We start from the raw sequence: 115343 nt of genomic DNA on the forward strand, positions 1-115343 counted from the left end.
GCCGTCTGGCACAGACCCTTGTTTTATATGTAAGAACATCGATCATTTCGTTCGTCGCTGTACCGTTTGTGATCGCATTATTGAATAGCATTACGTACAGCTTGGTTATTAACCAGTTCCGTGGAGTCAGTCTGCTGCACTTCGCTCCAATTGGTCTGGTTGCGATCTATATTGTATTCTATCGCGGTTCCGGTTCAATCTCTGTGAAACAAGTGAAAGATATGCTTCGTATGCCAATTAACATTTTGATGGTTATATTGGCGCTTGTTGCTGCTGCTGTTGGATATTATTATTTGAGCCGTACAGGCAACGCGGGTTCCGTTACACCATTTGAGATGTTCCTGCGTACCACGCTGGAGGATACGTTTGGCGTACGGCCGAGATTCAAAGAATTTGTGCTGGGACACCCGCTGTTTATCGTTGGCGTGTTCGCCGCTTTAAAATACCGTAAAGTGATTTTTGCGCTAATCATCGCTACGATGGGTCAATTGTCTATGGTGGATACGTTTGCGCATATTCATACACCAGCTGTACTGTCACTGATTCGTGGGGTGATGGGACTCGGACTTGGCTTGATCTTTGGTATCATTGCTGTGGGTGTGTGGCAAGTCGCGGAAGGATGTTGGAAAAAATGGTCACCACTTCTAAAAAGTTAGTCATCTCAGGATACTATGGTTTCCGCAACAGTGGAGATGAAGCTGTACTGAAATCCATTCTGACTGCTCTCCAGGAAGAGAGCCAGCGGTCCAATGTTATCATTGAACCGATTGTACTCTCCATTGATCCGGAATGGACAACCTCGATGTACGGCGTTCGTGCTGTACATCGCATGAAGCTGAAGGAAGTTCGTGAGGCACTTAAGGAAAGTGATGGACTCATCAGTGGCGGCGGAAGTCTGCTGCAGGATGCAACGGGGCTGAAGTCCATTCCTTATTATCTGGGTGTGATCAAGCTCGCTCAGTGGTTGAAAAAACCGACTTTTATTTATGCGCAGGGTATTGGCCCTGTTCACCGTAAAATCTTTAACCCGATGATCAAATCGGTATTCAAATCCTGTACCTATGTATCGGTTCGGGACGAGCAATCCGCAGATTATCTGCGTCGTCTCGGACTAAAGTGGAATCAGATTCATGTCGTGCCTGATCCAGTGATGGGGTTACCTTTGCCGGATGTAGCATCACCAGTACGGGATGAAGCAGACAATTCCACTGCTGGGGAGCAACAAGCTCATGCCAGACTGCCAGTGATTGGCGTGTCTGTTCGTTTCTGGGAAGCGGATCGCAAGGAATTGACAGCTATCGCGGCTGGATTGAAGAAGCTGGCTGCGAAAAAGGCGGTTCATCTGCGCTTTATGCCGTTTCATCTGCCCGATGACGTGCAGGCATCCCGTTTTATTATGGAAATGATCGGCGATGTGACAAGCAAAGGCAGTCAGATTAGCATGACGGAGGATCTTACGGATCCTCAACAAATGCTAGAGGAAGTCAGCCGCTGTGATCTGATGATCGGTATGCGTCTGCATAGCTTGATTTATGCCGCTTCGCAGTATGTTCCGCCAGTAGGGATTTCGTATGATCCCAAAATCGATCAGTTCCTGCTTCGACTGGAAAGCGAGCCTGCGGGCAATACCAGTTCACTGGATGGGGATAAGCTTGCAGAGATGGTTGCTGGACTGCTGGAACAGCGCTCACAGTGGCTGAAGCAACATGAAGATCGTATTACTGTATTGAAGCAGGAGGCCAGAGAGCCTGCCAAGCAAATTATTACCTATTTAGGCCGCAAAGGATGAGATAACAATGAGTCAGACCGGATCAATCCCTACCGTTTCCATCTATGGTATCCCCTTTTCCAAACTAACGATGAAAGAAACGGTGCAGGTGCTTGAAGAAGCCGTGTTGTCCAAACAGCCGCATCAGGTTATCACTGCCAATCCGATTATGGTGATGGCTGCGCTAGAGAATCCCGCGATCATGAAGGTGATGAAGGATGCGGAGATGATTGTTCCGGACGGAACCGGCGTGGTATGGGCTGCTAATTACTGTGGTGATCCTGTAGCAGAACGAGTGCCGGGCTTTGAACTTTTACATGAATTGCTGCGGGTTGGAGAAAACTATCGATGGGGCGTGTATTTGCTCGGTTCGACCCCTGAGGTGATTCAAGAAACGGCGGTTCGGTTACAACAGCAGTATCCGGCTATTCGTATTGTGGGTTACCGCGACGGTTTCTTCGGTTCGGCTGAGGATGAGCAGGTGGTGACCTCTATTCGGCAGGCTGCGCCTGATCTGTTATTCGTTGCTCGCGGAGCGGACACCCAAGAACCTTGGATTCACAAATATAAGCATAGCCTGCAAGTTCCTGTCATGATGGGGGTTGGAGGCAGCTTTGATATCATCTCAGGCAAAATGAAACGGGCGCCTAAACTGTTCCAAAAGTTAAGAATGGAATGGTTCTATCGTTTGCTTCGTGAACCTAGCCGGGCTGGACGGATGCTTGCGCTCCCGAAATTCGCAGTGAAAGTGATGCGGGACAAAGAAAACGTGACAAAAGTCCGTTAAAAACAGGTAATTACGAGATAAATGCTTGTTTTTGCTAGAAATTGAGGATAGCTTTTCAGAAATGATCAGCGTATAATTCATTCCGGCACATACGTGTGTCACTCAAATGAAAACATTTTTTGGTTGCACTAGGCACTCCCGCTAAAGGAGCTGTTACACTTCAATACTACGATTGCAAGAGAACCCTCCGATCGCCCTTATCCCCAAATTTCTATTTATCCTTATTAAGGATGAAATTCGGTGATAATTGCGAACGCTGCGCTTCTACAGGTTTTCCCTTGCACTCTTCGTACCGTGTAACTGTTGCCTCAGAATCAACAATAAATTTTCATCAAAAGTGAAAAACAATGTTTCTTCATATATAGAAAAAGAGAACAGGGGATTTATAATTTTGTGAAGGTATTATAATTGGGGGTCGAATGTTCAAATGGTAGCGATCTTTATCATTGGATTTCTGGTGTCAATGGGACTTGCTTTAGCTCTTACACCACTTGTTAAAAAGTTCGCAGTCCGCATCGGTGCAATGGATACACCGAATGCGCGCAAAGTGCATACCCGGATTATGCCGCGTCTTGGCGGATTGGGTATTTTTCTGGCATTTATTATTACGGTTGCTGCACTGCTTCCGTTTGTCTCTGCTTGGTTTACAACTCGCGATATGAGTTTTGTCAGTGCATTTCTGGTCGGGGGCTCCATCATTGTGTTGATTGGTGCGCTGGATGACCGTTTTGAATTGTCTGCCAAAGTGAAACTGCTTGGACAGATCTTGGCTGCGTCCGTCGTTGTATTTGGATTTAACATCCGCGTAGACTTCGTGAACATTCCGTTTCAGGATGCGTATTCTTCACTCGAAACGTGGGTGTCTATTCCGCTGACGATTCTATGGATCGTGGGTGTAACCAACGCGATTAATCTGATTGACGGACTGGATGGTCTGGCTGCCGGTGTATCAGGGATTGCCATTGGAACCATCGCGGTGATGTCTTTCCTGATGGGTAATACGATGATTGCTCTAATGTGTCTGGTGTTGCTCGGCAGCATTATCGGATTCCTGTTCTTTAACTTCCACCCAGCGAAAATATTCATGGGAGATACCGGTTCACTGTTCCTTGGTTTCTCTCTTGCGATGCTTTCGATGCTCGGATTTAAACAGATTGCAGTCGTGTCCTTCATTACACCGCTGATTATTATCGGTGTACCGCTCTCGGATACATTGTTCGCGATTATTCGCCGTGCGGTGCAACGGAAACCGATCTTCTCACCGGATAAAGGCCACCTGCATCACTGCTTGCGTGAACTTGGTTTCAGCCATCGTCAGACAGTACTGATTATCTATGGTATTGCAGCGTTCTTTGGTGTACTGGCCATTATTCAGTCTTCGGCAGCGATGTTTGAAGCCAACTGGGTAACCTTCGTCGTGATTTGTATCATGATGTTCTTCCTGCAAGTAGGGGCGGAGGTCATTGGACTTGTAAGTAAAACGAGAAAACCGGTGATCAACTTCCTGATGCGTATGCGCGTGAAGCTTAATCCACAGACCCGTTCGAAATCCTAAAAATAAATCAGTTCTTTCCCTGCTATCCTTCAATATTATAATTAGACCCTTGCCTTATCCCGATTGCGGATAAGGCTTTTTTGTTTTTTTTGAGATTTTTACTAAATAATTGGAACCTTTTTGCCGATAAATACTGGTAACTGACTTAAAAAGAGGAGAGATGATACGTAATGCAACAAAGGAAACGGCCGTTGATTTGGATCATGTTGGTCACCATGGTGCTCTCGTTGTTCCCACAAGGTCTATTCGGTGGGTCCGTTGCTTCGGCTGCCAACGCACTGACTACCTACTTTACACCAGATAATACCGCGATTAGTCAAACAGCGGATTTGAACATTGAAGACTCAGCGAATGCAAGATTTTTGACTCGGGATCGAGCTTATCAGACGACCCAAGGGACAATTACAATAACAGGTGCATACGCTTTTGTATCCAAAGATACGATGCGTGTCAAAGTCGAACAGCTTAACTCGGTTAGTTTACCAAGCAATAAAACGAAATGGGAGCCAGATGCTACCCGTTCCAATACCACAGCAGTAACAGCAAGTACAAGTGGTAATAATAATTTTACGGCAAACAACATTACCTTGTTTCCAGGTTTTAACCGGATTACCTTCACTGGTACTCAAGGGTCTGTAGAGCGTTCAGATACGTTTTATGTGTTATATGATCAGGTTCCTTTTATTCAGGACTTCAAAATCTTTACGGACCCAAGCACAGGTTCCAATACATCCTATGGCCTGAATGAAGGTGCACAGACGGTTGTAAATACACAGTTTGTGTCTGTTCAAGGTAAAGTACAAAATGCAATTAAAGTAACCGTTTCTTTGAATGGCGGGGAAGAACTCGATTCGTCTTTGCTTCAAAACGGAACATTTTTCACGCCACAGTTAAAACTAACTGCTGGTTTGAATAATCTAAAATTTAGAATTGCCAACGGCTCGGATTCTATCCTTACCGAACGTGCAGTTTATTACTACGACAAGGATCAACCATTCTCTACGCTCAATGTTTCTTTAACGAGCGGTGGGACTACAGATACGAAATCGCTATTGAACAATATCCCGACATTCTCGAATGCAGCTATAGAAGCCAAGCTTGAGGTTCAGATGGTGCTTCCTTATATCGCAAGCAATAGCTCTTTTAAGGATTCAGGATCGTTCACAGTCAACGGAACAACGATGACGTTCAGCAACGCAACGGAAACCATTATCCCGGGTCCAGACGGATCAACTCCTGAATACCGAATTGTTACATTCACAACAGATAATGCGTATCCGTTACAAACATCAACAACGACACCAACTGAAATTCTGAAGAATCAATCGGTTAACGCCGTTGTAGGACATGGTACATTTAGCTCTGGATATCAAGGGAAATTCACTTATGCTCCAGGTGTTAAAGCTATTACCAATATGTACTATCTTCCAGATTATAGTGGTGGTGCAGTAACCAATAAAGTGCCACTAGACAATGCACAGATTGCTACAGCAGATTTTTATATTTTGGTGGAGTCTAGCCAAGCTATTGCAGGCGAAATGGTAAAAGGTGAGTACCTGCCAACCGGAACAACCAAGCTGACGATTGAAGGGGCACCAACGGGAACGAATGTACCTACCGGTCTATCGAACAATCAAGCGGTCTACTTGGTAAAAAATGTGGCCAATGGCACGCAGAAAATTCGTTTCTATTACGGAAACCCAGATCCACATTACGATGTTACCGTATCGTATGCTGCCAAAAGCTATATTTACGTAGCCAACTTGTATGATGGACAGAACTACACATTCAATTCAAAAACGACCCAGTCCTTAACGGTCAATGGTGAGTTTGTTGGATTCAGCACACTTGTATCTCCTCCATTCACAAGTCAATTATTTGTGAATGGTGTAGCCAGAACTCCTGCTGGTTTTCCAGGTACCAACGGTAAGTTCTCCTTCCCGTTGACTATTGGGGGGACGGGAGAACTTGTATATGGAGAAAATACCATCACCATTACAGGCACGGATAAAGACGGTGCAGGTAAGACTAAGGTGATTGAGAAAAAACTAAGAATCTATATTTCAGACAGCAATGTGTCCAATATTGATAAATTCATGCCAGTACCTGTTCCAACCGATGGTCGTGTGGAATTCAGTAAGCCAGATGTGAGTCTGTACACGCCTGAAGAGATGGTCAACATCTTCAAAGTTACACCAGATTTCATCATTCGTGATGGAAAATATGTTACGAGCAAGGACAGGTACGACTTGGTCTACAAAGGTGGTGGAGCAACGATTGCCAATTTGTATTCCGGTTCCAAGAAAATCTACAGCTATCAAATTCCAGTCTCAGATACACAAGATCCCAATAAGACAACCGATGATGGGCATATTGCTGACTTTGCCGGGAATCAGGATGAATTCATGATCCGTGTTCGGAACTATATCTTTGATGCACCAGGCAGTCATGTGTACACATTAGAGCTGATCAACAGCACGGGAGCAAGAACGACACAACGGTTGGAGATCGTAAGAGAACCCTCTTCTTATCGTATTCTGTCTCCTGTAGCGACAGTAGGACAACAGATTGTCGTTAACAAGAACTATGTTCATTTTGATATTGAAGCAGAAGGTGCAACACAGGTATTGATTGGTAAGGAAGCGGCTGTTAAACGTCCGGATATGGATAACCGTTTTATTCTCGACTATGTAGGATTGTCTCCGGATAAGAACAATGCGATCAAAATCCAGATTACGCGAGATGGCGGCAAGATTAACGATACGGTTAACGTGTTCTATACAAGCACCGTTGGAGTAGATGCACAGTATATGGCTCCGAAAGTGGCTAACAAATATTCTGCATTTAATAAGAAGCTGGAATTGTCGTTCCCGAAAGGAACCATTCTGCAATCCGCTTCCAAATCAAGCAGTGGTGTGATCAAATTCTACCCGGACAACAAAATTTTGTTTGGTATTGCTGATCCGAAGGACGGCGTACTGGAACGGAAAAATGACTACGGCTTTAATATTGGACAGGCAGATCCACGCAGTACGGGAGGACTTTCACCAATCACAGTTCCGACTATTTTGACAGAGATGTTTAACTCTAACCTGACGACAAGCAACTTTGTTCCAGTATCCGATACGTACTGGATTAACGGTGGAATTGGTGAACTTGGAGATAAAGGGACAAGCGGATATAAGCCAGGAACAAATGGGGTAACACCATACTCTCTAGAAGGAAGTTTTACACAATTCCCGACAGAACGGATATTGGTACCTTCTAACCGAGGTACGTTGACTCTTGCTTACGATCCATCGATTGTAGATGAAGTCGGTTCGACCATTAGCGTATTCCGTTACTCCGATAAGAGCAATATCGGACAGTGGGAACCGATTGGTGGAGCTGTGGATACCAAGAAACATACTGTTACCGTTTCTTTCGACGAGTTTGGTTATTACAAAGTAATGAAGCAAAGTAAGAGCTACCCGGATATTACGAATCACCCGTGGGCAAGAAATATTCTAAATGCCCTATATTCCAAAGGCATCATGAACAATTTGCGCTTTAACGCGTTTGGTGCAGATGATCAGACGACACGTGGGGAGTTTGCTACCTTGCTGGTCAAAGGTTTGGATATTCCATTGAAGTATTCGAATACACAGACCTTCTCAGACGTTTCGCCAACAACCAGAAGCGATACGTGGGATTATGCTTCCATTGAGACAGCAGCCAAAGCAGGGATCATAACAGGACTCAGTGATGGATTCTTTGGTGTGGAAGATCCAATTACACGTGAGCAAGCGGCAGTAATGATCGCACGAGCGATGAGCATGAAGCTTGCTGCGAATGATAGTAAACTCGCGGGGACATTGTCTAAATCCTTCCAGGATTCTAATCAGATTGAGTACTATGCCCGTCCTTCGGTGCAGGCTGTATCCAAGGCGAAAATCATGGAAGGCAGCCCTGTGCAGGGGAATGCCAAGTTATTCCTCTTTAATCCGAAAGGTAACCTGACTCGTGCTGAAGCGGGCAAAATTGCTGTAGAATTGTTCAAGAAAGGTACCAAACTTTTCCCTAAAACGCTAAGCTAATTTATCCGATATGGAAATGTTTTAGGAAGAACCTGTCCCTTTAACAAGAAGGGACAGGTTCTTTTTATGGGTAAATATGAGATTGTATAGAATGCATTTATAATAGAAGGAAACGGTTTTTTACCAATAACTATTTTTGTAATTTGCTAGAGATTAAGATACAATAGCGGTAAATACACAATGATCTAGAGGGTGAAGTTAGCTTATGAAACCGATTTATTCTAAGGCCCAACTGGGCTACATGAAGGCAAAGACACAGTTTGAGAAGCAAGCAGTCTTTCTGGAGAAAAAACTGGAAGATACACGTAAGACACAGGAGATATCTCAGGAAGTGATGGAAGGGCTTGTTCAGACGACCGGCTTCCATGATGCGTATAATAATCTGGTTCTAGCGGAAAACGAACTGATCGAATGGTCTCATACAACAATGAAACATGAGAAGACGTATCGTGAGAACCGTATCGCGATTGATGACATGTATTTGAAACTAAATAGTGATCCAAAAATGCGTGCACACATTATTGATTTGGCAATGAAAATTCGATAATCTACAAAACGACACAGGAAAGAGGGCCAACTGGCTCTCTTTTTTTATTTTGGCGTGCCCAGCTAAGCACGCATCTTCTAGCCGGTGAAAGTCCGGTCGCAGGAGGGGCCAAGCCTCTGCGTAGCTAGGATACTTGCGTATGGCGAAATCTGTGCGCAAAAGCGTATCGACGAAAGTACCTGTCAGAGACAGGGCGAGCAACAGGTCCAGGCTGTAACATGAAGTGAATCTTGCCGCGTCGTCAAAAAGGCCTCGCAAGAGGGACAAGAGGAAGCCGAGTCTCGTAAAATTGGACGAAGGCCATGGAAGCTGCGAAGAACTTGGAACAGCAGCGAAGAATCCTCCGGCGTATAGGGAGCAGCATGGAATGAAAGAGGATGCAGTGAACTGGGAAGATCCTCCCCCACACGGATTTTTTTTAGGAATTCGTAAAGAGACATTCTAAAAGTCAAAAAGACGAAGTGAACCGTCAGTGGGAAGGGAGTCCGAGGGGCTCATAGTACCGAAGAACCCAAGGACAACATAACCTTGGGGAGGGAAGGAGCCTGCTTTGTTTATGCTTTTGGAGGAAATACGAGTGAGTGAGTGCCAAACGGCTAACAACACCAAAGGAAAAAGTTCAACAACTCCAAGAAAAGCTAGGTCATGTGGCCAAGAAGAACAGCAAGCATAAATTCCATGCGTTGTATGACAAAGTTTACCGGTGGGATATCTTGCACGAAGCCTGGAGACGAGTGAAAACGAACAAAGGAGCGGCAGGTGTAGATGCGGTGACGCTGGCAGACATAGAGGAACAAGGAGAACAGACCTTTCTCAAGGACTGTGAAGGAGCGTTGAAAGAAGGCAAATACCATCCGCAGCCTGTACGGCGGCACTATATCCCAGAGAAAGATGGGAAGCAAAGACCGCTGGGCATACCCACTGTGCGTGACCGAGTGATCCAGATGGCAACAAAACTTGTGATTGAGCCCATCTTTGAAGCGGATTTTGAGGATGTATCCTTTGGATTTCGTCCGAAACGGAGTGCGAAAGGAGCGCTGGAACGAATACGGAAAGCCTGTAACCGCAAAGGGAATTGGGTAGTCGATGTCGATATCCAAGGGTACTTCGATAACATAAATCAAGAGAAGCTGATGAAATTGGTGCAGATGCGCATCAGTCATCGGAGGATCTTGAAGTTAATCCGGAAGTGGCTTGGAACGGGAATCATGGAAGAAGGAAACGTACGGCGCGCTGATGTAGGGACACCGCAAGGGGGGCATCTCTCCACTGCTTGCGAATATCTATTTGAACTACCTTGACCGATTGTGGGAGAAACACGGAAGTGGAGTGGGAGAATTGACAAGGTATGCAGATGATTTTGTGGTGGTGTGCAAAACGAAAAAGGACGCGGAACATGCGTATGAACTTATACGCAGAATCATGGAGCGTCTGGAACTCACCCTGCACCCGACTAAAACCCGCATGGTAGGCCTATGGACAGGAGAGGAAGGATTCGATTTCTTAGGGATGCACCACCGAAAAACAAAAGCAGAAACGTTGCAAGGGAAGGGATATTACACCACGCAACAATGGTTAAGCAAAAAGGCAGAAGAACGTATTCGTGGAGTGGTTAAAGAGCGATTATGCCCGCCAAGTATGCGATCCAAATCGTTTGAGGAACAGGTGAAATGGCTCAATCCGAAGATCCAAGGATGGAGAAATTACTACTACACGAATTACAGCCAGAAAAGATTAGCGAAGCTGGACTGGTATATATTGCAACGGTTAACCCGATGGTACGCGAAGAACAGGCAACGCAGAAAATGGATGGGTTCAATAGCAGAGGTCAAATATATCGCTGCTTAATATGGATTAAAAACGATGTTGTAATTTGCATGCCCATGGATGAAAAACATCGGAAAGCCGTATGAGGGAAAACCTCACGTACGGTTTGATGAGGAGGGGCTGGGTCATACCAGCCCTTTACTCTAGAATTTTGTGGAATTTGTCGCTTCATTGTCAAAAATAGAGGGTATAAATAAACGTCCATTGCATTTCTGACTCCTTCATGTTGCAAGGAATGAATCAGCAAAGTGGCGTTACGACTGGTTTTGAACGCGCTAGAAACCCGCATTGCATCAATACATAAATAAGTTCAAAACTTTTTTTGAAGAATGCGCAACTTTTTGAAATCTACTGCGTTTAAGATGTAGAGTCAAAAACATTGGGGAACTTACCAAGAATGACCTCGTGAAGAATCTTGTCTATTTATTAGAAAAAATTGCTTTACGGCACGAGAGACCCATTGTATAATACGTAAGGTAGGATTAGGAAACTACTCTATTTACGTGTGATTCTATTATTATTCTAGGTAACAAGTTTCTGTGATATGCTCACAGACATCATTTATATTAACTTGCTCAGAACTCTGGAAAGGGGGTGCAACAATATATGAGGAACACGAGCGACCCTATTAAAGAAAATTTAAATGTTATGAACACCCAAGGAGGAGAAAAAAAGGTTATGAAGAAAATTTTATCCGTAGCATTGTCTACAGCAATGGCATTCTCAATGTTTGCTTCTGTAGCATTCGGTGATACAGCAGTTTCCCCGCAACAACAATTTGATGCATTGAAAGCAAAAGGTATCTTCGAAGGCTTCCCTAACGGTACAGCTGGATTGGATCAAGAGATGACTCGCGGTCAATTCGCAAAAGTTATCACTAAATTGCTTGGTTTGAAAGAAGTAACTGGTCAATTGTCTTACAAAGACAAAAACTACACAGCTAAAAACTGGGCTGTACCTTACATCGAAGCGGTAACTGCTGCGGGTATCATGCAAGGTAAAGACACAACTAAAAAAATCTTTGACTTCAACGGTAAAGTGACAATCGCTGAAATGGCGACTATCCTTACTCGTGCGCTTGACCTGGAAGTTCCAGCTGAAACAAACAACAACGCTCCAGAATGGGCTAAAAAAGACGTTCAAGCAGCAATCAACGCTGGTCTGGTAGATGCTAACGCTAACTTCACAGCTAACGCTTCCCGCCAATTGTTGGTAGGTGCAGCTTATGCAGTGGATCAAGCTCAAAGCATTAAAGTTACTTCTTACGAAGTAAGCGAAGCTGGTAAAGTTGTTACTTTCAAAATCAGCGATGGTGAATCCGTTAAAGTAACTTTGGATAAAGCTCTCGAAGCTAACAAAGAAACTGAAGTGAAATTCACTTACAAAGAAAAGCAATTCACTGAGAAAGTTACTTATGTAGTAACTGAAGCAACTAAATTGCAATCCGTAACTGCTGACAACTTGAAAGAAGTAACACTTACATTCGACGGTAAAGTTGATAAGTCTACTTCTGAGTTGAAAGACAACTACAGATTGAATGGTAACCTGACAGTTAAATCTGCAGTGTTAAGTGCTTCTGGAAACCAAGTGGTATTGACTTTGGATCAAGACCAAGCTTTCAGAAACCAACAAAAATACACTGTAACAGTTACTGGCGTTAAAGCTGGTACTAAAACAATTGAAGCAAGCAATGTTGAGTTTACTCCAGTAGACAACAAGCTTCCTGAAGTTGTAAGTGTAACTGGTTTGGGAACTAAAGCAATCAAAATCATCTTCAGCGAGCCTGTAAAACAATCCTACACTAACAACTTCCAAGTTGATGGTCAAGGTTTCTACAGCTCTCCAAATGTTGAAGGTCGCGAAGTTATTCTGAAATCCAGCTCTGCTTTGACTGTTGGTGAGCACACTCTGACAGTAACTGGCGTTGAAGATTTCGCAGGTTTCAAATCTTTGAAATCCGACCACAAGTTCTCCGTTGTTGAAGATAACACTGCTCCAACAATCGCAGAAGCTACTGCAACTTTGGAAAAACTGACTGTTACATTCAGTGAAGATATCGATGATTCTACACTGGACAAAGCTAACGTTTATCACAAACGTGGTGATTCCAAAATCAACCCTAGCAGAATCGTAAGATTGTCTGCTAACAAATATGAGTTCTACTTCGATACTGATAAAGCATTGCCTTCTTACGAAACTACAATTTTCGTAGAGAAAGTAAAAGACTTCTCTGGTAACGAAATTACTCAAACATCCAAGCTGGTTAAAGCTGAAATCGATACAGAGCGTCCACAAGTTCTGGATGCACGTGTAACGACTGGAAACAAAAAACAATTGGCTTTGACTTTCAGCAAGCCACTTGCAAATCAAGATTTCTTGAAATTGATCACTGTTAAAGATAAAGACGGTAAAGTTCGTCAAATCTCTAACGTATCTTTCAAAGATTCTTCAACTAAAAATATTCTCTTGGTTGACTTCTTCTCGGATCTTCCAGAAGGAACTAACACTTTGAATATTGCTGGAGTTAAAGACGCTACTGTTCTTGGTAACGTAATGCTGGATTACAACACTACATTTAATGTAGGTGACACTACAGCTCCTAAGGTTGCTTCGGTATCCTTCAACGTTTCTGACAACACACGTCGTGCAGTAATCGTATTCGACGAGAAAATGGATCCAGAATCCTTGTTGAATCGTGCTAATTACTCTCTGACATTCGATGGCACTGAAATTGGTCTGCCTAGCGATGCTTATCTGTCTGTAACACAAGACGGCAAAGCAGTTGTAATCGAATTGCCAGTAACAATCAGCAACAAAGACGTTACTAAAGATCGTTTGACTAAAATCAGAGTACAAGGCGTTAAAGATGTAGCAGGTAACTACATTGCTAACTTCAACAAAGAGTTGGTATTGAGTGATTATGCTAACATTGCAACTGTTAATTACAACACTGACGGTGACACTGCTTCCCTGACAGGAAAACGTGATATCAAAGTTAAATTGAATCAATCCGTATCTCGTGTTGTTAACAAAGATGCTGTAAAAGTATCTGGTTACAATGTAACTGATGTTGTTGCTAACGATACAGATACAATCACAATCAAAGTTGATCGTGATATCTACTCACCAGCAGGCTTGACTGTTGCATTCGATGCTAATACTAAATTCATCGGTGCTGCTCAAAACGAAATCACGTTCGTTGGTGCTGTAACAATCAACTCCGGTATTAAAGATGAAGTTGCACCTGAAGTAGCAGATAACCAAAATGTTTATGCTACATCTGTTACTGGTTCAACTTACCGTGCAACAGTTAACGTTACAGAGAACTTGGAAGCTAATGGTGCACTTGTTAACCTTTATGCACAAGATCTGATTGTAACTCGTCTATCTGATAACAAAGTTGTACCTGCTTTGTCTAATCAAACTGACTTCTTCTATGAAGTTGAAGCAGTTAATAATGCAGTAACAGGTGCTACTCCATCGGCTGCTAACTTCATCGTTAGAATCGTTGATGCTAAAGGTAGCGCAGCTGGTTACTCCATTGAGATCAGAGATAACGCCAAATATATCCAGGATACTCAAGGTAATGTAATCAAAGCTAAAGGTGCAGTTAGAACTCAATAATCTATCGCACAATATGAAGAGTGGTCTAGAGATTTTTCTCTAGGCCACTTTTTTATTATTTTAGGTAGTTATTGATATTTCACAACAACATCGTAACTTTCTCTCCTCTTCAAACGTTTATACTATATAGCAACAAGCAACTTATGGGAGGTTTGGAAGTGGATCAAAAGAAAATGGTTGTGAGCTTGCTCGCAAGTGCGATGTTGATCAGTTCAACGGCTGGTGTAGCGATGGCTGCAAATACAACAACGAAATCATCTGCCGCAAGTAGTAGTAGTGCAACGAAGAAAACAACAACACCGAAAAAACAGGTTGTACATACTCTGGGGAACCTGGCCCCTGTTAAAGTGACTGCACGCAGTACTGTAAGATTAACGGATGTGAACATTCTGGCTCAGGATGATGGTAACGTCGTGACATATACGCTGTCGTATCAGAATAATGACAGTAAACCTCTGATGATGATTGATTATTGGAGTAAGGTAAAGACAAGTGGAGGCACAGTGTTTTCCCCTAAACTGATTGCCAAGGATCAGGAAAAGAAATCGATATCCCCTGGTTCCACGGTAGAACTGACTTATCTCATGAAGGCGGGACGTGAAGTGAAGATCAGTGATCTGAACTTCCTCATCGTGAAATGGGATTTTAGTCAAGCTAACTATGAGCGAACACTGGGAAAGTTTAATGTGCCTGCCTCCTATAGCATTACTACACCTGTGGGTAAGCCAAAGACGGTTCGGCTGAGTGACTCTGCGGTGAAGGTTAAAGTCTCTGGCATCAAAGTCTATCCAGGTGAAGATAAGAATCAGTATGTGAAAATTGGTGTGAATTTAAACAACATTAGTTATAAATTGTTAGAGAACCCGAATATCAAGTGGATTTTGCGTACACCGGGTGGTGTGAACTATCCATTAATCCCGGACAAAGATAGTACATCGGTGAGTATTCAGGCGCAGGCTAACAAGTCTCTTGGTCTGATGGCTTCGCTCCCTACGTCAGTGAATTTTCAGAAATCTGAGCTATTACTCGTAGAGGAACAGGGCGAAGAGAAAAGCGTACTACCTGTCGCAGCAATGCAGCTACCTGAGGCAAGCAAAAGCAATGTCAATGTAGTAGCAAACCAGCCTAATATTATTTCGATTGATGGACAGCCTCTGTCTACTTTGCTAAGCTCATCCAGAATACGAATGGAAGATGAGGAATATACGTTAAATATGCAGATGGTGCTGAAAAACGAAGGAAAAAAGGTCATAAAAGTGCCGACGTATTCATTCGAGATCCGTACTGAAGATGGAACGGTTAATCCAATTGAAACGAAAGCGTTGGACAACTTGAAATTGAACCCAGGCGATATCAAAACGATTAAGCTGAGTGGAACATTCCAAGGGGATGGAGACACGAGCAAGATGAAGTTGTATGTGATGAGCCCTAAGGATAAGACCGAGGGCACGGATACGACAACGGCAACTCCGGCGAACGGATTGGTCTTCTCTTATCCTGTTGGGGTCTATACTTTGCCTGAATCACCATCCAGCGGAGATGCTCTGACTACAGAAACGGTCATCAAAAATAACAAAGGAACATTTGGCGTATCAATCGGTTCGTTACAACGTCTGCCATGGTTGGATAGTGATATTGTTGCAGCTAAGGTAACGATCCGTAACGCATCAACCAAAACGGTACAACTTCCTGAACTGGAGGCAATGTTTACAATCGATTCAGCTCAAATCGATGGAGATAAAAAGTTAATTTACACGCAATCCGGCAAACTGTTGGGCGCAGGTATGACAACTGAAGCTTATCTGTTAACTAAAATCCCATCGGATCTACGGATGTCTCGTCTGGAACTCAGTCTGAACGAAAAAGTGAGCGAAGAAGAAACCAATGAATGGATCACATTGAATACCTCTGGACTCATTCAACCTGTATCCTTTGTTGCCCAAGGCAAAACGTACACATCTGGTACAGGCGATAAAGAAACGGAGATGGGTGCACGCAGAACGATCCGTTATCCAGGGGCTTCGTCGGATATTGTGTATACCGAATTTGAGATGACCAATAAATCATTGCGTCAGAGTGGCCTTGGTAAGCTGGTTGCTTACTATAAAACAGCAGATGGTCAGTACTATAAAGCTACAGCAAAACAATCCGAACGTCTGCCTGGACCTGGGCAGAAGTCGATTGTAACCTTCTGGGCCAAACTACCGAAATCTATTACATTCTCTGACTTGAAGCTGGTCGTAGGTGAAGGAGTCGCTGATGGTAAATTTGTAACGGGTGAAGGAGAAGCATCAGCTTATGTTAATGCTATGTCATTTGAAGTTCCGCCAGTCTCTGTTAATGTACTAGGTTCCCTCAGCAACATTGATCTCTACCCGTATAATCTGACAGCGAATAGTGTGCGTGCTTATCTGGCAGGCAGTACGTCTGTACAGATTGAAATGAACTATACACTTACTCGTAACGAAGAGACAGAGATGGCTGAGAATGAACATAAACTAATTCTCACACTTACGGATCAAGCTGGTAAATCGTATGAGAAAGAATTGACATTGGGAACGGACATTAAAGTTGGCAAAAACCAAACCCTGACATGGAGTATTGAAGATAGCTTCTTCGAGAAGCTGCGCGGAGGTTCATATCGTCTGAGTCTGGATGATCAGTTCCAAGGACAGCGTTTACGTCTCGCGGAGCAAACCTACGGATATGACCTGACAAAGCTGCCAAAGGAAGAACCTACAAATGCGTCAGAATGATCTATAAATAGATCGATTTGAAATGATAAAAACTGGTATTCTAGTTACAAAAGAAGTGATTTGATAACGAGCAATTTTGATATTCAAGAACAGAAACCTCGCTTACCCATGCAGGGAAGCGAGGTTTTACTTGTCCCATCGTACCTTTTTCTCTATAGTTAAAGTTAATAGATTACCAGAGGAGGAACAAATTAAAGATGAAACCCTATATGAAAGTATCTCTAGCTGCACTGGCGATTGGTGTTGGCGTGTGGGTCGGGGCGGTATATAATGATACAGCCATTGGCGCAGGCACAAGTCAGCCGGGAACGGCAGATGATCCAGTGGTAACGAAGAGTTATGTGGATCAGCAGATTCAGAAGGCGCTGGGTGGAGGTGCTAGTACAAGTCCAGGCACATCCACTGGCAACAATGGCTCGACAGGAACAGGCAACACAGGCGGATCGAGCACCAATCAGGGATTACCGCCGCTGGTATCGGGTGCAACTGATGCTGTAGAGATTGTAACCGTGAAGCCGGGTCAACAGCTGCTCGGCAAATCTGGCGCGGAGTTCATTGTACGTAGCGGTAAAGCTGTGATCGTCAGTGAGGGTACAAATGGTGTAGCCGATCTGACGGATGGGGTAGACCTGACGAATGGTCAGGCAGCACCGACCAATCACCTGCTTTCTTTTCCAAGGGACGGACGTGGCATTACGGTTCTGGATGGTAACAAATACAGCTTGACCGTCATGGTACGTGGTGGATATACGTTGAAATAGGTTGTGCAGTTTGATGTGGAATTATTCTTTTTCATTACTTATTATTGCTCAGATTAACCAGTTCTAACAATCATTAATACGGCTAGCCGGGCTTGTCTCTGCTCACTCTATACTTGTAGACAACCAACAAACGGAGGTGCAGGAACATGGCTAGAAATAATAAGAAGGTCGTACCGGAAAGTCGTCAAATGCTCGATCAGATGAAGTACGAAATTGCTGCCGAGTTTGGTTTGAATGTAGGTTATGGTGGGCGTGGGAGTCTGACTGGTGTAGATACGGAGTTCGGGGGAGAACTCGGCGCGATGAGTGATCATTCATATGGGCAGTATAAAGGCTGGGGACATCTCACATCCAGGGAGAATGGATCGGTCGGTGGAGAGATTACAAAACGCTTGATTCGTCAGGCACAGCAACACCTCTAGAACTCATACGTAACGTACCCTGAATTGACACCACTTGACAAATACGATAAGATGGCAGTTGAGGTATGCAACCTTTTCCACTAGGGAAAGGTTGATTTTTTGTTAAGGCAATTACCTGAAAAATCCTTGTCTTCGTTATTGCGGATCAGTGTCCTTATTATACTGTAAGCTTCTTCGAGGGTATAGTGAACGAATCGCCGTTATGTTTTGTTCGGGCAATCGCCATACTATCGTTATGGGAGGTTGAAACTTCATGTCTATTAAAGGCCGACATCTATTTACATCAGAGTCTGTAACCGAAGGACATCCGGATAAAATCTGCGATCAGATCTCCGACGCCGTATTGGACGCGTTTCTTGCGAACGATCCAAACGCTCGTGTAGCGTGCGAAGTTTCGGTAGCAACAGGTCTTGTACTTGTTATTGGCGAGATTAGCTCTGCGTCTGAATATGTGGACATTCCGGCAATCGTACGGAATACAGTAAAAGAAATTGGGTACACACGTGCCAAGTACGGTTTTGATTATAATACATGTGCGGTACTGACGTCACTCAACGAGCAGTCCGCTGATATTGCACAAGGTGTCAATGCTGCGCTGGAGCATCGTGATCCAGAGCAAATGGCGCGTGAAACAGAGAACATTGGTGCAGGTGACCAAGGTCTGATGTTTGGTTTTGCAACAAACGAAACACCAGAACTTATGCCACTGCCAATCGCATTGTCTCACCGTATTGCACGCCGCTTGGCGGAAGTGCGCAAGAACGGTACGCTGGAATACCTTCGTCCAGATGGTAAAACACAAGTGACGATCGAATATGATGGTGACAAGCCGGTACGTGTGGATACAATCGTTGTTTCCACGCAGCACGCTGAAGAAACAACACTGGAACAAATCCAGAAAGACATCAAAGAGCAGGTAATCCTGCCTGTTGTTCCAGCAGAGTTGCTGGATGAGCAGACGAAATACTTTATCAACCCGACAGGGCGTTTCGTTATTGGCGGACCACAAGGGGATGCAGGACTGACTGGACGTAAAATCATTGTTGATACATATGGTGGTTATGCACGTCATGGCGGTGGTGCGTTCTCAGGTAAAGATCCAACAAAAGTAGACCGTTCTGCAGCTTACGCGGCTCGTTATGTAGCAAAGAACCTGGTTGCTGCGGGTCTGGCTGACAAAGTGGAAATCCAGCTCGCTTATGCGATTGGTGTAGCTAATCCGGTATCTATTAACGTAGATACATACGGAACAGGCAAAGTCAGCGAAGAGAAGCTGGTGGAACTGGTGCGCAACAACTTCGACCTTCGTCCGGCTGGCATCATCCGTATGCTGGATCTGCGTCGTCCGATCTACAGACAAACAGCTGCTTACGGTCACTTCGGCCGTACAGATCTCGATGTTCCTTGGGAACAAGTGGACAAAGCAGAACTGTTGAAAGCACAAGCGGGTCTGTAATACGTTCGGGTAAACATAAAGCTCTTGGTTCCGTTCAGGAACCGTGGGCTTTTTTTTCATGAATTTCTGAAAATCTTTTTTAATCGTGTACTTTTGTAGCCCAGTAATACTGAAAGATAATTGCACCCAACAAGTTATAAATTAAATGTAAAATACATCCAAATAACTAACAGTTATTCCTTCTATAGCCGACATACATATAGAGGTCTGTATACAGACATAAGGACTAAGGATTGAGGGGAAAGGATGGGTGTTTGTGAAGAATTGGGCCCGTAAGGGATGGATTGCACTATTAATCGTTATGTTAATGACACAGGGTTTGCTAGGCGGCTGGACAGGTGGAAATACCGCTTATGCCGCAGGAGATCTGCCTGCGAAAGGGATCGGGGCGACGATACCGCTGTTAAACGCGACACAGGTGGATGGAACGCAGCCGCTGAAGATTGAATTCAGCAATCCGGTGAGAAAGGTAATTGGGACACAAGAGAAAATCATCATTCACCGACTTTCAGATAACTCCATGGTGCGTGAAATCAATATCACTGATCCAACAGTAAGTATTACACCTGATAATGTAGCTGTCGATCCAGATCTGGGAAAGGTCGTTACAATTACGCCTAGTTCTGCGTTGCCAGGTGGCAGTTTCTATGTTTCCATTGGCAATCGGTCTTTTGTATATGCGGATGGTCAGACTTTTTTTGAAGGAATGGATAAGGAGTGGACCTTCCATGTAGCTGCTGTAAATCCGGCCAAACTGCTGAATCGATCACCGCAAATGGCATCTACGGGCGTATCGCCTTCAGCAAATCTCACATTGACCTTTGATCAAGCGATGTCTAGAGGTACGGGGAAGCTGCAAATTTATCAAGGAAATGAAGTGTTCGAAGAGGTGGACGCGAATTCTTCGCAAATTAGTTTTAACAGTTCACAAACCATTGTGACGATTGACCCTGTTCGAAACTGGGCAAATAATAGCACCATATACATAGCTATACCCGAAGGTTTTTTCCGTGATGCGCTTGGCAATGACATTGCCGCGATCCAGCGAATCGACTGGGGCTTCAATGTGATCTCTGATCCATCAGCTATCACGGTAGCTACGCTGTCTCCAGCGAATGGAGCAACAGGTGTCGCTCTTAACACTGAGCTGAATGTAACCTTCACCAAAGAGCTGGATACGAGTTATTCTGCACAAGCCATCCTGAGAAGCTCGAACGGGGGTACGGTGAACGCAACAACGATTATTAACAGCTCGAACAACCGTCAACTGCGTATCATTCCACAATCCAGTCTGACGAGTAACACGACGTATACGGTGGATATTCCGGGTAACGTCTTCCGGGATCGTTCCGGCAATGTATTTACAGGTTTAAACGGGACAACCTCGTGGACGTTCAGAACCTTGTCTGCTGACACGACACCACCAGAACTTAAAACGGCAAAAATGTACAGCAACACGATTATTCGCTTGACGTATGATGAATGGTTATCTACGTTTGACCCGCTGCCTTCCAGCTTTGCAGTGACGGTCAATGGAGAAAACCGTAGTGCAAGTACGGCATATGTTTCAGGGGATAGCGTATATGTTGTGCTGGATACAGGTGTCGCTGTGGGGCAAGTTGTGAAAGTATCTTATACAGCCCCGGCGACAACTACACGCAGAATTCAGGACTTGTCCCTGAATGCAGCGGCCTCCTTCTCGGCAAGAGATGTGGAGAATGGGCTGGATTCCATCATGTCCAAACCTCGTGAAGGTATGGCATATACAAATAGCATCGTTCTCTATTATCCGGAGACAGTATATATCAACTCGAGTGATGCGTATAAACAGTTCAGTGTTACTGCCGATGGCAAGAACATTGGCGTAAGCAGCATTTCAACCAACACTAGCTCACAAGTTACGTTGAGCCTTGGTTCTTCAATCAGCAATGGTGAGGTGGTAAGAGTATCGTATCAGCCAGGTGACCAGCCTGTAAAAGATAGTCGCGGGCAGCCGCTTGCAGGGTTCAGCGGTTTCTATGTACGTAATAGCAATGATTCGAAGCCTCCTGTCTTCCAGAAGGCTGAAGTTAACGCGAACAAGCTGTGGATTTATTACAATGAGCCGCTAAACCGGTTAAACAAACCGATGAACAATCAATATTCGGTACTGGCAGATGGCAAAGCGATCTTTGTGAACAATGTGGACATCGATGATGATCTGGTGACACTCACGCTGGCAACACCAGTGACAAGTACACAAGTGGTGACATTATCTTATGTACCGGGAGCCTCTCGTTTGACGGATCTGGGGAACAATCAGGCCGCGTTGCTGGATCTTGTACCTGTGACACAGACTTTCGGAAACGGTACAATTCTGTCCGGCATTCTGCAGGGGGATACTATTCAGATTAACTTTCGAAACGCATTAAAATCAGAAGCGGTGTTAACTCCCTCACAATTCAGAGTACAGATTGGCAATGAAGTCGTTCCGGTTAGCTCCGCCTCGGTTAACGGGTCTGTTGTGACAATTAAACTCTCTAAAGCTACTCAGGCCGGACAGGTTGCTACAGTGACGTACACCCCAGGCGGTGTTCAGCTTAGAGATGCTTTGAATACAGAAGTGGCCGCGTTCGGACCATTGACGTTGCAAGAGAAGACAGCGAGTACAACGCCAACGGATAATACATCGGTAGGACTCCCAGCCTGGCTTACGGAGCGTAACGCAAATAACTCCGGTTTTGCTCAGAGTATGTTAATTCTGAGTACAGATGCAGCAACAGCTAAAACGGCAGCATCTCGTTATAACCGAACAACACAGCAGTACACTCTGGATGAAAATAAACTTGAACAGGCGTTCAATTATGCGTCGAACAGCTTTAAGCTGAATCAACCGATCATATTTGAGGTCCCAACAACGAGTGAAGCAGCCTATGTGGGTATTCCATTTCATAAGCTCTCCCAACTGGCAGGGAAATATCGTACGGGTACGATCGGGGTCAAATATAAAGACAATGTATGGATGGTTCCTCTAGCAGATCTGAAGTTTGTATCTATGGGACAAAGTGCGGGAATCACAACGGCTCCAGGGACAGCTACCCTGTACGTACAGATGGAGCCTGTACCAAGACTTTCAGCAGGTGCCATGGACTTCATGTTATCGAGATCCAACGCTCAGAGTCTGGGAGAAGCAACAGAAACCTATGTTACGCTCTTTAATGGAAACACGGAGAAGAGTGTAGAGCAAAATATTAAAAGTCAATATATAACCAAGGTGCCTGGAAACACATCCACACTGTTAACGACCTTGACAGCGATTGATCCTAACTCACAATCGTTATCATATATACCGACGGCTTACCGGACCTCTCCGACAGGGATCGTAGCACGTGGTTTGTTGGATGGAAATCGCGTGATCGCACCGATTACCCATCTGGTCAGCTTCCCGAAAGCATCGGATTGGTCCAGGGAAGCATTAACGGAACTCGCTTCCAAATGGATTATCACTTCAGATAATCTGGACAAGTATAATACCAAAACCAATATCACCCGTGCCGAGTTTGCTGAATTCGTAGCAAAAGGATTAGGGCTCAAACCGGATGCTTCTGCAACACAATTTACTGACCTTGGTAGAAGAACTGAGACCAATGGATATATCGGTGCTGCCGTGAAGGCACGTATAATTCAGGGTGTAGGAAACGGGAAGTTTCAGCCAAACAGCCCGATTACGCGTGAACAGATGGCGATTATGCTAGTCAACGCCATGGATTACGTAGGGCAGCCTCCGGCACTTCAGGAAAAGGCAGAGGATACACTGAAGGTGTTTAAGGATAAAGACAAGATTAAAGGATCCAAGGATTCTGTAGCCAAAGCTGTGCAAACAGGCATCATCCAAGGAAACCAAGATAAGACGTTCAAGCCTTTGGGTAAAGCGACCAGAGAACAAGCAGCAGTGATGTTAAAACGAATGTTGAATCGGATTGGTTATCTGTAGACATATAGAGCTGGATTCAAAACCTATTCAATATCTGGGTTTAAATATCAATACACAGGATGATTCCCAGGTATGGAGGACTTACTCGATACCTGGGTATTTTTTTACCAGAAAAGCCCTTAATATTCATGATTAACGTAACTTTTTCTATAAAAAACAGTCTATTAATAGAAGAGTATACTAGGGATCACGCTATGAGACTGTCACTCGGCAGGATCTGTGTGATATCTAAGATTGATATACAAGATGGGAGAGACGTTTCAAACATGCTGGGGAAACATGGGAAACAGCTGGAAGACGTTAAGTACAACAAGGCAAAGAAATGGGCAATTGTAACGCTGGCAGGTGTAATCTGGATTGCACCTGTGATGAGTGCAGGTGGACAGCTGTGGTCAGGAACTTCATGGCAATCCGTAGCCGAGGCGGCATCGACGAATACGAGCAAGCTGAGCGAAGAGATTTTGACTTCGGGTGCGAAGCTCATGAAATACAGATATACGACAACACGTTCAGGTTCGAAGGTGAATGTGCTTGCCGATGTGATCCAGGTGGATCTACAAAATCCGTACGTGAAGTTAGATGTAATGACAGGCAAAGGGAATAAATTAAACAGTAAACAAAGCACTGGTGGTATGGCAAAGGAAAACGGCGCAGTCGCTGCGGTGAACGGGGATTATTTTAACGTGTCTGGAGAAATGTCACCGATCGGCGGTCAAGTCTCTGACGGAGTACTGGTGTCTACGCCTTCGGAATTGAAGGGCATGTACGCCCTCACGGTAACTAAAGATGGAAAGCCGATGATCGATGAATATTCATTTGACGGCACAGTGAAGGCACAGGATGGTTCAACCTTCGCTCTGCGTGGGATAAATAAGGAGGACTATACGGTTGAAACGGGATCGGGTACATACAGCCATGCGAACTCCATGTATATTTATACACCTGCATGGACGTCGACCAAACGTCCGAATGATCCTTCTACCACGCCGACGGAGGTGCTCGTACAGAATAATGTCATCACGCAAATTTCGGATAAAAAGGCGTTAAATATGACTGTACCGTCAGACGGGTATATTTTGCGTGCACACGGTACAGCGGCCACATGGATTATGAGCCACTTGTCTGTTGGGCAGACACTGGGAGCAGATTACAAGCTGGTCGCCAAAACGACAGGACAGTCGGTTGATCCAAGTAATCTGGAGATGATGATTGGTGGTCACACGATTCTGGTCAACGGAGGCAAAGCGGCGTCCTTTTCAAGGGATATTGCTTCTTCGGGGATCGGAGGTGTCCGTGCCAGAACGGCTGTCGGATACTCTCAGGATGGGCGATATGTGTATATTATTGCAGCCGAGAAAAACAGTAACAGCAGCGGCTTGTCTTTGACCGAACTGCAGTCATTTATGACCAGTATCGGGGTATGGAAAGGCATGAACCTGGACGGCGGCGGATCAACAACCATGGTTACACGTCCGCTAGGTGAACAGTCCGCAAGCCTCACATTTAATACCGAGTACGGTACCGAGCAGCGTCAAGTAGTTAATACTCTTGGTGTGTTCTCAACGGCACCTGAAGGCAAACTGAAAGGTTTTGCAGTAAGCGGTAACCAGACGTTGCTCGCAGGTCAGGAGGGGAAGTATGCTGCGAAAGGGTATGACACGTACTATAACCCGATTGCCACAGGTAATATTCCATTGACCTGGAAATCCAGCAATAACGGCATTGTCAGCGTCAGCAACGGAACGATCAAAGGTGTGAAGCCAGGTACAGCTACATTGACGGCAACAAGCAACGGGGCTTCTTCTTCCATCAAAGTAACAGTGCTGGGTGGCAACGAACTGGCTTCATTAACTGCTGGATCTGGTCTTGGCTCACTCCAAGCGGGAACAACCGTCTCCATTCCGGTGACAGCTACAACAAAGAGCGGACAAAGCGTGACTGTACCAGCCGATTCCCTGACATGGGAATTCATCGGATTTAAAGGTAAAGTCGCTGGAGATCAGTTAACCGTATCCTCTGTTAATGACGGAGCACAGGTTGGTTATGCGATTGGCCGTTACGATGGTTACAGCACGGTTGTTGTACTCTCTACAGCAGCAAGCGAAACCATCTGGGAAAACTTCGAAAACGTGAACTATCCGATTAACTTCACAACAAATGCAGCAGGGGTGACAGGGTCGGCCGCAGTCGTGGCAGGAACCGATGAGAAGGCTGGCTCGAAGGTACTGCAACTCAGTTACGATATGACGGGTGGAACGGGTAAAATGTATGCTTATGCTCAGCTGAACGGTTCAACAGGCAAAGATGTATCAGCAACGGCAACCTCCATGTCGATGGATGTGATGGGCGACAAGAGCCTGAACTGGCTGCGTGCGGAATTCACAGATGCCAAAGGCAAAACGGTATATGCCGATCTTTCCAAAGCGATTGACTGGAACGGATGGAAGAAGGTTAGCGTAGACCTGAATGGCCTAAATATGGCTTATCCGGCAAAATTGAAGCGTGTATATGTCGTGAACGTGGAAGAGGGACAGGATGAGCGTGCGATGACAGGAACGGTTGCGTTTGACAACATTGCATTCACCATGCCTTCCAAATCCAGCGAAGTTGGATTGCCTACGGGTACAGCTTCATTGGTACTTGGACAGAAGTCGATGACAGTAAACGGGACAACAAAGACCATTGATGCAACACCGGTCCTTAAAAATGGAACAACGTATGTACCGATCAAACACGTACTGGATGCCTTTGGCGGACAGGCGAACTGGGACAGCAAAAATCAGCGGATTACTGTAATCCGCGGCAGCAAGCTGATCGATCTGGTGGTAGGTCAGAAAGAATTTGTTCTCAATGGCAAAAGACAGAGCGCAACGGTTGCACCTTACGTAAGCGGGGGTAGGACTTTAGTCCCTCTCAGACTCGTATCCGAGCAACTTGGGCTGACTGTAAAATGGGAACAGAACACGAAGACCGTTACCATCTCATCGTGATATGGTATGATATATACCGGAAACGATAGAAATGGAGTCGAACAAACGTGGATTTACAAGCCGATGCCATAGACCGCGTCATAAAAAACGCCATACAAGTCATGGAAAACAGCAAATATCAAATGTTTGAAATCATGGACTCCACTCGCGATGAGCTGAAGACGCTCAATGAGGAGCTCAAGTCAGTGCTAAAGGAAACGGCGGAAACGATCGAGAAAGTAGATCAATTGGAACTGAATTACCGCCGTTCCCGGATCCGGCTTACAGAGGTGAGCCGCGACTTTGTCCGTTATTCGGAGCATGATATCAAGCAGGCGTATGAAAAAGCGACGCAGCTGCAGCTGGATCTGATGATTTATCGTGAGAAGGAAATGTATCTGAAAGCCCGTCGGGATGATCTGCAGAAGCGTGCCAAAAATGTGGAAGCTTCTGTAGAACGTGCCGAGACCATTGGTTCACAGATGGGTGTTGTGCTAGAATACTTGTCAGGAGAGTTGGGTCAGGTGACCCGGATTATCGAGTCTGCCAAGAATCGACAAATGATTGGTTTGAAAATAATTTTGGCCCAAGAGGAAGAGAGGAAACGTATTGCCCGCGAGATTCATGACGGGCCTGCGCAGATGCTTGCCAATCTAGTGCTTAGGACGGAAATTGTTGAAAGAATGCTCATGAAGCAGGATTTTAAGATGGTTCAGGCCGAAATAGTAGATTTGAAAGGCCAGGTTCGTTCAAGTCTTGAAGAAATGAGAAAAGTAATATTCAATCTGCGTCCTATGGCACTGGATGATTTGGGATTGATTCCTACGCTTCGGAAGTATGTGCAAGATTTTGAAGTAAAAACAAAAATTCGGTCGCTTTTTGAAACAAGAGGCAAGGAACATCGTCTCTCTTCTGCAATGGAGGCTGCGATCTATCGTCTCGTGCAGGAAGGTCTGTCCAATGCTGCCAAGCATGCTTATCCCACATATGTTGTCGTAGAAATTACATACCAGGCTCAGCTCGTCAAAATTGTCGTACAGGACAATGGGCTTGGGTTCAAACCGGAGCTTCTTGCCAAGAAAAGCAAGGATCACAACCACTTCGGTCTGATCGGGATGAGAGAACGGGTTGAACTGTTAGAAGGAAGAATAGAGATTGAATCCGCAGAGAACCAGGGAACCAAAATAGTCATTCATATCCCGACAAACGTGGATAAGGGAAAGGAGTAGCAGGATGGAAAACCGTGATACTGGAAAAACATCAATTAAAGTTCTTTTGGCTGATGATCATCAGCTGTTCCGAGAGGGCTTGAAACGCATTTTAAATATGGAGGACGACATTGAGGTCATCGGGGAATGTGGTGATGGCATTCAAGTGCTCGAATTCTGTAATCAGGATAAACCGGATATCGTTCTGATGGACATTAACATGCCTGTTGAGAACGGCGTTGAAGCTACTGAGAAACTGCGCGAGCTGTTCCCGGATGTAAAAGTTATTATTTTGTCCATTCATGATGATGAAAGTTATGTATTCGAAACACTCCGTAAGGGAGCAAACGGATATTTGTTGAAAGATATGGAAGCAGAGTCACTGATCAACGCGATTCGTTCCGTTCATGAAGGTCATGCATTTATCCATCCTAAAGTAACGGGTAAACTGATTATGCAACTTCGTCGTATGACGTATCTTAACGAAACGGGTGCGATGAGCGAAGGTGCTTCGAAGGAAGCAGGCGTTAAATTTGTTGCTGGAGACAATAACCCGCTGACACGTCGTGAAGCTGAGGTATTGCGTTTGATGGCCGAGGGTAAGAGCAACAAGATGATTGGTGAATTTTTGTTCATCAGTGAAAAAACAGTTAAAAACCATGTCAGCAGCATTCTGCAGAAGATGGAAGTCGACGACCGTACACAGGCCGTTATTAACTCTATCAAATATGGCTGGGTTACGCTCTAATCTTGTAATGTTTAATGATCTATTCACTCGCGTCCTTTCCAATAGCTGGAATGGTTTGCGGGCTGATGGACTTTATCACTGTACATGGACAAAGTGTAAAGATGTACTGAACATTGGTTCAGGCGAGCGTCGACGGGTTGTTTGGCTGTAACCCTTCGGAATACGCAGCATATACTGCGGTATACAGGGATGTTCGCCATGGGTGAACATGACCTTCCGAGGAGGTGCAGTTGCCATGGTTGCTCATCTGACTATGATTCTGCTCATATACTTCCTGGCGGCAATGGCCGTTCATCTTATGCATCAGCGCCATACTTCCCGCCCGGAGTCCGAAGGCTTCGAGCAGATTTTGCTCATTCCTTCCAATCAGGTAGGACGGATTGAGGGCATCATTCGATCACTTTGCCTGGAATTATTATATCGTGGCAAGAGCTTTACATTAACGGTGGTCGCCGAGCAACAAGAGCAAGAGACGATCACGATTATTGAAAAGATCTTACAAAGACAAGGCATGGAGTTGTCTTATCTGCCAGCTGTGCCAGCAGAGCTTGAACATGCCGGGCAGAGGAATGGCGGCTATCGCCTCATTGATCTGCGTAGATCCAGTGATGAAGATGGGTGCAGATAATCCTCACATTTTACAATTTACAGATGTTGATATGCCGATTCGAGATGAGAAAGATTACAGCTTGATGCTGTAATCTTTTTTTGTAATTGTAGCCAAGTCTGCCTTTAAATTGAATATGGGTTTTATTGCAATCTATGGTTAAAGACTGGATTTATTACTTCGGATGACGCTGAAGAAGCATTTTGAAGTCAGAAGTCTTAACTTAAAAGTATAGACTAATAAAACTGGAAAAAGTTGCGCATATACAAAGGAAAAATTCCGAATTTTTAAGGGAGAGCCTACGTGACGTTAAGGTTGTATTGACGGGCAGAAAGTAAAACCATATACTTGCTTTATATAAATATTCAGGATGATAGAGTCGAACTCTTGAAGAAGTATTCATTTCGAAGATGATTCAGGAAATGGCAACAGATCATGAATCAAGTACATATTTGAAAGTTATTGCTGTTGTGTTTTGGCGTGTGCAGTGATCAGAAGTGTGGATAAAGCAGCAACTGAAGGAACGTGATACGTTGAGATTGCTGGTGTATATGGCAATTCGCCGGAAACAACGTTTACTGCTGAAGTGAATGGACAGGCACTACAATCAGGAGAATTGATTTATATTCAATCTAGCACAAAAGGGTTACCAAAGTGGGATTGGGAACTAGGGAATTGTTCTTAGGCGAAATCCTTGTATAATTAGGGAAGTAGAAATACTGTGATATGAAGAATGGACATGAAGCACATGCTCCGGCGAAGTCGTCGGTCAGCGTGTGCTTTTTTTTCGGATACGAACAGGGGAGGGAAGAACCGATGCAGGTTGGGCTCTACGTGTACCGGGTGGGGGAAAAGTGGGGTATGGTCATGTCTCTCGACATCCAGGTGGATGTCATGTGGTGGCTGGAGGGCATGAGTGGATGGCGTGTGCAACAGTGGCTGGTGTTAAGCATGCAACTTCCGTTAAGTCAGGCTTCGTGGCTGGTAGATCAATTCGTACCCGAGCGCAGCATGAATATGTGGCGTATGGAGGCGTGGCAAAGCTACTTGAATACAAAGCTGGACTTGTATGAGCATCTCTCGGGTGAAATAGAGGCAAGGCGAGCGTTAGCCGAACAGGTGGAAGTGCGAAGATGGAAGAATGGAAGTGGATTGGACAGAGGGGCAGACGATAAAAGGGGAAAAGGGATTGGCAGGGATGGTGGAAGAGGGACAGGAATAGGTACGGGAGCGGGTGCAGGGCCAGGGATAGGAATGGCGGCGGGAGCGTATTCGGGACTAGAAGAAGGGAGGGGGAAAGGGACAAGTACGGGAACAGGAATTGGATTAGGAGCGCGCAGAGGGACTGCTGCTACGCTTGAAGCCAGGGTTGGCGGGATGCCGAAGCCATATCCCGCCGAGTATTGGGCTCAGCTGGAGCAGTGCGCAGCTCTGCTGGCTGAGCGGATGAGCGGCCGCCAATTACTGGCGGCCGAGGCCGAGGCGCTGCTGGCGGCGGAGTCCGCCATGCCGCCTGGGGGCTGGCGCGCGGCTGCGCAGCTCGCACGCTTGCATGGGCGGCTGCAGATGACAGCCGCCCTCGAAGGGCCTACCACGCGCCGCCGGCTCGCGTGGCCCGGCCGCGCGCGAAGCGCGCCCCGCTGCCACCGCTGTGGCAGCGAAGCCAGGCAGCGCGTGCCCTGCGCTGCCTGCGGCCTGACGGCGTGCGCCTACTGCGAGGCATGCCTCGCGCTAGGGCGCAGCCGTGCTTGTGCGCTGCTGCTACGCAGTGCAGCGCAAGGGGCCGTGCCCGCACGCGGCGAAGCATCGCGTGGCACGGCCCTGGCCCCCACCGGCGGCGGACTCGCCCGGTGGGGGCTAAGCGCAGCGCAGAGCGCGGCTGCTGCCGCGGCGCTCGCGTTTTTGGCCCGGCCGCCCGCACAGGATGGGCCGGGGCGGTTCTTGCTCTGGGCCGTGACCGGGGCCGGCAAGACCGAGATGATTTTCCCCTTAATCCAGCACACCCTGGATCAAGGGGGACGAGCGCTGGTCGCTACACCGCGCAGGGATGTCGTGCTGGAGCTGGCTCCGCGCCTTGCCAAAGCATTCCCAGACACCTCGCTCGCAACGCTCTATGGCGGAAGCTCGGAGCGCTGGAAAGATACCCAGCTCACCCTGGCGACTACACACCAGCTCATGCGTTTTTACCAAGGTTTTGATCTGGTGATTATCGACGAACTTGATGCGTTTCCTTATCATAACGATCCCATGCTGGCCCACGCCGCTACATCTTGCTGCAAACCGGAGGGGCATTTCATTTATTTGTCCGCTACGCCGCCAACCCGTTTGCAACGTGAGGTCGCTTTGGGCAAGCTTGCTCATGCCAAAGTGCCTGTCCGCTTCCATCGACATCCGCTGCCTGTACCGAAGCTGATCAACATGCCTGCTGTGGCGCAATGCATCAGGCGCAAACAACTTCCACCCACCATTGTGAGGAGTATTCGAACTTCCTTACAACGTGATGCTCAGGTGTTTGTTTTTGTAACGCGTATCGCCCAGATTGAGGCCTTTGTGCAACTGATGCGCCGGACTTTTCCTACGATCTCGATTGAAGGAACTTCATCACAGGATGCGGAGCGGGCGGCCAAAGTCATTGCGTTTCGGGAACGCTCCATCCGACTGCTCGTGACAACCACCATCTTGGAGCGGGGCGTGACGATCCCGCGTAGCGATGTGTTTATTCTGGATGCAGACAACGGACTTTTCGACGAGGCTTCGTTAGTACAGATGGCAGGCCGGGCAGGGCGTTCCTTGGATGATCCGGCAGGCCGTGTCGTATTTGCTGCATCCCGCCGTACCCGTTCCCAAGTGAAAGCTGTATCCCAGATCCGCAAAATGAACGCCATCGCCCGCCGCAAAGGTTACCTGCGTCCGCCGGTTCCAAGATCATAGTCATCATTACATCAACATAATCATCTTAGCTTGAAAAGGATCACTGTAGACTAATCGTTTATGCGAACAATGATTTACTTCAGTGTCCAGCTTCCAATCAAAACCATTACACTGCTTCACAAGAGCACTAGTGCTCTTCGCACATGCTAACCGAACGTATATTACATACTTTATGCTCGATACGGTCTCGTTATTTCGTTAAGAAAGGAGAAGCACCTCATGTTCAGTTATATTTCTCATCTCTTTGAGCGTGTTCAGCGTTTAAGCGGACAACTCCATAAGTTACTTGGCCCGCCGGGTTCACCATGTTTGACCTGTGGAACCCGTGCGGTGTTGTCTTCACGTTATCCGGGGATATGCCCGCGTTGTGTACAGCAGATTCCATGGATTCGTTCGATCCGTTGCCAGCGCTGTGGGCGTGGTGTAGGATGCCCTGACTGTGTGCGCCCGCATATGCAGAATCGCTCTTTCTTCTGCAATCGTAGCGCCGTTCAGTATAACGATCTCATGAAAGATTGGATAAGCATGTACAAATTTCGAGGCTATGAGCGCTACGCCCCGCTGCTAACTGCTATGTTAACTCAAGCTTTTCAAGCGATGAGTGAAGAACTGACTCTTATATGTGAAAAAGAAACCAGGAAGCCGCTATGGCGACCGGATGCGGTCACGTATGTGCCCGTGAGCGACGAGCGCTTGGCCGAACGCGGCTTTAATCAGGCGGAGCGGCTGGCAGCAGGGCTTGCCATCACCGCTGGTTTGCCCTGTGTTGATCTGTTGCAACGCCAGATCAACACAGGGAAACAGAGCTTCAAGTCTCGCGCGGAGCGGTTCGAGACGATGAAACATGCCTTTTCTATCAAGCTTGATGAATTTGATTTCAGCCTGCTCAGGAATTACAGCAAGCCGTTTAAATTACTTTTAATTGATGACATCTACACGACTGGAAGTACGTTAGATGCTTGTGGGCATGTCATTTTACATGCCGCAAGTAAAGCGAGCGTAACGTTGGAAATTTATACACTCACTTTAGCCAGATCGTAGCCTCTCCTTATAAGGAGAAGTACGTACTATAAGAACGTTTATTCTAATATTAATAACTTTATACTTGTAAAACTGTCCTTTTGTATATTTGAGCTTTATTAGTCCAGTTGTTTGATGATATTTCGATTGAAAGCGTTACAAGAAAAAATTTACATGTTAAAAAGAGGAATTGATGTTACTTCGTAGAATAGATAGTTCTGCCGTTCACCACAGGTGATTGTAGGAGTGGGGCAAACATATCTTTTGAAGGGGAGAACAACATTGGTTGCAGGGACAAGAAAAAACGGTGTTTATTTATGGACTGTCCGTTTACTAGTATTGATGCTGGTATTCGGACATTTTGGTGTGTACGGGGGGAACCAGGCACATGCCGCAACGAGTAACAGGGTAGTTTCCAGCAGTTACGACTACCATTATGTCCTTACAGAGCAAGATGGAAATCTTCGTGTCAATCAAAAAGCAATTGATCTCCGATGGGCAAGAGAATATAAATTGAATGCGTCCGGATATTCATTTTCTCGAAGACAGGCCGTTACGGCAACAGTTCCAAAAATGACGAACGTAGCATTCGGTACATACACATCTACTTATGCTGGAAAAGTAGAAAAGGCGATCATGATCGATTTTTCAGAAATCTGGCACTATTACACGGTGATGGAATATAGACAATCCGGTACAAGCGTGGGGCAGTGGGATATATCTCATGTGGATGTCTTTGGATATGAAACGCCACGATATGTGCAAAACTTCGAAGCGACTCAGCTTAGTCTGGTTGTTAATGCGGATACAGGTGTTGTTGTCGATTTTGTCTCCAACCTTAACCCGTATTACACCCGCAAAGCAGAATCCTATAGTTTTGTGAAGGAATCGGCTACCAATCCTCCAATTACATCTATCCCGGAAATTCCGGTGAACTTAAGTGCCGCCGCTAGTGATGTTGCGGCCAATCTTGGATGGGGTGCTGCTAAACAGGCTGTCCAATATGAGATTGAAGAGAATGGGACCGTTAAAGGGCCATTTTATGGTATTGGTTATGCCGGCACTCAACTATCCCCAAACACTTCATATACCTACAGAGTACGCGGGGTGAATAAACTTGGAACAGGTGAATGGAGTGAACCTTATACGCTGACCACACTGCTGAAGAAACCTGTTCTGACAGTAACAGCAGAGGAAGGCAAGAATATAATTCAATGGGATGCGGTCGAGTACGCTGACCGTTACCAATTACAGATCGACGGCGGAACACCGCTTGAGCTTGGTAATGTTACTTCCTATGAGCATGGAGGGCTTGAAGCCAACTCTACGCATACGTATACGCTCAAAGCTTATTCGGCTACGAATGAGAGCGATTGGAGCGCAACTGTAAAACAGTTGACCGTACCTGATCGTGCAGATGGATTGAAGATAACGGATGCTACGTTAAACAAACTGTCATTATCTTGGAGTGCAGTAAAAGGGGCTACAGGCTATGACGTGGAGATTGACGGTACAATCGTTGCTGTCACTGGCACCACATACAATAAAACAGGTTTGACACCGAATACCGAATATACATTTAGAATCAGACCTAAAAATGCAGGTGGACCTGGAAGCTGGAGTGAGGCCATCACAGGAACGACACAGATGAGCACACCGGTTATTCAAACGAATGCAACACAAGAAGAAGTTATCCTTGTATGGCCAGCAATTGAAGGAGCTACTTCCTATGAAGTTGAGGCAGATGGAGTGATTATCGGAGGGGTAACGGAACCGATCTACACGCATACAGCGCTTAAACCGGGAACAGTGCACAAATACCGTGTGCGTGCCATTAATAGCAACAATATCAGTGCTTGGACTGCAGTAAAATCACAAACTACACTGCCTGACTCCGTCAGTGGTCTGGCCATTAACTCGGTAACCAATGCAGCGATAGCGTTAAAATGGACAGCTGTGACAGGAGCAACGGGCTATGATCTGGAGATCGATGGCACCGTTGTGGCGGTAACCGGGACAGCATATACGAAGAGTGGCCTCGCGGCGAACACCGATCACACCTTCCGCATCCGTTCGAAGAACACCGCGGGTGTAGGCGTATGGAGCGACCTGATCCGTGCAACAACACAGTTGAACACGCCTGTTTTGAAGGCTGCGTCGGAAGAAACAGCGATCAACCTGACATGGGCAGCGATTGCCGATGCAACGAAATATGAGATTGAAGCGGATGGCGCAGTCGTAGCGACGGTGGAAGAACCAAGCTATAGCCACACCTCTCTGTTGCCAGGTACAGCGCATAAATATCGTGTTCGTGCGTTAACGGAAACGAATACAAGCGCGTGGACAGTCGTTCTAACACAGAGCACGATTCCTGCATCTGTCAGTGGTCTGGCCATTAACTCGGTAACCAATGCAGCGATAGCGTTAAAATGGACAGCTGTCACTGGAGCTACCGGCTATGATTTGGAGATCGATGGCACCGTTGTGGCGGTAACCGGGACAGCATATACGAAGAGCGGCCTCGCGGCGAACACCGATCACACTTTCCGCATCCGTTCGAAGAACACCGCAGGTGTAGGCGTATGGAGTGACCTGATCCGTGCAACAACACAGTTGAATACCCCTGTTCTGAAAGCTGCGTCGGAAGAAACAGCGATCAACCTGACGTGGGCAGCGATTGCCGATGCAACGAAATACGAGATTGAAGCGGATGGCGCAGTCGTAGCGACGGTGGAAGAACTAAGCTACAGCCATACCTCCCTGTTGCCAGGTACAGCGCATAAATATCGTATTCGTGCGTTAACGGAAACGAATACAAGCGCATGGACAGCGGTGCTGACGCAAAGCACGATACCTGCATCCGTCAGTGGTCTGGCCATTAACTCGGTGACCAATGCAGCTATTGCATTGAAATGGACAGCTGTGACAGGAGCTACCGGCTATGATCTGGAGATCGATGGCACTGTTGTAGCAGTCACGGGCACAGCATATACGAAGAGTGGCCTCGCGGCGAACACCGATCACACTTTCCGCATCCGTTCGAAGAACACCGCAGGTGTAGGCGTATGGAGTGACCTGATCCGTGCAACAACACAGTTGAATACCCCTGTTCTGAAAGCTGCGTCGGAAGAAACAGCGATCAACCTGACGTGGGCAGCGATTGCCGATGCAACGAAATACGAGATTGAAGCGGATGGCGCAGTCGTAGCGACGGTGGAAGAACCAAGCTATAGCCATACCTCCCTGTTGCCAGGTACAGCGCATAAATATCGTATTCGTGCGTTAACGGAAACAAATACAAGCGCGTGGACAACGGTACTGACGCAAAGCACGATACCTGCATCCGTCAGTGGTCTGGCCATTAACTCGGTAACCAATGCAGCTATAGCGTTAAAATGGACAGCTGTGACAGGAGCTACCGGCTATGATCTGGAGATCGATGGCACTGTTGTAGCGGTTACCGGCACAGCCTATACGAAGAGTGGCCTTGCGGCGAACACCGATCACACCTTCCGCATTCGTTCGAAGAATGCCGCAGGTGCAGGTGCGTGGAGCGACCTGATCCGTGCAACAACACAGTTGAATACGCCTGTTCTGAAAGCTGTGTCGGAAGAAACAGCGATCAACCTGACATGGGCAGCGATTGCCGATGCAACGAAATACGAGATCGAAGCGGATGGCGCAGTCGTAGCGACGGTGGAAGAACCAAGCTATAGCCATACCTCCCTGTTGCCAGGTACAGCGCATAAATATCGTATTCGTGCGTTAACGGAAACAAATACAAGTGCATGGACAACGGTTCTGACGCAAAGTACTATTCCAGCATCCGTCAGTGGCTTGGCCGTTAACTCGGTGACCAATGCAGCTATAGCGTTAAAATGGGCAGCGGTAACAGGAGCAACCGGTTATGATCTGGAGATCGACGGTACGGTTGTGGCAGCTACGGGCACAGCGTATACGAAGAGTGGCCTTGCGGCCAATACCGACCACACTTTCCGCATTCGTTCGAAAAACGCCGCGGGTGCAGGTGCGTGGAGCGACCTGATCCGTGCAACAACACAGTTGAATACGCCTGTTTTGAAAGCTGCGTCGGAAGAAACAGCAATCAACCTGACGTGGGCAGCAATTGCTGATGCAACGAAATACGAGATTGAAGCGGATGGCACAGTCGTAGCGACGGTGGAAGAACCAAGCTATAGCCACACCTCCCTGTTGCCAGGTACAGCGCATAAATATCGTATTCGTGCGTTAACGGAAACAAATACAAGTGCATGGACAGCGGTGCTGACGCAAAGCACGATACCTGCATCCGTCAGTGGTCTGGCGATTAACACCGTGACCAATGCAGCTATTGCATTGAAATGGACAGCTGTCACTGGAGCTACCGGCTATGATTTGGAGATCGATGGCACCGTTGTGGCGGTAACCGGGACAGCATATACGAAGAGCGGCCTCGCGGCGAACACCGATCACACTTTCCGCATCCGCGCCAAAAATGCAGCCGGAATCGGTAGCTGGAGTGAAATGCTGAATGCCTCTACGCAATTAAATCTGCCAACCGCTTTGAAAGGGGTGCCAGAAGAAACTTCGATTCTTTTGACATGGACTGGAGTTGCTGGGGCAACCAAATATGAAATTGAGGCAGACGGAAACAGCGTAGCAACCGTGAGTGACCCTTTTTACACTCACAGCGAGCTGCTCGGAGGAACTGCACACAAGTATCGCGTACGAGCGCTGACCGATACCAATGTGAGTGCATGGACAGCCGTGGTCTCCCAAACAACACTGCCAGGAAGTGTACCCGGTCTAACTGTGAATTCTGCAACAACCGCAGCAATTGCGCTAAAATGGAATGCAGTAATCGGAGCAACCGGCTATGATCTGGAGATTGACGGTACAATCGTGGCGATCAATGCTGTTGCCTACACGAAGAGTGGGTTTGCACCCAATTCAGAGCATTCTTTCCGTATTCGAGCGAAGAATGCTTCCGGTGTCGGAGCATGGAGCGAAATGATTACGGGAGTAACTCAATTGAGTGCAGCGGTACCTAAGGGAACAGTAGATCGGACAAGCATTACAATTACATGGGACAATGTAGCGGGTGCCACATCCTATGAGATTGAAGCAGACGGACAGATTGCTGCGATTGTTAGTGATCCAGCATTTATACATCTGGATTTATTACCTGCAAGTGTGCATAGATACCGTGTTCGGGCATTTAATGATCAGAATACGAGTGTATGGTCTTCTATTGTGAGTATTAGAACCTTGAATTAATGATATATAATAATTACAATTCCGGAGACGGGTTTGCGTAAACGTGCATCCTGTCTTCGTTTTTATTTCGTAAATAAGCTATGGACTTCATATGAGAAAATAAGGTAATGTATAGATATTATCTAGTCGGAAAAGGAAGTTTGAGAGGGGAGTTTTAGCGATGAATTTAGGGAATTGTCCTCGTTGCGGCAAATTGTATGCATTGAATTTTCGTGATGTGTGCTCGAACTGTATCAAGGAAATGGAGCAGGAATACCAGATCTGTGTAGACTATTTGCGCGAAAATAAAGGCGCCAACATACAGGAACTGTCGGATGCGACAGAAGTTTCAATCAAAACCATCACGAAGTTTATTCGAGAGGGACGGATTTCCATCGAAAACGCCCCGAATATGATGTATCCTTGTGAAGTGTGCGGAATGCTGATTCGTGAAGGCCATATGTGCGATTCCTGCCGTACTCGACTAACGAAAGACTTGGCTGGGGCAGCTCGTGAAGTAGGCCAGAAGGATAACAACCAAGTAGGCGGACGAACCTACAATGCCGTCGACAAACTGCGCAATTCATAGGAACGTGGTCTTAAATACGAATAATGCTATAACAAATGTTTTGGAACGTACCGATAAACTTATTAAAGATTATCGGTTTTTTTTATTATCCTACTCATTTCGAACACATAAAGATAAAGAAAGAAATACGTATATCAACGAAAAAAATTCAGGTGAAAGGAAGTGCACTTCGAATGAAAATCAATGAACCAAGTCGAATTGGAGCCATCAATTCATATCAGAGGAATGTTGAATCCAATCAGCAGGCTGAGACCAAGAAAAGCCGCCGTAAGGATGAAGTATCCATTTCTCCGGAGGCGATGAAGATGCTCGAAGAACAAGGACGTACGCAAGATGCAGGACGGCTGCAACGAATTCAGGAGTTGAAAGAGCAGGTAAGCTCGGGAACATACCAGGTGGACAGTAGCAAGCTTGCTGACAAGCTGCTACCGTATTTCAAGTCTTTTGATAAGGAATAGGTGATTATGTAATGGCAGCACTGGACAGATTAATTGCAGTTTTAGAGCAGATGGAGCAAAGTCACCGTGATATGCTGGCACTCAGTCAGGTTAAACGAGAAGTTATCGTCAAAAATGATGTAGACCAGCTTATTGCTATCATGAATAAGGAATCCAAGTTTATGAAACAGCAGGAGCCGCTTGAAACAGAACGACTACACGCTGTCCACGAACTGCTTCAGGAGCGTGGCATTAAGTCCATGCTGAACCTGAATATTACCGAGATTTCCAAGCTGATCTTTGATCCGGCTGACAAACAGCGATTGTTTGAAGTTCAGAAGAAGCTGGCGGGAACATTACAAGAATTGAAAGATATCAATCAACTCAATCAAAAGTTAATTGAACAATCGTTAATGTTTATTGATCTATCGATGGACATCTTTGCTTCGAGGCCTGAACAGGATGCAACTTATCAGCATCCTGCTGATAAGCACGGCAATCCAGGACGAATCGGTCTGTTCGACACGCGTGCCTGATTAAATAGGGGGAAACCAGGTGACATCTACATTTCATTCAATCGAAACGGCTAAACGCAGTTTGTTTGCACAGACGACCGCTCTTAGCACAACAGGTCATAACGTAGCCAACGCCAACACGGAGGGGTACTCACGTCAGAAAGTAAATATGCAAGCATCCATTCCTATGGAGCCGTTTGCATTTTTGCATAGTACATCACCAGGGCAACTCGGAACGGGGGTAGAGTTCGACTCGATCACCCGTGTTCGCGAGAAATTTCTGGATGACCAATATCGCAACGAAAATACCAACTTCGGGAGTTGGTCCATTCAACGGGATACACTGGAGAAACTTGAGGCAATTGTCAACGAACCTTCCAAAACTGGTTTTCGTACGGTTATGGATAATTTCTATAAATCCTGGTCAGATCTAAGTAAAAACCCGGAAGACGTTACGGCTCGCCGAATTGTTAAAGAGACCACTCTGGCTCTTACCGACGCGATGAACCAGATTAGTCGCCAATTAGACTCTCTAAGTCAGGATTTGGATAGTAATATTGCGGTGAAAAGTAATGAAATTCAGGGTTATCTGGGTAACATTGCAAACCTGAATAGTGCAATCGTAAAGGTTGAATCCCTTGGCGATAACGCAAACGATTTGCGTGACCAACGTGACTTAATGGCAGACAAGCTGTCCAAAATTATGAATATTACCGTTACCGATACACCACAGGGCTACCAGATTCAGATGAATGGACAGGAGCTTGTAACGGGTGGGGCTGTTCAAGCTACTGTAGATTCAGCGTTTTTGAATAATGCCTATACAGCGGGTACGCTCACCAACGGTGAAGTTCACGGTATGATCAGATCCAGAGATACGCTGGTGAGTGATTATCGTAAACAGATGGATGACTTAGCGAATACGCTGGCCAATGGAGATATTGATATCACCATACCTGCGGGCTCCGTGTTGCCGGAAAACAATTCGTTGGGCCTTACGGGCGCAGCGCGGACACTGACCAGTGACATGAAGGTTACAGTAAAAGGGCTGAACGGATTGCATCAACTGGGTTACAGCATGGATGGAACGAATAATGGAGGATTACCGTTCTTTACTGCGGCTGGAGGCGGAACTGCAATTACTGCCGGAAATATCTCCTTGAATGCTGCAATATTGGCTGATCCAAGTAAAATTGCAACATCCCTGCGGACGACAACGGCTTCCGGCACGGAAACGGTGATTAAGGGGAACAACACTCTTGCGAACTTGATCGCAAACCTTAAGGATACGCCGATGAAATCGGCAGATGGTCTAAGTAGTGCAACGATTGGTGCTCAATTTAGTGCCATTGTGGGACAGTTAGGTGTTCAATCGCAGGAAGCCGCACGTCAGACTTCCAACTCCGAGTTTTTGGTACAGCAAGTGGATACACGGCGTCAATCCGTCAGTGGTGTATCACTGGATGAAGAGATGGGGAACATGATCAAGTTCCAGCATGCGTACAGTGCATCAGCACGTTTTATGACCACATACGATCAACTGTTAGATAAATTGATTAACTCTACGGGTATGGTAGGCAGATAATCGAAGGGAGTGACATGACAGACCATGAGAATTACAAATAATATGTTGGGTGCGCAACTGCTAATGAACCTCAACAGGAATGCACAACAGATGAACAACACTCAGACTCAACTGGCTACGGGGCGTAAAATCAACAAGCCTTCGGATGATCCGGTAGGGATCACGTACTCCCTTCGTTACCGTGCTGAATTATCATCTAATGAGCAATATCAGAAAAACGTGGATAGTGCCGTTTCCTGGTTGGAATTTAATGATACCGTGCTGAACCAGGCTGGTAACGTTGTTCAGCGTTTGCGTGAATTGACGGTTCAAGCGACAACAGGAACTAATCCTCAGACCGCACTCGATAGCATTAATGAAGAGGTAAAACAGCTGAAGGAACAGCTTATTGATATTTCGAATAGTAAGCTTAATGGGAAATACATTTTTAATGGGGAGACCTATGATGTCAAACCTTATGATTTTCCTTCTAATGCGGATGGTACGCTAGATACGACCAATGCTGCTTCGGTAGTGACGGACCAAGGGAAGATCAATTTCATTGTAGGTGAAAGTGTGCAACTGCCTATCAATGTAAGCGGGAATGAAGTTTTCGGTACAGCTACAGAACAAGACAATCTATTTGTGATCATGAATACCGTTATGCAAGCATTACAAGATGGCGACCAAAAGGAATTGTCTAATCAACTGGACATCATGGATTCTCGTATGGGGAAAATATTGTCGATCCGATCCGAAATTGGAGCAAAAACAAACCGTGTTGATCTGATGATGGGGCGTTTGGATGATCTGGGTATTAACCTGACGGATCTGCAAGCCAAAGTCGAGGATGCCGATATTGCAGAACTGTCTTTGAAATCTAAAATCCAGGAAAATATCTATAACGCCTCGTTGTCTGTTGGCGCAAAAATCATATCACCTTCTCTGGTGGATTTCCTGAGATAAGAGGAGTGGGTGCAGTATGAAGATCCTTCCTGTGGTACAGATTCAGACAACCCCTTCTATATTAAATATTGATGCCGACCCTGGAAAATATTCTATCCGTCAGCCCAAAGCCGATGTACAGCTTCAGACTAAGCCGGCTAAACTTACGGTTCAGAGTCATCCGATTGAGCTTAATGTAGATCAAAGCCAAGCATTCGCCGCCTATACAGGCGGTAATATGATTGATATGAATGCCCGAATCTACTCGGGAATTCAGCAAAATTTCCTTCAAAATCTCGCTGCGCGAGTAGAACAAGGGAACCAGCTCGCTGCTATTCACAAACCAGGCAATACGATTGCGAACATTGTGGGCAGCGATTGGATGCCTCAGCCGTTTCCAGAGACGCGAACTCCTGCTTCTTTTGATAACGTGGAGATCCGCATCAATACAAGGCCACCCGATATTAGTTATGATCCGGCGGTTTCTGAGCTGAATGTGACGGTAAACAAACCGGAGATTGAGTATCAACGAGGCAAGCTGGACATCTATGTGAAGCAATATGCATCCGTTAAATACACACCGCCAGCCATCGATATGGCGTTATAAGTTATAATGTGAGCTATAGACGGTCTCGGACGAAGCCCTCTATGGCTTTTTTTGTACAAAATCATCGCCAAGGAGGCGTTTATTATTTTTATTCAGACAAGCATGTGGGGAGAAGTTGAAGTTCAGGAGAAAGAAATCTATCAATTTCCCAAAGGATTACCTGGATTTGAAGAAGAAACAGAATTTGCACTAATCCCGTGGGAAGACACACCGTTTAGTTATTTGCAATCTGTGCGTGAGAAGGAGTTGTCTTTCTTGTTAGTGAGTCCTTTTACGTTTGCGCCTGACTACAGCTTTGAGTTGAGTGAAGTGGATAAAGAAGAGTTGCAGATTGACGAACAAGTCGCCGTATTCTCTCTGGTTACCATCCATTCGCAAGCCAATAAATCGACAATGAATCTCCTGGCACCAGTCGTACTTAATCCGGAAAAACAACTGGGCAAACAAGTTGTACTTCATCAGTCCGGATACGATACACGACATCTGATCTGGGCCGAAGAGGAAGAAGATGCGAGATCCGTGAAAGGTGGAGTGTAATATGCTCGTTTTGTCCAGGAAAAAGGGTGAGTCCATTGTCATCCAGGATCAGATCGAAGTCACGGTACTTGCTGTGGAAGGGGATACCGTAAGAATCGGCATATCCGCACCAAAGCATATTGATATCTTTCGCCAAGAGATTTATGCCGCAATTCAGGACGCAAACCGGGAGTCTGCTACACCGCTGGCTGCCGATGTTGAAGCATTCATGGAACGACTTCGAAATAATGGATTAAAAAAAGATTAAAAATTTCCCATTTGCTATAAACAGTTGTTCACCTCCCGTCGATATATAATTTAGACGCTGCTTCGGCAGGGCGGCCGACCTTAATGTCGCGGCGTTTACCACAAGGATGTGGAACTAACTTATTTCAGGGAGGAAACACTCAATGATTATCAACCACAATATTCCGGCGTTGAACACTCACCGCCAATTGTCCATCAACACTAGCAACACTAACAAAAACATCGAAAAATTGTCTTCGGGTCTTCGCATCAACCGTGCTGGTGACGATGCTGCCGGTTTGGCAATTTCCGAAAAAATGCGCGGCCAAATCCGTGGTTTGGACCAAGCTTCCCGTAACGCTCAAGATGGTATCTCTTTGATCCAAACAGCTGAGGGTGCATTGAACGAAACTCACTCCATCCTGCAACGTATGCGTGAGATTTCTAACCAATCCGCGAACGGAACAAACACAGATTCCGACCGTCAAGCACTGCAAGACGAGATGAACCAATTGACTTCCGAAGTTAACCGTATCGGTAACACTACTGAGTTCAATACTCAAAAGTTGCTTAACGGTGGTATTGGTTCAAGTGACAGCGAGAAACTGACTCAAGCTACAAACGCTAAAAAAGCAATGGGTACTGCAATCGCTACTGGTGCTATTACATTTGGTGCGGGTGCAAAAATTACGATTGATGATAAAACATTTGCACTTTCCGCTGTGACTGCTGGCGTAGGAACTTCCACTGCGGCAGAAAACGCTAAAGCATTGAAAACTGCGTTGGATGCTACTACATCTGGTGGAGTTAAATTGTCTGATCTGGTAGACATTAAAGTAGGTGCTGGTAATACACTTGAGTTCACTGCTAAGTCTTCAGGTGCAACAAGCAAAATGGAGTTCGTAAATGCTACAGCTTTGGGAGCGAGTGTTGCGACTTCGATTAAAGTTAAAGGAGACCCTTCAACAGTAGAACGTGCAGGACTCCAAGGTGCTACTGCCCTTACTGCTGCAGCTGTTTCCATTGCTTCTGGTTCAACAATCAAATTCACAATTGGTTCTGAGAGTGAAGTGACTGTTAACCTGAACACAGGTACTACTCCAAAAACATATGATACTACAAATGCTGATGCTAACGTAGCTAAAGCTGCTATGGAATCACTCGTTAAAGATTTGAATGCATCTTTGCAAGCAGCTGGCATGGACAGCAAAGTTACAGCTTCCTTGTCTAAAGATAACAAACTTCAGTTCCTGTCCGAGACAGGTAAAGATATTAAAGTGGGCGCTGGTACTACTGCATTAGGTCTGGGTATTGCGAGCACTGCAACAATCGGTAACGTTCAACAAGTGGTAGGTGCTGGAGCACAAGGAGTAGGCTTCTCCACGAAGTTCCAAATTGGTGCAAATACAGGCCAATCGATGTCCTTGCAAATTAACGATGTTCGTGCAGCAGCACTGGGTATCACAGGAAATGCTGGACAAGCTGGTTTCACGAAAGATAACAACGTTACTAACGGCTCTAACGATATTAAAGGCGAAGCTGCTTTGAACATCTCCACTCGTGAAGATGCTTCTAAAGCAATCGCAGTTCTGGACAAAGCGACTTCCCTGGTTTCCAGCGAACGTGCTAAACTGGGTGCTGTACAAAACCGTCTGGAGCACACAATCAACAACTTGGGAACAGCTTCCGAGAACCTGACTGCTGCTGAATCCCGTATCCGTGACGTTGACATGGCAAAAGAAATGATGAGCCAAACGAAGAACAACATCTTGGCTCAAGCAGCTCAAGCTATGTTGGCTCAAGCAAATCAACAACCACAAGGCGTACTGCAATTGTTGAGATAATTGAAGCTTTAACAGAAGTCTGTACTAAGATGATTTCTGATCAGTTCAAGAAAGCCCCACTTGGTGGGGCTTTCTTGCTATACTAGGTGCTGTAGTGAATCTCTGATTATTAAGAAAATTATGCATAAGGGAGCAAGCAGAATGGAGTTAATGGATCGGAATATTGAGATTCTATCAGCTAACGCCGATCACTGGATTGGAATGCCTGATGAAAGTGAGTTAGAGCAAATCTCCTTTGAAGTGGATAGTAACGGGAATGAAATATTCATCAATGGAGAGCAGTCGTTTTTTTTAAAAAATGAATTCGATGATTCCAATCAGCCCAACCCTTTAAAACGGGAACTGATTTTTGTTCTAGGGATTTATTCTATAGAAGAAATTCAAAAACTTATTACATTGATGGGCGACGAGTCTTTGTTAGTCATCATTGAACCTAATCTCCCCTTGTTTAGCTATTCGTTGCAAGAAAAGGATCTTTCATTCCTTCAAAGACCGGGAGCGGTTTTGTTCGCTGATAAAATAAGTAATCTATCTCGATTTTTAGATAAATATCTATTAACTAATGCTATTTTCTATGTGAAGACGATCAAATTTTATTTTACTCATATGTATCGTGAACAAGATCTTCAGTCCAGTTTGGCTGTGGTTAAAATAATTAAAGAGTCCGTAAGCTATAAAACAATGTTGTACGGTAACTCTGTAGAAGATAGTTTGATAGGATTTAAAAATCATATGAAAAACCTCAAGCATCTTACTCGTTCGAAAGATGTTTCACTACTCAAGAATACAATGCGTAACGTGCCAGCTGTAGTCGTGGCTGCCGGTCCGTCTTTAAATAAAAATATCAATCAATTACATGACTTGAAAGATAAAGTCGTTATTATTGCTGTGGATACCATTGCTCAACGTCTTTGTGATGAAGGGATTATTCCTGACTTTATTTGTTCGGTAGAACGAGGAATAGAGACCTACACTTATTTCTATGAAGGCAAGAAGTATCCTGTTGAATCAACACTTGTTGGTCCCCTAGTTCTGTACCCCAACATATTGGAAGAGTTCCCTGGTAAACTTGTTATACCTATGCGTGAAAATGTAGGAGAGTTTATATGGTTGAAAGAAGTCTTAGGGTTAGGGGACGATAGCTCTATAAGTATCGGTCTATCTTGTGCTCATGTAGCTTTTGGTGTCGCTGAGCACATTGGAGCTTCTCCAATTATATTGCTGGGGCAGGATTTGGCTTACGGGGATACGGTTGGAGAGACGCATGCTGGAGGCACGATCTATGATGACAAAGATTTAACAAGTAGCATGTACTCCTCATTTGACCTCTTGGAAACGGAGGGTTATTACGGAGGGAGAGTTGCTACTACAGAAATTTGGAATACATTTCGAACGTGGTTTGAATTAGAAATTACGAACAAGAAGTTACATGTCATTAATTCCACAGAAGGTGGAGCCAAAATTGCGTATACTGAACAGTTAAGCTTAGAAGAAGTTGGGAAGAGGTACTGTAACGATAAGATAAAACCTATGCCAGAAGTTTTACAAGAAATACCGAACTATCCTCTTGAGAAGCAACGGCTAAAGGAAATTATGAGAGAACAGTATAGACATTTTTTGGATATTAAACTTCAGTTCGAGAAACAACAAAAACAAGTTAGACGTGTTAAAATAAATGAGAATTCTTCTGAAGCCGAATTGAAAGAAGCGCTGAAGAAGATTGATCGAACCGAAGACTTTTTTTTGCTAGTATTAGACAATTGGCTAATACGGCACTGTTTACAGCCAGCGATGAGAACCTCTGTATGGAACTTATATACTATAGAGCGAGTGATTAATGCCAATAATGTTATTAAAGCACAAGAGGTTAATCTTGGGTTTTTAGATGTCGCTGTATATACCTTAAATGAAATTACTTCCTTACTAGCAGAAACGGCTGAAAGCTTGGGAGAGTAACGTTGCTTTATTAAAACCTCACTATATTGCGAGAGATATAATTTTCTGAAAAGGTGCTGTAAAAACATTTTCTGTAAAGGATGATTCTGTTGAAAATTTTGGTTACAGGTGCTGATGGATTCATTGGCTCTCATTTAACCGAAGAACTTGTCAAAAGGGGATATAACGTTAAAGCGTTTGTTAACTATAACTCCTTCAACTCGTGGGGATGGTTAGATCAAAGCTCAATGGATGTTAAATCACAGCTCGAGGTATTTGCAGGAGATATCAGGGATCCTTTTGGTGTAAAACAGGCCATGGTTGGATGTACTCACGTGTTGCACCTGGCAGCATTAATCGCGATTCCCTATTCTTATCATTCACCATCCACATATATTGATACGAATATTGTGGGCACCTTAAATATCGTACAGGCTGCCAAAGAGTTAAATGTGGATAAAGTCGTGCACACTTCAACTAGTGAAGTTTATGGTACAGCGTTGTACGTTCCAATCGACGAAGATCATCCGCTTCAAGGACAATCCCCTTACTCTGCATCGAAAATTGGTGCAGATCAAATGGCGTTGTCATTTTATCGTTCATTTGAAACCCCAATTTCCGTAATACGACCATTTAATACGTATGGACCACGTCAGTCTGCCCGTGCAGTTATTCCTACAATTATTAGTCAGATTGCAAATGGAATTCATAATATTAAGCTTGGTTCGGTTACTCCAACACGTGATTTTAATTATGTGGAAGATACGGTGAATGGATTTATCTCTGTTATGGAATCGGATCAATCCATTGGAGAAGTTATTAATATTGGATCTAACTATGAAGTTTCCATAGGTGAGACTGCTGATACTATTGCGGACATCATGGGCGTAAAGTTAGTGATAGAAACTGATGAAGATCGTCTTAGACCTGAAAAAAGCGAAGTGGAGCGACTCTGGTGTAACAATCAGAAGGCAAAAGACTTATTGGGGTGGGAACCGATGTTTGGACAAAAAGAGGGGTTTCGTAGAGGGTTACAAGCAACGATTAATTGGTTTACTGACGAAGATAATTTATCAAGATATAAAGCTGATGTGTACAACTTATGAATAATAAACAATGGATGGAATTAGCCACGTTAATAAAAGCTGAATATCAAAAAGAAGTGGTCGGACTCCATGAGCCGACCTTTAATCATAAAGAGGTTGAATATGTAACGGATTGTGTCAAATCTGGATGGGTATCCTCTGTTGGTTCTTATGTTAATCGTTTCGAGGAAGAATTAGCTCGTTTTGTGGGTGTGAAGCGAGCAGTAGCTGTCGTAAATGGGACAGCAGCATTGCATATCTCTTTAAAGCTTGTTGGCGTGGTAGAAGAGGATGAAGTTCTCATTCCTTCTTTGACCTTTGTTGCAACAGCCAATGCTGTAACTTACATTCGGGCTATTCCTCATTTTGTTGATGTGAATAGAGATTCACTAGGAATAGATCCAATGAAATTGGAAAGATACTTGGATTCTATTGGGGAATTTCGGCAGGGAGAGTTGTATAACAAAAATACAAACCGTCGAATTAAAGCAATGGTACCTATGCATACTTTTGGTCATCCTTGTATGATGGATGAGTTAGTTTCAGTGTGTGAGAAGTTCAATCTTGAACTTGTGGAAGATGCAGCTGAGTCATTAGGTAGCTACTATAAAGAAAAACATACGGGGAGCTTTGGACGGGTTAGTGCTGTTAGTTTTAATGGAAATAAGATCATCACAACTGGTGGAGGTGGAGCTATCCTAACGGATGATGAGACCTTGGCGGATTATGCTAAACATTTGACTACCACGGCAAAAGTTCCACATCAATGGATGTATCTGCATGATGAGATCGGTTTTAACTATCGAATGCCTAATCTAAATGCAGCACTAGGATGTGCCCAATTAGAGAAGCTTCCTTCTTTTATTGAGTCTAAACGTAAATTAACAGAAACCTATTCTCTCTGGCTCGAAGAAATTGAAGGGGTTAGATTATTTAAAGAAATTCCAATGGCAAGAAGTAACTATTGGTTACAAACGATGCTTATCGAAGACGAGAATCATAAAGAAGAAATTCTTGAATTCTTAAATGGGCAGGGAGTAATGTGTCGTCCAGTCTGGAGCCCTTTGCACACATTGAAGATATATCAATCATGTCCTAGAAGCGATCTTAGTGAAACAGAGTATTTAAATGCAGTTATAATTAGTATGCCTAGCACACCATTAAGTGAGGTATCTACCGTTGAATCGTAAAATCTGTATTGTTACTGGGACTAGAGCAGAGTATGGGTTGCTACACCACCTGATGAAGCGAATAATACATGAGCCTGGACTTGAGTTGAAACTTATAGTCACGGGGATGCATCTGTCCCCAGAGTTTGGTCTAACGTACAAGGAAATTGAAGAAGATGGTTTTGTTATAGATGAAAAGATTGAGATGTTGATCTCTGGAGATTCAACGACGGCGATAACGAAATCAGTAGGATTGGGTGTTATTTCATTTGCTGATGCACTTGAAAGAATCAAACCTGATATTCTATTAGTTTTAGGTGATCGTTTTGAAATTTTTGCAGCAGCTCAGGCCGCTATGATTATGAGGATTCCAATAGCTCATATCCATGGGGGGGAATTGACTCAAGGAGCTATAGATGATGCTATCCGTCATTCTATAACCAAAATGGCACATTTTCATTTTACTGCTTCTGAGGAATATAAAAATCGTGTAATTCAATTGGGCGAACAGCCGGAGACCGTCTATAATGTTGGAGCGTTAGGAATAGAAGGTATACGAAAAACAAAATGTATGGATATAGTAGAATTATCTGAGAGTATTCATTTTCAATTAGAAAAATTTTTTCTAGTTACGTTGCATCCAACTACTTTGGAAGGCAGTTCTTCAGAGATACAAATTCAGAATCTGCTTAAGGCCTTGGATCAATTCCCCAATTATCAAATCCTGTTTACGAAAACAAATGCCGACACCGATGGGCGGATTATAAATAAATATATTGAGGCGTACGTTGAGCGGAATCCTGACCGTACAAGAGTCTATACCTCGCTTGGACAAGTTAGATACTTGAACGCTGTTCGCCATTGTGAAATGGTGATTGGTAATTCTTCTAGTGGACTTTTAGAAAGTCCAGTTTTCGAGAAACCAACTATAAATATAGGAATACGTCAACAGGGGAGGCTCAAAGCTGCATCTGTCATTGATTGTTCCTTTTCAATAGATGATATAAAGGCTGCAATAATAAAAGGCCTCTCAGCTTCTTTCAAAGAAGAGATCAAGAGTGCCCCTTTGTTATATGGTGAAGGTAATACTTCCGAGAAAATAGCCCTGATCTTAAAAGAAAGTAAGCTTGGTAACATACTTTTAAAAAAATTCTATGATTTTAAATAATATGTTTTTTTATTCAAGGGAGCATACCATGAAAACTTATATTATTGCTGAGGTCGGAGTTAATCATAATGGTTCATTGGAAATGGCTAAAGAATTGATTAAGGTGGCTAAAGATTCCGGAGCAAATGCTGTAAAATTTCAAACTTTTAAGGCAGAGAGTCTAGTAACTAAAAATGCTGAACAAGCAGAATATCAAATCAAAAATTTGAAAGGATCTTCCTCCCAATTTGAAATGCTAAAAAAGTTGGAACTCAGTTACGAAGAATTCGAACATTTGCAGGCTTTTTGTAAAATGCAAAATATAGAATTTCTATCCACACCTTTTGATGTGGATAGTGCTGACTTTTTAATGGATAGACTGGGCATCGATAAAGTTAAAATACCCTCTGGCGAGCTTACCAACGCGCCTTTTTTGCATTATATCGCAACCAAAGGAAATAAGATGATCGTGTCAACAGGAATGGCCGATTTAGATGAGATTCACGAGGCACTTTCTTATATAGCATATGGGTTTGCTAATCCGACAGAACCTGTTAATGAGCAACATGTAAAGACTTTTTACCATACAGATCATGCTAAGGCATTACTTCATGAGCATGTTGTTTTGCTTCATTGCACTACACAATACCCAGCTCCAACTGAATCAATTAATTTGAAGGCAATAAAAACATTAGAGCAAGAATTTCAGGTTCCTGTTGGCTTTTCAGACCACTCAGCGGGGATTAATCTTGCAATGGTTGCAGTGGGTATGGGAGCTACAGTAGTAGAAAAGCATTTTACGTTAGACCGCTCCTTGGAAGGACCGGATCATAAGGCATCGCTAGAGCCAGATGAATTAAAGGCTTTCGTTAGTGGCATTAGAGAAGTAGAAACGGCACTTGGAGATGGGATTAAAAGACCTAGTGAGAATGAATTCCAGAATCGTATCCCAGCTCGTAAAAGTATTGTTGCAAAAGAATCTATTCGAGCAGGCGAGGAATTCACGATGAGCAATATTACTGTTAAAAGACCAGGTAGTGGTATCGAGCCTAAGAAATATTGGGCACTTCTTGGTAAAAAAGCTTCTAGAGATTTCAAGGAAGATGAGTTAATTGAGTATTCATAAGGTGTTGAATGTGTTTGGAGGTATTTCTTTCAAGATAGTTTGAGATTTAAGAACGTTAAAAATTAGTGATTAGATATAAAATAACAGAATCGTTCTCCGATAATAAAGTTATTGGTAGTCACGAAATGATAGAGAAATAGATTCTATGATGGAAGAAGGGATGCGCTTATGAAACTATGGGAGAAAGTGATCGTACAAGATGACAGGAACTTATTAGAAACCATGAAGGTTATCAACGAGTCATCCTTACAATTTGCAGTTGTTGTTGATAACAATGGTTGTTTGTTAGGGACTGTAACAGATGGAGACATAAGACGAGGTCTGCTTAAAGGATACGGACTAGATGTCTCCATAAAAATGATCATGAACTCTAATCCTGTAAGTGAACTTGCTGGGCAGCATCCTAATGTATATAAGCATAGTATGAGTGTTAAAAGGCTTAGGCAATTACCGATTGTTAATAAACAAAATAAAGTGGTTGATGTACTTTTTGCTGATAGAATGGAACATGGAACGAAGCATAACAAAGTTGTTCTAATGCTTGGGGGATTAGGGACCAGATTACGCCCCCTAACCAATGAAATTCCTAAACCTATGTTAAAAGTAGGAAATAAGCCAATTTTAGAAACCATTGTTGACGGATTTAAACAATTTGGTTTTTCTCAATTTATTTTCTCTGTAAATTATAAAAAAGAGATAATTAAAGATTACTTTCTTAACGGAGAAGCACATAACATAAATATTGATTATATAGAAGAAGAGAAGAGAATGGGGACAGCTGGAGCACTCTCTTTATTAACTGATCGCCCTAAAGAACCCTTTTTTGTAATGAATGGAGATCTGCTTACACAAATTAATTTTCAACATCTTATGCAATTTCATATAGAGCAAGATGCAATTGCGACAATGTGTGTGAGAGAATATCAGTACCAGATTCCTTACGGTGTAGTAGAAACAGATGGAACGAATCTAATCAATATTAATGAGAAGCCGGTGCATTGTAGCTTTGTAAATGCAGGCGTGTATGTTCTGGATGCTGCAGTTTTTGATTATATCCCCCATGGAGAATTTTATGATATGCCTACCTTGTTTAAGGAACTTGTGGCTAATGGAGAGAAAGTGGCAGTTTTTCCTATTCATGAATATTGGCTTGATATAGGACAAATTACGGAATTTGAGCAAGCGGATAGAGAATATCAGGGGATTTTCAGAAAAGAAGAATTAGTGAAGTGAATGTTTGAGTATAAGGATTTTAAATACTATATTTAATACAATAAGGACTGGTATTTAATGGCGTCGAATAAAATTTTATTAATTGGTGGTGGAGGACACTGCAAATCAGTTTTAGATAGTCTCATAGGGTTGAATTTATATTCAGATATGGCAATTATTGATAAGAGAGAAAATGTAGGTAAGAATATACTTGACGTTCCAATAATAGGTACAGATGAAGAACTTGAAGAGTTTATTAATAAAGGATTTCATTCTGCTTTTATTACGGTTGGAAGTGTCGGTAATCCTGAGCCAAGAATCAAGTTACATCAATTAATAACAGCCTTCGGCTTTCATATACCTGTGATTGTTGATAAATCAGCAGTCATTGGTTCTGATACGAAATTTGGTGAAGGAGTCTTCGTTGGGAAAAGAGCCATTGTAAACGCAGGTTCTGTTATCAATTCCTGTGCAATACTGAATTCAGGAGCAATTATTGAACATGACTGTAATGTTGGGGAATATGCTCATGTAGCTTCTGGTGTAGTTTTAGCTGGCGGTGTTAAAATTGGTAACAACGCTCATATTGGAGCACAAACTGTAATTAGACAGAATTTAAGTATAGGTGAGGGTACTATCATAGGGATAGGCAGTGTAGTCGTGAAAAGCATTGGCAATAATGCTGTGGCTTATGGAAATCCTTGTGAAATCGTTAAATAAGATAATGAAGTAACTTGATATCGGAGGATTACATGATTAATGATAAAAAGATTTTGGCTATAATTCCTGCTAGAGGGGGATCGAAAGGTGTTTTGAGGAAAAATCTTAGGTCTGTTGCAGGGAAGCCTTTGATTGCTTGGTCAATTGAAGAAGCTAAAAAGTCTAAGTATATAGATCATTTAATTCTTTCGACAGAAGATACAGAGATTATTACTACAGCAGAAGAGTATGGTTGTGATGTTCCTTTTGTTCGTCCTATACATTTGGCTGAAGATGATACGCCTGGTATTGCACCAGTCCTACATGCTCTTGAACATATGCCGGCTTTCGATTATGTTATGTTACTTCAGCCAACCTCACCATTGCGCTCTGTGTTAGATATTGACCTTTGTATTGAGAGATGCGAAGAGAATAATGCTGTTTCTAGTGTCAGTGTAAATATTAGCGGTAAGTCACCCTTTTGGATGTACACTCTTGATCATAATAAGATGAAGCCAGTCATAAACCAGGTTGAGATTAGTTCACGTAGGCAGAATCTACCTGACGTTTATGAGCTTAATGGTGCCATATATATTGCTCAGACTGAATGGCTCATAGAAAACAGAACGTTTCTACACGATGAAACTCTGCCATTTGTTATTCCTAAAGAACGTTCTTATGATATTGACACGGAAGAAGACCTACTCATTTGTGATCTGATTTTAAGACACAGAGGAATACAATGAGCTTGATGCAAGTTTAATTATTAATTATTTGTTTGTTGAAGACCCCAGAGCGCTTCTCCGGAAATTCGCTGCTTGAAATATTTATTTCCTTTCGTAGATTTAGAAAATCATATATATCCCCTTATTTTAATAATGCCAGCCTAATAGCCTTCGGTTACTAGGTTTATTTTGTTATATCACACTCTAGTCACTTTATTAGTAAATGATTTTTTTGATTTTACAAATTTCCTAAAGCTGGAGAGGCGATAAGCCGATATATACTATAAATGCGAACACAGTTGGAGGTCATTCAAGGATGAACATTCAGTTTTCATTGTCTGCCGCTACATCTGCAAGTAGTTCTACGATCGAGGTTCCAAACCAGGTAGGCACTTCTCAAGCGGGAAGCGAGATTGCAAACATCAGGACGGCAAAAGAAGCCTATAGCAAGGAAAGACAGGGCGTAAAGTTACCGGTAGGTGAAGAGTTACTGATCCGAAATATTGACCGTGCTGTGAAGGCACTGCAAGGGCCAGAGACCACATTAGACATTAGCATCCATGAAAAAACAAATGATATTATGGTCAAAGTACTTAACAAGGAAACGGGAGAGGTACTTCGAGAAATTCCGCGTGAGCAGACGTTGGATCTGGTAGCGAAGATGATGGAAATTGCGGGCATTCTGATTGACGAGAAAGTATAAAGAGTCAATATCCATTTTAATAGGTGAGGAGTGAATTTATGCGTGTAAACGGTTTTTCCGGTATGGACATTGATAGCATGGTCAAAGAGCTGATGACAGCCAAACGTGCTCCCTTAGATAAATTGAATCAAAAGAAAACAACATTGGAATGGCAGAGGGACAGCTACCGTGAACTGAATAGTAAAATGTATGAATTCCGTAACACGAAGCTGCAGCAGACATATAGATTATCATCAGCATTGAATACACAAAAGGCCGTCGTTGCAGGCAATACGGACGCTGTTAGAGCAGAAGCAGGTGCAACTGCAAATGGAATTAAGATGGATGTATCTGTAGAACAACTGGCAACCGCCAAAGCTAAGGTAACCAATGGCAACGGGCAAGGCTTTACTTCACGACAATCTTTAGCAGAGTTGGCGAATGGAATAAAATTTGGACAGCCAACGACAAGTCTCGGAGATAGTGATTATACGAAAGAATATAAAATTAAGATTAACGATATAGAAATGACTTTTACAGGTAAAGATACTGTTTCTTCTGTAATTGCAAAGATCAACAGTAAATCGGAACTGGGTGTACAAGCAAGTTTCGATGAGTTAACCGGGAAGTTTAGTGTTGCTGCGAAAGATCTCGGTTCTACAGGTATCCTTAATATTCAAGCGCTAAATGCAGGGGATAATTCTTTGTTTGATCTTTTCGGATCAAGCTCTACAGACGTTAACGCTAAGGATGCTATTGTTAAAATTAATGGGATTTTGCTTAATCCAGCCCCAACGAGTAATGTTATTACTTACAATGGTGTGACAATGAACTTGTTGGCTGAGACAGTAACCAGAGACTCAAATGGTGCCATAACAGGTGACAAACCATTCACCATTACGACACAGAATGATCCGGATAAAGCGCTCGAAACGATGAAGTCTTTTATCGAGGATTACAACAAGATTTTGGCCTTGTTCAACACCAAGGTGGGGGAAGAGAAATATCGTACCTTCCAGCCGTTAACAAAAGATCAGCGTAGTGCAATGTCCGAGAGTGACATTAAGCTGTGGGAAGAGAAAGCCAAAAGTGGCCTTCTGAAAAACGATGATATTCTCTCAGGCCTGACGTCCACCATGAGAAACATTATGGGTGAGAAAATGGGCGAATTGAGTAATATCGGAATAACGGGCGGCAAGTACTTCGAGAATGGTAAAATTTATCTGGATGAAGATAAGTTTAAAAAAGCAATAATTAATAATCCGCAACAGGTCTCAGACCTCTTCCAAGGATCAGGGGCGAACACGGATGATTCCATTTTCGGCAAGTTGTACTCCGAGATGGATAAAGCGATGACTAAAATCGCAGAGCGTGCGGGTACGACCAAATTTAGTGGCGACGTTAACAGTATTTATAAAGAAGAAAGTGTAATGGGTAAGGCGCTCAAAGGATATAACTCAGAGATTACTGCACTAGAAAGAAGACTCTCAGACATGGAAAGTCGTTATTATAAACAGTTCACAGCGATGGAAACCGCAATGAGTAAGTATCAGAGTCAAGCCTCAAGTCTTTCCAGTTTCTTCGCCAGATAGATTAATATTTAAAGATTGAAAGGGTGTAAATATGATTAAGTCTCCATATGATCAATATCGCAAGTCGTCTGTTCAGACCTCTTCACCAGGTCAGTTATTGATTATGTTGTATGATGGAGCTATTCGTTTTGTACGGACAGCGCTTGATGGATTGGGTACCAAGGATTATGAGAAGGTCAGTCTGAACCTGGGAAAAGCACAAACCATTGTTAGCGAATTATCTGTTACCTTGGATCAGTCTTCTGATATCGCGGCCAATCTGAATGCTTTGTATGAATATATTAATTACTTGCTTATTGACGCAAATACAAAGAAAAAACCAGAACCTGCAGAAGAAGCGCTGGGATACTTGAAAGAACTAAAGGAAACATGGGTTCAGGCGAGTAAAATGGTGTCTTCTTCTGAGCCTGGAGTCGTTCATGGATGATCTGATTGCTCAATTGGAGCAGTTAACAAGCCAAATTATGCTTCAGATTCACGAAGTGAGTTCAGAAGAATTAGAGACGTTTGTGGATCAGCGTCAGGCAATCATTGATTTGATGTTGGAACGCACTGGTGGTCGTGAGGCCACAGTAGCCGAACAAACACGGCTTAAGGCTATCATGGAGAATGACCAGGCGATTCTAAGCCGGATGAACGATCTAAAGATTGAGGCTAAAGATTGGCTCATGCAACGTAATCGAGCTAAAGTGCAAAAAAATGCATATGAAGTATCATATGCAGTGGATAGCATTATCGTGGACACAAAAAGGTACTAGTAAAGCTGTAATAGAATGCAGATATCCGAACAAGATATGTTGCATTCTTTTTTTATTTTGATGAAGATTATTCCCATTTGTTCAACATTTCTCCCTATAAATCTACAAAAAATACCAATAAAACATTTTCTTTACCAATTGACAATGGATAAGATTAGGTGATATCATCTGAGTTGTGGGCTAGGGTTTTGACCAGAGCTTCACTTCATTTGATGACGAAGGGAATGTTAGTGCATGCAAGGTAAAGTAAAATGGTTCAACGCAGAAAAAGGTTACGGTTTCATTGAGACTGAAGACGGCGGCGACGTATTCGTACACTTCTCCGCAATTCAATCCGAAGGCTTCAAAACTTTGGAAGAAGGTCAATCCGTAGAATTCGATATCGTCGAAGGCGCACGTGGACCGCAAGCAGCTAACGTAATCAAATTATAATCATCCGGACAATCCGACCTACATATATGGTTAGATGGTTACCAAATTGAATTATCGCTAGCATCAGACTCCGGTGATCCGGGGTCTTTTTTTGTATTTTATAGAGTGTAAAATATGAGGAAGTTGACCTCTCCATTACAGGGCATAAACGGGACACCTTAAGGGTCATAATTAAGCAGGTTTTACATAACAGATTGAGTAACCTCAAAAACGGTTAAATAGATGATCAAGCGCCAAATGTACAATCCAGTTAAATCTGTGATTTTGCTCGAAAATGGCGAAAAATCGCGAAATATGGCGTTAAACTTACGTTGGTTGATGTGACTGGAGCAGATGTCATTATTCGGTCACCGGGAGTTTTTACATGGCGCTTACATTCGTGTTATAATGAAGTGGCAAAGATAAAGGAGGAGTGCCCTATGAATTTAAGTATTCGAGGTCAACAAATCGAGGTTACCGAAGCTTTGAAAGATTATGTCGACAAAAAGTTGAGTAGACTCGAGAAGTATTTCGACGCACCCCTTACCTCTGACGGTGCCGTTACTCTGAGCACAACTAGAGGCTTGCATACAGTTGAGGTGACGATTCCTTTGAAGGGCTTTGTGCTCCGTGCTGAAGATGAGAGCGATGATATGTACGCATCCATTGACGCCGTTGTGGACAAGTTGGAACGTCAAATTCGCAAACACAAAACGAAAATTAACCGTAAATTCCGTCAGGAAGGCAGCCTGAAGACCCTCTTCGTAGAAGATCCGACAGGCACAGTGGCTACAGCCGAACTGGACACGGATACGGATGATGATTTGGAAGTTGTACGGACGAAACGTTTTATGTTAAAACCAATGGATGTGGAAGAAGCAATCCTCCAGATGAACATGGTTGGTCATAACTTCTTCGTATTTTCCAATATCGAGAATGAGGAAGTAAGCGTGGTTTACAAACGGAACGATGGCAAGTATGGCTTGATTGAGCAAGGTTAAGTATACTTACAGCATCGCTTCAATTGAATAGAACACCCTATTATTGAATATAAGCAGGGGCCTATGCTTCCTGAATTGAACTTAACGAGAGCTTCCATCCTTCAAGGGATGGGGCTCTTTTGTGCGTAGCGACTTTATTGGAAGATGGAAATAAAATGATGAAACTATTCACTATATTGTTGCGTCTAATAGATTAGGAGTCAGCAGGAAAATCAAAATAAAAGTAGAATTATAGAAGTTAAAATTAGTTTTGATATTAAATTCCATATTTCCCACAAATGATTGATTGATCCTTGCAGCGTCTCAGGAAATAAAACAGTCCATTTGTCACTTCCGATAACGACTATGATTTTTTGCACTAAAACTCGGTTTATACGGGGATTGAAGTTCTAAGAAGTCTGCTATGGCGTGTTGCGGCGACCCTTACAAACTGTTACAATTTATGCAAAGAGAATCATTGTCCTGATGAGGAATTGTCAACGAATGATCGCTAATCATAATCAATGACAGACACAGCACCATGAACATGATTCAATAGCTCGAATTCTGGCATATATTTCGTAAACCAGAGCCGGGTGAATACGATCAGCTTCATGAGTAACTGTGGCAAGCCTGGAGTTGATTCATCTCATATGTTTTTTTGTTTGTTACCCCCAGGGGGAAATGGATGAACAATCCATCCGATGGTGTCGCATGGCGGCATCAGGGGGTCTATTCTGTTTTGCACGAAAGGGGTATACCATGTTAGGACTTGTCAAAAAGATCTTCGGAGACATGAACGAGCGAGATGTGAAACGTCTGATGAAGACGGTCGATGTGATCAATAAACTGGAACCACAATTTCAGGCATTGTCTGATGAGCAGTTGAAAGGCAAAACGGATGAATTCCGTGCCCGCATTGAAAAGGGAGAAACGACGGATGAACTTCTTCCTGAAGCATTTGCAACCGTACGTGAGGCATCACGCCGCGTGCTGGGCAAACGTCATTATGATGTACAAATGCTGGGCGGGATTGCGCTGCACGAAGGCCGTATTTCTGAGATGAAAACGGGTGAAGGTAAAACGCTGGTAGGAACACTGCCGGTATATTTGAATGCATTGATGTCCAAAGGTGTACACGTAGTCACAGTCAATGACTATTTGGCGCAACGGGATAGCCAGGAGATGGGACAAATCTATGAATTCCTGGGCATGTCGGTTGGGGTGAACCTCAGCGGCATGGACCATGCGTTGAAACAGCATGCGTACGCATGTGACATTACGTATGGTACAAACAATGAATTCGGGTTCGACTACCTTCGTGACAACATGGTGCTGTACAAAGAGCAAATGGTACAACGCCCATTGTTCTTCTGTATCATTGACGAAGTAGATTCGATCCTCGTCGATGAGGCACGCACACCATTGATCATTTCGGGACAAGCTCAGAAATCGACCGATCTGTATTATGCAGCGGACCGTTTTGTGAAACGTCTTGTACCGGAAGAAGATTTTACAGTGGATATCAAAGTGAAATCCGTAGCGCTGACAGAGGGCGGCGTAGCCAAAGCGGAGAAAGCTTTTGGGATTGAGAACTTGTATGACCATGCCAACGTGACGCTGAATCACCACATTGTACAGGGTCTGAAAGCTAACGTGATTATGCGCCGTGATGTGGATTATGTCGTTACGGATGAAGAAGTCATGATCGTTGATGAATTCACAGGCCGTCTGATGGCTGGACGTCGCTACAGTGATGGATTGCACCAGGCGATTGAAGCCAAAGAAGGCATTGAGGTTCAGAACGAGAGCATGACGCTGGCAACAATCACATTCCAGAACTACTTCCGGATGTACCGCAAACTTGCGGGTATGACAGGTACAGCGAAAACGGAAGAAGAAGAGTTCAAGAAAATCTATGGACTTGAAGTACTACAGATTCCAACGAACCGTCCTAACAAACGGAATGATATGGCGGATGTGGTCTACAAGAGCATTGATGGCAAGTTCAAAGCTGTTGTAGAAGAGATCGTGGAACGTCACAGCAAAAACCAACCGGTTCTTGTGGGTACGGTATCCATTGAGAACTCGGAGCGTCTATCGGATATGCTGAAACGTCGCGGTATCAGACACCAGGTCTTGAATGCGAAGTTCCACGCGGAAGAAGCTGAAATCATCTCCGGTGCTGGCCAAGCGGGTGCAGTGACGATTGCAACGAACATGGCTGGTCGGGGTACGGATATTATTTTGGGCGAAGGCGTAGCTGAAGTTGGCGGTCTTCATATCATCGGTACAGAGCGTCACGAATCACGCCGGATTGATAACCAGTTGCGTGGTCGTGCGGGACGTCAGGGTGATCCGGGTTCCACACAATTCTACCTCTCTCTGGGCGACGAATTGATGAAACGTTTTGGTGCAGACAACGTGCTTAACATGATGGAACGTCTTGGTTTTGAAGAAGATCAACCGATCGAGAGCCGCATGATTACGCGCGCTGTAGAATCTGCGCAGAAGCGGGTTGAAGGTAATAACTTTGACGTACGTAAAGTGGTACTCCAGTATGATGATGTCATGAACCAACAACGCGAGATTATCTACAAACAGCGTCGTGAGGTACTGGAGTCTGAAAATATTAAACAAATCGTTATGGATATGATCAAACCTTCCATTGAACGCATCGTTGAAGCGCACTGTAGTGACGAGATTCCAGAGAACTGGGAGTTGCAAGAGGTTGCGGACTTCATGAACAGCAAATTGCTGGATGAAGGTTCGATTACCAAAGATGACCTTTGGGGCAAAGAAGCCGAAGAGATCATTGAGTATCTGTTCGAGAAAGTACAAAACAAGTACAACGCTCGTGAAGAACGTATCGGTGAAGATATGGTTCGTGAGTTCGAAAAAGTGGTTGTGCTTCGTGCAGTAGACAGTAAGTGGATGGATCATATTGATGCGATGGATCAATTGCGCCAAGGTATCCACCTCCGTGCATACGGCGGTACAGACCCACTTCGTGAGTACCAATTCGAAGGTTTCGAGATGTTCCATCAGATGATCGCTTCGATTCAGGAAGAAGTGGCGACGTATGTGATGAAAGCACAGATCGAAAGCAACCAGGAGCGTCAGGCCGTTGTGGACGAGAGTCAGATCTCGACAAGCGGTGAACCTGCAGAGAAACGTCCGGTGAAAGTTTCTGACCAAATCGGCCGTAATGATCCTTGTCCGTGTGGCAGTGGCAAAAAGTTCAAGCACTGTCATGGTCAAGAGTAGTTTTCGTTTCATTTCTTTTATCGAAGTGCCAAATGTAAGATAGGTTAGTTTAATCTATAACGTTTGACTTATACGGCTCCTTGCAGCCGGGGGTTCAATAAGATAAAGTGAAGGATGCATATCCGACCATCGGTGCATATGAATAATCATATGATGCTGAGTGAAGGCCGACGTGCGTGCTGGTAACAGTATGCGCAAGGCTTACGGTATAATGGTTCCGAGACTTAATCTTGTTTATTGAACTTCCCGGATGCGGGGAGCTTATCTTAATGAAAAGAGGAATTGCACATGATTGATCCAAGCGTGAAGCAGGACCTGCGTGAAATAGGCAAGAAATTAACAAACCTTAGGGGGTCTCTTTGACTTAGATCTCAAGCAAGAGATGATTGAGAACTTTGAAGAGAAGATGTCAGCTCCGGACTTCTGGGATGACAATGAGAAAGCGCAAGCTGTCATTGCGGAGATGAATGCAGTGAAAGGTTCGGTAGACCAGTACGCGAAGCTGCAGCAGGACTATGACGATGCATTGATGATGGCTGAGTTGGCCGACGAAGAAGGAGACGAAGAGCTCGCTGCCGAGATTGGCAACAGTGTCGCTGCAATTGTAAGCAAGCTGGAAGAGTTTGAATTGCAGCTTCTCCTCAATCAGCCGTATGACAAGATGAATGCTATTCTGGAGCTGCATCCAGGTGCCGGTGGTACAGAGTCGCAGGACTGGGGTCAGATGTTGCTTCGGATGTACACCCGCTGGGCGGAGAAACGGGGCTTCAAGGTTGAGGTGCTGGATTATCTTCCGGGTGATGAAGCAGGAATCAAGAGTGTGACGTTGTCCATCAAGGGGCATAACGCATACGGTTATCTGAAAGCAGAGAAGGGAGTTCACCGTCTGGTACGGATTTCTCCTTTTGACTCATCAGGCCGAAGACATACATCCTTTGTATCTTGTGATGTGGTGCCGGAGATCGACGATACCATCGAGATCGACATTCGTACCGAAGACCTTAAAATCGATACGTATCGTGCGAGCGGCGCGGGTGGACAGCACATTAACACCACCGACTCCGCTGTACGGATTACACATATTCCAACCGGAGTGGTTGTAACCTGTCAGAACGAACGTTCACAGATCAAAAACCGCGAGCGTGCGATGACGATGCTTCGTTCGAAATTGTATGAGCGTAAAATCGAAGAGCAAAAACAACAGCTGGATGAAATCCGAGGGGATCAATCGGAAATTTCGTGGGGTAGCCAGATTCGCTCCTATGTGTTCCATCCCTATAGTATGGTAAAGGATCACCGTACGAGCGTGGAAACAGGGAATACAGGAGCAGTGATGGACGGCGACCTCGATACATTCATCGACGGTTATTTGCGCAGCCAAATTAAAGTAGAAACCGATTAATATAAGTTCCTGTATAGACCCGTGCGCGCAGGCGTATGCTGGTGTATACAGGGGCTTTTTTTTGAATATTTTTATATACATTTATTAAGAAGATTATGGAACTGTTATATAAAAGGAGAGCGCGACAACATGCAAGAGCAACAACATTCATATCCTCATCGTAAAAAGAGGTTAACCACCTTCATTCCCCTGAATGGGCCATGGCGGAACGTCATCGATACCCTGCTTATTATTGTCGGTTCTTTTTTGATTGCTATAGCCTTTAATTTATTTTTATTGCCCAGTCAAATCGCTTCAGGCGGTGTATCAGGTTTATCCATTCTGGGAGACGAGTGGTTCGGCTGGGAGCCTGCTTATACCCAATGGGCGATTAACATTCCGTTATTGATTGCAGGTTTCCTGTTGATTGGTAAACAGTACGGTGTTCGTTCCATCCTTGGTAGCATTGTGTTACCGCTCTTTGTGTATTTGACGAGTCATTGGGAGATTCCGACGGCGAATCCGTTACTCGGCTCTCTATATGGTGGCATTGGTGTGGGTCTCGGGATTGGGATCGTGTACCGGGGCAGAGGATCAACCGGGGGCATGAGTATCCTGGCTCGCATTGTGCAAAAATACAGTGGGCTCAGTTACTCGCTATGTGTTGTCATCATGGATGCAACCGTCATTATTTTGGCAGCCTTTGTGCTGTCGCTGGAACAGTCTTTGTATGCGTTAATCGGCCTATACGTTACAGGTAAAGTCATTGATGCCGTGGAGATGGGACTGGGATACTCGAAGGTAGCGTATATTATCTCTAACCAGACAGAGCCGATTACCAAAGTTATTCTAGCCGACCTGGATCGTGGACTAACCAAGCTGGAAGCCAAAGGTGGATATACGGACGATCAGCGAACCGTGCTGATGGTTGTCGTGGGGCAAAATGAAGTACCGAGACTGAAAACGTTGATCCGGTCTGTGGACCCGGGAGCGTTTGTCATCATTAGTAATGCGCATGAGGTGCTTGGTGAAGGCTTTAAGCGCGGTGAACATATCTAAGGTTTAAAAGCATGAAGTAGATATAAAAAAAGCAGATCCTCCTTTTGCCTGGATTACGGGGAAGGAAGGTTCTGCTTTTATGTTTTAGGAGATAACAGCGATTGGAAGATTATTCTGTCATCGTAGTGTCTGTGTAAATCATGTTCTGTTATTTATATAGGTCCCTGCCTGATTTTACAGGATTGGAGATAGCAGACGAGAAATCGCTTCTTTGAAACGAATCAATAAACTGCGGTTTTGATACTCCTCAAGCGTTAACTCTCGTGATACATGCAGGTCGTGCTCGAACGTCTGTACAAGCGCCGTTGCAATCGTCTCATCATACATAAAGGCATTAACCTCGAAGTTTAACCTGAAACTACGGTAGTCAATATTAGCCGTACCGACGGAAGCAACGAGACTGTCAATAATCAGTGTTTTAGCGTGAATGAAACCATTATCGTAGATAAACGCTTTTGCTCCTACTTTTAACAACTCCCCAATATAAGACAACGTCGCCCAATAGACAAAGGCATGATCCGGTTTATTCGGAATCATAATTCGAACATCGATGCCTGACAGGCACGCCAGACGAATGGCTTCAAATACACTGGCGTCCGGTATAAAATACGGGGTTTGAATGAGAATGGAATGTTTGGCTCCGTTAATCATTTTCAGGTAACTATTCTTGATATGCTCAATTTCGGCATCAGGGCCGCTGGATACGATCTGCATAGCGGTATTGCCTGTTCCCTCGATATGAGGGAAGTGAGCGGGAACGTAAGGCGTGTCATGCTGTTTGGAAGCTTCATTCCAGTCGAGCAAGAAACGGGTTTGCAGCGCATGTACAGCATTGCCCCGTATACGCAGGTGGGTATCTCGCCAGTAGCCGAATTTGGAATTAAGTCCGAGATATTCATCTCCCACGTTGAATCCGCCAACATAACCGAGATTACCATCGATGATAACGATCTTACGGTGGTTGCGGTAATTCATCCGCAGGTTGATCAGACTGAATTTGGATGGGAAAAAGACTTCAACAAGTCCACCAGCTTCGCGCAGTTCTTTGAAAAAGCGATTTCTAACCCGCCGCGAGCCAAGCGCGTCATAGAGCAGGCGTACCTTCACGCCTTCGCGTGCTTTGCGGATCAGAGCATCCCGTATTCTTTTGCCCAGACTATCTCCTCGATAGATATAATATTGCACGTGTACATGATCCTGTGCCGCCTCGATGTCATCCAGAAGCCGCTGGAACTTGTCTGTTCCATCGGTGATGATCTCAACGGCGTTATGCTCGGTCAGAAGTGCACCGTTTTGTTTGAGGTTCATATAAATCATGTCCTGGCTATTTTCCGTTGCCTTGTTGGAGAAAGGAGTGCGATTATCCTGCAGCTGGGCAAGCTGCGCCTCGATTCGTTCCTCCAAGCCAAGCTTCTTGCGCTCTTTCCATTGAAAGAGACGATACCGAGTCAGATTCTGACCCGTCAATAGATAAAGGATGAACCCGAAGACTGGAATAAAGTTCAATACCAACAGCCAAGCCCAGGAAGCACTGGCATCCTTGCGTTCAAAGAAAACGACTGCGGCAGCGAAGATAATATTCAGTCCCAGGAGCACAATAAGTAATATGGATTCGATATGCACTTTAGTCCCCCATGTCTCATAATGACCTTAGGAGTCCAGTTCAATGTAACCATTCAAGAGAAGGTGTATATATGAACAAGACTCTGTATGTAATGTTTCCTTCTACTATGTATTTTAACAGAAGAAACCTTGTTCGTCCGCAAGGTAAAAAGATATCGTTCGGATTTGTTGGGAATCCGTGTTAAATTCATGATAGATGGTTGTATTTATATAACTAGAGTCGTATAATAATACACAAATATGCATAGAAGCGACGGAATTGTCTACTCAAGCTTTGGCGAGCCTTGAGCAAGGCACAAGTAGCGCATACAACAGGATTGGGGGAGCGAGAGTGAATAACAAATTAAGAGTGGCAATTGTCGGTTCCACCGGCTACGGCGGGGTGGAACTGATTCGTTTTTTTCAGAATCATCCGCAAGTTGAAATTACATCGGTAATCTCTTCATCGAGCAGCGGGGAGTCCATCGCGGATGGGTTTCCGCATTTGACGGACGTGATTCGCAGGCCACTCGACGGTGTCGATCCGGGAGAGATCGCAAGTCGTGCAGATCTCGTATTCACCGCGACCCCGTCTGGCGTAAGCGCGAAGCTCGTACCGAGTTTGCTGGAAGCAGGACTGAAAGTGATCGACCTGTCTGGTGATTTCCGATTGAAAGACGGATCGGTATATGAGCAATGGTATAAACACCCTGCACCGTCAGCAGATTTGCTTGAGAAGGCTGTATACGGTATGGCTGAGGTATATGGAGATGAAGTGAAAGGAAAGGATTTTATATCCAACCCGGGTTGTTATCCAACAGCTACACTGCTGGGGCTGATTCCTGCGGTGGAAGCGGGATGGATTGATCCATCGACCATCATTATTGATGCAAAATCGGGCGTATCGGGTGCAGGGCGCGGAACGAGTCTGACCAACCATTATGCAGAAATGAATGAAAATTTTAAAGCGTACAAATTGAATAAACATCAGCATATCCCTGAGATCGAGCAAGTTCTCGGCAACATAACGGGAAGCCCGGTGACGGTAACTTTTACAACGCAGCTTGTGCCAATGACACGCGGCATTATGAGTACGATGTATGCAAAGCTGACGGGTGAGCATAGTGATCAGGAGATTGTGGATTTATATCGTAAATACTATGAAAACAGACCTTTTGTACGTGTGCGTGAACCAGGCATTTGGCCTTCGACGAAAGAGGTATCTGGATCGAACTATTGTGACATCGGATTTTCGGTAGACCCGCGCACCGGGCGTTTGACGATCATTTCGGTTATCGACAACCTGGTGAAGGGTGCATCCGGGCAAGCGATTCAAAATATGAACCTGATGATGGGATGGGAGGAAAACCTCGGGCTGAACATGACACCGGTATATCCATAAACGTGTGACGAATGAACATCGCAGGGGAAAATGCAAAGAAGCGAGTTTCATTTGAAAATCATACAGCATGGGTAGCAGTTGGGGCAGTTTCAGTTGAAGCAGGCGGTTCATCAGCATATGGCTGAACGCATACGGGGGATATGATATGGGAACAAAAGTGGAGCATCAAGCTTTTACCGTAGTTGAAAATGGAACCATTGTTACGCCAGGCGGATTCTCGGCAGGAGGACTGCACTGTGGTCTGAAAAAAACATCACGCAACGACATCGGAGCGATTCGTTGTGATATCCCTGCGACAGCTGCAGCGGTCTACACGACGAACGTGTTTCAGGCTGCTCCGCTCAAAGTCACTCGGGAAAGCCTGAGCAACGGACGTTTGCAGGCTGTGATTGTAAATAGCGGTAATGCCAATGCATGTACAGGACAGCAGGGTGAAGAAGATGCGTATGCGATGCGTGCGGCAGCGGCTCGTGAACTAGGCGTGGCTGAAGAGGACGTGGCTGTGGCATCCACGGGTGTCATCGGTGAACTACTGAAGATGGACGCGGTTCATTCAGGCATCAAAGCCCTTCCGGAGCAGCTCGGCAAAGAGACGAATGAAGCAGAACAATTTTCACAAGCGATTCTAACGACGGATTTGGTGAAAAAGGAAGCTTGTGTCTCCGTCGTTGTCGGCGGCAAGACGGTAACGATTGCGGGAGCGGCCAAAGGCTCGGGTATGATTCATCCGAATATGGCTACCATGCTGGCATTTATGACCTCGGACGCAGTCATCGGAGCAGAAGCGTTGCAGCGCCTGCTACGCCAGGCGACAAACCACACGTTTAACATGATTACTGTAGACGGGGATACCAGCACGAACGATATGCTTGTAGCGATGTCCAGCGGTTATGCAGGCAATGAAGAGCTGACTATGGAACATCCGGATTGGGAGGCATTTGCGGCTGGATTCACATATGTATGCCAAGTGCTTGCCAAAGCAATTGCGCGGGATGGTGAAGGAGCAACCAAGCTGGTTGAAGTTGAAGTTACGGGTGCGGTTAGCGATGAATCTGCACAAGCCATTGCCAAAACTGTAATCGGCTCAAGTCTGGTGAAATCCGCAATGTTTGGTGCTGACGCAAACTGGGGACGGATCATTGCTGCTGTAGGCCGTGCAGGCCAACCGGTAAACCCGGATACAGTAGATATCCGTCTCGGTGACATCTCCGTGCTTTCACAGTCTCGTCCTGTTGTGTTTGATGAAGAAGCGGCGCTGGCATACTTGCAGACCGATACAGTGCGTATTGTAGTGGACCTGCATCACGGCGAAGGCCACGCTGTAGCCTGGGGATGCGATCTGACATATGACTATGTACGCATTAACGCTGCATATCGTACGTAAGTAGAAGTTTGTCATAGATATGATTGTCTTAATTAAAGGTTTTGAACTTTGCAGCTTGATCCCTAGAAAGCTGCGTACCATCATAGATGTAAAAAATCAGTTATAAGGATTAAACTTTTAAATATAAAAATAAACGAATGTAGTGGAAGAGGCGGAATCGATTCTGTAGAAGCGGAGCGTTCGCATTTGTTTCCGGGTTTTCCCTTTGAAAAAGGGGAATCAGAAAAACCTGGAGACAACGGCGATCGAAAGAACGATCCGAATCTGGAACGCTAGCGTTTATACTGTATCTTTTATATAGGTGTTAATCCTCTATCACTCCATTAGGAAGGAGCATTGCCCCGTGAATTCAACTTTGCCAAACGGCAGTACTGTAACAGAAGCAGGTACGGAAAAACAGATGTTTGTGATGAAATGTGGAGGCAGTACGCTGGCTGCATTGCCAGAGTCTTTCTTTGCGGATCTGCGTGATCTGCAGTCCTCGGGGAACGGCCCGGTCATCGTTCATGGCGGCGGCCCGGCAATCTCTGATAATCTGGCGAAGCTTGGGATTGAAACCGAATTTGTGAACGGCTTGCGTAAGACCACCGAGCCTGTATTGGACGTTGTAGAAATGGTACTGGCAGGCAGCATTAACAAACAGATCGTACGTTTGATCCAGCGTGTAGGCGGTCAGGCTTTGGGTATATCCGGTGTGGATGGCGGTCTGATCCAAGCAAAACCCGTAGCAAACCATGCCGAAATCGGCTGGGTTGGTGATGTAACAAGCGTCAAAGCTGAGATTATTCAAGGCATCGTGAATATGGGCTATATGCCTGTTATTGCACCGGTAGGTGTAGATGCGAGCGGACAGCGGTACAACATTAATGCCGATACGGCTGCAGGAGCGGTGGCGTCTCATCTCGGCGTAAGCCGAATGATTGTCGTGACAGACGTACCGGGCATTATGAAAACAATTGGCGGCGAGAAAAAAGTACTTCCGTCCGTATCCGTTCAGGAGATCGAGGATATGATTCAAACTGGCGAAATCTACGGCGGCATGATCCCGAAGGTACGCGCCGCGATTGCGTGTATTCACGGCGAGGTACGGGAGGTTATTATCGTCGACGGCAGCGAACCGCAGATCCTGAGCCGTGTGCTTGGCGGCGAGACGACTGGCACAAGAATTATCCGAATGCAGTAGATGTAATACGAAATTCAGAATTTAGGTTTTTATTTATATAAAAAAGAATTTGTACACGACTTTTGGAATCTTCTCATAACACAATAACGAAGATGACAGAAAAAACTGAAGAAGCGAAGCGTTCGCATGCATCGTGGATTTTTACTTTTTATCATTCTGGAACTATTTTTTTACACAAAAAACGGAGAGGACAGAAAAAACCTGAAAAAGCGGAGCGGTCGCCTTTATCACCGGATTTTCCCTTTGAGAAAAGGGAATCCAAAAAAATCTGGGGATAACAGCGATTGGAAGGTTATTCTGTCATCGGAGTGTTCGGTGTAAACCGTCTTTAGTTCAATGAATATAATCGAAAAATCCATGGGTATACGCGATCAAAAGGTATTTTTTTCATCGAAGTGGCCAGTGTTATGTTTTTGATTCACCTTATGCGTGTACGAATCGACAAGGAGTGATATGGTCATGGCAAAAGGCAACGAACAGCCAGGTTCTGGCACAGCCGTAGCGGGGGCAGCAGCAACAGGTGCAGCGGCACAGACGGAAAGCTCACTTTTTCAAACGTATGCACGGTATCCGATCAGTCTGGTCAAAGGTAAAGGCAGTTGGTTATGGGACGATCAGGGTAACCGCTATCTCGATTTCATGTGTGGACTTGCTGTAACAAGCCTAGGCCATGCACCGGAGAAAGTGGGAGCGAAGCTTAAAGCTCAGATCGATGAGCTGTGGCACGTATCCAACCTGTTTCAGATCCCGGGACAGGAAAAGGCAGCAGCTTTGCTGACAGCCAATACCTGCGCTGACGCAGTCTTTTTCTGCAACAGCGGTGCTGAAGCGAACGAAGCAGCGATCAAAGTAGCACGTCGTTATCAACAGAAGGTGAAAGGCGAAGATCGGTACGAAGTGATTACTTTTGCCCAATCGTTCCATGGACGGACATTGGCAACGCTGACGGCAACCGGACAGGATAAGGTGAAAGAAGGATTTTTGCCACTGCCAGCTGGATTTGTAACTGTGCCTTTGCACGATATTCCTGCACTTGAAGCTGCGATTGGACCGAAGACCGCAGCGATTATGCTGGAGATGGTTCAGGCTGAGGGCGGAGTGTACCCGGTGGAGCCGGAGTTTGTGAAGCATGTGCGTAAACTATGTGACGAGCACGGTTTGCTCATGATTGTGGACGAAGTGCAGACAGGTATGGGACGTACAGGCAAGTTGTTTGCTCACGAACATTATGGTGTTGAACCTGACGTGTTCACCGTTGCGAAGGGCATTGGCAGTGGATTCCCTGTTGGCGCAATGCTCGGTAAAGGGTTCCTGCGTGATGCATTTACACCGGGCAGCCATGCAACAACATTTGGCGGTACACCACTTGCTTCCTCTGTTGTTATTGCGACCATTGAAACCATGCTGGAAGATCATTTGCCAGAGCGTGCAGCGGAGATGGGCGACTATCTGATGACGTCCTTACGCAATCGTTTGGCTGGCAACTCGTTTGTGAAAGAAGTGCGCGGTATGGGCTTGCTGGTAGGTATTGAGTGCGCGGAGCCAATCGGTGATATCGTACTTGCAGGACAGAAACGTGGCATCTTGTTTGTCTCTGCTGGACCGAATGTGATTCGTTTGCTCCCTAATCTATATGTAAGTAAAGAAGAGATCGACGAGGCTGTGTCCCTGGTGGCGACATTGATTGAGGAGTATGTTGCGGCGAAAGCTTAATCACGTGATAGAAACAAAGTACTGGACCGGGGCCATCACGGCCCCCGGCGCAGATTAAAGTGAAAGAATCCCTGTAGCCGCATGGTAATCAAGCGCAGAAGTAGTAGAGGTTGACGATCTACCCGCAATATAGACTGAATGGGAATTTGCTCTATCTCATCTGATATGGAGAGGTTTAGTTCAGGCGAGTCAGCCAAGGATGTAAAACTTCTGCCTGTGCGGGTGCAGGGAACCGGAAATGAGGAGGAAACAACAATGGCAGTACAGCACACAGACAAGGTTCAGAAAATTGACTTGAGAGGCCGGGATTTCATTGAATTCACGGACTATACAGCAGAAGAAATTCGTTATCTGCTAGATCTCGCGATTGAGATTAAAGGCAAGCAAAAAAGCGGTGTACCGTTCCAGCCTTTGAAGGGCAAAACGATCGGACTTATTTTTGAAAAATCCTCCACACGTACGCGTGTTTCCTTTGAAGTAGGTATGTTCCAGTTGGGTGGACACGCGCTGTTCCTGAGCAAAAACGACATTCAGCTGGGACGTGGGGAAACGACGCATGATACAGCCAAAGTACTGTCTCGTTACCTCGATGGCATTATGATTCGTACGTTTGGACACCATAATGTGATTGAACTGGCAGAACATGCGGATGTACCGGTGATTAACGGCCTGAGCGATGCAGCGCATCCATGTCAGGTACTGGCGGATTTCCAAACGGTGCTGGAGCATAAAGGCAAGCTGGCAGGTCTGAAAATGGCTTATGTCGGTGACGGCAACAACATGGCACACTCGTTGATGCTGGGCGCAGCAAAAATGGGAATGCACGTTGCAGTAGCAACACCGGAAGGTTATGAGCCGGACAGCACCGTGGTCGAGCAAGCACGTGCTATTGCACAGGAGAGTGGCTCCGAAGTACTTGTGACCTACAGTGCACAGGAAGCCGTGAAAGATGCCGATATTGTCTATACCGATGTATGGGCGAGCATGGGCTTTGAAGAAGAACAGAAGATTCGCGAGCAGGCATTTGCGGCGTATCAGGTCGATGAAGAATTGATGAAAGGTGCCAAACCTGACTACATGTTCCTGCATTGCCTGCCAGCACACCGTGGTGAAGAAGTGAGCGCAGGTGTCATTGACGGTCCGAACTCGCTGATCTTTGATCAGGCAGAGAACCGTCTGCATGCACAGAAAGCGCTGATGGCCGCTTTGATGAGCGAATAGTCGCGATTTGCGGCAACGGGTTGATTTTACACGCCAATTTGGCGATGATAGATAGAATATCGTAATTGATCTTGGGGAGGACCATATCACATGGCTAAGGAAAAAATCGTACTCGCCTATTCCGGCGGACTAGACACATCTGTAATTTTGAAATGGCTGAAAGAAACGTATGATGCAGAGATTATCGCGTTTACCGCGGATATCGGCCAGAAGGATGAACTCGACGGACTCGAAGAAAAAGCACTCGCTACGGGCGCTTCCAAAGTATACATCGATGATCTGCGCGACGAGTTCGCGAAAGATTTCATCTATCCAATGTTCCAGGCAGGCGCCCTCTACGAAGGCCAATATCTGCTCGGTACAAGTATCGCACGTCCGCTTATCGCTAAACGTATGGTGGACATCGCGCGTGCAGAAGGTGCTACAGCGATCGCTCACGGTGCTACGGGTAAAGGAAATGATCAGGTTCGTTTTGAGCTGAATGCAGCTGCACTGACACCAGACATTCAAGTGATCGCCCCTTGGCGTCTGGAAGAGTTCCGCAATCAGTTCCCGGGACGTGCTGAAATGATCGCTTATGCTGAAAAACATGGCATTCCGGTTACCGCTTCTGCGGCGAAACCTTACTCCACAGACCGCAACCTGCTGCATATCAGCTATGAGAGCGGTGTGCTTGAAGACCCTTGGTTCGATCCGAGCGCGGACGAGAACAAAGATATGTTCCTGCTGAGCAGCGCACCTGAGGATGCACCGGATCAACCGGAGTACCTCGAGCTGGAGTTTGAACAAGGTGACTGTGTTGCCCTGAACGGCGAGCGTCTGAGCCCGCTGCAAGTGATGGAGCAACTGAATGAACTGGGCGGCAAACACGGTATCGGCCGTGTAGACATGGTAGAGAATCGTTTTGTCGGTATGAAGAGCCGCGGCGTATACGAAACACCGGGTGGAACGATCCTGTTCACGGCACATCGCAAAATGGAGTCCATCACCATGGACCGTGAAGTGATGAACCTGCGTGATAGCTTGATTACTCGTTACAGCACACTTGTGTACAACGGTTTCTGGTTTGCGCCGGAACGTTTGGCGTTGCAAGCTCTGGTAACGGAAAGCCAGAAGAACGTAACCGGTACGGTTCGTGTGAAACTGTACAAAGGAAACGTCATCGGCGCAGGTGTGAAAAGCCCTGTGAGCCTGTACAATCCGGACATTGCGACCATGGAAGCAGATCCATCAGAAGCGTATGATCAAGGCGATGCAACAGGCTTTATTCGCTTGAACGCACTGCGTTTGAAAGTACATTCCGGTGTGGAGCAAAACAAAAAATAATTCACGGCGTGTGTGTCACGCTATATCATAATTACTGACAAGGCAGGCCGTTCTTGCACATTCTGGCAGGGGCGGCTTTGTCCATGAGCGAAAGGGGATACTCACTGTGAGCAAGCTGTGGGGAGGACGTTTTACGAAGCAAACCAATCATCTGGTTGAAGAATATACCGCATCCATTAACTTTGACAAAGCATTGGCAGAAGAAGATATTCAAGGCAGTTTGGCGCATGTAACGATGCTCGGCAAATGTGGTATTTTGCCTGCGGAAGATGTAGAAACGATCAAAGAAGGCCTGATTACCGTTTTGCATAAAATCCGTGCAGGTGAAGTGGAATTCTCCGTATCGGATGAAGACATTCATATGAACATTGAGAAAAACCTGATTGAAACGATCGGCCCTGTTGGCGGTAAGCTGCATACAGGCCGCAGCCGGAATGACCAGGTGGCAACCGATATGCACTTGTATCTGCGTGAGCGTGTCGTTGGTTTTGTTGGCATGTTGCATGCTTTGCAGGAAGCATTGATCGGACAAGCTAAAGATAATCTGGATACGATTGTACCCGGTTATACCCATCTGCAGCGTGCACAGCCAATTCTGTTTGCACACCATTTGATGGCATATGTATCCATGTTCCAGCGTGATGCGGAGCGTCTAATGGACAGTTACAAACGGATTAATGTACTGCCACTTGGTGCAGGGGCACTTGCAGGAACAACGTTCCCGATTGATCGTCATTTTGTAGCAGAACAGCTTGGCTTTGATGGAGTATATGAGAATAGTCTGGATGCGGTAAGTGACCGTGACTTCATTGTGGAGTTCCTGGCGGCAGCTTCCCTGATCATGACTCACTTGTCCCGTTTGAGCGAAGAGCTGGTACTGTGGAGCAGCACGGAGTTTGGTTTTGTAGAGCTGGATGATGCGTTCTGCACAGGCAGCAGCATTATGCCGCAAAAGAAAAATCCGGATGTGCCCGAGCTTGTTCGTGGTAAAACAGGACGTGTATACGGCAATCTGATCGGATTGCTCACCGTGTTGAAATCCCTTCCTCTGGCTTACAACAAGGATATGCAAGAAGACAAAGAAGGCATGTTTGATACGGTAGCTACTCTGGAAGGTGCGTTGCAGTTATTTGCTCCGATGATCGCTACCATGAAAGTGAACAAAGATCGCATGCGCCAAGCAGTGAACCAGGACTTCTCTAACGCAACTGACATTGCTGATTTCCTCGTAGGTGAGGGTCTGCCTTTCCGTCAAGCGCATGAGGTGATTGGTAAAACGGTACTGTACTGCATCCAGAACGGCAAATATTTGCTTGATCTGACGATTGATGAATTCAAACAATTTTCACCGTTGTTCGATGACCGCATCTACGATGTGCTGCAGCCGGAAGCGGTAGTCAATGCACGTAACGTGTATGGCGGTACAGCGTCGGGTCAAGTGGCAGAGGCTATTGCTCGCAGTGAGAAGGTGCTGGGAGCAACCGAGCAGTGGATTGAAAATCGGGGTTAAGGCTCATTGTTGGAACTCAGGGTTAGGACTCATTTAAGCTCTGAGTAGAGTTCTGAATGGGATAGATACAACTGATAGTATTGTGGAATGAATGATGAATAAATGAATGAAAAAGAAGGAAAATGACTAAAAAAAGAAGCATGTTCGAGAGATGAAATCTCCGACATGCTTCTTTTTTGTTCCTATTACCTTAAATTAAGGCTTCAGCCAACTACCTTCGTTTACAGAAGGAAGCACCTTGCCATCCTGCACAACGACATGTCCGCGGACGATTGTACCTGCCAGACTCGACGGGAAGGTGTGCCCAATATAGAGGCTCTGTTTATGCTTGGCGTAATAGTTTTCTTCCGTCACGGTAAAGGCTTCATTCAGATTTACGATGGCAAGGTCTGCATCCATTCCGATGGCGATACTGCCCTTACGATCTGCAAGTTCAAAGCGTGTTGCTGGATTCGAAGCTGTCCAAGCAGCGACGTGCTCTAGTGGAATGTTGTGGGCTAATGCAAGTTCCAGAGCAGAGAGCAGTGTGAACTGTCCGCCGCTGATTCCGCCCCATGCCTGAAAGAGATTATAATCTTTCGGATCTTTCATCTCGTAAGGGCATGGTGAATGATCGGAAGACAGTATATCGAATTTACCTTCTGCCAGGAGGGAGATCAGGCGTTGTTGTTCATCCGCTTCACGCAGGGGAGGAGCACATTTGGCAATGGTACCTTTTCCCCGTAAGCTATCGTGGTTGAAGAGTAGATAATGTGCGCAAGTTTCCACCGTTACATTCATACCGCGGGCTTTTGCCGCCTCAATTATAGCCACAGCTGCTGCGGAACTGATATGAACAAAATGCAGGGCGCAACCTGTAATTTCGGAATAGTAGAGTGCGCGTTCAACCGCCTCTACTTCCGCGAGGATGGGCCTTGTCTCCAGATAATCATCGGCGCTGACGAGCCCTGCCGCTTCCTTTTCAGCTTTCAGCCAGTTCGTTATTGCCGCGCTTTCCGAATGCAGAGCCAGAATTTTGCCGAGAGCTGCAATCTTTTTCATGCCCGTCAGCAGTGTCATGTCGTCTACCGCTTCGAATTCTTTATTACCGGTGGTCGACAAAAATGCTTTAAATCCAATGACGCCAGATTCGGCTAATGGCTCCAGATCATCTTCGTTGCCAGGCACGAGTCCGCCCCAGAGGCCAAAATCAACGAGTGATTTTTCATTACCAATGCGTGCCTTCTCCAGCAGTGCTTCTTCCGTAACTGTCGAGGGGATTCCGTTTAGCGGCATATCGAAAAAGGTCGTGCAGCCACCTGCAGCCATCATCGCTGATCCGGTAGTAAAGCCTTCCCAGTGCTCTCTTCCTGGTTCGCTGAAATGCACGTGTACATCTATCATCCCTGGAAGCACATGCTGTCCGGTGGCATTCCACTCGTGTGTAACTTCGCCCTCAAGTGTGGTGGCAATCGCCGCTATCTTGCCATCCTTTACGCCGATATCGACTTGTGCGACACCGTCTGGCAACACCACGCTTCCGCCGCGTATGATCAGATCATAATGTTCCATATTTATCCCTCTCTCTTTGGTGATATTTAAATGGGCTGGCTCTGGTAGTCAAATCAGGCTCGTTTATTTTATTCGTAGATGGTACCTTTCTTGAATGAGGAACCCTTAAAAGCGAATTTGCTAAGTAGCAGATAGGATAGGCCTGCTGTGGTGAACCCGATGATCCATCCGATGTCAACGAGCAAGAAGGCTGCTCCAGCTCCGATGAGCATGGCTAACAAGGCGCTTGGGTTATACCCTCTAAAGGAGCCATTATCCAGATATAACTCTGCTGTATCGACCTTTTGTTTTCGCAAGATGTAATATTCGACCAGCATAATCGCTACAATGGGGCCCAGGAATGCGGAATAGATCAGAATAAATGTATTCAAACCTTGAGCCGAGGAATCTTGCACGAGTACCCATGGGAACGAACAGAGGGCAAGCAAGCCAGTGATGACAACAGATGCTTTGTATTTGAGCTTGGTAACAAGCGAGATGACGTAAGCGGGTGGTACGATGTTGGCGACCATATTAACAGCAACCGCACCAACAACGATGAAGGCAGAAACGAATACGGTGATGTATGGATTGTCCACAATAACAGCAAATGCCTTAACTGGATTAGAGATGCCTGTTGCTGCGGCCATCATAGCCCCGATAGTCAGAACGAATCCATAAGCGATAACGATAGGGAAGAAGTACAGCATGCTACGCTTTTTGTCACTCATGCCGCTCTTCAGCTCACGAGAATAATCACCTGCGCTTAGGAAGATGGCTGCATAGTTGCCGAGGAATACCATGATGAAAGCGAAGAATGGAAGGCCCCATGTTCCTTTTGCATGCACCCAATTTTCACTGATAGCTGTGCTGTGGGAGTTGAGTAATAAGCTGAATACGTAAACGAGTGCAAGCATAATAACGACGGAAGCGAGGGTTTCAACCCACTTGATTGCGTGAAAGCCATAAAGTGACAGGACAATCTGAACAGCCTGTAGCAAGATAAAACAAACAGGAATGCTGTCTAAGCTGCCACCGCTTAATACTTTGACAATTTCATTCAAGGCCGTTGCTCCGACCCAGCTCTGGAAGCCGTACCATACGATGGCAGGCACACCACGTAAAAATGAGGAGATAATCGATCCCTTGATGCCAAACGACATACGTAGTTGAACGACATAGGGGATGCCTGTTCGATAACCAAAACGGTCATTTATGGCAAAGATTACGGAAATGATCGCAATGGCAATCATCGCAGCTACAAATGTCTGAAACACATTGAGCGTGGCAACACCAGCAACAACGAGGCTCGCTCCGAGGGTCATGTTACCGAGGTTCACGCCATCCCCGATCCACATGAACATGTAAGGTACTGATCCGATTGTTCTCTCGCTCTCCTGTTTCGGTTTTAAGGAGTCGTCGATACTGATTTCTTCATGTAGCTGCGTCTGTTCCAGTACTTGTCCTGCCAAATTCGTTGACATATCTGCCCCACTCCTCTTTGATATGGGGTGCCGCAAGGCTGGTCGGTCTCTGAATTAACGAGTCATTCCATCCATTCCTGTCTGCACACCACAGATGATATAAAACATGTAAGATAAAATAACTCATTAGTGTTATATATCCTTACCTGTTCTTCGTATATCTTATTTTATCATCTTGTTTGTACAATTCATTGACAAAAACGTAGATTGTTATCTTAATTTCTGTTGAAAATGCACGAAAAAACATGACGTGTTTTGTTATGTTTGAAGTGAGTGGTGTGATAGACGCATTTTTGTGTACATAAAACCTTATAATGTTCGGATTTAGCCCTCAACTCTATTGTCCAGTTTCCGAAGTCCATCAATCTGACAGCTAACCACATCGCCTGATTGGATGGTGACTGATCCTGGTGTACCCGTCAAAATGACATCTCCCGGATGGAGTGTCATCACATTCGAAAGAAAAGAAATCAGGTACGCAGGCGAGAAGATCATGTGATCAACGGTATTACGATGAGTAACATGGCCATTGTGTAACGTTTGAATCTCAAGTTCATTCAGATTTTCGTATTCATCGGGTGTTGCGAGGGAAGAACCAAGGCTCAGGAACGTGTCAAAGCTTTTGGCACGCTGCATGAACCGGGGATTGCGGGCGTGAATTTCTTTGGCAGTCATGTCGAGTGACGTTGTGTAACCTGCTATGACACTCATGGCCTGATCTTCACGAATGGCTTTGCATGTTTGTCCAATGACAATGGCGAGTTCTGCCTCAGCAGTGACCTGTCCGGCTACATCCGGTAGACGAATCGTTTCCCCGGAGCCAATCAGGGATGAATCAGGTTTGAGAAAAATAACGGGTTCATCCTCGGGTGGGCGCCCAGATAGTTCAATGGCTTTGTCCCAATAGTTCATGCCTACACCAATGATTTTCCCTGGACGGCGATACAGCGCACGATAGGATGCGTCACTGACCGGCAGAGAAGGCACTGAAACAAGTTGCTCGTGTTCATTGCTATACCAGCTACGTAGTGCGTTAAATTGATTTTTTTGCAGTAAAGTAAACAGATCTGTATCCCAGTTCGTCCCGAACTGCTCGTTCAGCGACGTCAGCGGAATAATGCCTCGATCCGTCCAAACAGCTGCTTGCTCCCGCCCATTATCTTCAATCGTTACAAGTTTCATCGGCACACCTCTCCCGCAAACTGCTTTGCTGTCCAATGTAATAACCTAACATCTGTCTTTGTACCACCGATAAATGATAACCCTATGGCCAGTCCATCGGGACGGAGAACAGGAACCGTAACCTGGGGCAGGCCGGAAAGCCCTGCGATACAGGAGAGTTGCATCGTTTTGGCGCGGTAAGCTTCTGCTTCAGGACCCTTCAATCCCAGAAGGGGAGCTGGGCCCGGTGCGGTTGGAATGGCCAGCAGGCCCTCTTCTCCTAACAAGTCAACGAGGTTACGCCGTACGCGAGCACGCAGCTCCACTTCGGCCTCGCTAGCAGACTTCTCAAGGGAGCAAGCCCACTCAAAACGTTCTGCGATCCCCGGGCCAAACGTCGGACGTTCTTTTGTCAGCCAGCCACTGTGTTCGTGCGCAATTTCCAGCCCTTGAAGAACGCGGAATGTTGCTGACCACTCTGCCAAGCTCTCGGCAGGTTCACTTAGGTCAATGGCTTGATAGCCATCCGGGTGCCATCCCTCAATTCCATGTAATGTTGAGAGTAAGATCGAACGATCTTCAGCTTCTGGCAGGTCCCAAGCCTCTGACGCTATGAAGAAATGAGTGAAGGGCTTCATCTCTATTTCAGACGTAATTTCTGATCCATTTTCCTTCGGAAGGAGCTTTTCTTTCAGTAGCACGTTGCCTACGTTACGTAAAATAGTTACATCCTGACTCATCCAGCCGATTGTATCAAAGCTATGTGCAAGAGGGATGACCCCTTCTGCCGATACAGCTCCATGCGTTGGGCGGAAGCCGTACAGACCACAGTACGAAGATGGAATACGTACAGAACCGCCAGTATCCGTTCCAACAGCGAAATCGACCAGTCCCGCCGCTGCTGCCACGGCAGACCCGCTCGATGAACCGCCTGGAATCCGATCCGAAGCGAGGGGATTGGTTGGCGTACCGTAATGGGCATTTTCCCCATTCAGGCTGTACATCAATTCATCTGTCTGTGTTGTGCCTTCGAGATTTGCGCCATTCTCCAGCAGGATAAGCAATGCAGGAGCGGTAGAAGTTGCAGGCTCATGTGTGCGAAGCCAATCGGGATTGCCTGCTCCGCTTGTTTCTCCCTGAATATTGAAGACATCTTTAACTGCAAAGGTTAGTCCGCTTAGTGGGCCAGCTTGGGTAGCTGGAAGTCTGATTTCTGCATTAACGTACGCCCCCCAGTGATTAGACTGGAGTGCGTCGGTTGTTTCTTTTGGACCTGTTTTCGTTGCCGATGCCTCTGTCTGTTCCTGATTCGAATGTTTCATTAGTTATTCCCCTTTCGTTCTTATACTAGGGCTTAGTGCACTCAGGGAGGAGCGGGAGTGGACTTGGTTCAACAACAAAGCTAGTAAAATACCTACCAAAAGCCCGTTTCCGAGAAGTGGACGTAGCAATGGGGGTAATGTCGTGAAAATCTCCGACGGTAATCCCATAACGATAATACCTATGAATAATGGCGCAGCCGTCCGGTAGAGGTTCGCTGCATCCATATGAAGCTGTCCGAAATACTGGAGAGAAGAACCTAAAAGGCGAAGGTACGTCACGAATAGTACAGCGCTTCCGATACTGAGCGGAAGTTGTGTCAGTAAACCGGTGACAGCTGGAATCAGGCCGATGGCTGCAAATAGCAGACCCCCGATGACAAACGGAAGCTTTTCTCGCATACGGGTTTGTTGGAGAAAGCCGACAGAACTAACATATGGAGCGTATGGAACGAGTCCGAGCAGACCCGATATCACTGCAAGGATGCCGCTGATTGTAAAAGACCGTTTATACTGGCTGCTCGCCGCTTCGTGTTCATAGATAGCGTCAGTACCTTTCAGGGCGCCAAATGTGTTTGAAGTGTTGATTAAACCGGCAATCACGGCGATCGCGATTACGCCAGCGTTCAATCCACCTGTAGGTTCTCCAAGCGGAAACCAGCCTGCATCGAGTGTTCCCGAGTTGGGTGTTCCCCCAGAGCTGCCGAAGATAAATACATGTAATGCCCAGCCGCCCAAAATACCAATTAGCAAAGCATACTGCGCTATGGCTGGCCTTGCTTTTATGGATAAGACAGCTACAAAAACAGCCACTGCTGCCGCCAGTAGGAAAACGGCAGGTTGGATGACGTGCGCCTTATCGGAAGAGCCTGATGAAATACCAAGCATACCTTCGAGAAAAATGATATTCAGTCGGCAACCAAGTAAGAACATAAATACGGCCATGACCCCTGGCGTGAATAATTTCGATAAAGGAGTGGCTAGGCCGCATAAACCAATCAGGATCGTGATCACACCCGAGATCAGAATGCCGACGGCGAGGCTGCCCCCGAGCTCCGTCATGGATATACCAAGGGAGGGGGCGGATGCGCTAAGACTCAGGATGACACCCCACCATAATCCCGACTGTCCTTCCATGACAGATCTTTGATGTCCAAGCCATGCTTGTACAGCACATGCGATTCCGGTGAGAATGAATGAACACTGGATCAGAAATTGAATTCGTTCCTGGGGCAGTGCAAATGCCGCCCCAACTGTAATAGGTATAACTACCGTATTGGTAAATAAGAAAAACAGCCATTGCAGCCCGCCCAGACCGGAGCGCAGCCAGTTGATATTAAACATGTGTCACCTTCCGTGTGGATCTTCGTTGAAAATATTTCCCATGCATTCAGCAATCCATGATGCAGTTGATGTATCTTGAACGAAGTCTGAATTGTACAAAAGGATTCCGGCAGTTCCCGGAATCCTTTCAATATTGACAAATAGCATTGTTCCTAATTAAAAAACAGCTTGTTCCTATGCGGTATTCTAATCCCTCAGAGCTTTATTCTGCAGCTTTATTCTGCGTGCTCGTAAACGTCGAGGGCCTCTTGCACCCCGCGTCCAATCACAATCGGAGCTTTATGGCGGATTAGCACAGCTTCTAGAGCGGATAGGACGAATAGTACGTTTTCTTTCCGACAACTGTAACCCATGGTGCCGATTCTCCAGATCTGCCCATGCAACGGTCCGAATGAGCTAGCGATCTCAATGCCGAACTGAGTCAGAAGTGTATTTCGTACAGACTCGCCATCAATGCCTGCCGGAATTTTTACACAGGTGACGACTGGAAGCTTCCATGCTTTATCGTTGAACAGCTCCAGACCCATGCCGCGGATACCTGCCATTAGTGCTTTTTCATGCAAACGATGACGTTCGAAGCGTTCCTCAAGTCCTTCCTCCAGCAGAATACGCAATCCTTCGCGCAGTGCGTACAGCATAGATGTTGCCTCCGTATGATGGTTCAACCGGCGTGGTCCCCAGTAATCTTGCAGCTGGCTCAGGTCAAAGTAATTACTGCGGATCGGGTGTGCGACATCCCGGCGATCACTCTCAAGTGCAACACCACGTTCTACCTTTTTCCGACTTGCCAGAATGCGTTCTACCCGCTCGTTATAAGTCACAGGAGCCATGCCAGAAGGGACAGATATGCACTTTTGGGTGCCGCCAATCACGGCATCGAGTTGCCATTCATCTACTCTGACGGGGGCGCCGCCAATGGAAGCGACGGCATCAACGACCGTTAACACACCGAGTTCTCGGCAAGCTGGACCGATCTGGTCCAGTGGTTGCATGCAACCGGTTGAAGTCTCGCCATGTACAATAGCAAGAATTTTGGGCTGAACTCGTTTTACCTCGTCGATTACTGCTTGTTGGTCAAATACTTCTCCCCACGGGCATTCCATCAGATGGAGTTCGGCGCCGTGACGCTCAGCGATTTCAGTAAGCAGATGCCCAAAGCGTCCGAAGATAGGGACAAGCACTTTGTCCCCTGGCTCGATCAGGCTGCACAGCACGGCTTCCAGACCGGAACGTGAAGTGCCATCAACCGGAAAGGCCCACTGGTTCGTCGTTTGGAATGTCTGCCGCAACATGTCCATCGTTTCGTTCATCATTCGGGTGAATTCCGGATCAAATTGACCCAGAATGGGCGTTGCCATGGCTCTCAAAACTCTGGGGTCAACCTCGACCGGTCCTGGGGTCATAATGGTTCTCAAAGGTGCATGAATTTCCCGGTACTGTGTCATCTCATCATCGCCTCCTGGTTTCTGGTTGTTCATTCAATATGCCAGCTTGTATAACAGGTCGATTAACAGGCGAACTCCGCGCTGCAAATCTTCCGTATGAGTGAATTCAGCAGGGGAGTGGCTAATGCCGCCCTGGCTTGGTACGAATAATAATCCTGTTGGACAATGTGTGCCGAAGATCTGTGAGTCATGTCCTGCTCCGCTGGTCATTCTTTTGTACGAAATACCTTCTCTTTTTAAAATGTCCTCAGCCGTTTGGTTTAACGTGCAATCCATCGCAACGGGAGGTTCATCCATCCACTTATGGCAAGTGACCGTTGTTCCGTGTTCAGAGGTGAAAGTCTCGAAATCACTGAAGCATGCCTCACAAAATTGCTCAATGATCTTCGCATCACTGTGACGGACATCCAGGCTAAAGGTGACCTCGCGTGCAATGACATTACCTACATTCGGTTTAACTTCCATACGCCCAACGGTGGCAACAAGTCCGGATTCGTGGGCGTTAGCCCGATGCATCAATATTCGGATCAACTCGGCTGAAGTAAACATCGCATCGTGACGCCAATGCATAGGTGTTGTCCCGGCATGATTGCTCTGACCGTATACCGTAATGTTATAGCGGCGTTGCCCCACGATGTGACTGACGATGCCGATCGATTTCTCTTCGCGTTCAAGCACTTGGCCTTGTTCGATGTGTAGTTCAATAAAACATTCCAGGTCCTTGCGTGTTGGCTGTGCATGAAGTCCGAGTCCGAATCCTGCCTCGTGCATCGCCTGTTCGAAGGGGATTCCGTTTACATCGTTGATGTGGTGAACGGCCTCGCGCTCTTTTACTCCCGTTATGTTGCCCGAGCCCCAATAAGTCATTGGAAAACGACTACCTTCTTCTTCGCACAACGATACCACTTCGATCGGTTTGAGTGGCTGACCGTAATGTGTGAGCAAATATTCCACAGCAATGAGTGCTGCAATGATCCCATAGGCTCCGTCATATTTTCCACCGCCGATCACGGTGTCGACATGAGATCCGGTTAATACAACGTTTGCTTCAGGGTCGCGTCCAGAGAGCCTGCCGAATAAATTGCCGACATCGTCATAGCGTGCAGATAAACCAAGTAGTTCTATTCTGGCTTGAATCGCCTTCTGAGCTGCGCTCCAAGCCGGGTCATAGAGCAAACGGGTTACACCGCCGCTGTTGTCTTTTCCGTACGAAGCCAGCCATTCGACCATCTCTTCGATCTGCTTAGACAAGGCAGATGGTTTTGGTTGTTCAATCATCAAGTGCAGTATCCCCCATTCCGGCAACGCTAGCTTTCCGGCCGATGTTAGATTAATTAACTTGGCATTGCGTTTAATTCATCGTAAAATAAAAAAAGTTAAAAATCATTCACGAAAATGTAGAAGAATAGCTAAATTCGTTGTGCATGTTAACCATAGGAGTGGAGAAGGATGAAAATGAGTGACCTGCTGAAGCTGGCTGTATTCAACGGCACAATCGTGGTAGGGGGAAGCGGTGGTTTGAATCGGGAAGTTCATACCGTCAATATGATGGATGCTCCTGATATTATTCCGTACTTGAAAAGAAATGAGTTATTGATTACGACGGCTTTTCACTTCAAGGATGACCTGCCGGCTCTGCTCGAACTGATTCGTGAGATGGGGCAACAGGAATGTGCAGGACTGGGTATCAAAAGTAAAAGGTTTCTCGGCCATATTCCCGAATCCGCAGTTCAGCTGGCAAATGAGTTAGAACTGCCTCTGGTGGAACTGCCTGTTGATCCTTCGCTAGGTGATATTGTCAACAAATCGCTGAGTCATATCCTCGATGTGCGAACGACGGAGTTGCATAATGCGATACAGACCCATCGCCAGTTCACTCAACAAATTATGAGCGGTCAAGGTATACCTAAGCTGCTTGATCAATTATCTGCTTTGCTGCGACTTCCTGTATATTTGCTCGGGCCGTATCTGCAGCCGATTTTCGGCCGAGTTCCTGCTAAAACGGCTGCACAGCTAGAGGTGTTGTTATCTGGCGGCGGTCAATTTCATGTTACGCCTTCCATGTTCTCGGCATTTTCCTTGTTAGGGGAGGAACGCGAAACGTTCACGTTATTTCCTGTATACACCCATAGGCAACTGCATTTCCTATGTATTACCGGTTTCATATCACCTTCTGAACGTTCAAGCATTCTGACCATTGAACAGGCAACCAACGTGATTGCGTTTGAATTAATGAAGGATAATGCATTGAAGCAGAATCGGCGCCGAATCCAGAATGAGTTTTTTACAAACTTTATTGGAGGGGTCTTCTCAAGCAATGAGGAGATTGCTAACCGGGCAAGAGAGTTTGGACTATCCAGCGATCAACGGTACCTTTGTGCGGTCGGCAAGCTGAATGGCAAGGATCGAGCGACATCATTCATGCAATACAAGGCAGAACAGGATCAGATTGCCGAACATCTTCAAGGAGAGCTAGCGCAATTCCGCCATCCAATATATTTGTTTACCCATGACCGATCCTATGTGTTACTCATGCCGCTGGTTGAAGAGTGGGAGATGATCAAAACTTCCTTTACCCAGCTACTGGAACGTCTGCAACGTAAAATAGCCATGTATTACGAATCCGAGCTGTCATTTGGTCTTAGCAGTTATGCCCAGCCACTTAGCCAGATTCCTTTATCTTTTAAAGAGGCCAATGAAGCTCTCTATTTCGGGAGTATATCAGGGAAAATGCGCTTTATTGAATTGTATCAGCCGAAGGAAGTATCTGAAATTTTGCGTTTAATTCCCCAAGATCATCTAAGAAAATTTTATGTGGATACAATGCAAGGATTCGAAGACGAGACACTTAAGGATCACCATATGTTGCTTCATACCTTGTCCGTATATCTGGAAACGCACTGTCATCTTGCGGAGACGGCAAAGCGACTTTATATTCATCGGAATACCGTAATTTATCGACTGGAAAAATGCGAGGAGATTATTGGTCGCAGCTTGAAAGACCCGGAAGAAACGTTACGTCTTCGGATGGCTTTTCGGATCAAAGCGTTGCTACCGGAAGAAGGAAAGGCAGAGTTTTAAGGGTGACCGAATATGATTAAAAGCAGGCTGAGATAAACTGCACCTCCAGGCTAGTTAAAGTAACCAAGGGGGCGCAGTGCACTTCAGGCCTGCTTTTTCTAATGGCCAATTAATGAGGGAAAAAAGGGTTTCTTTAATGCCTCAGTCTCTTTTAGACAGCGGCAGCCACTTCAGCACATCCTGAATTTTCATGTCCCAGTAACCCCATTCATGTTCCCCAGGCTCTTCCTCGTAAGTTAACTTGAAGTCTGTCTCGGCGCAGGATTTGCGGAACGTCTGATTATCTTCATACAGAAAATCCTCTGTTCCACAGCATTGATAGAGGAGCGGTCGTGGAGCCGTGTTATGTTTGCTCTCCTGGAGCAAATGGATCAAATCGTTCTCTGAACCTGCAAATTGCGGACCAAAGATACGTAACAGTTCAGCCTGCCGTAAGGCGGATGGGACGTCGTTGTTCAAATGAGCGGCCATGTCAAGAGCGCCCGAAAGACTTGCCGCCGCAGCGTACTGATCGGGTTTTCGTAGAGCCAGCTTGAAGGCACCGTATCCGCCCATGGATAGGCCAGCTACGAAATTATCTTCGCATTTAGCTGAAAGCGGGAAGAATGAGCGGGCCAGTGTTGGCAGTTCTTCGCTTATAAATGTCCAGTAACGCCCTCCCTCCGCCATATCCGTGTAGAAGCTGCGATGGACCTGCGGCATAACGACCGCAATGCCAAGTGAAGCGACATAACGTTCAATCGAAGTACGGCGTAGCCAAATGGAGTCATCGTCTGACATTCCGTGAAGCAAATACAGGGTGGGGTGCAGACCGGAACCTTTCACATTTTCCATACCGATCTGAGTGTGGGTCTGCTGTGGCAGAATGACATGCATGCTTGTGCTTAATCCGAGGGCGTCCGAGTAGAAATCGCATTTAATGAGTGCCATACCAAGAAGTAACCCCTTTCATGAATGGATGTTTAAAAGATGTTTCTATGCAATGGAAAAGGTAAGAAAGCGGGACAATACCAGCTACTATTCAAGGTTATACCCAAAATAAAGTAAACGCAACGAAAGGTTATAAAACGTATTCGATAATTGCAAAAATAACTTGTTTACAATCAAGTTTAGGAACAAACAACAAACAAAGAAAAGTTTATTTTTATCACATATGATCCTCGCACCTTTACAACGTAACAATGTTTTGTTACACTGTATTCAATGGAAAGGGGGTCCTGAAATGACAGATGATTTGATCTCCAAAAAAGAACTGCTTGACCTGACAGGTATTTCATACGGTCAACTATATCGATGGAAACGGAAAAACCTCATTCCCGAGGAATGGTTTATTCGAAAGTCTTCTTTTACGGGACAGGAAACATTTTTCCCAAAACAGCAGATTTTACAGCGGATCGACAAGATCATTCATATGAAAGACGGACTGTCGCTGGATGAACTGGCGGATGTGTTTTCGCCAACACTTGGTGAGGTGGAGATGTCCGATCAGCAATTACTAGACCGAAACATTGTTTCGTTGGCTTCGCTTGATCTGTTAAATGAGGCTGGACGCCAGCAGGCATTATACGGTTTGGAACAGATTATGATGCTATATGTGCTTGAGAAGTTGCTTCTCAGCGGGGATATCACGCAGCAGGAGGGATTGCTCTTAATTGATGTGATGTCTGAGCACTACTATCGGTTCCGAGACCGAGCTAGTGAACTGCTGCTTGTTCGCAAGATGGGCGTACCTACCTTAATGGTAGTGAACTCGGGAGCAGAGCTTTATTTTGATCATGGGGTAAAAGTGGTACTCCGCATTCCGCTGGCAACGTTCATGGAAGAATTGAAAATTAAATTGGGCTGAGGGGGATTTTATAATGGAAGAACGTCACTTGAGAAATGATCTGAATGTTACAGGGTCTCGTAAAACAACGGGCGGTTCCTATCATCGGGTAAATATCGATGGTATGGCTAAACTGGATGGTGATCTGGATTGTTCCTCCCTGAGTGTTAACGGCACGCTGAAAATCTATGGTTCCCTCGTCTCTGAAAGTACAACGGTTAATGGTATGGCCAAAGTGGAGGGAGAACTTCGCACCCAGTCTCTTGATGTCAACGGAACACTGGGAGTCCACGGTGCAGCTCGAGCCGAGAGCACAATGGTTAATGGAATGTGTACGATTAATGGTCCGCTGGTTAGCTCCCGGGTACGTGTGGATGGCATGACCACGATTAATGGAGACCTGTCTACACCTGAGTTTACCGTGAACGGAAAGTGTAATGTGGGCGGTGGGTTGAACGGTGAACGTATTGATATTGGGGGTATGGCGACTATTGATGGAGATGTGCAGGGAGAGAAAATCGACGTTCAGGGCAATATTAAGGTAGGCGGACTTCTTAATGCGGACAGTGTGGAGATTCGATTATACACGTCCTCTTCAGCAAGAGAAGTAGGCGGCGAGCGGATCGACATCCGGCGCAAGGAACGCAGCGGATTCTGGAAAGCGCTCGGATTAGGCGGGGCACCATCCTTCAGGGCTCAACTGATCGAGGGCGATGAAATTGTGCTGGAAGATACCGAAGCAGATACGGTTCGAGGGAATCGGGTCCATATTGGGCGAGGTTGTAATATCCGGTTTGTGGAGTATTCTGGTGAACTATCCGTTGATCCGGAAGCAAAGGTAGGCAGCAGTGTGCGAATCTAGCGAATATGCGAGATATAAGAGCGAGAGACGACCCTTATGACTTTTAAAGGATAGAGCTGATGGATATCCCTCTAGGTAGAAGGTTTTGCCATAAAGCAATCGGTCCTTGGACTGATTGCTTGTTATTTCTTTTCGGATATACTAATGCAGTCATATGAATAGAACGGGAATGGAGAGACTAACAATAATGGCTGCACGCAACAATAAAATTGGATTTGTGCTGGCAGGTTTGCTGCTCAGCATCTTAATGGCCTCTATGGATAACACCATTGTGGCTACGGCCATGGGGGATATCGTGGGCAAGCTCGGCGGGCTCGACAAATTCGTCTGGGTAACCTCTGCCTATATGGTGGCCGAGATGGCAGGTATGCCGATCTTCGGTAAACTGTCGGATATGTATGGACGTAAAAAGTTTTTTGTCTTCGGGATCATCGTATTTATGCTTGGCTCCGCTTTGTGTGGAACTGCGACATCCATCGTGGAACTGACGATGTACAGAGCGATTCAAGGGATCGGTGCAGGAGCACTGGTGCCGATTGCGTTTACGATTATGTTCGACGTCGTTGCGCCTGAGTCGCGGGGGAAGCTGGGTGGTCTGTTTGGAGCAGTGTTCGGTCTTTCGAGTGTATTCGGGCCGCTGCTAGGTGCGTACATTACAGAGTATGCAACATGGGAATGGGTGTTTTACATCAATCTGCCGCTAGGCTTGATTGCATTTCTGTTCATCGCATTTTTCTATAAGGAATCTCACCAGCATCAGTCACAGCAAATTGACTGGCTGGGTGCTATTACACTGATTGGTGCTGTGGTCTGCCTGATCTTTGCGCTGGAGCTGGGTGGCAAAACGTTTGCCTGGGACTCTGCACAGATCTTGGGGCTATTTGCCGGATTTATCGTGCTGGCATTGATCTTCTTGTATGCAGAAACGAAGGCCAAAGAGCCGATTATTTCATTCGGTATGTTTCGCAAGCGGGTGTATTGGTCAAGTAACGTTATTGCCATGTTCAGTGGTGCTGCGTTTATTACGGCTTCCGTGTATATTCCGATTTTCATCCAGGGCGTACTCGGCGGCAAAGCGACCAACTCGGGTCTTGTATTGTTGCCGATGATGCTAGGTTCCGTTGTGACGGCTTCCATGGGCGGTGTGCTCATGACCAAAACGAAATACCGCAATATTATGATTCCAACGCTGGCTTTGCTTGTAGTGGGGCTAGGTTTATTAACGACATTGGATGAAAATTCATCTCTATGGACGATTCGCGTATACATGGTCATGATTGGCCTTGGTGTCGGCGCATCTTTCTCCGTACTTAGCAATGCGGCTATGAATGCATTTGAACCCCAAAGACGTGGTGCTGCCAGTTCAACGCTGAACTTTCTGCGTTCTTTGGGCATGACGATGGGTATCACGATCTTTGGCATTGTACAGAGTCAAGTCTTTACTCGCAAGATGTCAGACGGCATGGCTGGTGCTACTGGCGAAGCTGGTGCATCGGTTGGCACACCTGCAGGTGGTCTGCCTGCCGGGATGGATCTGACCGATCCGCATGCACTGTTATCACCAGAGCTGCGTCAAGGGATTCCACCCCAAGTGCTGGATTCCATCACACATGCGTTATCCTTATCTATTGTACAGCTGTTTGCCTGGGCGGTTATTCCGGCGGCCCTTGCACTGATCGCTTCCTTCTTTATGGGAAAAGAGAAAATGGTGGTGGGAGAAGAGCAACATGAGTATACAGGTGGGCACTAAGCTAATGGGTCAAAGAACCAATTACTAAGGGTTTCGTTAAGTAGCGATCCAGTATTATTCTTGGTGATCATAAAATAGTGGATTATTGTTTTTGTGTTTAGTGTATAGAGATTTTCAGTGTTTAAGAGAAGTTGAGATAAAAAAACATGTTGTTCATAAAGTGCAGATTGGGTCAGTACTAGTGACCGTCATAACTTCCTAGTTGAAGCTTGACCCTCTCTGACACATATGTAACCACAGCATTTTTTGAAAAGGCCGTATTTTGGAATAAAGAAAAATGTTCTTGAAAACCAAAAAAATACATAGGGAAGGTACTAATGCGAACTGAAAAAAATCAAGAAATCTTGGACCAGAGAGATGTTGATAATATAATTATCTCTATTGTTTACCTCTTAGTTATATTTGGGAGTATATTCTTTCATGGATTCTTTATGGCGATAGTTCTTTATATAAGTACATTGTTTTACTTTAATCGAGTACGTATGTTTGATAAGGTTAGTAGGTCTAGGTTCGTTATTCTGGCTACTTATCTGCAAATTACTCTACCCTTATTTGTTGTGTTAGCCTCGATTACAAAGTTCATAGAGTTTGTACCAAACGATGCTTCAGGCAATATGAAAATATATATAGTTTTAGCTTATTATATACTTACTCCAATTATCTTAAACTTAATAAGTTTCACAGTATTCAAAAAACATGAAAATTTCTTGATTAATCAAAAACCAGCTTTAGAAATAGGAAGAATGGTGATATGGGGAGCCACTCTAACTACTAGTGTTTTAGTTATTGCTGATGGAATTGATGATAACTTTATAAAAGTTTCATTTTTAATAGTTATGGCCCCTTTACTTATTTTTAACTACGCGGTCAAGGTGACTTTTGAAAACGATAGCGCTCTCAAAGAATATAGAAAAAACAATGAAAATAATGAAGATTCTTCTAAACAAAGCGAAGAGTTATAGCTTTTACTAATAAGCCGGGGAAAATTCATTATGTAATTCATTTACACAATAACGGAGAGGACAGAAAAAACCTGTAGAAGCGGAGTTAAAAGCTTTCTGCAAGAAAGCTACATCGAAAGCATAAGCTTCGCCTTTATCCCCGGATTTTCCCCTTTGGAAAAGGGAATCCAAAAAATCCGGGGATAACAGCGATCGGAAGGTTATTCTGTCAGCGGAGTGCCAAAGTGTAAATCTCTTTCGTTCTATTTGTACACCTGAAATTTAAGGCTGATTCCCCTCACGGATGCCATCCTCCACCACTGAAGGTTGCTGTGGATCAGGCATGCTAATATGACCTGAGCGTGCAATAAGACGGCTTTGTGCTTTGTAAATGTCACGTGAGATTGTTTTGGTTTCAACGACTTTGCCATCCACTCTCTTCGTACGCACCGTTTCAACGATGTACCCGGGCTGTCCATTCTGAAGTACTTGCTGGGCGCCGTCGGGAAGCACATTACTGGATACATACTTTACGGGTACACTCAGCGTTTCAATCGTACGAGACTCCACCGTATAACTGACATTCTCCGGAAATGTGCCGAAAAATTTCACGACCATGCGTCCGCCTAGCACTTTCGCGTGGATCAACAGTGATTTCTCAGTGCTGTTTCGAAAACGAAAGTTAATGGCGCCTGAGGCATAGGTGGCATCCAGCCCTTTCGGTAAATATTTAACGGGCAATGAATGATTGCGCCGTTCCACAATATCCAGACCCGTCAACAGGGCAGCATTATATACGGTGCTGGATACCTGACAGATTCCTCCGCCAATTCCGGGTGTCAGCCGGCCATTCACGATGACCGGTGCTTCCCGAAAACCATATTCCTTCTCCGCTTTGCGAATCACCTTTTCATAGTCGAACACACCTCCAGGCGGCAAAATCATCCCATTGATGGCCTGAGCAGCCGCGCTGACATTATGTACCCGACCTTGACTGCTGTTTCCCAGTCCTGTGGAAAATTGAATGATTTTTCGCTCGATGCCTTCCTGCTTCAGGGAATCAATCGTTACCTCTGGTTTCAAGGTGTATAGAGGTAAAAGAATCCGTATGGGTTCTGGTTTTACTCCATCCACCACATCGCTGAGCTCTCTATGCAGCTTGGTCTTCATGAGGGTGCTGAGTGTTTTCCAATCCACCCGATGCACGCTTTTTTCCGGAATGTACTGCACTTGATCATTTGGGGTGATGCGGCGAACGGCTTCTGCCGGTGTACCGAAGGTTTCTTTTTCCCAGGCAGGACTAAGCAATTGTTGAAAAGTTTGTTCGTTGTAGTCCATATCCAAAGGGAAGGTCTGGGGGAATTGATACCGTGCATACGCGCGTTCCCACAGGTTCCCCTCATCCAGCTGTTGTACTGCGGCCTTGAAGCTGTTTGCATTGTAACTCACTCCTAGTTCGGCGGCGGTATGTGACATTGTTATTGGGTTGGGTTCAGTCAGCTCCAGTGCGACGGGCCGGTCCTGCAATTGTTGAATGCGAGTGTTCATTTCTGCCAGTACGTCCTTGCGATGTTTGCCATCGATGGTCCAGCCCCCGACCTGTACACCTTTGGGTAAGTTGGGTTGATTCACGTACATATAGAGCAATCCATAGGACGCGGAGCCGATCAAGAGCAGGGAGAACAGGGCGATAACCGTTACATGTATTTTTTTCATAAACGAACGCTCCTTTTGGCTTCTGTTGTTCCGGAATTCGTAACACTCTCTATCTATATGATCCAAGGGTGGAAAACTTTCGGGTACTCAATAGGTAACAAATTTGTTACAATAAACTTCATATGAATCCATGCTTCACCAGCAAAAGAGGGACAGAATGGATTTTTCCTGATGAATTTCAGGCCTTTTTAAAGGAAATGCCGGGATTGTGTCGAAATCATAATGGCTAACTATGTGAGCAGGAAGTGATGATGTGATAGAAATGCAGGACGTGTGGAAGACCTACGCCAATGGGACCCACGCATTACAAGGGGTGTCGGTGAAGATCGACCGCAATGAATTTGTCTATATCGTTGGTCCATCCGGTGCAGGCAAATCGACATTTATGAAGCTAATGTACAGAGAAGAAGTGCCAACCAAAGGGCAAATATCCATTAACGGATTTAATATTGGCAAGCTGAAACCACGGAAAATTCCTTATGTGCGCCGTAATATCGGCGTTGTCTTTCAGGATTTCCGTCTGTTGCCGAAGATGACAGCGTACGAGAACGTGGCATTTGCGATGGAAGTTATTGAAGCACCGAAGCGCCAAATCAAGAAAAGGGTTATGGAAGTGCTCGATCTGGTGGGACTACGCAACAAGGCCAACCGTGAACCTTCACAACTCTCTGGCGGGGAACAGCAACGGATTGCAATCGCACGGGCGATTGTAAACAATCCTTCCGTCATTATTGCTGACGAGCCTACAGGAAATCTGGACCCGGAGACGTCATGGGGCATTATGCAACTGCTGGACGAGATCAATTTCCGGGGCACAACGATTGTGATGGCAACACACAACAAAGATATTGTTAATACGATGCGTAAGCGGGTTATCGCCATTGAACGCGGACAGATTGTACGGGATCAGATGAGAGGGGAATACGGTTATGAATTTTAGTACTCTCTTGCGACATCTGCGGGAGGGCTTCAAGAACGTATTCCGCAATGGCTGGATGTCAGTGGCATCCGTCATGTCGATTATCGTCTCTCTGTTTATTCTTGGCGTGTTTATGCTGCTTGTGCTTAACGTGAACTCTATGGCCAATCAGGTAGACAGCCAGGTCGAGATTAGTACGTTTCTGGAGCTGAATGTGGACGAGAACCTGCGCAATGTCATTGGTCAGGAGATCAGTGCCATGCCTGAAGTCAGCGAGATTCGAATTGTTCCGAAGGATGTGGGATTAAAAGAATTCCGTGATCGTCTAGGCGAAAATGCGGATAATGTTCTCGGTGGTTTCGATGTCGATAACAATCCATTGCCCGATACGATTGAAGTCAAAGTGATTGAGCCGGAAACGGTCAATTTTGTCGCGCAGAAGATTGAAGCATTGAACGAGAAACATCCCGAGAAGCCGATCATGAAAGTGAACTACGGCAAGGAAACGGTAGATGTGTTGTTCAAATTCACGAAGCTTGTTCGTAATATCGGATTTATTTTTGTCGGGGGACTGGGCCTGATGTCGATGTTCCTGATCTCGAATACGATTCGCGTAACGATTCTGGCTCGCCGCCGGGAGATTGGTATTATGAAATTGGTGGGTGCGACCAACACCTTTATCCGCTGGCCTTTCTTTATTGAAGGAGCGTTGATTGGACTAATCGGTTCCATCATTACAGTCGCCGTTCTGTTCTTCGGATACAGTCAATTGATGTCAACGATTGGTCAGGATGTCTTCATGCAGATGTTGAATCTGATTCCACTCAGCGAGATCTGGCCACTTATGGGAACGTTGCTGATTGGACTAGGGGTGCTTGTCGGAATTCTGGGTAGTACACTATCCATCCGGAAGTCGCTTAAAGTCTAACTATACTGCGGGGGCATGCCCACGCTTGCGCCATTTCAGTGTAAGCTGTTTGGCCCGTAAACGCGTGGGTCATCCTTCGTTCAAACTGCATTTAGCAGAAAATGTCGAAAAGAATGCCAAAACAGGTTCATTATTGAATGCTGTTTGACGATATGTAGGAAAGACGCAACTGTTGTTTTGATGAAAGAAAGCAAAGAACATGCTGTTCACCACCTGTGCAGGTTGCTTTCTTGTGAATTCATAGGATGGGGGATCATCATTTTGAAAAAAACCGCTTCGCTGCTGGCCTTTATGTTACTGGCCGGTATGACGTTTCAGCCTTCTGACGGATATGCCAAGAATAGCATCAGCGATATTGATCAACAGATTCAGCAACTGGAGAGCAAGGCGGCTTCCGCCAAGCAGGAGCAAAAAAAGGCTGCGGCCAACAAACAGGAAGCGCAGCATTACAAGAACAAAACCAATGCCTATCTGAAGGTTGTCTTGGAACAGATCAATGTTGTAAGTGATGAGCTGGCGAGTGTATCGTTGCAGATTGAAAATACGGAGGAAGATCTCCGTACAACGAAAAAGGATCTGCAAGCGGCAGAAGACCGCATCGTCGCAAGAGAAAAACTGTTAGAGTCACGTGTGCGCCTGATGTACACGGATGGGGCAGTATCTTACCTTGATGTCCTGTTGTCCTCCACCAGCTTTACTGATTTTCTGACCCGTGCGGACTCGCTTAAAACGATTGTGGATCAGGATCAGCATCTCTTGGATGAACATAAAAAGGACAAGCAGCTAGTGGTGGAGAAAAAGGCAGATTTGGACCGGCAGTATGCGGAAGCCAAAAGCCTGTATTCACAGAAGAAACAGCGCAAGTCACAGCTGAACGAAAAAGAGAAAGAAAAGCAGGTGCTTCTGGCTTCATATGATGCTAAAATTGAACAATCCGAAGAGTTGACGGCAGAGCAGGAAGCTGTGTTGATGCAGATTGCTGGCAAACGCTCAGCTCTGTTACAGGAGAAAAATAAATTGCGTGAGCAACAGGCAGCAGCGGCAGCCAAAGCTCGGGCCCAAGCTGCGGCACGTGCCAAAGCAGCAGCCAAGGCACCAACACGTGTAAGCTCAAGCGGCAACAGTGAAGTAACCTATTCATCCGGCAGCGGTATTTTTGCAAAACCGGTTTCCGGTGGACGCATTTCTTCACCGTTTGGTCCGCGAATTCACCCGATTACGGGGGAAGTAGGTAAACTTCATGCAGGTGTCGACTTTGCTGTTCCAGTAGGCACATCAGTTCATGCGGCTTCCGGCGGGATTGTCATTATGGCTGAATGGTATAGTGGCTATGGATATACGGTTATTATTGATCATGGCGGAGGTCTGTGGTCATTGTACGGTCACTTGCGTGAAGGTGGATTCAAGGTCAGCAAGGGAGATACGGTAAGTAAAGGCGATACCATTGCCGAGTCTGGCAATACAGGGAACTCGACTGGGCCTCACTTGCACTTTGAAGTGCGTGATAACGGAACAGCTGTGAATCCGATGAACTATTTGTAGATTGTCTGATTTAATGCGATGCAACTTATATAAGTTGAACTATTCATTTACACTCTAACGGAGAGGACAGAAAAAACCTGGAAAAGCGAAGCGTTCGCCTAAAAGCTTTCTAAAAGAAAGCTGCACCGAAAGCATACGCTTATCACCGGATTTTCCCCTTCAAAAAAGGGAATCCAAAAAATCAGGGGATAACAGCGATTGTAAGGTTATTCTGTCATTGGAGTGGGCTGTGTAAAATTTTTAGTTCAAATTATATAGTTTAGAGTTCGAATGGAAAAATCATAATCCGTACAAGCTAGACATATACTAAGCTGGCATGTTCAGGGAATGATTCGGGGCAGTCCGAATCGGATGCGCTTCAAAACTAAAGGCGGTGACATACGGATGATGAAAAAAAGATCGGCGCTGCTGTTTGTTATTCTGGGACTGCTTGGCGGAAGTCTATTAACGCTCGTGTTAATGACTTATCCGGGTATTACAAATCAAGTGAGACCCGGCGAAGGATTGCTGGCTAGTGTAACCGGCAGCTCGCAGCAGAAGAACGATATGAAGAAGATTGAAACCGCAATGGATTTAATCTCCAGCAACTATTATAAAGATGTCGACCGTACCAAGCTGATCGATGGTGCGATTAACGGTATGATGGAATCTTTGGGTGATCCCTACTCCAACTATATGGGACAGGAAACAGCAGCCCAGTTTGAAGAGTCCATCGAAGGATCATTTACCGGTATTGGTGCAGAGGTTTCCTCGCAAGACGGTAATGTCGTTGTCGTTTCCCCAATCAAAGGTTCACCTGCTGAAAAAGCAGGTATCCGTGCGAAAGACATCATTATGTCGGTTAACGGTGAATCGCTTCAAGGACTTGAGCTCAACAAAGCGGTCAACAAGATTAGAGGTCCAAAGGGCAGCGAAGCCAAAGTACAAGTGAAACGTGCGGGATCGACAGAGCCGATTGAATTCACGATTGTTCGTGATGATATTGACCTGGAAACCGTCTATGCACATATGGAAGATGGCGGTATTGGTGTCATCAACATTACGCAGTTCTCGCTGAATACAGGTGAACGCTTCAAGGAAGAACTCGCGAAGCTGGAGAAGCAAAATATGAAAGGCCTGATCATCGATGTACGGAATGACCCGGGCGGTGTACTGCAAGTCGTTATCGATATTGCAGAACAGTTCGTACCGAAAGGCAAAGTCATCGTTCAGGTTGAAGATAAAAATGGCAAGAAGGAACAAAGTAAATCAAATGGATCAGCCAAGCCTTATCCAATCACGGTGCTGATGAACAAAGGCAGCGCGAGTGCTTCCGAAATTCTGGCAGGAGCTTTGCAACAATCTGCTGGCGCTACACTCGTGGGTGAGAATTCTTTTGGTAAAGGAACCGTGCAAACCAGCTACGATAAACAGATGGGTGACGGTAGCTTGCTGAAAATTACGATTGCCAAGTGGCTGACACCAAACGGTACTTGGATTCACGAAAAAGGCATCAAACCGGATATCGCAGTGAACCAGCCTGATTATTTCTCGGTTGCACCGATTAATAAAGAGAAGCTGCCACTGAAATATGACAGCAATAGCACGGATGTGAAGAGTGCGCAGACGATGCTGAGAGGACTTGACTTCAAGCCGGATCGTGTGGACGGATACTACGACCAGAAGACCGAAGAAGCCGTCAAGGCGTTCCAGAAGAAAAAAGGCATTCAGGTTACTGGCCAAATCGATGAGAAAACGGCAGAATCTCTGGAGGCATCTCTGATTGAACGCATCGCTAATCCTCAATATGATGCACAGCTGAAACGCGCGATCGAAAATGTCTCAAAGGATATTTCGTCCGCTGTGTCGAAGCCATAAAGAAGGCTGATTTTCAGCCTTCTTTTTTTCTGAACCGGCTGAAGGAGAGGAGTGAAATGCTACAATGGAATGGGCATGGCCTTGGTTAACTACATTAGGGGAAGCATTGTTACAGTTGTTGATTCAGCCGTTTTATTATATGGCAGTGATTCTGATTGTTTTGATTTATCATCGTCAGTTGCTCCAAGAACGTAAACTCTTCCATGTGCGTATGCAGAGTTCAATCACGCAGACGATTCGAGCGGTTCTCGGGGGAATTGTCATTGGTGTAATCGTGTCCATGGTATCGCTTTTCCTTGGCACTTATCTTACCCTGGGCAGTCTGATTAGCATATGGATTGCAGCATTGGTCTTGGCTCTTATTCGTATCCGTTATTTGTGTTTTGCCTATGCAGCGGGGGCACTGGGAATACTTCAATTTGCTTTGAATGTGGCATCCAGCTGGCAGCCTTCCGGCATGCTTGGACAGGCTGTGGAGACGGTGCGTGCACTGGACATGCCTGCGTTACTCGTTCTGGCTGCATTGTTGCATTTTGGCGAAGCTATACTGGCACGAATGCAGGGTGTATCTATGGCCTCTCCGTTTCTGATGGAAGGCAAACGTGGGAAGTTAGTAGGCGGGTATCAGATCCAGCTCTTTTGGGCGGTTCCGCTACTGATTCTTGTTCCGACAACCGGAGGCATCACAGAAATAGCGTGGACTCCGTTACTTCATGCAGGTCAAGGCTACACGCTAATGGCGCTGCCCATCTTACTGGGATTTAGTGAAAACACACAAAGTATGCTACCTGGGCGTAAACTTCAGATTTCAGCTAAACGTTTGATGCTGTATAGCTTGGCTTTGCTTGTATTCAGTCTGCTTGCCGTATGGTGGTCACCTTTGACGGTGGTTGCGGCATTGGTAGCTTTTGCTGGACATGAAGTCCTGGTGTGGTACAGTGCATTGGAAGAGCAACAACTTAGTCCTGCATTTGTTCACCCTCAGCATGGCCTTAAGGTACTGAGTGTGATTCCAGATAGTCCTGCAGCAGAGCTCGGAATTGAGGCAGGGGAGACGCTGTATAAAGTGAACGGTATACTCGTTCATTCTCCCGAAGAGCTACACCGGGCACTGCGGATGAATCCGGCTTTTTGCAAGCTGGAGGTGCGTAATCATCAGGGAGAGAGCAAGTTTATGCAGCGAGCGATTTACGAAGGCGAGCATCACCAGCTTGGTGTGATTATGGCACCGGATAAACATGAGGCATGGGCAGTTCAGCCGCGTCCGGTGACGCTGTTTCATGTGATTATGCTCAAATTATTCACACGCCGGAAAGAGCAGCGAATTGACGAGGCTCCACTGGCTTTACCACCAGCCCCTGTAGTGAGTGACAAAGGGTCGATCGAAATGTAATAAAAGGTACTTCCAAACGCCTTCTCTGGGGTGAGGGAGTACCTTTTTTCTTTATTTTTTCAAAATAAAAATGGCGATTTGGGTGCGATCCCTCAAATTCAGCTTGCCCAGAATTTCAGTTACATAGTTTTTGACAGTACCCTCACTGAGAAAAAGCTTAGCGGCAATTTCTTTATTGGATAATCCTTCAGAGATGGCTTCGGCAACGGCAAGCTCCATGCGGGTAAGCCCGTACGTTTCAAAGGGCTCGTTTACCGGAGGAGAAGCTGGCGTTCGAAGCAAACCCGCGAGTTTGCGTGCAATATCCGGGTGGATCAGCATATCCCCGTTATGGACGGTTTTGATGCCCTGCACGATACGGGCAGGAGGGACATTTTTGAGCAGATAACCACTCGCTCCGTTCTGTAATGCTTGAATGATATATTCATCGTCGTCAAAGGTCGTCAGCATCAGCACCTGGATATCGGGAAAACGGGTTTTGATCAGAAGAGTGCCTTCGACCCCATCACATTCGGGCATACGAATATCCATGAGTACAACATCTGTTGTTGTTCCTGATTCAAGGCAAGCAAGTGCCTCCGTCCCATTGGAAGCCGTACCTGTAATGTGGATATCCGTATCCAGGCCGAGCACCACGTTCAGGCTTTCCCGGATGAAGGGATCGTCATCGACAAGAAGGACATGAATCATTGAAGGTTGTTCAGACAATGCTTCCTGACTGCTATGGTTTGCTTCTGGCATGAGCATATTCCTTTCCGTTTTACAGTATATTCATTTTGTTCGTAATGGGGATTCGAGTGATAAGCGTATATGGGGCGGTGGATTGAACCTCAATGGTACCTCCAATGAACTGTGTGCGCTGGCGCATACCCTCGTGCCCAAGGCCGGTTGTTACACCTGTATCCAAAAGGGAGTGTGTGCTGCCATCATTACTGATGCTCATACAAATCTCCTGATGTCCAAAAGCCAGCTGCAAACGAATGGAAGTGGCCTTTCCATGTTTAATGGCATTTGTCACGGCTTCTTTCGCATTTTTGTACAACACAATCTGCGTACTTGGATAGAGAGCGTGTGGCTGACCAACAATTTCGTAATGGGTCTGTATCCCTGTATCGCGGCCGACTTCCTCTAATAGACGATCCAAAGCGTAGGCATCGGATGCATGAAAATCAGGACGAAGTTTATGAAGTGTGTTACGCATATCATCCATACATGCAGCGAGCTGATCTCGAATCTGCTTGACCATTTCGGTACCCAGTTCGTTATTCAAGGGTAGCGTGAGCAATGCAGCCTCTGACATCATTTTTGTGCGGATTAGACGATGTCCGATATCATCATGAAGCTGACGGGATATTCGAATACGCTCTTCTGCCTGAGCCGCATCTTCTAATTGTTTGGAAAATAACAGCAGTTGTGCACGGGTTTCTTGCAGCTCATAATGCTTATTCCGCAGCTCGTCATACACATGCTCCAGTTGTTTACGACGGTTTGCCGCTTTGGCTCCTTGCCAGAAGAGCGCTGCTGTCATCCATAGGAGCAAGTTTACGCCAATGCTTATCTTCACAGAGTCCGAGAACCAGCTGATGGTGTTCATTTGAACTTCCATGGCTCCAGAACTGAGCGTAGTTGGAGTTGCAACATGCCAATACAGTGCGAGGTTCGTTGTAATCAGCTGAATCCCTAATATGAACCATCTTATAGATCCACCGAGCCGATACATATAAACATAGAGAGCCGATAGAGAGATGAAAATCATAAAGGGGCCATACAGCGCCATCAACCAGCTGGCCCACATTATTTCTGCCAGAAATAACAGCGACTGCCCTGCACCTGAACGGGTAAAGCGGTTCGTTACAGCGAGTAAGGTCGAGATGAGGATGTAAAAGGTGTACAGCGCTTCGCCATGTAAAGGAAGGGTCAAACTGAACAACACAGCAGGTACAACTAATAAACCATATTGTAGGAATCCCAAGGGCATATGTAGATGACATCCTTTTTATGCAGATTGAAGAATAAAATGTTTACAGATGGAAGAGAGCCAGGATAGAACTCCCGATAACGCATCCTTGATTATAACATAGGCCACCTCAACATCAGGAGATGACTTAAGTCACCTTTGAATGATGACTTTATGTACCTTCGCCAAAGGGAGACATTCGATACAATAGATTTAGGAATATCGCGGTAAGAGCTCATATGGGAGGGGCATACGTAGATGAACATATTGGAAATGGATCACGTTGTAAAACGATACGGCAGCAAGTTATCGGTGGATCACCTCAACTTAAGTGTGCAAAAGGGAGAGATTTTTGGCCTGCTTGGCCCGAATGGAGCGGGAAAAAGCACCGCCATTAGCATGATTGCAGGTCTGCTCAACATGGATCAGGGAGAGATCAGACTGGATGGCATATCGGTGAAGGAGCGACCACTCGATGTGAAGCGTAAGATTGGACTGGTTCCGCAAGAATTGGCTTTGTATGAAACGATGAGTGCCGCGGATAATGTTACTTTTTTTGCCCGGCTCTATGGATTACGAGGGAAGATGCTCAAAGAAAGAGTACAGGAATCTCTTGAATTTGTCGGTTTGCAAGATAAGGCCAAGGATGCTCCATCCACCTTCTCGGGAGGCATGAAACGCAGACTCAACATCGCATGTGCCCTTAGTCATCGGCCAGATCTGATTATTATGGATGAACCCACCGTGGGCATTGATCCACAATCCCGCAATCACATTCTTGAATCGGTGCGAACGCTCAACAAGATGGGCTCGACCATCATCTATACAAGTCATTATATGGAGGAGGTTGCAGCGATCAGTAATCGGGTAGCCATCATGGATCAAGGCCGGATTATTGCTTGTGGAACCGAGGTTGAGCTAAGGGAACGCGTTGCATCGGAGGAAAAAATCGTACTTACCACTTCCGGGATCGATGCCGGTGTTGTGGAAGAACTTAAGCTTCACCCGCGTGTACGGGCAGTAGAAGTCACCGAAGACACATTAATGATTATGCTGCCTTCGGCACAGCAGGCACTGCAAGATATGCTGTTTATTTGCAGCAAACATGACGTATCCATTCATTCCCTCCGGGTCGAAGAACCGGATCTCGAAACGCTTTTCCTCAATCTGACCGGGCGTACGCTTCGAGACTAGGGGGAGATGGCATGAGCATATGGCATATTTGTATCTTTGAACTCAGACGTATTCTGAAAATTCGTTCTGTGGTCATTAATTTGTTTATTCTGCCTTTATTATTAATTTTTATCTTAGGAACGGCATTATCGAGCGCAATGGGAACAGGGAAAGATACTACGCCTGAAACGTTACGTGTGGGGATGGTGCAATCAAATGAAGCGGCGTCCTCTCCGGTGGGTGAAGCCCTGGAAGCATTTGTAGCTGCACCTGAGGTAGCCCAAATGATCAAGATTAAAAACATGTCTTCGCAGGACGAAACGATTGATGCGTTAAAACAAGGAAATCTTGATTTTGCGGTGATCATGACTTCGGATATGGTGCAGCAATGGTTGGCAGGAGAAGCCGTTAAGCTGCAATGGATACTTGGAAAAGACAACACACTTAATGTCGTGGGGCAGACTTTATTCACTAGCTTTACGGATGGGTTGAATCGACAGGCTGCAATTGCAAAAGTCCTCGGGCCTGACACGGTGATGGCGATTGCAACGCAAGATGGCACTGGATCAACCTCTGCAAAGCCGAATATTAAGGTCAGCAGCCCGGGGCACTCCGGTCAATCCTACAGCGCTTCACAATATTACGCTGCAGCTATGCTGGCGATGTTTATGCTGTACTCTGGTATGACCACTGTCAACAGCCTGTTTACGGAGCGCGACAAACAAACGCTCGCTCGTCTTCAGGCAACTCCAGTAGGCAATGGAGTGATCTTTGCTGGCAAAGTTGCAGGTAACAGTTTTCTTGCCTTTTTACAAGCGAGTATTATTATCGTCATGACCAACCTGTTATTTGGCGTGAATTGGGGTGGTCATCCTTGGTTAATTGTACTGATCTGTATACTTATTACACTGGCGTCAATGACCTTGGGCATTATTGTAGCATTGGTTAGTAAAAACGCCGCCTCGGCTAATGCGTTAATGCAGGGTATCATCATCGTAATGACTTTTATTAGCGGCGGATTTACTCCGATCGCTATCGATTTTGTACAGCGCATTAGCGAATTCACCGTAAATCATTGGGCGCTTCAAAGTTTTCTTAGTATGATGCTGGATGCAACTATGCGAGAGATCATGCACAATATTTTAATGCTCGGGGCTGTATGTGCAGTGCTCGCAGCCGCTGCCGCAGTGATATACAGAAAGGTTGGATACCGTTATGAATAGTCTGCATATCGCTTGGCTAATGATTCGGAGAACACTGGGGCGTAAACGTGGGTTTGTTGCATTTTTACTGCTGCCATGTCTTGTTGTGACAGGTGCAGTTGCTCTTTTTGGAAGTGATCAGGCAAGCCGTGCGGTTGTTTCTTATGTCAATATGGATGAGGGGATTGCAGGATCATGGATGATCAACGAGCTCGCTCGCACGGAGGATTACAGCTTCAAAGCTGTGAGTAACGAGGCGGAAGTGAAGTCTGATATCGTTCGGCAAAAAGGAAGCATGGGAATTGTGATTCCCGCCAATTACACCCAATCGTTGTTACAGGGCAAACCCGCAGAGATCCAGTGGATTGAAATGCGTGTCAGCGAAAGCTCATACATCCTTCGGGCAGCCGCCGAAGGGGTTGCTGATGGGTTGAAACAATCTGCTGTTGCGGTACAAACATCTTCTTCCTTGTCGCCTGCTAACGCTGACGCTAAGAGTCAGGATGATAAACTCGCACAGCTCCTGCAAGAGATTGGGAGACATCATCTATCTGGAGAAGCATTACATTTACAGCTGTATCCAAAGCCAGGTTTAAATAACGTGACCGGATTCACGATTATGTTCATGATGGGACTGTTAACGAGTGCGGTGGCTGTTATTATGGATGATCGAAAGCAGCGTACGATGGCTCGCATGTATACCGCTCCAGTTAGGTCATATGAGATCGCGCTAGGAAATTTTCTGGGTAGTCTTGCGATTGGAGTCATCCAGATTACGCTCGTGCTCGGCATAAGCCGATGGGTGCTGCATTATGATGCAGGGATTCCGTTTGGTATTCACTTTCTGATTCTTGGAGCATTTATGCTGGTATCGATGGGATTAGCTAGTGCTGTGAGCGGCTTGATTCGTGAATCGAAAAATGCAAGTATGTTGAACTCACTCATCATTGTACCCACTTGTATGATTGGTGGCTGCTTCTGGCCGTTATCCATCATGCCGGAGTATATGCAGAAGCTGGCGAACTTCGTGCCGCAAAAATGGACGATTCAGGCAGTCGAAACGATCTCTGCCGGAGGTGAGTTGGCCGACATCACCTTGCCATTACTGATTCTGTTCGCTATGGCTGTGATTCTGCTGGCTGTCGGTTCCGTGATTCTTCGTCCCAATCAACCGGGGACGGATGCGTAAATTGGTGGCGGCGTAATTATTGATGAGATTAACAATGAAAAGGAGAAGAGATAGAGGGAGTAAGGGTTAAGAGTTAACGTGGGGGCAAGAGCAAGAGCAGTTGAAGATGCACTAGAAAAAGCACGTCTGCCGAGATGAATGCGGTATAACGTGCTTTTTACTGTGTTGTTTTTTTATATCATTAGTTCGTATAGTCGGTCATAGAGATCGAAATCTGGCTTGTATTTTTTTGCAACTGACTATGGCTGTAATTGGCGAAGTACCGTAATTTCAACCCGGCGGTTCTTCTGTCTTCCAGCGGCTGTTGTATTGTCTCCGGTTGGTCTGGTATCCGCATACCCTGCGTATTGGAAGTGGTCTGGATCAAGCTTCTCCTGATCCAGGAAAAAGCGAAGTACCGATAAGGCTCGCTCACCGGAAAGCTCCCAGTTATCCTTGTACGTGGAATTGGCTCCGATCGGAATGTTATCCGTGTGCCCCTCAATACTGACCACCATTTGAAGATTACGAAATAAACTGGCGAGTTTGCTAAGTGTAGGCGCAGCATCCTTTTTCAAGGCAGCTTGTCCTTGATCAAACAGAAAACGGTCACTGAGCGTAATGGAGATACCTTGCGGTTTGTCCGCCACGAAAATTTGATTATCCAGTTTATTATCTTCGATATATTGGGTAATCACATTAAACAGATTTTGTAATTCCTGCTCCTGAGTCCTGAATTGTTCTTCCCGTTCCGTGAGGGGACGGTCGTTGTCATCCGGGATATCTTTGCCCGAATCGGATGATGAATTCTCATCATCCTCTGAGCTTCCCTGAACTTGGGATGAGGGGTTCTTGGTGATGGTTTGACCTGGTGTCTCGCCGAGTCCGTTCCCCAGTTCAAGAATGGAGTCCGATTTATTAAAAGTGCTTTGAAGGGACTGGGTCACGACGTCATATTTACCGGTATCCAGATTGCTCATGGCGTACATGATCACAAAAAAAATCAGCAACAACGTAATGAGATCCGCATAGGTAATCATCCAGCGATCCCGATGGTCAGCAGCTTCGCGTTTGGCACGACGTTTACTGCGACGACTCATCTAATCCCTCCTTTGCGAGCGGAGATTGCAAGACCTGACGATGTGAGAGTGTAAAAGACTCTAGTCGTTTGCGAACGAGCTGTGGATTTTCACCATTTTGAATGGCAAGCACTCCTTCGAGCATCATCTCCATTTCTTGCACCTCGTCAGCACCTCTGGATTTGATTTTGGAGGCGATAGGTAAAAAGATGAGATTAGCACTGGCAACCCCATAGAGAGTAGCTGTAAAGGCAACGGCAATGGCTGGTCCGAGTCCGGTTGGATCGGTTAAGCTTCCGAGTACCTGGATAAGTCCCATTACGGTTCCGATGATCCCCATTGTTGGGGCATAACCGCCGGCAGATTCAAATATTTTGGCATAACTCTCATGCTTCTGCTCTACAGAATCAATTTCCATCTCTAGAATCTGCCGAACAACATCCGGGTCTGTACCGTCGACAACCATCTGGATGCCATCTTGCAAAAAGGGATGGGGATGATCCACGACTCTGCGTTCCAGAGCAAGCACACCGGATCTGCGGGCAATGGATGACATTTCGATCAGTTCTTCAACCCATTGTTTGGAATCCTGAGCACGACGTCCAAACGCCATGCGTAAAGCAGCAGGGATCGTTCGCAAACGATGTGCAGGGAAGCTGGCTACAACGGCAGCAATGGTGCCGCCGAACACGATTAGAGCAGCCGTTTTTTGCAACAGGCCAGACAGTTGACCGCCTTCCCACAAAAAACCGCTGATAACTGCGGCAATTCCGGCAATTATACCGATAAGTGTCGCAATATCCATAAATTAACCCACTCCTATCTTCATTTCACGTTTGCATCACTAAAACGAACAAGGTATAATTGAACGGGAACAAATATTCCTATTACTATAAGTTTTCCCAACTGGAAATTCGGGGAACTTCGACAATATATAGTGACTATTATTTTAGACGATAGGGTGAGATACGGCAATGAGCGATATTATCATGAGCGACAAAACGTTCGAAATCGAGTCAGAGTTTTCTCCCCAGGGTGATCAGCCTGCAGCCATTAAAGAATTGGTAAAGGGTGTTCAGGAAGGGAAGAGATACCAGACGCTTTTGGGTGCAACGGGTACGGGCAAGACGTTTACTATTGCACAGACCATTGCCAAATTGCAGCGGCCCACGTTGATTATTGCGCACAATAAGACACTGGCAGCACAGCTGGCGAGTGAGTTCAAAGAATTTTTTCCAAATAATATGGTTGAGTATTTTGTCAGTTATTACGACTACTACCAGCCAGAAGCCTATATTCCTTCCTCAGATACGTATATCGAGAAGGATTCGAGCATTAATGAAGAGATTGATAAGCTGCGGCATGCCGCGACCAGTTCGTTGTTCGAACGTCGTGATGTCATTATCGTAGCGAGCGTATCCTGTATATATGGTTTGGGATCACCTCATGACTACTCCAGTATGTTGTTGTCTCTGCGAGTAGGGATGGAGAAGCCACGCAATCAGATTCTGTCCCGTCTTGTAGAGATACAGTATCAGCGGAATGATATTAACTTTGTACGTGGTACGTTCCGTGTCCGTGGCGATGTTATTGAGATTTTCCCTGCCTCCAAGGGTGAACATGCCATTCGTGTAGAGCTGTTTGGGGACGAGATCGAGAAAATTACCGAGATAGACGTCTTAACCGGTGAATTAATCGGTGAGCGAGAGCATATTGCTATTTTCCCGGCATCTCACTTCGTAACTCAAGAAGAAACGATGCGTGTGGCGCTGGTGAATATAGAACGTGAATTGGAAGAAAGGCTTGAAGTATTGCGTGAGCAAGGCAAGTTGCTGGAAGCGCAGCGACTGGAGCAGCGTACACGTTACGATATCGAGATGATGAAGGAAGTCGGATTCTGTTCGGGGATCGAGAACTATTCCGGACCGCTGACCTTCCGTGAACGCGGGGATACACCATATACACTAATGGATTATTTCCCGGATGATATGTTGATCGTGGTGGATGAGTCTCACGTCACATTGCCGCAGATCCGCGCGATGTACAATGGTGACCAAGCGAGGAAGACTGTACTAGTGGATCACGGTTTCCGTTTGCCTTCTGCACTGGATAACCGTCCGCTTAAGTTTGAAGAGTTTGAAGAAAAGATGAACCAGATCATCTATGTATCGGCGACACCGGGACCTTACGAAATTGAGCATACCGATACGATGGTTCAGCAGATCATTCGTCCTACTGGCCTGCTTGATCCTGTTATTGAGCTGCGTCCGACGAAAGGACAGATTGATGATCTGATTGCAGAGATTAACGACCGGATTGCCAAAGACGAGCGGGTGCTGATCACTACGCTGACCAAGAAGATGTCGGAAGACCTGACGGATTACCTGAAGGAAGTTGGCATTAAGGTTAGATATCTGCACTCAGAGATTAAAACACTGGAACGGATGTCGATTCTGCGTGATCTGAGGCTGGGTACCTTCCATGTATTGATTGGAATTAACTTGCTCCGGGAAGGTCTGGATTTGCCGGAGGTTTCACTCGTTGCTATTCTGGATGCGGATAAGGAAGGTTTCCTGCGTTCCGAGCGTTCCCTGATTCAGACGATTGGGCGTGCCGCAAGGAACAGTGAGGGTAAAGTTATTTTGTATGGCGACAAAGTGACAGATTCCATGGATAAAGCGATAAAAGAGACGGAGAGACGCCGTACCATTCAGATGGAATACAATGAGAAACATGGCATCACACCGCAGACGATTCGCAAAAAAGTGCGTGATGTCATTGAGGCAACGAAGGTTGCCGAATCCAAAAACGAGTATCTGACTGGCGCCGCCGAGAAGATGTCGAAGAAGGAGCGCCAATCGCTGATCCAGCGTTTGGAAGCAGAGATGAAAGACGCAGCCAAAAACTTGCAGTTTGAGCGTGCAGCCGAGCTTCGTGATGCACTGCTGGAGCTGCGAGCAGAATAGAGGAATTCGATAGAGTAAGCTTCGTTGATTGAACATGGATGATAAGAGAACGGCCAGTTTGGCCGTTCTCTTATTGAGTAAATTCAAGTAAATAAATGTATCCGTTGACCCGATAATAAGACATGTTGAAATTGCAAAATCAGGTCTATACTGATATAAATGACGATTTTGGTTAAGAGGTTTATATGTAAGTTGAATTAATCATTTACACAGAAACGGAGAGGACAGAAAAAAACCTGAAAAAGCGGAGCGTTCGCCTCAAAGCTTTCTAATAAGAAAGCTACATCGGAAGCGTAAGCTTATCAACAGATTTTTCCCCTTAATAAAAAGAGATCAAAAAAATCTGGGGATAACAGCTACTCTCCAGGTTATTCTGCCATTGGAGTGTACACGTGTAAATAATCAATAGTTCAACTTATATAAATAGAAAAGCAATGAGAGGATGAATACCATTGGCGAGCGAGAACATTGTCATCAAAGGCGCACGAGCGCATAACTTGAAAAACATCGATATTACCATTCCGCGTGACCGCTTTGTCGTATTGACTGGTTTGAGCGGATCAGGCAAGTCCTCGCTAGCGTTTGATACGATATATGCCGAAGGACAACGGCGTTATGTAGAATCACTGTCAGCCTATGCACGTCAGTTTTTGGGTCAGATGGAAAAACCGGATGTCGATTCGATTGAGGGTTTGTCACCTGCGATCTCAATAGATCAGAAAACAACAAGTCGTAACCCACGTTCCACTGTAGGAACCGTTACTGAAATTTATGATTATCTGCGTCTCCTGTTTGCTCGTGTCGGTCATCCGCATTGTCCAGATCACGGGATTGAAATTACATCCCAAACCGTAGAACAGATGGTCGATCGTATCATGCAATACCCTGAACGTACCCGGTTGCAGATTCTGGCTCCAATTGTTGCGGGACGCAAAGGGGAGCACAAAAGTGTTTTTGCTGATGTGTCGAAACAAGGTTTTGTTCGTGTTCGGGTCAATGGAGAACTGCGCGACCTGTCAGAGGACATCCAGCTGGAGAAAAATAAAAAACATACCATTGATGTTGTCGTTGACCGGATCGTTGTGAAGGAAGATGTCCAAGCTCGCTTGGCAGATTCCATTGAGACGGCACTTAACTTGTCCGGCGGGCAGTTGCTCGTCGATATTATCGGTGAAGAAGAACTGCGCTTCAGTTCCAACTTTGCTTGTCCGGTGTGTGGATTCAGTATTGATGAGCTGGCGCCGCGGATGTTCTCTTTTAATAGTCCATTTGGTGCGTGTCCGGATTGTGATGGTTTGGGTGTCAAAATGATTGTAGACCCGGACCTGCTTGTGCCGGATCGAAGTAAGTCAATTGAAGAAGGAGCGTTTGATGCCTGGACAGGAGGGACGTCCACGTATTATCCGCAGTTTCTAAAATCCGTATGCGAACATTTCAACATCCCTCAGGATGTCCCTGTAGAGGATCTGCCTGCTGACCAGATGAACAAACTGTTGCAAGGCACAGGATCAGAGAAGATTCGTTTCCGTTATGAAAATGACTTCGGGCAACGCAAAGAGGCCTTAGTTACGTTCGAAGGGATCGTTAATAATCTGGAGCGTCGTTATCGCGAAACAGGTTCTGAAGGTATACGTGAGTTCATTGAAGGATACATGAGTGCCAAGCCTTGTAGTACATGTAAAGGGCAGCGTTTGAAACGAGAGAGTCTTGCTGTAACCATTAATGACCACAACATGGCTTATGTGACTAGTTTGTCCATAGGTGAAGCTGGGCGTTTCTTTGAGTCGTTGCAGTTGACCGAGAAAGAGCAGACCATCGCCAAACTGATCCTAAAAGAAATTAACAGTCGTTTGGGTTTCCTCGTTAACGTGGGTCTGGATTACCTGACGCTAAGCCGTGCTGCTGGAACGTTGTCCGGTGGTGAAGCACAACGGATCAGACTAGCAACTCAAATTGGCTCCAGCCTGATGGGCGTGCTCTACATTTTGGACGAGCCAAGTATTGGACTGCATCAACGGGATAATGATCGTCTGATCTCCACGCTCGCACATATGCGGGATATCGGGAACACATTGATTGTTGTCGAACACGATGAAGATACGATGATGGCGGCGGACTATATTATCGACATTGGTCCAGGTGCAGGTATTCACGGCGGAACAGTGATGTCTCAAGGTACACCTGAGGAGATTATGAATGACGAGAATTCGTTGACAGGTCAGTACCTCAGTGGCAAGAAGTTTATTCCGATTCGTACTGAACGCCGAAGTGTCGGCGACCGCTGGCTCGAAGTGCGCGGAGCCAAAGAGAACAACCTGAAAAATCTGAATGTAAAGATTCCGGTCGGTGTGTTTACCGCTGTAACAGGAGTGTCTGGTTCAGGTAAATCTACACTGATCAACGAAATTTTGTATAAAACGCTGGCACGTGATTTGAACCGTGCACGAGTACGTCCGGGACAACACAAGGAGATTCGTGGTCTGGAGCATATCGATAAAGTTATCGATATCGATCAGTCCCCGATCGGACGCACACCACGTTCCAATCCAGCGACCTATACTGGTGTATTTGACGATATTCGTGACCTGTTTGCACAGACCAATGAAGCAAAGGTACGCGGATACAAAAAAGGCCGGTTTAGCTTTAATATCAAAGGTGGACGTTGTGAAGCCTGCCGTGGAGACGGCATTATTAAAATCGAGATGCACTTCTTGCCGGATGTCTATGTGCCATGTGAGGTTTGCAAAGGCAAACGTTACAACCGCGAAACACTTGAAGTGAAGTACAAAAACAAAAATATTGCCGATGTGCTTGAAATGACAGTGGAGGATGCGACTCAATTTTTCGAGAACATTCCGAAAATTCATCGCAAAATGCAAACGTTGCTGGATGTCGGCCTTGGTTACATCAATTTGGGTCAACCTGCAACAACATTGTCCGGTGGTGAAGCACAGCGTGTGAAGCTTGCTTCCGAGCTGTATCGCCGGAGTACCGGCAAAACCATCTACATTCTGGATGAGCCTACGACAGGTCTGCATGTCGATGATATCGACCGACTGCTTAATGTATTACATCGCCTTGTCGATTCGGGAGAATCGGTGCTTGTCATTGAGCATAATCTAGATGTCATCAAAACAGCCGATTATATCGTTGACCTGGGTCCAGAAGGTGGAAGCGGCGGCGGCACAATTGTAGCGACAGGAACACCAGAAGATATTATTAAAGTGCAGGAATCCTATACGGGTAAGTATCTGAAACCTGTACTGGAGCGCGATACGGAGCGAAGCAGAGCTCTACAGCTGGCAGACTAGTAAGAGTACAGCGAATCTTTAAACTGTAAAATCAGATGAGAACCTTCTTTGCCTGAGAAATAGGTTGTGGATGTATGCCACCCCCTTTTCTGCGGTGAGGAAGGTTTTTTTTGTGATGTTAAAGAGTAGAGGATAGTTTGAGGGAAAGTGCAATGTGTGTTTAAAAAGGTAAGGTGAGTCTACGAAGTTTGTAACTATATTGGGGAGGAGTAAGAAGCATTATAAAAAATTGAGGGGATTTTGAGAAGCGTTGAGAGGAGTTAAGGAGCTTTGAGAAGCATTAAGGAGTCTAAGCTGGTGTGTTAATAGTATGAATTATTGCGCTAAGTATCTAACGATCACAGGAGAGCTTATTTGAGCAAAATCAGGCAAATCAGAATTCTAACGATCACTAGCGACGTTATTTCATCAAAAAAGCGAGAAATAGACTGTTTTTCGACGATTTTGAGTGAAATAGCGTTTCTCATGATCGTTAGATTTTGAAACAGGTGATAATCGCCCAAATAAGGTCTGTGGTGATCGTTAGAGCATGGTGGTTACATAGTGACTGCTTGGAACCACAAGAACCACATGAACCACATGGAAATTTCATGGAAACCACAAGAACTACAAGAACTACAAGAACTACAAGAACTACAAGAACTACATGTATTTCCTTGCTGCTGATTTCGTATTACTTGGTAACTGGCTCTGGATTTCCTTCTAACTCTTTTTACATCTTGTCTGCTACTTGTGTCTGTCATTCATTAGCTGTTAATAAGAATGTTTGATGAAAGTGTTTACATATGAGACCGGGTAAGCTTTTGCGAGCGAATCGGTCAATCTGGATTTTTTTCATTTTTCTGGATGATAGGGCTTGCATTACTAACAGGGTACAGATAACATAGAGGAAGAGTTTAGGGTATGTGTTAGTTGTTCAACTATGGTGAGGAGGTCTGTCTATCCATGCTGCTTGCAGAGGCTGCCACGGCGAGTACATCGAATTTTAATGCATTTGATATTTTTGTAATCTTGTTTACCATCCTGATTTTTATTGGACTGGTTCGTCTGCTTCGTGCACCGAAGAAAAATTTGTTTGCCATCGGGTTTACTATTGTCAGTCTGCTTGTATTTTTGATGACAGACTACGCGATGATCACAGGTTGGTTTGGTTAACGGAGACATTACCGGCAAGAGGTACCAGAGATTGAACAGCATCGTAAGGAAGAGCGGTAACATATCAAGTATGAACAGTAGGAAAAGTATAAACAGGTATCCTTTACTAAAA

84 protein-coding genes and 1 pseudogene (1 of these 85 only partly in view) are annotated in these 115343 nt (G+C 45.6%); 71 read left to right on the forward strand and 14 right to left on the reverse strand.

The features are described from left to right. From ABIE27_RS07095 to ABIE27_RS07330, 48 genes and pseudogenes are all read left to right on the forward strand, one after another. Nucleotides 1-656, forward strand: partial view of a DUF5693 family protein gene (locus ABIE27_RS07095; protein ID WP_123065318.1) — the 3' end only. The gene continues 1366 nt to the left of window position 1, outside the view; the window shows 656 of its 2022 coding nt (coding positions 1367-2022); its start codon lies off the left edge, out of view; it ends in the stop codon at nucleotides 654-656. Then, nucleotides 632-1789, forward strand: coding sequence for a polysaccharide pyruvyl transferase CsaB (csaB, locus tag ABIE27_RS07100; protein ID WP_123065319.1), 1158 nt, complete (start codon nucleotides 632-634; stop codon nucleotides 1787-1789). Before ABIE27_RS07095 ends, csaB begins: the two co-directional genes overlap by 25 nt. Nucleotides 1790-1796: 7 nt before the next feature. After that, nucleotides 1797-2555, forward strand: a complete 759-nt coding sequence (locus ABIE27_RS07105) for a WecB/TagA/CpsF family glycosyltransferase (RefSeq protein WP_123065320.1) — start codon at nucleotides 1797-1799, stop codon at nucleotides 2553-2555. 427 nt (nucleotides 2556-2982) lie between these two features. Then, nucleotides 2983-4110 (forward strand): glycosyltransferase family 4 protein, encoded by a 1128-nt coding sequence (locus ABIE27_RS07110; protein WP_123065321.1) that lies wholly within the window; start codon nucleotides 2983-2985, stop codon nucleotides 4108-4110. A 170-nt stretch (nucleotides 4111-4280) separates the two neighbouring features. Next, on the forward strand, nucleotides 4281-8186 hold the full coding sequence (locus ABIE27_RS07115; RefSeq protein ID WP_123065322.1) for an S-layer homology domain-containing protein: 3906 nt from the start codon (nucleotides 4281-4283) through the stop codon (nucleotides 8184-8186). Nucleotides 8187-8391: 205 nt separating this feature from the next. Further along, a complete protein-coding gene (locus ABIE27_RS07120; protein WP_123065323.1) occupies nucleotides 8392-8733 on the forward strand; it encodes a hypothetical protein in 342 nt (113 codons plus the stop codon). A 935-nt stretch (nucleotides 8734-9668) separates the two neighbouring features. Continuing rightward, a pseudogene (locus ABIE27_RS07125) lies at nucleotides 9669-10188 on the forward strand (reverse transcriptase domain-containing protein); the annotation flags it as partial. Nucleotides 10189-10371: 183 nt separating this feature from the next. Continuing rightward, the gene (locus ABIE27_RS07130; RefSeq protein ID WP_240036984.1) at nucleotides 10372-10581 is read left to right on the forward strand and encodes a group II intron maturase-specific domain-containing protein; all 210 of its coding nucleotides are present in this window, start codon (nucleotides 10372-10374) and stop codon (nucleotides 10579-10581) included. Nucleotides 10582-11166: 585 nt separating this feature from the next. Further along, nucleotides 11167-14184 (forward strand): S-layer homology domain-containing protein, encoded by a 3018-nt coding sequence (locus tag ABIE27_RS07135; RefSeq protein ID WP_336121760.1) that lies wholly within the window; start codon nucleotides 11167-11169, stop codon nucleotides 14182-14184. Between the two features lie 158 nt (nucleotides 14185-14342). After that, the gene (locus ABIE27_RS07140; RefSeq protein ID WP_429350192.1) at nucleotides 14343-16940 is read left to right on the forward strand and encodes a hypothetical protein; all 2598 of its coding nucleotides are present in this window, start codon (nucleotides 14343-14345) and stop codon (nucleotides 16938-16940) included. Between the two features lie 197 nt (nucleotides 16941-17137). After that, nucleotides 17138-17701, forward strand: coding sequence for a hypothetical protein (locus ABIE27_RS07145; protein WP_123065326.1), 564 nt, complete (start codon nucleotides 17138-17140; stop codon nucleotides 17699-17701). A gap of 146 nt (nucleotides 17702-17847) precedes the next feature. Further along, nucleotides 17848-18123, forward strand: coding sequence for an alpha/beta-type small acid-soluble spore protein (locus tag ABIE27_RS07150; RefSeq protein WP_123065327.1), 276 nt, complete (start codon nucleotides 17848-17850; stop codon nucleotides 18121-18123). A gap of 253 nt (nucleotides 18124-18376) precedes the next feature. Next, nucleotides 18377-19579, forward strand: a complete 1203-nt coding sequence (metK, locus tag ABIE27_RS07155; RefSeq protein WP_123065328.1) for a methionine adenosyltransferase — start codon at nucleotides 18377-18379, stop codon at nucleotides 19577-19579. A 256-nt stretch (nucleotides 19580-19835) separates the two neighbouring features. After that, nucleotides 19836-23552 (forward strand): SwmB domain-containing protein, encoded by a 3717-nt coding sequence (locus tag ABIE27_RS07160; RefSeq protein WP_151458084.1) that lies wholly within the window; start codon nucleotides 19836-19838, stop codon nucleotides 23550-23552. 266 nt (nucleotides 23553-23818) lie between these two features. Beyond that, on the forward strand, nucleotides 23819-26542 hold the full coding sequence (locus ABIE27_RS07165; protein WP_123065330.1) for a stalk domain-containing protein: 2724 nt from the start codon (nucleotides 23819-23821) through the stop codon (nucleotides 26540-26542). 47 nt (nucleotides 26543-26589) lie between these two features. Further along, complete coding sequence (locus tag ABIE27_RS07170) at nucleotides 26590-27750, forward strand: sensor histidine kinase (RefSeq protein WP_090922925.1); 1161 nt, start codon at nucleotides 26590-26592, stop codon at nucleotides 27748-27750. A 4-nt stretch (nucleotides 27751-27754) separates the two neighbouring features. Then, nucleotides 27755-28477, forward strand: a complete 723-nt coding sequence (locus ABIE27_RS07175; protein ID WP_063567747.1) for a response regulator transcription factor — start codon at nucleotides 27755-27757, stop codon at nucleotides 28475-28477. A gap of 235 nt (nucleotides 28478-28712) precedes the next feature. Continuing rightward, a complete protein-coding gene (locus tag ABIE27_RS07180) occupies nucleotides 28713-29105 on the forward strand; it encodes a hypothetical protein (RefSeq protein WP_123065331.1) in 393 nt (130 codons plus the stop codon). 755 nt (nucleotides 29106-29860) lie between these two features. Beyond that, complete coding sequence (locus ABIE27_RS07185) at nucleotides 29861-30157, forward strand: hypothetical protein (RefSeq protein ID WP_429350263.1); 297 nt, start codon at nucleotides 29861-29863, stop codon at nucleotides 30155-30157. Beyond that, complete coding sequence (locus ABIE27_RS07190; protein WP_429350261.1) at nucleotides 30111-32015, forward strand: DEAD/DEAH box helicase; 1905 nt, start codon at nucleotides 30111-30113, stop codon at nucleotides 32013-32015. Before ABIE27_RS07185 ends, ABIE27_RS07190 begins: the two co-directional genes overlap by 47 nt. 507 nt (nucleotides 32016-32522) lie before the next feature. After that, nucleotides 32523-33056 carry a ComF family protein gene (locus ABIE27_RS07195; protein WP_429350193.1) on the forward strand — a complete coding sequence of 178 codons (534 nt, stop codon included), beginning with the start codon at nucleotides 32523-32525 and terminating at the stop codon, nucleotides 33054-33056. A 225-nt stretch (nucleotides 33057-33281) separates the two neighbouring features. Then, nucleotides 33282-38312 (forward strand): fibronectin type III domain-containing protein, encoded by a 5031-nt coding sequence (locus ABIE27_RS07200; protein ID WP_429350194.1) that lies wholly within the window; start codon nucleotides 33282-33284, stop codon nucleotides 38310-38312. Nucleotides 38313-38472: 160 nt separating this feature from the next. After that, nucleotides 38473-38880: a TIGR03826 family flagellar region protein gene (locus ABIE27_RS07205; RefSeq protein ID WP_123065335.1), complete on the forward strand. Its 408-nt coding sequence runs from the start codon at nucleotides 38473-38475 to the stop codon at nucleotides 38878-38880. 173 nt (nucleotides 38881-39053) lie between these two features. After that, nucleotides 39054-39338, forward strand: coding sequence for a flagellar biosynthesis anti-sigma factor FlgM (gene flgM, locus ABIE27_RS07210; protein ID WP_123065336.1), 285 nt, complete (start codon nucleotides 39054-39056; stop codon nucleotides 39336-39338). A gap of 11 nt (nucleotides 39339-39349) precedes the next feature. Continuing rightward, entirely contained in the window at nucleotides 39350-39853 is a 504-nt protein-coding gene (locus tag ABIE27_RS07215) for a flagellar protein FlgN (RefSeq protein ID WP_123065337.1), read from the forward strand. A 19-nt stretch (nucleotides 39854-39872) separates the two neighbouring features. Next, nucleotides 39873-41417 (forward strand): flagellar hook-associated protein FlgK, encoded by a 1545-nt coding sequence (gene flgK, locus ABIE27_RS07220; protein ID WP_123065338.1) that lies wholly within the window; start codon nucleotides 39873-39875, stop codon nucleotides 41415-41417. A gap of 24 nt (nucleotides 41418-41441) precedes the next feature. After that, nucleotides 41442-42362 carry a flagellar hook-associated protein FlgL gene (gene flgL, locus ABIE27_RS07225; protein WP_123065339.1) on the forward strand — a complete coding sequence of 307 codons (921 nt, stop codon included), beginning with the start codon at nucleotides 41442-41444 and terminating at the stop codon, nucleotides 42360-42362. Between the two features lie 16 nt (nucleotides 42363-42378). Further along, nucleotides 42379-42948, forward strand: a complete 570-nt coding sequence (locus ABIE27_RS07230; RefSeq protein WP_123065340.1) for a DUF6470 family protein — start codon at nucleotides 42379-42381, stop codon at nucleotides 42946-42948. A gap of 102 nt (nucleotides 42949-43050) precedes the next feature. Then, the gene (gene fliW / locus ABIE27_RS07235; protein ID WP_429350195.1) at nucleotides 43051-43485 is read left to right on the forward strand and encodes a flagellar assembly protein FliW; all 435 of its coding nucleotides are present in this window, start codon (nucleotides 43051-43053) and stop codon (nucleotides 43483-43485) included. A gap of 1 nt (nucleotide 43486) precedes the next feature. Then, on the forward strand, nucleotides 43487-43732 hold the full coding sequence (csrA, locus tag ABIE27_RS07240; protein ID WP_123065341.1) for a carbon storage regulator CsrA: 246 nt from the start codon (nucleotides 43487-43489) through the stop codon (nucleotides 43730-43732). 142 nt (nucleotides 43733-43874) lie between these two features. After that, the gene (locus ABIE27_RS07245) at nucleotides 43875-45554 is read left to right on the forward strand and encodes a flagellin (protein ID WP_123065342.1); all 1680 of its coding nucleotides are present in this window, start codon (nucleotides 43875-43877) and stop codon (nucleotides 45552-45554) included. 141 nt (nucleotides 45555-45695) lie between these two features. Further along, nucleotides 45696-47510, forward strand: a complete 1815-nt coding sequence (locus ABIE27_RS07250; RefSeq protein ID WP_161556968.1) for a motility associated factor glycosyltransferase family protein — start codon at nucleotides 45696-45698, stop codon at nucleotides 47508-47510. 80 nt (nucleotides 47511-47590) lie between these two features. After that, nucleotides 47591-48595: an NAD-dependent 4,6-dehydratase LegB gene (locus tag ABIE27_RS07255; protein ID WP_192895126.1), complete on the forward strand. Its 1005-nt coding sequence runs from the start codon at nucleotides 47591-47593 to the stop codon at nucleotides 48593-48595. Then, nucleotides 48592-49764, forward strand: a complete 1173-nt coding sequence (locus tag ABIE27_RS07260) for a LegC family aminotransferase (RefSeq protein WP_123065345.1) — start codon at nucleotides 48592-48594, stop codon at nucleotides 49762-49764. The genes ABIE27_RS07255 and ABIE27_RS07260 overlap by 4 nt, the downstream gene beginning before the upstream one ends. Next, nucleotides 49754-50911: a UDP-N-acetylglucosamine 2-epimerase gene (gene neuC / locus ABIE27_RS07265; RefSeq protein WP_123065346.1), complete on the forward strand. Its 1158-nt coding sequence runs from the start codon at nucleotides 49754-49756 to the stop codon at nucleotides 50909-50911. Before ABIE27_RS07260 ends, neuC begins: the two co-directional genes overlap by 11 nt. Then, nucleotides 50898-52016 carry an N-acetylneuraminate synthase gene (neuB, locus tag ABIE27_RS07270; RefSeq protein ID WP_429350196.1) on the forward strand — a complete coding sequence of 373 codons (1119 nt, stop codon included), beginning with the start codon at nucleotides 50898-50900 and terminating at the stop codon, nucleotides 52014-52016. Before neuC ends, neuB begins: the two co-directional genes overlap by 14 nt. Nucleotides 52017-52184: 168 nt before the next feature. After that, a complete protein-coding gene (locus tag ABIE27_RS07275; RefSeq protein WP_123065348.1) occupies nucleotides 52185-53249 on the forward strand; it encodes a nucleotidyltransferase family protein in 1065 nt (354 codons plus the stop codon). Between the two features lie 57 nt (nucleotides 53250-53306). Continuing rightward, nucleotides 53307-53948: an acetyltransferase gene (locus tag ABIE27_RS07280; RefSeq protein WP_429350197.1), complete on the forward strand. Its 642-nt coding sequence runs from the start codon at nucleotides 53307-53309 to the stop codon at nucleotides 53946-53948. Between the two features lie 32 nt (nucleotides 53949-53980). After that, entirely contained in the window at nucleotides 53981-54673 is a 693-nt protein-coding gene (locus ABIE27_RS07285) for a cytidylyltransferase domain-containing protein (protein WP_123065350.1), read from the forward strand. A gap of 295 nt (nucleotides 54674-54968) precedes the next feature. Next, nucleotides 54969-55355, forward strand: coding sequence for a flagellar protein FlaG (locus ABIE27_RS07290; protein ID WP_123065351.1), 387 nt, complete (start codon nucleotides 54969-54971; stop codon nucleotides 55353-55355). Nucleotides 55356-55393: 38 nt separating this feature from the next. Further along, nucleotides 55394-56926 (forward strand): flagellar filament capping protein FliD, encoded by a 1533-nt coding sequence (fliD, locus tag ABIE27_RS07295; protein ID WP_123065352.1) that lies wholly within the window; start codon nucleotides 55394-55396, stop codon nucleotides 56924-56926. A 31-nt stretch (nucleotides 56927-56957) separates the two neighbouring features. Further along, nucleotides 56958-57353 carry a flagellar export chaperone FliS gene (fliS, locus tag ABIE27_RS07300; RefSeq protein ID WP_123065353.1) on the forward strand — a complete coding sequence of 132 codons (396 nt, stop codon included), beginning with the start codon at nucleotides 56958-56960 and terminating at the stop codon, nucleotides 57351-57353. Beyond that, nucleotides 57346-57684, forward strand: a complete 339-nt coding sequence (locus ABIE27_RS07305; RefSeq protein ID WP_123065354.1) for a hypothetical protein — start codon at nucleotides 57346-57348, stop codon at nucleotides 57682-57684. Before fliS ends, ABIE27_RS07305 begins: the two co-directional genes overlap by 8 nt. Before the next feature lie 234 nt (nucleotides 57685-57918). Next, nucleotides 57919-58116 carry a cold shock domain-containing protein gene (locus tag ABIE27_RS07310; RefSeq protein ID WP_024631599.1) on the forward strand — a complete coding sequence of 66 codons (198 nt, stop codon included), beginning with the start codon at nucleotides 57919-57921 and terminating at the stop codon, nucleotides 58114-58116. Nucleotides 58117-58535: 419 nt separating this feature from the next. Beyond that, nucleotides 58536-59096, forward strand: coding sequence for a ribosome hibernation-promoting factor, HPF/YfiA family (gene hpf, locus ABIE27_RS07315; protein ID WP_090922954.1), 561 nt, complete (start codon nucleotides 58536-58538; stop codon nucleotides 59094-59096). A 741-nt stretch (nucleotides 59097-59837) separates the two neighbouring features. Next, nucleotides 59838-62342, forward strand: a complete 2505-nt coding sequence (secA, locus tag ABIE27_RS07320) for a preprotein translocase subunit SecA (RefSeq protein ID WP_123065355.1) — start codon at nucleotides 59838-59840, stop codon at nucleotides 62340-62342. Nucleotides 62343-62630: 288 nt separating this feature from the next. Beyond that, a protein-coding gene (gene prfB / locus ABIE27_RS07325) for a peptide chain release factor 2 (RefSeq protein WP_123065356.1) occupies nucleotides 62631-63744 on the forward strand; the annotation gives its coding sequence in 2 pieces (ribosomal slippage) (nucleotides 62631-62702 and nucleotides 62704-63744; 1113 coding nt in all). A gap of 129 nt (nucleotides 63745-63873) precedes the next feature. Then, on the forward strand, nucleotides 63874-64782 hold the full coding sequence (locus ABIE27_RS07330; protein ID WP_123065357.1) for a YitT family protein: 909 nt from the start codon (nucleotides 63874-63876) through the stop codon (nucleotides 64780-64782). Between the two features lie 174 nt (nucleotides 64783-64956). On the opposite strand, the gene cls is transcribed toward ABIE27_RS07330, so the two are convergent. Beyond that, nucleotides 64957-66405, reverse strand: a complete 1449-nt coding sequence (gene cls, locus ABIE27_RS07335) for a cardiolipin synthase (RefSeq protein WP_123065358.1) — start codon at nucleotides 66403-66405, stop codon at nucleotides 64957-64959. A gap of 331 nt (nucleotides 66406-66736) precedes the next feature. Between cls and argC the strand changes: the two genes are divergently transcribed. From argC to argH, 7 genes are all read left to right on the forward strand, one after another. Next, complete coding sequence (gene argC, locus ABIE27_RS07340) at nucleotides 66737-67786, forward strand: N-acetyl-gamma-glutamyl-phosphate reductase (protein WP_429350198.1); 1050 nt, start codon at nucleotides 66737-66739, stop codon at nucleotides 67784-67786. A gap of 145 nt (nucleotides 67787-67931) precedes the next feature. Further along, entirely contained in the window at nucleotides 67932-69170 is a 1239-nt protein-coding gene (gene argJ / locus ABIE27_RS07345; RefSeq protein WP_429350199.1) for a bifunctional glutamate N-acetyltransferase/amino-acid acetyltransferase ArgJ, read from the forward strand. Between the two features lie 400 nt (nucleotides 69171-69570). Then, the gene (argB, locus tag ABIE27_RS07350) at nucleotides 69571-70353 is read left to right on the forward strand and encodes an acetylglutamate kinase (RefSeq protein WP_123065434.1); all 783 of its coding nucleotides are present in this window, start codon (nucleotides 69571-69573) and stop codon (nucleotides 70351-70353) included. 459 nt (nucleotides 70354-70812) lie between these two features. Beyond that, complete coding sequence (locus tag ABIE27_RS07355) at nucleotides 70813-72066, forward strand: aspartate aminotransferase family protein (protein ID WP_429350200.1); 1254 nt, start codon at nucleotides 70813-70815, stop codon at nucleotides 72064-72066. Between the two features lie 255 nt (nucleotides 72067-72321). Further along, nucleotides 72322-73287, forward strand: coding sequence for an ornithine carbamoyltransferase (gene argF, locus ABIE27_RS07360; RefSeq protein WP_123065362.1), 966 nt, complete (start codon nucleotides 72322-72324; stop codon nucleotides 73285-73287). Between the two features lie 90 nt (nucleotides 73288-73377). Continuing rightward, the gene (locus tag ABIE27_RS07365) at nucleotides 73378-74613 is read left to right on the forward strand and encodes an argininosuccinate synthase (protein WP_090922968.1); all 1236 of its coding nucleotides are present in this window, start codon (nucleotides 73378-73380) and stop codon (nucleotides 74611-74613) included. A gap of 106 nt (nucleotides 74614-74719) precedes the next feature. Next, on the forward strand, nucleotides 74720-76123 hold the full coding sequence (gene argH / locus ABIE27_RS07370) for an argininosuccinate lyase (RefSeq protein ID WP_111269132.1): 1404 nt from the start codon (nucleotides 74720-74722) through the stop codon (nucleotides 76121-76123). Between the two features lie 195 nt (nucleotides 76124-76318). On the opposite strand, the gene ABIE27_RS07375 is transcribed toward argH, so the two are convergent. The 7 genes from ABIE27_RS07375 to allC form a co-directional block, all read right to left on the reverse strand. After that, entirely contained in the window at nucleotides 76319-77674 is a 1356-nt protein-coding gene (locus ABIE27_RS07375; protein WP_429350201.1) for an allantoinase, read from the reverse strand. A gap of 68 nt (nucleotides 77675-77742) precedes the next feature. After that, a complete protein-coding gene (locus ABIE27_RS07380; RefSeq protein ID WP_123065364.1) occupies nucleotides 77743-79137 on the reverse strand; it encodes an NCS1 family transporter in 1395 nt (464 codons plus the stop codon). A gap of 324 nt (nucleotides 79138-79461) precedes the next feature. Continuing rightward, the gene (locus ABIE27_RS07385; protein WP_429350202.1) at nucleotides 79462-80319 is read right to left on the reverse strand and encodes a fumarylacetoacetate hydrolase family protein; all 858 of its coding nucleotides are present in this window, start codon (nucleotides 80317-80319) and stop codon (nucleotides 79462-79464) included. Then, entirely contained in the window at nucleotides 80316-81620 is a 1305-nt protein-coding gene (locus ABIE27_RS07390; protein ID WP_429350203.1) for an amidase, read from the reverse strand. The genes ABIE27_RS07385 and ABIE27_RS07390 overlap by 4 nt, the downstream gene beginning before the upstream one ends. Before the next feature lie 3 nt (nucleotides 81621-81623). Next, the gene (locus ABIE27_RS07395; protein WP_429350204.1) at nucleotides 81624-82961 is read right to left on the reverse strand and encodes a uracil/xanthine transporter; all 1338 of its coding nucleotides are present in this window, start codon (nucleotides 82959-82961) and stop codon (nucleotides 81624-81626) included. A 215-nt stretch (nucleotides 82962-83176) separates the two neighbouring features. Beyond that, nucleotides 83177-84406, reverse strand: a complete 1230-nt coding sequence (locus ABIE27_RS07400) for a pyridoxal-phosphate-dependent aminotransferase family protein (RefSeq protein ID WP_429350205.1) — start codon at nucleotides 84404-84406, stop codon at nucleotides 83177-83179. A 33-nt stretch (nucleotides 84407-84439) separates the two neighbouring features. Further along, entirely contained in the window at nucleotides 84440-85684 is a 1245-nt protein-coding gene (gene allC, locus ABIE27_RS07405; RefSeq protein WP_429350206.1) for an allantoate deiminase, read from the reverse strand. A gap of 171 nt (nucleotides 85685-85855) precedes the next feature. Here allC and ABIE27_RS07410 point away from each other — a divergent pair, with 171 nt between their 5' ends. After that, complete coding sequence (locus ABIE27_RS07410; RefSeq protein WP_123065370.1) at nucleotides 85856-87487, forward strand: PucR family transcriptional regulator; 1632 nt, start codon at nucleotides 85856-85858, stop codon at nucleotides 87485-87487. A 141-nt stretch (nucleotides 87488-87628) separates the two neighbouring features. Here ABIE27_RS07410 and ABIE27_RS07415 read toward each other — a convergent pair whose 3' ends face one another. Next, nucleotides 87629-88417: an alpha/beta hydrolase gene (locus ABIE27_RS07415; protein ID WP_429350207.1), complete on the reverse strand. Its 789-nt coding sequence runs from the start codon at nucleotides 88415-88417 to the stop codon at nucleotides 87629-87631. Between the two features lie 292 nt (nucleotides 88418-88709). On the opposite strand from ABIE27_RS07415, the gene ABIE27_RS07420 reads away from it, so the two are divergent. The 4 genes from ABIE27_RS07420 (at nucleotide 88710) to ABIE27_RS07435 (ending at nucleotide 92886) form a co-directional block, all read left to right on the forward strand. Beyond that, nucleotides 88710-89333 (forward strand): YhbD family protein, encoded by a 624-nt coding sequence (locus ABIE27_RS07420; RefSeq protein ID WP_429350208.1) that lies wholly within the window; start codon nucleotides 88710-88712, stop codon nucleotides 89331-89333. Nucleotides 89334-89346: 13 nt separating this feature from the next. Next, the gene (locus ABIE27_RS07425) at nucleotides 89347-90174 is read left to right on the forward strand and encodes a hypothetical protein (protein ID WP_429350209.1); all 828 of its coding nucleotides are present in this window, start codon (nucleotides 89347-89349) and stop codon (nucleotides 90172-90174) included. Nucleotides 90175-90361: 187 nt separating this feature from the next. Further along, entirely contained in the window at nucleotides 90362-91924 is a 1563-nt protein-coding gene (locus ABIE27_RS07430) for an MDR family MFS transporter (protein ID WP_429350210.1), read from the forward strand. Nucleotides 91925-92241: 317 nt separating this feature from the next. Further along, the gene (locus tag ABIE27_RS07435; protein ID WP_429350211.1) at nucleotides 92242-92886 is read left to right on the forward strand and encodes a hypothetical protein; all 645 of its coding nucleotides are present in this window, start codon (nucleotides 92242-92244) and stop codon (nucleotides 92884-92886) included. A gap of 261 nt (nucleotides 92887-93147) precedes the next feature. Here ABIE27_RS07435 and ABIE27_RS07440 read toward each other — a convergent pair whose 3' ends face one another. Further along, nucleotides 93148-94581 (reverse strand): VanW family protein, encoded by a 1434-nt coding sequence (locus tag ABIE27_RS07440; protein ID WP_429350212.1) that lies wholly within the window; start codon nucleotides 94579-94581, stop codon nucleotides 93148-93150. A 253-nt stretch (nucleotides 94582-94834) separates the two neighbouring features. On the opposite strand from ABIE27_RS07440, the gene ftsE reads away from it, so the two are divergent. The 5 genes from ftsE (at nucleotide 94835) to ABIE27_RS07465 (ending at nucleotide 101220) form a co-directional block, all read left to right on the forward strand. Beyond that, on the forward strand, nucleotides 94835-95521 hold the full coding sequence (gene ftsE, locus ABIE27_RS07445; RefSeq protein ID WP_123065377.1) for a cell division ATP-binding protein FtsE: 687 nt from the start codon (nucleotides 94835-94837) through the stop codon (nucleotides 95519-95521). Beyond that, entirely contained in the window at nucleotides 95511-96428 is a 918-nt protein-coding gene (gene ftsX, locus ABIE27_RS07450) for a permease-like cell division protein FtsX (protein ID WP_123065378.1), read from the forward strand. Before ftsE ends, ftsX begins: the two co-directional genes overlap by 11 nt. A 261-nt stretch (nucleotides 96429-96689) precedes the next feature. Beyond that, complete coding sequence (locus ABIE27_RS07455) at nucleotides 96690-97970, forward strand: murein hydrolase activator EnvC family protein (RefSeq protein ID WP_123065379.1); 1281 nt, start codon at nucleotides 96690-96692, stop codon at nucleotides 97968-97970. 384 nt (nucleotides 97971-98354) lie between these two features. Then, on the forward strand, nucleotides 98355-99827 hold the full coding sequence (locus ABIE27_RS07460) for a S41 family peptidase (RefSeq protein WP_123065380.1): 1473 nt from the start codon (nucleotides 98355-98357) through the stop codon (nucleotides 99825-99827). Between the two features lie 64 nt (nucleotides 99828-99891). Next, nucleotides 99892-101220 (forward strand): PDZ domain-containing protein, encoded by a 1329-nt coding sequence (locus ABIE27_RS07465; RefSeq protein ID WP_123065381.1) that lies wholly within the window; start codon nucleotides 99892-99894, stop codon nucleotides 101218-101220. 51 nt (nucleotides 101221-101271) lie between these two features. Here the strand turns inward: ABIE27_RS07465 and ABIE27_RS07470 are convergent, their stop codons facing one another. Together ABIE27_RS07470 and ABIE27_RS07475 are read right to left on the reverse strand one after the other, a co-directional pair. Beyond that, entirely contained in the window at nucleotides 101272-101910 is a 639-nt protein-coding gene (locus ABIE27_RS07470) for a response regulator (protein WP_123065435.1), read from the reverse strand. Between the two features lie 70 nt (nucleotides 101911-101980). Further along, nucleotides 101981-103198 (reverse strand): sensor histidine kinase, encoded by a 1218-nt coding sequence (locus ABIE27_RS07475; protein ID WP_429350213.1) that lies wholly within the window; start codon nucleotides 103196-103198, stop codon nucleotides 101981-101983. A gap of 237 nt (nucleotides 103199-103435) precedes the next feature. On the opposite strand from ABIE27_RS07475, the gene ABIE27_RS07480 reads away from it, so the two are divergent. From ABIE27_RS07480 to ABIE27_RS07490, 3 genes are read left to right on the forward strand one after another with little or no spacing between them, the layout of a single operon-like run. After that, nucleotides 103436-104371, forward strand: a complete 936-nt coding sequence (locus tag ABIE27_RS07480; protein WP_429350214.1) for an ABC transporter ATP-binding protein — start codon at nucleotides 103436-103438, stop codon at nucleotides 104369-104371. An 11-nt stretch (nucleotides 104372-104382) separates the two neighbouring features. Beyond that, nucleotides 104383-105573 (forward strand): ABC transporter permease, encoded by a 1191-nt coding sequence (locus ABIE27_RS07485; protein WP_123065384.1) that lies wholly within the window; start codon nucleotides 104383-104385, stop codon nucleotides 105571-105573. Then, nucleotides 105566-106741, forward strand: coding sequence for an ABC transporter permease (locus ABIE27_RS07490; protein ID WP_123065385.1), 1176 nt, complete (start codon nucleotides 105566-105568; stop codon nucleotides 106739-106741). The genes ABIE27_RS07485 and ABIE27_RS07490 overlap by 8 nt, the downstream gene beginning before the upstream one ends. Before the next feature lie 239 nt (nucleotides 106742-106980). Here the strand turns inward: ABIE27_RS07490 and ABIE27_RS07495 are convergent, their stop codons facing one another. Then, on the reverse strand, nucleotides 106981-107820 hold the full coding sequence (locus ABIE27_RS07495; RefSeq protein WP_429350215.1) for a flagellar motor protein MotB: 840 nt from the start codon (nucleotides 107818-107820) through the stop codon (nucleotides 106981-106983). Beyond that, nucleotides 107804-108604 carry a flagellar motor protein gene (locus ABIE27_RS07500; RefSeq protein WP_123065387.1) on the reverse strand — a complete coding sequence of 267 codons (801 nt, stop codon included), beginning with the start codon at nucleotides 108602-108604 and terminating at the stop codon, nucleotides 107804-107806. The genes ABIE27_RS07495 and ABIE27_RS07500 overlap by 17 nt, the downstream gene beginning before the upstream one ends. Nucleotides 108605-108773: 169 nt before the next feature. Here ABIE27_RS07500 and uvrB point away from each other — a divergent pair, with 169 nt between their 5' ends. From uvrB to ABIE27_RS07515, 3 genes are all read left to right on the forward strand, one after another. Then, a complete protein-coding gene (uvrB, locus tag ABIE27_RS07505) occupies nucleotides 108774-110765 on the forward strand; it encodes an excinuclease ABC subunit UvrB (protein ID WP_123065388.1) in 1992 nt (663 codons plus the stop codon). Nucleotides 110766-111217: 452 nt separating this feature from the next. Beyond that, entirely contained in the window at nucleotides 111218-114076 is a 2859-nt protein-coding gene (gene uvrA / locus ABIE27_RS07510; RefSeq protein ID WP_429350216.1) for an excinuclease ABC subunit UvrA, read from the forward strand. A 945-nt stretch (nucleotides 114077-115021) separates the two neighbouring features. Continuing rightward, nucleotides 115022-115231, forward strand: a complete 210-nt coding sequence (locus ABIE27_RS07515; protein ID WP_123065390.1) for a hypothetical protein — start codon at nucleotides 115022-115024, stop codon at nucleotides 115229-115231. The last annotated feature ends 112 nt before the right edge of the window (nucleotides 115232-115343 follow it).

Origin of the sequence: Paenibacillus sp. 4624, from assembly GCF_050435065.1 — a bacterium.
Taxonomy (GTDB): domain Bacteria; phylum Bacillota; class Bacilli; order Paenibacillales; family Paenibacillaceae; genus Paenibacillus; species Paenibacillus amylolyticus_D.

What these genes read in the sequence shown, in the direction of transcription:
- csaB (WP_123065319.1), top strand. Translation starts at nt 632, where the DNA reads ATGGTCACCACTTCTAAAAAGTTAGTCATCTCAGGATACTATGGTTTC.
- ABIE27_RS07105 (WP_123065320.1), top strand. Translation starts at nt 1,797, where the DNA reads ATGAGTCAGACCGGATCAATCCCTACCGTTTCCATCTATGGTATCCCC.
- ABIE27_RS07110 (WP_123065321.1), top strand. Translation starts at nt 2,983, where the DNA reads ATGGTAGCGATCTTTATCATTGGATTTCTGGTGTCAATGGGACTTGCT.
- ABIE27_RS07115 (WP_123065322.1), top strand. Translation starts at nt 4,281, where the DNA reads ATGCAACAAAGGAAACGGCCGTTGATTTGGATCATGTTGGTCACCATG.
- ABIE27_RS07120 (WP_123065323.1), top strand. Translation starts at nt 8,392, where the DNA reads ATGAAACCGATTTATTCTAAGGCCCAACTGGGCTACATGAAGGCAAAG.
- ABIE27_RS07130 (WP_240036984.1), top strand. Translation starts at nt 10,372, where the DNA reads ATGCGATCCAAATCGTTTGAGGAACAGGTGAAATGGCTCAATCCGAAG.
- ABIE27_RS07135 (WP_336121760.1), top strand. Translation starts at nt 11,167, where the DNA reads ATGAGGAACACGAGCGACCCTATTAAAGAAAATTTAAATGTTATGAAC.
- ABIE27_RS07145 (WP_123065326.1), top strand. Translation starts at nt 17,138, where the DNA reads ATGAAACCCTATATGAAAGTATCTCTAGCTGCACTGGCGATTGGTGTT.
- ABIE27_RS07150 (WP_123065327.1), top strand. Translation starts at nt 17,848, where the DNA reads ATGGCTAGAAATAATAAGAAGGTCGTACCGGAAAGTCGTCAAATGCTC.
- metK (WP_123065328.1), top strand. Translation starts at nt 18,377, where the DNA reads ATGTCTATTAAAGGCCGACATCTATTTACATCAGAGTCTGTAACCGAA.
- ABIE27_RS07165 (WP_123065330.1), top strand. Translation starts at nt 23,819, where the DNA reads ATGCTGGGGAAACATGGGAAACAGCTGGAAGACGTTAAGTACAACAAG.
- ABIE27_RS07175 (WP_063567747.1), top strand. Translation starts at nt 27,755, where the DNA reads ATGGAAAACCGTGATACTGGAAAAACATCAATTAAAGTTCTTTTGGCT.
- ABIE27_RS07180 (WP_123065331.1), top strand. Translation starts at nt 28,713, where the DNA reads ATGGTTGCTCATCTGACTATGATTCTGCTCATATACTTCCTGGCGGCA.
- ABIE27_RS07190 (WP_429350261.1), top strand. Translation starts at nt 30,111, where the DNA reads ATGGAGGCGTGGCAAAGCTACTTGAATACAAAGCTGGACTTGTATGAG.
- ABIE27_RS07195 (WP_429350193.1), top strand. Translation starts at nt 32,523, where the DNA reads ATGAAAGATTGGATAAGCATGTACAAATTTCGAGGCTATGAGCGCTAC.
- ABIE27_RS07205 (WP_123065335.1), top strand. Translation starts at nt 38,473, where the DNA reads ATGAATTTAGGGAATTGTCCTCGTTGCGGCAAATTGTATGCATTGAAT.
- flgM (WP_123065336.1), top strand. Translation starts at nt 39,054, where the DNA reads ATGAAAATCAATGAACCAAGTCGAATTGGAGCCATCAATTCATATCAG.
- ABIE27_RS07215 (WP_123065337.1), top strand. Translation starts at nt 39,350, where the DNA reads ATGGCAGCACTGGACAGATTAATTGCAGTTTTAGAGCAGATGGAGCAA.
- flgL (WP_123065339.1), top strand. Translation starts at nt 41,442, where the DNA reads ATGAGAATTACAAATAATATGTTGGGTGCGCAACTGCTAATGAACCTC.
- ABIE27_RS07230 (WP_123065340.1), top strand. Translation starts at nt 42,379, where the DNA reads ATGAAGATCCTTCCTGTGGTACAGATTCAGACAACCCCTTCTATATTA.
- fliW (WP_429350195.1), top strand. Translation starts at nt 43,051, where the DNA reads ATGTGGGGAGAAGTTGAAGTTCAGGAGAAAGAAATCTATCAATTTCCC.
- csrA (WP_123065341.1), top strand. Translation starts at nt 43,487, where the DNA reads ATGCTCGTTTTGTCCAGGAAAAAGGGTGAGTCCATTGTCATCCAGGAT.
- ABIE27_RS07245 (WP_123065342.1), top strand. Translation starts at nt 43,875, where the DNA reads ATGATTATCAACCACAATATTCCGGCGTTGAACACTCACCGCCAATTG.
- ABIE27_RS07250 (WP_161556968.1), top strand. Translation starts at nt 45,696, where the DNA reads ATGGAGTTAATGGATCGGAATATTGAGATTCTATCAGCTAACGCCGAT.
- ABIE27_RS07255 (WP_192895126.1), top strand. Translation starts at nt 47,591, where the DNA reads ATGATTCTGTTGAAAATTTTGGTTACAGGTGCTGATGGATTCATTGGC.
- ABIE27_RS07260 (WP_123065345.1), top strand. Translation starts at nt 48,592, where the DNA reads ATGAATAATAAACAATGGATGGAATTAGCCACGTTAATAAAAGCTGAA.
- neuB (WP_429350196.1), top strand. Translation starts at nt 50,898, where the DNA reads ATGATTTTAAATAATATGTTTTTTTATTCAAGGGAGCATACCATGAAA.
- ABIE27_RS07275 (WP_123065348.1), top strand. Translation starts at nt 52,185, where the DNA reads ATGAAACTATGGGAGAAAGTGATCGTACAAGATGACAGGAACTTATTA.
- ABIE27_RS07280 (WP_429350197.1), top strand. Translation starts at nt 53,307, where the DNA reads ATGGCGTCGAATAAAATTTTATTAATTGGTGGTGGAGGACACTGCAAA.
- ABIE27_RS07285 (WP_123065350.1), top strand. Translation starts at nt 53,981, where the DNA reads ATGATTAATGATAAAAAGATTTTGGCTATAATTCCTGCTAGAGGGGGA.
- ABIE27_RS07290 (WP_123065351.1), top strand. Translation starts at nt 54,969, where the DNA reads ATGAACATTCAGTTTTCATTGTCTGCCGCTACATCTGCAAGTAGTTCT.
- fliD (WP_123065352.1), top strand. Translation starts at nt 55,394, where the DNA reads ATGCGTGTAAACGGTTTTTCCGGTATGGACATTGATAGCATGGTCAAA.
- fliS (WP_123065353.1), top strand. Translation starts at nt 56,958, where the DNA reads ATGATTAAGTCTCCATATGATCAATATCGCAAGTCGTCTGTTCAGACC.
- ABIE27_RS07305 (WP_123065354.1), top strand. Translation starts at nt 57,346, where the DNA reads ATGGATGATCTGATTGCTCAATTGGAGCAGTTAACAAGCCAAATTATG.
- ABIE27_RS07310 (WP_024631599.1), top strand. Translation starts at nt 57,919, where the DNA reads ATGCAAGGTAAAGTAAAATGGTTCAACGCAGAAAAAGGTTACGGTTTC.
- hpf (WP_090922954.1), top strand. Translation starts at nt 58,536, where the DNA reads ATGAATTTAAGTATTCGAGGTCAACAAATCGAGGTTACCGAAGCTTTG.
- secA (WP_123065355.1), top strand. Translation starts at nt 59,838, where the DNA reads ATGTTAGGACTTGTCAAAAAGATCTTCGGAGACATGAACGAGCGAGAT.
- ABIE27_RS07330 (WP_123065357.1), top strand. Translation starts at nt 63,874, where the DNA reads ATGCAAGAGCAACAACATTCATATCCTCATCGTAAAAAGAGGTTAACC.
- argJ (WP_429350199.1), top strand. Translation starts at nt 67,932, where the DNA reads ATGGGAACAAAAGTGGAGCATCAAGCTTTTACCGTAGTTGAAAATGGA.
- argB (WP_123065434.1), top strand. Translation starts at nt 69,571, where the DNA reads ATGTTTGTGATGAAATGTGGAGGCAGTACGCTGGCTGCATTGCCAGAG.
- ABIE27_RS07355 (WP_429350200.1), top strand. Translation starts at nt 70,813, where the DNA reads ATGGCAAAAGGCAACGAACAGCCAGGTTCTGGCACAGCCGTAGCGGGG.
- argF (WP_123065362.1), top strand. Translation starts at nt 72,322, where the DNA reads ATGGCAGTACAGCACACAGACAAGGTTCAGAAAATTGACTTGAGAGGC.
- ABIE27_RS07365 (WP_090922968.1), top strand. Translation starts at nt 73,378, where the DNA reads ATGGCTAAGGAAAAAATCGTACTCGCCTATTCCGGCGGACTAGACACA.
- ABIE27_RS07375 (WP_429350201.1), bottom strand. Translation starts at nt 77,674, where the DNA reads ATGGAACATTATGATCTGATCATACGCGGCGGAAGCGTGGTGTTGCCA.
- ABIE27_RS07380 (WP_123065364.1), bottom strand. Translation starts at nt 79,137, where the DNA reads ATGTCAACGAATTTGGCAGGACAAGTACTGGAACAGACGCAGCTACAT.
- ABIE27_RS07385 (WP_429350202.1), bottom strand. Translation starts at nt 80,319, where the DNA reads ATGAAACTTGTAACGATTGAAGATAATGGGCGGGAGCAAGCAGCTGTT.
- ABIE27_RS07390 (WP_429350203.1), bottom strand. Translation starts at nt 81,620, where the DNA reads ATGAAACATTCGAATCAGGAACAGACAGAGGCATCGGCAACGAAAACA.
- ABIE27_RS07395 (WP_429350204.1), bottom strand. Translation starts at nt 82,961, where the DNA reads ATGTTTAATATCAACTGGCTGCGCTCCGGTCTGGGCGGGCTGCAATGG.
- ABIE27_RS07400 (WP_429350205.1), bottom strand. Translation starts at nt 84,406, where the DNA reads ATGACACAGTACCGGGAAATTCATGCACCTTTGAGAACCATTATGACC.
- allC (WP_429350206.1), bottom strand. Translation starts at nt 85,684, where the DNA reads ATGATTGAACAACCAAAACCATCTGCCTTGTCTAAGCAGATCGAAGAG.
- ABIE27_RS07410 (WP_123065370.1), top strand. Translation starts at nt 85,856, where the DNA reads ATGAAAATGAGTGACCTGCTGAAGCTGGCTGTATTCAACGGCACAATC.
- ABIE27_RS07415 (WP_429350207.1), bottom strand. Translation starts at nt 88,417, where the DNA reads ATGGCACTCATTAAATGCGATTTCTACTCGGACGCCCTCGGATTAAGC.
- ABIE27_RS07420 (WP_429350208.1), top strand. Translation starts at nt 88,710, where the DNA reads ATGACAGATGATTTGATCTCCAAAAAAGAACTGCTTGACCTGACAGGT.
- ABIE27_RS07425 (WP_429350209.1), top strand. Translation starts at nt 89,347, where the DNA reads ATGGAAGAACGTCACTTGAGAAATGATCTGAATGTTACAGGGTCTCGT.
- ABIE27_RS07430 (WP_429350210.1), top strand. Translation starts at nt 90,362, where the DNA reads ATGGCTGCACGCAACAATAAAATTGGATTTGTGCTGGCAGGTTTGCTG.
- ABIE27_RS07435 (WP_429350211.1), top strand. Translation starts at nt 92,242, where the DNA reads ATGCGAACTGAAAAAAATCAAGAAATCTTGGACCAGAGAGATGTTGAT.
- ABIE27_RS07440 (WP_429350212.1), bottom strand. Translation starts at nt 94,581, where the DNA reads ATGAAAAAAATACATGTAACGGTTATCGCCCTGTTCTCCCTGCTCTTG.
- ftsX (WP_123065378.1), top strand. Translation starts at nt 95,511, where the DNA reads ATGAATTTTAGTACTCTCTTGCGACATCTGCGGGAGGGCTTCAAGAAC.
- ABIE27_RS07460 (WP_123065380.1), top strand. Translation starts at nt 98,355, where the DNA reads ATGATGAAAAAAAGATCGGCGCTGCTGTTTGTTATTCTGGGACTGCTT.
- ABIE27_RS07465 (WP_123065381.1), top strand. Translation starts at nt 99,892, where the DNA reads ATGGAATGGGCATGGCCTTGGTTAACTACATTAGGGGAAGCATTGTTA.
- ABIE27_RS07470 (WP_123065435.1), bottom strand. Translation starts at nt 101,910, where the DNA reads ATGATTCATGTCCTTCTTGTCGATGACGATCCCTTCATCCGGGAAAGC.
- ABIE27_RS07475 (WP_429350213.1), bottom strand. Translation starts at nt 103,198, where the DNA reads ATGCCCTTGGGATTCCTACAATATGGTTTATTAGTTGTACCTGCTGTG.
- ABIE27_RS07480 (WP_429350214.1), top strand. Translation starts at nt 103,436, where the DNA reads ATGAACATATTGGAAATGGATCACGTTGTAAAACGATACGGCAGCAAG.
- ABIE27_RS07485 (WP_123065384.1), top strand. Translation starts at nt 104,383, where the DNA reads ATGAGCATATGGCATATTTGTATCTTTGAACTCAGACGTATTCTGAAA.
- ABIE27_RS07490 (WP_123065385.1), top strand. Translation starts at nt 105,566, where the DNA reads ATGAATAGTCTGCATATCGCTTGGCTAATGATTCGGAGAACACTGGGG.
- ABIE27_RS07495 (WP_429350215.1), bottom strand. Translation starts at nt 107,820, where the DNA reads ATGAGTCGTCGCAGTAAACGTCGTGCCAAACGCGAAGCTGCTGACCAT.
- ABIE27_RS07500 (WP_123065387.1), bottom strand. Translation starts at nt 108,604, where the DNA reads ATGGATATTGCGACACTTATCGGTATAATTGCCGGAATTGCCGCAGTT.
- uvrB (WP_123065388.1), top strand. Translation starts at nt 108,774, where the DNA reads ATGAGCGATATTATCATGAGCGACAAAACGTTCGAAATCGAGTCAGAG.
- ABIE27_RS07515 (WP_123065390.1), top strand. Translation starts at nt 115,022, where the DNA reads ATGCTGCTTGCAGAGGCTGCCACGGCGAGTACATCGAATTTTAATGCA.